Here is a 115,343-nt window from a genome sequence, read left to right as displayed (position 1 = left end):
CGGGCGCCGACTCCTGGAAGCGCTACTGATCCTTATTGCCCTTTTTGCCGTCTGGTTGATGGCTGCCTTACTCAGCTTTAACCCTTCGGATCCCAGTTGGTCGCAAACCGCGTGGCACGAACCTATCCATAATCTGGGGGGAATACCCGGAGCATGGCTGGCAGACACACTGTTCTTTATTTTTGGCGTCATGGCCTACACCATTCCCGTCATCATTGTCGGCGGCTGCTGGTTTGCATGGCGACACCAGGCCAGCGACGAATACGTCGATTATTTTGCCGTTTCGCTGCGTATTATTGGCGTTCTGGCGCTGATCCTTACCTCTTGCGGGCTTGCCGCAATCAATGCCGATGACATCTGGTATTTCGCCTCTGGCGGCGTGATCGGCAGCCTGCTCAGCACCACGTTGCAACCATTACTGCACAGTAGCGGCGGTACGCTGACGCTATTGTGCATTTGGGCTGCGGGATTAACGCTGTTTACCGGCTGGTCATGGGTGAGCATTGCGGAAAAACTGGGCGGCTGGTTACTCAATATCCTGACGTTTGCCAGCAACCGTACCCGCCGCGACGATACCTGGGTCGATGACGAAGAATATGAAGATGAAGATGAGTCTTTCGACGCCGCTGATGGCAAACCTGATGAATCGCGTCGGGCGCGTATTCTGCGCGGTGCGTTAGCGCGCCGTAAGCGTCTGGCGGAGAAATTTACCAACCCGCTTGGCCGTCATACTGATGCTGCGCTGTTTTCCGGCAAACGCATGGATGATGAAGATGAAATTGAATACAGCGCTCGTGGCGTGGTTGCCGATCCTAACGATGTGCTGTTCTCCGGTAATCGTGCGACGCTGCCTGAATATGACGAACTTGACCCACTGCTGAATGGCCATTCGGTGACAGAGCCAGTTGCCGCCGCAGCGGCAGCGACAACGGCAGCTCAGGCCTGGAGCGCACCGGTTGATCCGCTGCTGCAAACATCGCCAGTGACCAATACTGTTATGGAACAACCGGCCCCAGCCGTAGCCTGGCAAGCCGTGCCTGGTCCGCAAACCGGTGATGCGATGATTGCGCCAGCACCTGAGGGGTATCCTCAGCCAGCCCACTACGCACAGCCACCGGTGCAGCAGTATGAACCATGGCAGCAGCCGGTTGTGGAGGAAAGTCCGCAGCCGCAGGAATTTACCGCGGAGCACAACTGGCAGCCGGAACCTGCTTATCAGCCGGAGCCCGTGCAGCAACCTGTTTATCAGCCGGAATCAACCTTTCAACAAAACGCCGCGTTCCAGCAGCCTGCGGTTGAACAACCGCCTGTAGTGGAACCTGAGCCGGTGGTTGAAGAGGCTAAACCGACTCGTCCGCCACTCTACTATTTTGAAGAAGTTGAAGAGAAACGTGCACGTGAGCGCGAGCAACTGGCTGCCTGGTATCAGCCGATTCCAGAGCCTGCTCAGGAGCCTGAACGTGTTAAGCCGTCTATGCCGACGGCAGCATCCATACCGCCCGTTGAGTCAGTAGCTGCCGTTGCGCCGCTGGCCGCCGGGGTGAAAAACGCCGCTTTAGGGGCGGGTGCGGCTGCCGCAGCACCTGTCTTTAGTCTTGCGGGTAGCGGTGCGCCGCGTCCACAGGTGAAAGAGGGGATTGGTCCGCAGTTACCGCGTCCGAATCGTGTGCGCGTGCCTACTCGTCGGGAGCTGGCGTCGTATGGCATAAAACTGCCGTCACAACGTATGGCTGAAGAGAAAGCGCGCGAAGAGCATCTTGATACAGATGCGTACAGTGACGAAGAAATTGACGCAATGCAGCAAGATGAGCTGGCGCGTCAGTTCGCCCAGTCGCAGCAGCACCGCTATGGCGACGAGTATCAGGATGATGCCAGTCAGACTGATGATGATTCAGCCGCAGAAGCGGAACTGGCTCGCCAGTTTGCCTCTTCCCAGCAGCAGCGCTATTCCGGTGAACAGCCTGCCGGGGCGAATCCGTTCTCGCTTGATGACTTTGAATTTTCGCCAATGAAAACGCTGGTGGATGATGGTCCGCATGAGCCGCTATTTACTCCAGGCGTAATGCCGGAGTCTGCACCGCAGTACCAGCAGCCTGTCGCACCGCAGCAGCATTACCAGCAGCCAGCGCAGCCAGTCGCACCGCAGCAGCATTACCAGCAGCCAGCGCAGCCTGTCGCACCACAACAGCATTACCAGCAACCGGCGCAGCCTGTCGCACCACAGCAGCATTATCAGCAGCCAGCGCAGCCAGTCGCACCGCAGCAGCATTATCAGCAGCCGGCGCAGCCTGTTACAGCGCCGCCGCAGGATAGCCTGATCCATCCGCTCCTGATGCGTAATGGCGACAGTCGTCCGGCGCACCGTCCAAGTACGCCGCTGCCATCGTTGGATCTGCTCACGCCGCCGCCGAGTGAGGTTGAGCCGATAGATACTTTCGCTCTGGAGCAAATGGCTCGTCTGGTGGAGGCTCGTCTGGCGGACTTCCGCATTAAAGCCGATGTGGTGAACTACTCACCTGGTCCGGTTATTACCCGCTTTGAGCTTAATCTTGCTCCTGGAGTTAAAGCGGCGCGTATTTCCAACCTGTCGCGAGATCTGGCGCGTTCATTGTCGACCGCAGCGGTACGCGTGGTCGAGGTAATTCCGGGCAAACCGTATGTCGGGCTGGAGTTACCCAACAAAAAACGTCAAACCGTTTATCTGCGCGAAGTGTTGGATAACGCCAAATTCCGTGATAACTCATCTCCGCTGACCGTGGTACTGGGTAAAGATATTGCGGGCGAACCGGTGGTTGCCGATCTGGCGAAAATGCCGCACCTGCTGGTGGCAGGGACAACCGGTTCCGGTAAGTCGGTTGGGGTGAACGCCATGATCCTCAGCATGTTATACAAGGCGCAGCCGGAAGACGTTCGCTTTATCATGATTGACCCGAAAATGCTGGAACTGTCGGTTTATGAAGGCATTCCGCATTTGCTGACTGAAGTTGTGACCGACATGAAAGATGCTGCCAACGCCCTGCGCTGGAGCGTCAATGAAATGGAACGTCGCTACAAGCTGATGTCGGCGCTTGGCGTGCGTAACCTTGCCGGTTATAACGAAAAAATTGCTGAAGCCGCCCGTATGGGACGTCCGATTCCGGACCCGTACTGGAAGCCGGGCGACAGTATGGATGTTCAGCATCCGGTGCTGGAAAAACTGCCGTATATTGTTGTGCTGGTGGATGAATTCGCCGACCTGATGATGACCGTGGGTAAAAAGGTGGAAGAACTGATTGCTCGTCTGGCGCAAAAAGCGCGTGCGGCGGGGATCCACCTGGTGCTGGCGACCCAGCGACCGTCGGTTGACGTTATCACTGGTCTGATTAAAGCGAACATCCCAACGCGTATCGCCTTTACCGTGTCCAGTAAAATTGACTCGCGTACCATCCTTGACCAGGGCGGAGCGGAATCGCTGTTGGGTATGGGTGACATGCTTTATTCCGCACCAAACTCAACGATCCCTGTGCGTGTACACGGCGCCTTTGTACGTGATGAAGAAGTTCACGCTGTGGTTCAGGACTGGAAAGCGCGCGGTCGTCCACAATACGTTGACGGCATAACGTCTGACAGCGAAAGCGAAGGCGGCGGTGGCGGCTTTGATGGTGGCGAAGAGTTGGATCCGCTGTTCGATCAGGCGGTAAACTTTGTCACCCAGAAACGCAAAGCCTCAATCTCCGGCGTCCAGCGTCAGTTCCGTATCGGTTACAACCGAGCGGCGCGTATCATCGAACAGATGGAAGCGCAGGGAATTGTCAGCGAGCAAGGGCATAATGGTAATCGTGAAGTGCTGGCTCCACCGCCCTTCGAATGATTGCAAAGTTAAGTAATTCAGTATTTTCTACTTTCCTCATGCTGATTTTTGGCCTGAAATGGATAGCAGAGGGATCTCCCCGTTGGGAGTGACGTATTTTGAGGAATAACAATGAAAAGAATCGCAATCACCTGTGCATTATTGTCGAGCTTTGTGGTGAGCAGCGTCTGGGCAGATGCTGCCAGCGACCTGAAAAGCCGCCTGGATAAAGTCAGTAGCTTCCATGCCAGTTTTACTCAGAAGGTCACGGACGGTAGCGGTGCGGCGGTGCAGGAAGGTCAGGGTGACTTATGGGTTAAACGTCCTAATCTGTTTAACTGGCATATGACGCAGCCTGACGAGAGCATCCTGGTTTCCGATGGTAAAACGCTGTGGTTCTTTAACCCGTTTGTTGAGCAGGCGACTGCGACATGGCTGAAAGACGCCACGGGCAACACGCCGTTTATGCTGATTGCACGTAACCAGGCCAGCGACTGGCAGCAGTACAATATTAAGCAAAATGGCGATGATTTCGTGCTGACGCCAAAAACCAGCAGCGGTAACCTTAAGCAGTTTACTATCAATGTTGGGCGTGACGGGACGATCCACCAGTTCAGCGCCGTTGAACAAGACGATCAGCGCAGCAGCTATCAGCTGAAATCTCAGCAGAATGGTGCGATTGAACCCTCTAAATTCACCTTTACCCCGCCGCAAGGTGTAACGGTTGACGATCAACGTAAGTAGAGGCGTGTGAGTGAGCAATCTGTCGCTCGACTTTTCTGATAATACTTTTCAGCCGCTGGCCGCGCGTATGCGGCCAGAAAATTTAGCGCAGTATATCGGCCAGCAGCATCTGCTGGCTGCGGGCAAACCCTTGCCGCGCGCCATTGAGGCCGGGCATCTGCACTCCATGATTTTATGGGGACCGCCGGGGACCGGGAAAACGACGCTTGCCGAAGTTATTGCCCGTTACGCCAACGCCGATGTCGAACGAATTTCGGCAGTTACGTCTGGCGTTAAAGAAATTCGTGAAGCGATTGAGCGTGCGCGTCAGAACCGTAACGCGGGTCGACGCACGATCCTGTTCGTGGACGAAGTTCACCGTTTTAATAAAAGCCAACAGGATGCGTTTTTACCGCATATCGAAGACGGTACCATTACGTTTATTGGCGCCACCACTGAAAACCCCTCGTTTGAGCTCAACTCGGCGCTGTTGTCGCGTGCACGCGTTTATCTACTGAAATCGTTAACTTCCGACGACATTGAACAGGTGCTGGACCAGGCGATGTCAGACAAAGCGCGTGGTTATGGCGGCCAGGATATTGTTCTGCCGCCAGAAACGCGTCGGGCTATTGCCGAACTGGTTAATGGTGACGCGCGGCGGGCGCTGAATACGCTGGAAATGATGGCCGATATGGCCGAAGTTGATGATTCCGGCAAGCGCGTATTGAAACCAGAATTGCTCACCGAAATTGCCGGTGAACGTAGTGCGCGTTTCGATAATAAAGGCGATCGTTTTTACGATCTCATCTCCGCATTACACAAGTCGGTACGTGGAAGCGCCCCAGATGCGGCGCTTTATTGGTATGCGCGAATTATTACCGCTGGTGGCGATCCGCTGTACGTTGCCCGTCGCTGTCTGGCGATTGCCTCAGAAGATGTCGGCAATGCCGATCCCCGCGCCATGCAGGTGGCGATTTCCGCATGGGACTGTTTTACCCGCGTGGGACCCGCGGAAGGCGAACGCGCGATTGCTCAGGCGATTGTTTATCTGGCCTGTGCGCCAAAGAGTAATGCGGTTTACACCGCCTTCAAAGCCGCGTTGTCTGATGCCCGCGAACGTCCGGATTACGACGTGCCGGTTCACCTGCGCAATGCGCCGACTAAGCTGATGAAAGAGATGGGCTACGGTCAGGAGTATCGTTATGCCCATGATGAGCCTAATGCCTATGCCGCCGGAGAAGAGTACTTCCCGCAGGAAATGGCACAAACGCGCTATTATCGCCCCACAAACAGAGGTCTTGAAGGCAAGATTGGCGAAAAGCTCGCCTGGCTCGCCGGACAGGATCAAAATAGCCCTATAAAACGCTACCGTTAGTGTTATCGTTGCGGTAATGTTGTCTCTGTATCCCTGTGACCGCAGGCTGTGGTCACTTTCTCCTATTTTAATTCGATAAGCACAGGATAAGCATGCTCGATCCCAATCTGCTGCGTAATGAGCCAGACGCAGTCGCAGAAAAACTGGCAAGCCGGGGCTTTAAGCTGGATGTAGATAAGCTGCGCGCTCTTGAAGAGCGTCGTAAAGTTCTGCAGGTACAAACTGAAAACCTGCAGGCAGAGCGTAACTCGCGATCGAAATCCATCGGCCAGGCAAAAGCGCGCGGGGAAGATATCGAGTCTTTACGTCTGGAAGTGAACAAACTGGGCGAAGAGCTGGATGCCGCGAAAGCTGAACTTGATACCTTACAGGCCGAGATCCGCGACATTGCGCTGACTATTCCTAACCTGCCAGCGGACGACGTTCCGGTGGGTAAAGATGAAAATGACAACGTCGAAGTCAGCCGCTGGGGTACTCCGCGTGAGTTTGATTTCGAAGTGCGCGATCACGTTACCCTGGGTGAAATGCACACGGGTCTTGATTTCGCCGCTGCGGTTAAGCTGACCGGCTCTCGTTTCGTGGTCATGAAAGGGCAGATTGCGCGTATGCACCGTGCGCTGTCTCAGTTCATGCTGGATCTGCATACTGAACAGCATGGCTATAGCGAAAACTACGTCCCGTATCTGGTTAACCATGACACGCTGTACGGTACAGGCCAACTGCCGAAATTCGCTGGCGATCTGTTCCATACCCGTCCGCTGGATGAAGAAGCTGACAGCAGCAACTATGCGCTGATCCCAACAGCAGAAGTTCCGCTGACCAACCTGGTGCGCGACGAAATCATCGATGAAGATGCGCTGCCGATCAAAATGACTGCGCATACGCCGTGCTTCCGTTCTGAAGCAGGTTCTTACGGTCGTGACACGCGTGGTCTGATCCGTATGCACCAGTTCGATAAAGTTGAGATGGTGCAGATTGTTCGCCCGGAAGATTCGATGGACGCGCTGGAAGAGATGACCGGCCATGCCGAGAAGGTCCTGCAACTGCTGGGTCTGCCGTATCGCAAAATCATCCTGTGCACTGGTGACATGGGCTTCGGCGCATGCAAAACTTACGATCTGGAAGTGTGGATCCCGGCGCAGAACACCTATCGCGAAATCTCCTCTTGCTCCAACGTGTGGGATTTCCAGGCTCGTCGTATGCAGGCGCGTTGCCGCAGCAAATCCGACAAAAAGACCCGTTTAGTGCATACTCTGAACGGTTCCGGTCTGGCGGTTGGGCGTACGCTGGTTGCGGTAATGGAAAACTATCAGCAGGCTGATGGCCGCATTCAGGTTCCGGAAGTATTACGTCCGTACATGAATGGCCTGGAATTCATCGGTTAAGTTACCTTTCTCTGCTAAAAAAGCGCCTCAGGGCGCTTTTTTTATGCCCGTTTGACGTCGGACAATAACGACTACTCCCATAGGGGTAATACTGACTTCGAATGAAAGTCAGTATTTTTCTCTGTCTTTTAGCAAATTCAGTTTCTACCAGCCCGTATATCGATATTAACGTTATATAAAAAACTATACATCGAATATTTGTTTATTGTGAGCAGCAGAGTGAGCCACTATGAAAACTAAGATCCCCGATGCCGTGCTGGCAGCTGAGGTTACTCGCCGCGGTTTGGTGAAAACGACTGCGATAGGCGGACTGGCGGTGGCCAGTAGCGCGTTTACCCTGCCATTTACCCGTATTGCAAATGCTGCAGAAGCCCTTAATCCGACACCGATTAATGAGAAAGTGATCTGGAGCGCGTGTACGGTGAACTGCGGCAGCCGCTGCCCGCTGCGTATGCATGTGGTCGACGGTGAAATAAAGTATGTCGAAACCGACAACACCGGCGATGACAACTATGACGGTCTGCACCAGGTACGCGCCTGTCTGCGTGGTCGATCCATGCGTCGCCGAGTCTATAATCCCGATCGTCTGAAATACCCGATGAAACGCGTTGGTAAGCGTGGCGAAGGAAAATTTGAGCGCATCAGTTGGGATGAAGCCTACGACATCATTGCAAGCAATATGCAGCGTCTTATCAAAGACTACGGCAATGAGTCTATCTACCTGAACTACGGTACCGGTACGCTGGGTGGCACTATGACGCGCTCGTGGCCGCCGGGTAAAACGCTGGTAGCACGGTTGATGAACTGCTGCGGCGGCTATCTTAATCACTACGGTGACTACTCTTCAGCGCAAATCGCTGCCGGGTTGAACTATACCTACGGCGGCTGGGCTGACGGTAACAGCCCGTCCGACATTGAAAACAGCAAGCTGGTGGTTATGTTCGGTAATAACCCTGGTGAAACCCGTATGAGCGGGGGTGGGGTAACCTATTACCTTGAACAGGCGCGACAGAAATCCAATGCCCGCATGATCATTATCGATCCCCGTTATACGGATACCGGTGCGGGGCGTGAAGATGAATGGATCCCGATCCGTCCTGGTACTGATGCGGCGCTGGTCAATGGTCTGGCGTATGTCCTGATCACCGAAAACATGGTTGACCAACCGTTCCTCGACAAATACTGCGTGGGTTACGACGAGAAAACCTTACCGGCCGACGCGCCGAAGAACGGTCACTATAAGGCGTATATTCTTGGGCAGGGTAAGGATGGCATTGCCAAGACCCCGGAGTGGGCGGCGCAGATTACCGGTATTCCCGCTGAACGTATCGTCAAACTGGCGCGCGAAATAGGTAGCGCTAAACCGGCATACATCAGCCAGGGGTGGGGACCGCAGCGTCATGCTAACGGTGAAATAGCGACCCGCGCCATTTCTATGCTCGCTATCCTGACCGGTAACGTTGGGATCAACGGCGGCAACAGCGGGGCGCGTGAGGGCTCATACAGTTTGCCGTTTGAGCGTATGCCAACGCTGGAAAACCCTGTTGAAACCAGCATCTCGATGTTCATGTGGACGGACGCGATTGAGCGAGGCCCGGAGATGACGGCCCTGCGTGACGGCGTACGCGGCAAAGACAAGCTCGATGTTCCTATTAAGATGATCTGGAACTATGCCGGTAACTGTCTGATTAACCAACACTCTGATATTAACCGCACGCATGAAATCCTCCAGGACGAGAAGAAGTGCGAGATGATTGTCGTCATCGACTGTCATATGACTTCCTCGGCGAAATACGCGGACATTTTGCTGCCGGACTGCACCGCCTCTGAGCAGATGGATTTCGCGTTGGATGCCTCATGCGGGAACATGTCCTATGTGATTTTCACCGATCAGGCGATCAAACCACGCTTCGAATGCAAGACTATCTACCAGATGACCAGCGAGCTGGCGAAGCGCCTTGGCGTTGAGCAGCAGTTTACAGAAGGTCGTACTCAGGAAGAGTGGATGCGCCATCTGTATGAGCAGTCGCGCAAAGCGATTCCTGAACTGCCTACGTTTGAAGAATTCCGTCAGCAAGGGATCTTTAAACAGCGCGATCCGCAAGGACATCATGTGGCGTATAAGGCGTTCCGAGAAGATCCTAAAGCCAATCCGCTGACCACTCCGTCAGGTAAGATCGAAATTTATTCGCAGCAGCTTGCCGAGATCGCGGCAACCTGGGAACTGCCGGAAGGTGATGTAATCGATCCGCTACCGATTTATACCCCAGGCTTTGAAAGCTTAAACGATCCGCTGGTGGAGAAATTCCCTTTGCAGCTGACCGGCTTCCACTATAAGTCTCGCGTTCACTCGACCTATGGCAACGTCGATGTCCTGAAAGCATCCTGCCGCCAGGAAATGTGGATCAACCCGATGGATGCGCAGCGACGCGGTATTAACAACGGCGACAAGGTACGTATCTTTAACGATCGTGGTGAAGTGCATATTGAGGCGAAAGTGACACCACGTATGATGCCCGGCGTGGTGGCATTGGGCGAAGGGGCCTGGTATGACCCGGATGCAAAACGCGTGGATCAGGGCGGTTGTATTAACGTCCTGACGACCCAGCGTCCGTCTCCTCTCGCAAAGGGGAATCCGTCACACACGAACCTTGTTCAGGTTGAAAAGGCGTAAGGAGTAACCGATGACAACCCAGTATGGATTTTTTATTGATTCCAGCCGTTGCACCGGTTGCAAAACCTGCGAACTGGCCTGCAAAGATTTCAAAAATTTAACCCCGGAAGTCAGCTTCCGCCGCATTTATGAATACGCAGGCGGCGACTGGCAGGAGGACAACGGCGTCTGGCATCAGAACGTCTTTGCTTATTACCTCTCCATTGCGTGTAACCACTGTGAAGATCCGGCCTGTACCAAGGTTTGTCCGAGCGGCGCGATGCACAAACGTGAAGATGGTTTTGTCGTTGTCGACGAAGATGTTTGCATTGGCTGCCGGTATTGCCACATGGCCTGTCCTTACGGCGCGCCGCAGTACAATGCTGAAAAAGGGCATATGACTAAATGTGATGGCTGCCATGAGCGCGTCGCTGAAGGCAAGAAACCTATCTGCGTGGAGTCCTGCCCACTGCGTGCGCTGGATTTTGGTCCGATTGAAGAGCTGCGCAAAAAACACGGTACTTTGGCTGCGGTAGCGCCACTGCCGGGCGCGCACTTTACCAAACCAAGTATTGTCATCAAACCTAACGCCAATAGCCGCCCGACCGGGGATACTACAGGTTATCTGGCCAATCCGAAGGAGGTGTAAGATGGGAAGTGGATGGCATGAATGGCCGCTGATGATCTTCACTGTCTTCGGACAGTGTGTAGTTGGTGGCTTTATCGTTCTGGCGCTGGCGTTGATGAAAGGGGACTTACGCCCTGAATCGCAGCAGCGCGTGATTGCCTGCATGTTCGGGCTGTGGGTATTAATGGGCATTGGCTTTATTGCTTCCATGCTCCACCTGGGCTCACCGATGCGCGCCTTTAACTCACTCAATCGTATAGGATCTTCTGCGTTGAGTAATGAAATTGCCAGCGGCTCAATCTTCTTTGCCGTTGGCGGCATCGGCTGGCTGCTGGCAACGTTGAAAAAAATGTCGCCCGTATTACGCAATCTGTGGTTAGTTGTCACCATGGTACTGGGCGTGGTTTTTGTCTGGATGATGGTGCGCGTGTATAACACCATCGATACCGTACCGACCTGGTACAGCATCTGGACGCCGCTGGGCTTCTTCCTGACGATGTTTATGGGCGGTCCGCTGCTGGGATATCTGTTGCTGAGAATTGCTGGTGTGGACGGTTGGGCGATGCGCCTGTTGCCGGCTATTTCAGTGCTTGCTCTGGTCGTGAGCGCCATCATGTCTGTAATGCAGGGGGCTGAACTGGCGACGATCCACAGTTCCATTCAACAGGCGTCTGCGCTGGTTCCGGATTACGGCTCGCTGATGGCGTGGCGGATTGTCGCTCTGGCATTAGCGTTGTGCTGCTGGATTGTACCGCAAGTGAAAGGCTACCAGCCTGCAGTTCCGCTGCTTTCCGTCGCGTTTATTCTGCTGTTAGTCGGCGAGTTGATTGGTCGTGGCGTGTTCTACGGGCTGCATATGACCGTCGGTATGGCGGTTGCCAGCTAAATGACAAACCGGGGCATAGCCCCGGTTTTTTACTTCTGTTTAGTTAACGTGTCGTAGCTGGTCATCAGATTGCGATAATCAGGAATGTGATTAGAGAACAGCGTCGCCAGACCTTCGATATCGTTGCGCCAGTCGCGATGCAACTCACATGCGACACCAAACCACGTCATCAGTTGAGCACCGGCCTGGGACATCCGATCCCATGCTGAATGGCGAGTAATTTCATTAAATGTACCCGACGCATCGGTTACGACAAAGACATCAAAACCTTCTTCAATAGCCGAGAGCGCAGGGAAAGCAACGCAAACTTCCGTCACGACACCGGCAATAATCAGCTGTTTTTTACCGGTCGCTTTCACTGCTTTCACGAAATCTTCGTTATCCCACGCGTTAATGTTTCCGGGGCGAGCAATATAAGGCGCATCGGGAAATTGAGCTTTCAGTTCCGGTACCAGTGGCCCGTTTGGTCCTGTCTCAAAACTGGTTGTCAGAATGGTTGGGAGTTTGAAGTATTTTGCTAAGTCGCCGAGGGCAAGCACGTTGTTTTTAAATTTATCGGGATCGATATCCCGAACCAAAGAGAGCAGGCCAGCCTGATGGTCGACCAGCAGTACTGCCGCATTATCTTTATCAAGTCTTACGTAAGGTTTAGTCATGATATTTCTCCTGTTCAGCATCAGTGGGGGAAATTTGATGAGTTTAAGTCTACAGAAAGAACGATATATGGATTAGATACCTAAATAAGAACTCACTGTTCTATTTTGAAGACAATGCAGATCTGCATCCCGCATAGAGTTTAGTAAGAAATAAAAGTAAGGGGAGTCCATGAAATTTTTCGACTGAACGCAACGCGAGATTTTTGTTTTAGATCAATAAAAACAAGCAGATGTGTTTTTGTGTTTTTTATCTATTCACATTAAGAATCAGTAATGCAAATCGATCGTCCGGAAAGCGCCTCAGCCCTTTGATTGCGCCGATTGACAATGTTTTTGGCAGTGGCATGATGCGCATGAAATTTGAACTTCCTCACGGTTTTTATTCATGTCCATCTATACCCGTCCCGTCATGCTGTTGCTGTGCGGGCTGCTTCTGCTGACCCTGGCGATCGCCGTGTTAAACACGCTCGTCCCGCTTTGGCTCGCCCATGAAAATTTGCCCACCTGGCAGGTAGGTGTGGTGAGTTCTTCCTACTTTACCGGCAATCTGGTAGGGACGTTGCTGACCGGGTATTTAATAAAACACCTTGGTTTTAATCGCAGCTATTACATTGCCTCGCTTATTTTTGCCGCGGGCTGTATCGGCCTGGGGGTTATGGTGGGGTTCTGGAGCTGGATGACCTGGCGTTTTATCGCCGGTGTTGGCTGCGCCATGATTTGGGTGGTAGTGGAAAGTGCGCTGATGTGCAGCGGGAATTCGCGTAATCGCGGACGCTTGCTTGCCGCCTATATGATGATCTATTACGTGGGGACGTTTTTAGGCCAGCTACTGGTTAGTAAAGTATCAACAGAATTGATGAACGTCCTGCCGTGGGTGACGGGTACGATCCTGGCTGGTGTTTTGCCATTGCTCTTTACGCGCATTGCCAATCAGCAGGGTGATGAACAGCAGTCTACTCCTATTACCTCCATGCTGAGGCTGCGTCAGGCGCGTCTGGGCGTTAACGGCTGTATTATTTCCGGGATTGTGCTGGGGTCTTTGTATGGCCTGATGCCGCTGTATCTCAACCATCAAGGGGTGAGCAACGCCAGCATTGGTTTCTGGATGGCGGTTCTGGTTAGCGCCGGTATTCTGGGGCAATGGCCGATTGGCCGCCTGGCAGACAAGCTGGGGCGCCTGCTGGTTTTACGCGTCCAGGTCTTCGTGGTTATCGTCGGAAGTATCGCCATGCTGAATCAGGCGGCGATGGCGCCTGCGTTGTTTATGTTGGGTGTGGCAGGTTTTACCCTCTATCCGGTGGCGATGGCCTGGGCCTGTGAAAAGGTTGAACATCATCAGCTGGTCGCCATGAATCAGGCATTGTTATTAAGCTATACCGTTGGCAGCCTGCTTGGTCCTTCATTCACCGCCATGCTGATGCAGAATTATTCCGATAATCTGTTATTCATTATGATTGCCAGCGTATCGTTTATTTATCTGCTGATGTTGTTGCGTAGCGCCAGACATACACCGACTCCGGTGGCTCACGTATAAAGCGCGCCAGACGGTATGCAAGGCAAAATGTTTGCATACCGTGACTCATTTTCCCATTGCGGGTATGCCGGAAGTTGCGAGGTATTCGCATGCTTTCAGCGTGCAGTGAAGCTGCGCCTGACTGGTCATACTCGTCAGCTGTTGTAAATGCTCCCCTTCATCCAGCCAGCAAACCAGTTTTTGAATCATTTCAATATGTCGGGTGCTGCTGGCAGCCGCCAGGACAATAATTAACCGCACATCTGGATGCCCTGGAAAAGGCACCGCCTCTTTCAGACACAAGAGCGACAAATGTGTCTCACTGCTTATCACTCCTTCTTCCGGACGAGCGTGCGGCAGGGCAAACTCAGGGCTTAAGATGTACCACGGACCCAGTTGTTCTGTTTCACGGATGATTGCCTGAGCGTAGGCGGACGTAATCGCGCCCAGTTCTTCCAGAGGCTGGCAAGCCAGCGTCACGGCCTCCTGCCAGGAGTGGCATTGTTCACGAAACTGACAGGCAGAAAATAGCGCAGATGTCATTGTGTTCTCCTTATTTCAGAGCAGCAGACCGCATTGCGGTCTGCCAACCCGAACTATCTGAGGGCTTCAAAGAGTGCGGTCGCCGAAATACCGTATTTCTCTTTCAACTGGCGGCTATTGCCTGATTCCGTAAACGTATCTTGTGCCCCCAGTCGGATTAATCTCGTGGTTAATCCTTCCTCCGCCAATACTTCAGCAACCTGTCCGCCAAGCCCACCGGTGATCGTGTGATTTTCAATTGTTGCGATCTGCGGGCAGTTGGCAATCAGTTGCAGAAAGCGCTGGCGGTTAAACGGTTTTAGCATAGCGACGTGAATCAGCTTGCCACGTTTTCCCTGGGCGCACAGCTGCACATAACCTGCGCTTGCCTGCTCCAGAACGGTCCCTTCATAGAGAATGGCGAAGTCATTGCCTGAGTCCTCCACGGCGGCGATATCGGTCACTCGCGGAACGGCAGATTTATCGCGCACGGGCATCGGTTCTCGGGCTACGCGAATATAGACCGGACCGGGAATGTTTACTGCCTGTTCAAATGCGGACTCAACTTCTTCAGCGTCGGCAGGCGTTAGAATTGTGAGCCCCGGCAGTACGCGCGTCAGGGCCAGATCTTCCAGCGCATGATGCGATGCGCCGTCAGGTCCATCATCCATTCCTGGGTGGCTACCAACTAATTTAATGTTAGCTTTGGCGTAGCACGCCTGGCGCAGTTGAGTCCAGGCGGTGCCTGTCACAAACATCGCAAAGTTAACGTAGAACGGAATATTTCCTTCCAACGCCTGGCCAGTGGCAAAGCTCATTGCCGATCCTTCCGCAATACCCATTTCAAAGAAAGCGTCTGGATAGACGGCCTGGAACTGGTCAGTGCGGGTGGAGCTGGCTAAATCACTATCAATGGCGACAATGGGATAGCCCTTTTTTTTCAGGGCAATGAGTGCGTTACCAATTTCATCACGTGGGGCTTTCATCACTGCAACTCCTCCATAGCCTGCTGATATTGTTCGGTGGTTGGGGTTTTTGAATGCCAGTCACCGTTATTTTCCATATAGCTAACGCCACTGCCTTTGGTGGTATGCGCAATAATGGCGACAGGTTTTCCTTTCAGATGGCGTGAAAGCATCAGCGTGTCGGCAACCTGATGCATATCGTTACCGTTATGGAGTTCGAGTACGTGCCAGCCGAAAAGACGCACTTTGTCGGCCAGAGGTTCCAGATTCACCACCTGATTAACGGGGTCGTGGGAGGAAAAACCGTTGTAGTCGATAATCGCCACCAGGTTATCCATCTTCATATGGCCTGCCTGTTGTAGCGTCTCCCAGATTTGCCCTTCGTGCATTTCGCCATCGCCAATGATGGCGAAAACGCGCTGTGATTCCCCCCGCTGTTTTTTGGCCGCCGCCATACCAAAGGCAATGGATAATCCCTGGCCCAGCAGGCCGGTTGTTGCATCGACTTCGGGAAGAGATTTGATGCTAGGGTGCCCCTGTAAACGTGAGTTAATTTGTCGAAAAGTATTAAATTCGCTGCGCTCAATTTTGCCTTTTTGATGCAGCATGGCGTACTGAGCAGCAACCGCATGACCTTTGCTCATGACCACGCGAGCGCGAGGGGCGCAGGAGAAGTCCACCTCTTGATCGTAAATCCAGGTCAGAATGTCGATGATGGACAATGCACCGCCAGGATGGCCAATGCCTGATTCATAAATCATGGTGACAATATCCCGGCGAGCAGCCAGCGCATGGGATTTTAATTCGTCAATATTCATGTTCATTCCTTATCAGGGCAACATTTTGCCGATGTAATAAACCACTAAGCCGAGGGCGACAAAATCTGTCTCCGGGAAGCTAGTACCGGACAATCCCACCGATTCCATGATGGGATAGATGAGTGCCGGGCCAATACCAATTAATATGCCAGTGACAAAGCTACCGGCGATGGCCCCTTTCCAGCCTCCTGACGCATTACCGAAGACGGCGGCGGTAGCACCAATGAAGAAGTAGGGGATGGCGACGGGGATAATGACCGTTTGCCCAATTGATGCGAGTACCCCCATAACCACCAATCCACCCACAAAGGAAGAGATGAAACCTAAAACGGTGGCGGTTGGGGCATACGGAAAGACGACTGGACAATCCAGTGCGGGTTTGGCGTTCGGGATAAATTTTTCAGAGATGCCCAGAAATGCCGGGACTATTTCTGACAACAGCAAGCGAACTCCGGTGATGATGATATAAAGCGATGCGGTAAACGTGAGTGACTGGAATAGCGGATAAACCAGCCAATGCATTCCACCGGCGGCGGCCGTTACCGCTTCTTCGCCTGCGGCAAGCGCCGCGATGTAATAGAAAATACTGACAGAGATGGACACGGAGACGATGTAGTCTTTAAAAATCCCCAACCATCCGGGAAGATTTAGCTTTTCTGTTGACTGCTTAGGATCGCCCACTTTCGAACCGATCCATCCCGATAGCGCGTAGGCCAGAGTAACGTAATGACCCATCGCAATTTCATCATTACCGGTAATCTTACGCATCCACGGCTGAGCAATAGCTGGATAGACACAGGCCGCAAGCCCCAGCAGTATGGAACCGACGATGATTGTTGTCACATCGCTGTAGCCAAGCGCCTTAAGCGTAACGGTTAAGAGGGCAGACAGATACAGATTATGTTGACCCGTCAGGAAGATGTATTTGAACGGTGTTACGCGGGCAAAAAACAAGTTCCAGCCGAAACCAACGACCATGATGAGTGAAACGCACATGGCAAACTTGGTTTGTGCCAGCCCAGTTAACGCTTCGGCTAACGGCATCACACCTTTTAGACCGAATCCATCGCTGAATAAGGTCTGAAAATTACCTAAGGATGTCACCGCAATCCCTGCTCCGCCGGCAAATACCAGAAATCCGACGATGGTTTTAAAGGTACCAGAAAGCACTTTTTCGATGGGCTTACGCTGGATAAGCAAACCAATTAGCGCAATAAAGCCAACTAAAAGTGGGGTTACACCCAAAATGTCGAATACAATGAACTTTAGGAGATCCATATTTCCCCCGGAGAGGTTAGTTGTTTTGAACAACGCTGGTGAGCGCAGATTCCATTTCTTCGCTGTTCATCAGATCGGTGATACCGATTGCTCTGAACCCGGCGGCTTCTACCTCATCGGTCAGGTCGCTCATGGTGATCACGAAGTCGATGTTTTGCCAGGTTCGTAGCCCTGACAGGACATCGTGTTCAAGATCGATATCCCAGCCATGTTTATCGATGACTTTTTGGGCTTTGATTTTCAGCATTAGCGAACTGCCCATACCGGTACGACAGACGATTAGACCTTTCATTAGACGTTCTCCTGTTTGTAAAAATAATTATTTTTAATTATAATTGGTGCGATAAAAATTATTATCGCAAAGCCGGGCAAAGTATGTGACAGCATTTGCATTTTGTGCAAAAAGGCGAAAAATGAGTCAAATAGATACTAATTTATTGATTAACATAAGAAATGGGGCTTCAGAGCTGAGTCCGATCCTGGAAAAGGTAGGGCGTTTTATCACTGAAAATCCTGATTTTGTGATGCGGCATACGATAACCGAGCTGGCCGATTCTATTGATACCAGTGAGGGGAGTATCACTCGTTTTTGCCGTGCCTTTGGTTTTAAGGGGTTTTCTGATTTCAGAACGGCTCTTGCACTGGAGCAAGGAGCTGCACGGCCGAATGATGGAGGAAGTGAGGAGACGGCGGCGGTACTGGCAAGCGTTTGTGACAGCAATGCCATCATTGACAGCAAAGAGTTGCAGGCGGTTGCGACCTGGTTAAATCAGCTCAGTAATATTGCAATTTATGCGGTAGGTACTGCGGTGCCGGTGGCGTTATTCCTGCAAATCAATCTGGTGCAGATGGGGAAAATAGCCAGTTATATCGACCGATTTTATCCGGCGGCTATCTCTCCGTTGGCGGACAGCCAAAAAACAGGGATTATCGTTATTCATACAGAACAAGTCTCTACCGATATGATGCAGTCGCTGACGCTAGCGAAGGAACAAGGCATAAAAATTCTCTCGTTAACTCGCGGATCGTTTGCGCCATTAAATCGGCTTTCTGACTGGAATTTGCAGGCGGCGGTTGCGTTACAGGGGGAAGGTGAGTCTGGTTTTGCTGAAATTGCTGGTGCGATGATGGTGGCGGATCGCATACTCAGTGCTCTGGAAGAGCAGGATGAGCGTTACGTGCAGTGTCGTAAAGCACACCAGAAACGTATTTTCTCTATTGAAAGCGTGACCAATAAACTTTCAGAATATTTTATGTCGTAGGCATCGAACGTTGGCGTCGCGCTACTCAAGCAGAGCGCTGCGACGCCGTGGTCGTCATTAGTACATCACTTTATGACCATACTGCTCAAGAATGCCTTTCACGCGCTCCATGGTCTCTTTCTTCGGTGGCTTAACACCGTCAAGTTTGTACTCTTCACCCATTGCCACCCATTTGTGTTTGCCCAGCTCATGGTATGGCAGCAGTTCGATTTTCTCTACGTTGCCCATATCGCGGGTAAACTCGCCCAGGCGGTGCGCGGAGTCGTCATCGTCAGACCAGCCAGGCACAACGACGTAGCGGATCCACACCTTGATGTCTTTATTGGACAGGTAACGTGCGAACTCAAGCGTACGATGGTTAGATACGCCCACCAGATTCTGATGGATTTCATCATTCATCTGTTTGAGATCGAGCATCACCAGGTCAGTGACTTCCAGCAATTCATCAATCACCGGATCGTAGCGGCGAACAAAACCGTTGGTATCCAGACAGGTATGAATACCTTCTTTTTTACAGGCACGAAACCAGTCGCGTACAAATTCAGCTTGCAGGATAGCTTCGCCACCGGACGCTGTCACACCGCCACCGGAGGCGTTCATAAAGTGGCGGTAGGTCACGACCTCTTTCATTAACTCGTCGACGGTGACTTCTTTGCCGCCGTGCGTATCCCATGTGTCACGGTTATGACAATACAGGCAGCGCATCAGGCAGCCCTGGAAGAAGGTAATAAAACGGATGCCCGGGCCATCAACAGTGCCACAGGATTCAAAGGAGTGAATGCGACCAATAACTGACATTGCGGTGTTTCTCCAGGTGTGGCCCATCCGGGGCCAGTGTTAGTGCACAGTTATTAACTGTGTCGAGTCTGTTTTGGCTGCTATCCATAAGTATAGATAGCTGACAAAGCAGGCTATTAAAAAGGCCCCACTTACGTGGAGCCTTTATTGTACGCTTTTTAAAGTACGATTTCAGTCAAAACCAATTACATGGTCTGAGTGAAGGTACGAGTAATAACGTCCTGCTGCTGTTCTTTAGTCAGGGAGTTAAAACGTACTGCGTAGCCAGAAACACGGATGGTCAGCTGCGGATATTTTTCCGGATGTTCCATCGCATCCAGCAGCATTTCACGGTTCATGACGTTCACGTTCAGGTGCTGACCACCTTCGATGGACGCTTCGTGGTGGAAGTAACCATCCATCAGACCAGCCAGGTTGGTCTTACGAACTTCGTCGTCTTTACCCAGCGCGTTCGGAACGATAGAGAAGGTGTAAGAGATACCATCTTTAGCGTAAGCAAACGGCAGTTTAGCAACGGAGGTCAGAGAGGCAACAGCACCTTTCTGGTCACGACCGTGCATTGGGTTAGCACCCGGTCCGAACGGCGCGCCAGCACGACGACCATCTGGGGTGTTACCGGTTTTCTTACCATAAACCACGTTAGAGGTGATGGTCAGAACAGACTGAGTCGGGATAGCGTTACGATAAGTAGTCAGTTTCTGAATTTTCTTCATGAAACGTTCTACCAGGTCAACCGCCATGTCATCAACGCGAGAGTCGTTGTTACCAAACTGCGGGTATTCGCCTTCGATTTCGAAGTCGACAGCCAGACCGTCTTCGTCACGAATCGGTTTAACTTTCGCATATTTGATTGCAGACAGGGAGTCAGCAGCAACGGACAGACCAGCGATACCACACGCCATGGTGCGGATAACGTCACGGTCGTGCAGCGCCATCAGAGAGGCTTCGTAGCTGTACTTGTCGTGCATGTAGTGGATAACGTTCAGTGCAGTGACGTACTGTTTAGCCAGCCAGTCCATGAAGTGATCCATGCGCTCCATAACTTCGTCGAAGTTCAGAACGTCGCCTTTGATCGGTTCAGATTTAGGACCAACCTGCATTTTCAGTTTTTCATCAACGCCGCCGTTGATTGCGTACAGCATGGTTTTCGCCAGGTTTGCACGCGCACCGAAGAACTGCATTTGTTTACCAACAACCATCGGGCTTACGCAGCAAGCGATAGCGTAGTCGTCGTTGTTGAAGTCCGGACGCATCAGGTCATCGTTCTCGTACTGCAGAGAAGAGGTGTCGATGGACACTTTAGCGGCGAATTTCTTGAAGTTCAGAGGCAGTTTTTCAGACCACAGAACGGTGATGTTCGGCTCCGGAGAAGGACCCATGGTGTACAGGGTGTTCAGGAAGCGGAAGCTGTTTTTGGTAACCAGAGTACGGCCATCAACGCCCATACCACCGATAGATTCAGTTGCCCAAATCGGGTCACCGGAGAACAGTTCATCATATTCAGGGGTACGCAGGAAACGAACCATACGCAGTTTCATGACCAGGTGGTCAATCATTTCCTGAGCGTCTTGCTCGGTGATTTTGCCTGCTTTGATATCACGTTCGATGTAGGCATCCAGGAAGGTGGATACGCGACCGAAGGACATTGCTGCGCCGTTCTGAGATTTAACCGCGGCCAGGTAGCCGAAGTAAGTCCACTGGATAGCTTCCTGAGCGTTGGTTGCCGGACCAGAGATATCGCAGCCATATTTAGCAGCCATTTCTTTGATTTGACCCAGTGCGCGGTGCTGTTCAGCAATTTCTTCACGCAGACGGATAGTGGCTTCCAGGTTTACGCCGTTTTCCAGATCGGACTGCAGAGAGACGAACTGAGCGTATTTGTCTTTCATCAGGTAGTCGATACCGTACAGCGCAACGCGACGGTAGTCACCGATGATACGGCCACGGCCATAGGCATCTGGCAGACCAGTCAGAACACCGGATTTACGGCAGTTCAGAATGTCTTTGGTGTAAACATCGAATACGCCCTGGTTGTGGGTTTTGCGGTATTCGGTGAAGATTTTTTTCAGCATCGGGTCCAGTTCGCGATTGTACGCTTTGCAGGAACCTTCAACCATTTTGATGCCGCCAAACGGAATGATCGCACGTTTCAGCGGAGCTTCAGTCTGCAGACCAACAATTTTCTCGAGCGCTTTGTTGATGTAGCCAGCGTCGTGAGAAGTGATGGTAGAAGCAACGGAGGTGTCAAAGTCAACAGGCGCGTGAGTGCGGTTTTCCTGTTTAACGCCTTCCATCACGCTGTCCCACAGTGCAGTGGTCGCATCAGTTGCGCCAGCCAGGAAGGACTCGTCACCCTCATACGGAGTGTAGTTTTTCTGAATGAAGTCACGGACGTTTACTTCATTCTGCCAATCACCTTTGGTAAAACCTTCCCAGGCTGTGGCTAACTTTTCATTAAGCTCGGACATGTAACACCTACCTTCTTAAGTGGATTTTTTATTTACTGCGTGTAATGGGCATCATCAGATTAATGATGATCGTTACCACGCAGATAAATGACCCAGTATGTCAACCCGACCAACAAACCGCCGCCGATAATGTTGCCGATCGTAACCGGAATCAGGTTATCGGTGATGAAATTCATCACGGTCAGGTGAGAAAAATTCTCCGGAGAAGACCCAACAGCGGTCCAGAATTCCGGGGTGGCGAAATCGCGAATTACAATACCCATAGGGATCATAAACATGTTTGCGATACTGTGCTCAAAACCGCTGGCAACAAACATTGCGACCGGTAATACCATGATAAACGCTTTGTCCATCAGGCTGCGACCCGAATAGCTCATCCATACTGCCAGACACACCATCAGGTTCGCCAGGATGCCAAGACTTACCGCCTCAACAAAAGTATGGTGCACTTTGTGGTCGGCTGTTTGCAGGACGTTGAGACCCCACGCGCCGTTAGCGGTCATATACTCGCCAGAAAGCCACATGAGTAACACGAAGATCAGGGCGCCAATCAGGTTGCCGACATAAACGTTAAGCCAGTTTTTAGCCAATTGGCCCCAGGTGATGCGACCACTGGCTTTCGCTACGACAATCAGTACGGTTGAGGTGAAGAGGTCTGCACCGCAGACAACGCAGAGAATCAGCCCCAGGGAAAAGCAGATACCACCTACTAGCTTCGCCATGCCGAAAGGCATTGTGCCGGTACCGGTTGTGGCGGTGATATAGAAAACAAAGGCAATTGAAATGAATACACCGGCAGTAATTGCCAGATAGAACGTCTTAAGCGGATGTTTCGTTGCTTTATAGACGCCTGCTTCTTCGGCAACTTTGGCCATTGCAGCAGGAAGAATAAGATCAAAAGGGTTGTCAGCTTTCACACTAACTCTCTCTTTATTAAGTCGGCGACGAGATACTAACAAAGCATTATAGATGAGAATTTGATATAGATCATATCTCGCCTGGCTTATAGGCCCGTAAGGCGCATGGTTTTTATGCGATTACGGTGTAACTTGTTGATTATCCAAATAAAAATAAATTTTAAAAATTATAAAGTGAGTTGAATTTTTTCTTTCTGTCTCCTCTGGGGCGGTTAATTAAAATGGAGTAATTGAGATAAAAAACCACATTAATAAGCTAATTTTCTTAATATCAACTACTAATATTTAACCTTGTTTTTACATTTATTTTTTGATTTGACCAAAATAAAAAACAGGGCGCATTAAGCGCCCCGTAATATAGCCCAGACAATACCTTTAGCCTACTCAGCGCAGGCTGATTGTCACTATTTTGACCAATGTGCTGCTTTCGCGCGCTGCAGTTTTTCGTAAGCTTTCAGCAGAGACTGATGCGCCGGGAAAGCCTGCAGATCGTTATCAACAGTTTGAAGCCCGTAGAACGGCGCTTCGCCACTTAATGCTGCACTTGCGGCTTCAACCGCCTCGGCACCGTACATGCGCACAAACGCGTTCAGATATTGTAGCGGCTGACGATCTTCTTCCTGAGATAGCAGCAGCAGCGTTTGCAGACAGCGGTAGTAGTTGGCACGTTCAGCGCTAAAGACAGAGGCGTTGAATTCCATCGTCCATTCTGTCCAGACCAGCGCCTGCTCCAGGTCGCCGCCGGCCAGCGCCAGCATCACTTTAAGCTCGCCAATGCGCAGGGTGTACCAACCGTTATCCGCACCTGTTGCCAGACCGAGCAGCTCGCGTACGCGGGTGAAGTCGTCAAAGCCTTCTTCATCCAGTTGTTCGATCAGATTGAGATAGTCTTCTTTATCCCATTCACTGCCCGGGAGCGAGAGAATAGTGTCACGCAGATGGGCGCCCATGGCGTTGTTGGCTAACCACAGATCTTCAGCCGGATAGATGTCAGACATTCCCGGAACAATAATGCGGCACGCGTAAACGCTCAGGTGCTCGTAGTCGGCGATATACACTTCTTTATCTTCAGCATTGAAGATGGCCATCAGGGTGGCGAACTCTTCTTCGGTGGTACCGGAGAAATTCCAGTCAACGAACGGATAGTCAGCATCCTGCTTGAACAGATCCCAGGAGATCAGGCCGCTGGAATCGATGAAGTGAGTTTCAAGGTTAGTGTGTTCAGCCACTTCTTCGTCGTCAAAGGTTGGTGGGGTGAAGACATCAAGATCTTTCAGACCACGGCCCTGCAGCAGTTCAGTGACAGTACGCTCCAGCGCAACGCCGAAATCCGGGTGCGCACCGAAGGAGGCAAAGCAGGTACCATTGGCCGGGTTGAACAGGACAACGCAAATCACCGGATACTTGCCGCCCAGCGAGCCATCGTAGGCGAAAATTGGGAAACCTTCCGCTTCCAGTTTGGCGATGGACTCCACCACTGCCGGGTAGCGCGCCATGACTTCGGCCGGGATTTCCGGCAGGCTGATGCTTTCCGCAATAATACGGTTCTTCACATGACGCTCAAAGACTTCAGACAGGCCCTGAACGCGCGCTTCGTTTCGGGTGTTACCCGCAGACATGCCGTTAGAAACGTACAGGTTGCCAATAATATTCATCGGAATATAGACGGTCTGGTTATCCGACTGACGGGTAAACGGTAGGCCACAGACCCCACGTTCTTCATTACCGGATTGCAGATCGATAAGCATGCTGCCAGTCAGTTCGTTGTCTGGATCGTAAAACGCACGCAGACGAGCATCCAGTAGACCTTCAGGTACGTCGTCTTCTTCAGTCAACGGGAACCATTTTTCGTTCGGATAATGCACGAATGGACCGTTGGCGATGGTTTCACCCAGCCAGAAATCCGCAAAGAAATAGTTAGTCGACAGACGCTCAAAATATTCGCCCAGCGCGGAAGCCAGCGCCGCTTTTTTCGTCGCGCCTTTACCGTTGGTGAAGCACAGCGCGCATTCTTTGTCGCGAATATGTACAGACCAGACGTTAGGGACGGGATTCAACCACGAGGCTTCTTCAATTTGAAAACCAAGGTCGAGCAATTTTTGCTGGAAGCGAGCGATGGAGTCTTCCAGAGCGGCATCTTTGCCAGGGATAAATGTTTGCGTCATGAAAATCACTTTTGTCGTACGGAAAGCGCGCAATGATACGGGTTTTAAATGAATGGCGCTATCGTCGCCGGAGTTCAGACGTAAATAAAAGTATTAGCTATGCTTTCCTACAGCCAACCACGTTTAGAGCATAATAATGAAAGCTTTCGATTTACACCGAATGGTACTGGATAAGGTGCCCATGGATTTTCTGGGAGAAGTTGCTCTGCGCAGCCTCTATACCTTTATATTGGTTTTTCTGTTTTTAAAAATCACCGGACGTCGCGGCGTACGCCAGATGTCGCTTTTTGAAGTGCTGATCATCCTTACGCTGGGGTCCGCGGCGGGAGACGTGGCATTTTATGATGATGTCCCGATGCTGCCGGTGCTGGTGGTCTTTATTACGCTTGCCGTGCTGTATCGGCTGGTTATGTGGCTGATGGCGCATAGCGAGAAAATGGAGGATTTGCTGGAGGGCAAGCCCGTTGTGATCATTGAGGACGGCGAGCTGGCATGGTCGAAACTCAATAGCGCCAATATGACGGAATTCGAATTCTTTATGGAATTGCGTTTGAACGGCGTGGAGCAATTGGGACAGGTGAGACTGGCCATCCTGGAGACTAATGGGCAAATCAGCGTCTATTTCTTTGCTGATGAAGACGTAAAGCCGGGGCTCAGTATTTTGCCTAAACGCTGCACACAGCGATTTAAAGTGATACCTGAAGCTGGGGACTATGCCTGTATACGGTGTAGTGAAGTGGTGCAAATGAACGCCGGAGATCATCAATTATGTCCACGCTGTGCAAATCCAGAATGGTCGAAGGCCAGCCGGGCAAAACGGGTCACCTGACAGCGAAAATCTCGGTTTTTACCCGTCAATCCGATAGATTCTGTTGTGTGACCAATGACACATTTTTACCCTGGTCAGTTTTACCCATTGCGGCGCGTGTCACTGAATGATAAAACCGATATCCACAGGAATAACTTATACCAATGTCTGTCACCGGATTATCGCCAATGACAGGATGTTGATTGGACAACAACACAACGTGGTGAGGGGAAATGGCTCAGGTCTTCAATTTTAGTTCAGGTCCGGCAATGTTACCGGCAGAAGTACTTAAACTGGCTCAACAGGATCTTCGCGACTGGAACGGTCTTGGCACGTCGGTGATGGAAATTAGCCACCGTGGCAAAGAATTCATCCAGGTCGCAGAGGAAGCGGAGCAGGATTTTCGCGATCTTCTCAGCATCCCCTCCAACTATAAAGTGTTGTTCTGCCATGGCGGTGGGCGCGGGCAGTTCGCGGGTATCCCGTTAAATATTCTGGGTGACAAAACCACGGCGGATTACGTCGATGCCGGTTATTGGGCCGCCAGCGCAATTAAAGAAGCGAAAAAATACTGTACGCCAAACGTTATCGACGCCAAAGTCACCGTTGACGGACTGCGTGCTGTTAAGCCAATGAGCGAATGGCAGCTTTCTGACAACGCGGCGTATTTGCACTATTGCCCGAATGAAACCATTGATGGCATTGCGATCGATGAAACGCCGAATTTTGCCAGCAATGTGGTGGTTACGGCGGATCTGTCCTCTACCATTCTTTCCGCACCGCTTGACGTGAGCCGTTATGGCGTAATTTATGCCGGGGCGCAGAAAAACATCGGCCCGGCCGGGCTGACCATTGTCATCGTACGTGAAGATTTGCTGGGTAAGGCTCATGTGTCATGCCCGTCAATCCTCGACTATACCGTGCTGAATGACAACGACTCCATGTTCAACACGCCGCCAACCTTTGCCTGGTATCTGTCTGGCCTGGTCTTTAAATGGCTGAAAGAGCAGGGCGGTGTTAACGCGATGGATAAAATTAACCAGCAAAAAGCGGAACTGCTGTACGGCGTAATCGATAACAGCGATTTCTACCGTAACGACGTGGCAAAATCGAACCGTTCACGCATGAACGTACCGTTCCAGCTTGCTGACAGCGCCCTGGATAAACTCTTCCTGGAAGAGTCTTTCGCTGCGGGTCTGCACGCGTTGAAAGGGCACCGTGTGGTCGGCGGTATGCGCGCGTCCATCTACAATGCAATGCCGCTAGAAGGTGTAAAAGCGCTGACCGATTTCATGGTCGATTTCGAGCGCCGCCGCGGTTAATCTGCTGTATTTTCATCCCCACAGCCAGTCTGTGGGGTTTTTATGTCTGTTTTTGAGAGTCGAGTTTCATGGAATCCCTGACGTTACAACCCATTGCGCGGGTGGATGGCACCATCAATCTGCCTGGATCCAAAAGTGTTTCTAACCGCGCTTTGCTGCTGGCTGCATTAGCAAATGGCACCACTGTCCTGACCAACCTGCTGGACAGCGATGATGTCCGCCATATGCTTAATGCTCTGAATGCGTTAGGAATTAGCTATACCCTTTCTGCCGACCGTACGCGTTGCGAGATTATCGGCAATGGCGGCGCGCTGCATGCCGAAGGCGCAGTAGAACTGTTCCTTGGCAATGCCGGAACCGCAATGCGCCCACTGGCCGCTGCGCTGTGTCTGGGCAGTAATGACATCGTGTTGACAGGCGAACCGCGCATGAAAGAGCGCCCGATTGGCCATCTGGTTGATGCGTTACGCCAGGGCGGAGCCAACATTGAATACCTGGAGCAGGAAAACTATCCGCCTTTACGTCTGCGCGGTGGCTTTACCGGAGGACAGGTTGAGGTAGACGGCAGCGTATCCAGCCAGTTCCTGACTGCGTTGCTGATGACTGCGCCACTGGCGCCGCAGGATACGACGATCGCCATTAAAGGCGAGCTGGTATCCAAACCTTACATTGATATCACACTGAACCTGATGAAAACGTTTGGTGTTGAAATTGAGAATCAGAACTACCAGCGCTTTATTGTGCAGGGTCAGCAGCAGTATCAGTCACCGGGTGCATATCTGGTTGAAGGTGACGCTTCTTCCGCTTCCTATTTTCTCGCAGCAGGAGCCATTAAAGGCGGTACGGTAAAAGTCACCGGGATTGGCCGAAACAGTATGCAGGGTGATATCCGCTTCGCTGATGTGCTGGAAAAAATGGGCGCGACCATTACCTGGGGCGATGACTTTATTGCCTGTACTCACGGTGAGCTGAACGCGGTAGACATGGATATGAACCATATTCCCGATGCCGCGATGACCATCGCCACGGCAGCGCTGTTCGCTAAAGGCACCACGACTTTACGTAACATCTATAACTGGCGCGTCAAAGAGACCGACCGCCTGTTCGCGATGGCGACTGAGTTGCGTAAAGTGGGCGCGATCGTTGAAGAGGGCGAAGACTATATTCGCGTTACACCACCGGCGACGTTACAGTTTGCGGAGATCGCGACCTACAACGATCACCGCATGGCGATGTGTTTCTCGCTGGTGGCGTTGTCTGACACGCCGGTGACCATTCTGGACCCTAAATGTACCACCAAAACCTTCCCGGATTATTTCGAACAGCTGGCGCGTATTAGTATACCTGCCTGATCCTCACATCTGACGATCGCGCTCCGCATATTCGTGAGCGCATCGCTGCAGATAAAAAGTAAATCAGTGTCATCTTCCGGGCTGGTTTCTCGCCTGCCCGCTATAATTGCGCAATTCTTCCTCACATCGTTACAGACTAATCGGGTTTTTACACTCTGTGTTAACGATTATTAGCGTTGGCGCGTATAATGCGCGGCGTTCACGTTAACGTATGCCCGTTTAAGGAGAAAAAGATGACGGCAATTGCCCCGGTTATTACCATTGATGGCCCAAGTGGTGCAGGAAAAGGCACCTTGTGCAAGGCAATGGCGGAAGCATTGCAATGGCATCTGTTAGATTCAGGCGCGATCTACCGCGTACTGGCGCTCGCAGCGTTGCATCACCATGTTGATGTCACATCTGAAGATGCTCTGGTACCGCTTGCCTCACACCTGGATGTGCGTTTTATCTCAACGGACGGCAACCTGGAAGTCATTCTGGAAGGTGAAGATGTCAGCGGCGAAATCCGCACCCAGGAAGTAGCGAATGCCGCATCTCAGGTCGCTGCGTTTCCTCGCGTACGCGAAGCGCTGTTACGCCGCCAACGCGCGTTTCGTGAAGCGCCCGGTCTGATTGCCGACGGACGAGACATGGGGACCGTGGTGTTCCCGGATGCACCAGTGAAAATTTTCCTGGACGCCTCCTCGCAAGAACGTGCGCATAGACGTATGCTACAGTTGCAGGAAAAGGGCTTTAGTGTTAACTTTGAACGCCTTTTGGCCGAGATCGAAGAACGCGATTTCCGCGATCGTAACCGTGCTGTAGCGCCGCTGGTTCCCGCTGCTGATGCTTTAGTTTTGGATTCAACCCGATTAAGCATTGAGCAAGTGATTGAAAAAGCGTTACAATACGCGCGCCAAAAACTGGCACTCGCTTAAGTGCGACCGAATTTGCAGTACCCCCGTTGCAATGGATTGACAGCGGGTATGTTAAACAACCCCATCCGGCATGGAGCCAGGTGGACGTTAAATATGAAACCTGAAGATTAAACATGACTGAATCTTTTGCTCAACTGTTTGAAGAATCCTTAAAAGAAATCGAAACCCGTCCGGGTTCCATTGTTCGTGGTGTTGTTGTTGCTATCGACAAAGACGTAGTACTGGTTGACGCTGGTCTGAAATCTGAGTCCGCCATTCCGGCAGAGCAGTTCAAAAACGCCCAGGGCGAGTTGGAAATCCAGGTTGGTGACGAAGTTGACGTTGCTCTGGATGCAGTAGAAGACGGCTTCGGTGAAACCCTGCTGTCCCGTGAAAAAGCTAAACGTCACGAAGCTTGGATCACGCTGGAAAAAGCTTACGAAGAAGCTGCAACCGTTACTGGTGTTATCAATGGCAAAGTCAAGGGTGGCTTCACTGTTGAGCTGAATGGTATTCGCGCGTTCCTGCCGGGTTCCCTGGTAGACGTTCGTCCGGTCCGCGACACGCTGCACCTGGAAGGCAAAGAGCTTGAATTCAAAGTAATCAAGCTGGATCAGAAGCGTAACAACGTTGTTGTTTCCCGTCGTGCCGTTATCGAATCCGAAAACAGCGCAGAACGCGATCAGCTGCTGGAAAACCTGCAGGAAGGCATGGAAGTTAAAGGTATCGTTAAGAACCTCACTGACTACGGTGCATTCGTTGATCTGGGTGGCGTTGACGGCCTGCTGCACATCACCGACATGGCATGGAAACGCGTTAAGCATCCGAGCGAAATCGTAAACGTTGGCGACGAAATCACTGTTAAAGTGCTGAAGTTCGACCGCGAGCGTACTCGTGTATCTCTGGGCCTGAAACAGCTGGGCGAAGATCCATGGGTAGCTATCGCTAAGCGTTATCCGGAAGGTACCAAACTGACTGGTCGCGTGACCAACCTGACCGACTACGGCTGCTTCGTTGAAATCGAAGAAGGCGTTGAAGGCCTGGTTCACGTTTCCGAAATGGATTGGACCAACAAAAACATCCACCCGTCCAAAGTTGTTAACGTTGGCGATGTAGTGGAAGTTATGGTTCTGGATATCGACGAAGAACGTCGTCGTATCTCCCTGGGTCTGAAGCAGTGCAAAAACAACCCATGGCAGCAGTTCGCGGAAACCCACAACAAGGGCGACCGTGTTGAAGGTAAAATCAAGTCTATCACTGACTTCGGTATCTTCATCGGCCTGGACGGCGGCATCGACGGCCTGGTTCACCTGTCTGACATCTCCTGGAACGTTGCTGGCGAAGAAGCAGTTCGTGAATACAAAAAAGGCGACGAAATCGCAGCTGTTGTTCTGCAGGTTGACGCAGAACGTGAGCGTATCTCTCTGGGCGTTAAACAGCTCGCAGAAGATCCGTTCAACAACTGGGTTGCACTGAACAAGAAAGGCGCAATCGTAAACGGTAAAGTCACTGCAGTTGATGCTAAAGGCGCAACCGTAGAACTGGCTGACGGCGTTGAAGGTTACCTGCGCGCTTCTGAAGCTTCCCGCGACCGCGTTGAAGATGCAACTCTGGTTCTGAGCGTAGGCGACGACGTTGAAGCTAAATTCACCGGCGTTGATCGTAAGAACCGCGCAATCAGCCTGTCTGTTCGTGCTAAAGACGAAGCTGATGAGAAAGATGCAATCGCAACTGTTAACAAACAGGAAGATGCTAACTTCTCTAACAACGCAATGGCTGAAGCTTTCAAAGCAGCTAAAGGCGAGTAATATCGAGTGCTCCTAAATCCTTTGTGCTGTTAACAGCACAAAGGGCGACGAGTAGCTTGACAGATTACAGGATTCGTCCTGTAATCAATGACAAAGGGCGGCTAAGGCCGCCCTTAATCAATGCAGCAGCTAATTATGCCTTTAAGGAACCGGAGGAATCATGACCAAGTCAGAATTGATTGAAAGACTTGCAACCCAGCAACCTCATATTCCCGCGAAAGCGGTTGAAGATGCAGTTAAAGAGATGCTGGAACATATGGCCTCGACTCTTGCGCAGGGCGAGCGTATTGAAATCCGCGGTTTCGGCAGTTTCTCTTTGCATTACCGCGCACCGCGCACCGGACGTAATCCGAAGACCGGCGATAAAGTGGACCTGGAAGGAAAATACGTTCCGCACTTTAAACCAGGTAAAGAACTGCGCGATCGCGCCAATATTTACGGTTAAGTTTTTAGCGAGACTTAACGCCGAGAAAAGCACCCGCATGGGTGCTTTTTTCATTTCTGCCAACCCATCCTGGAGTCTCCATCCCAGTTAATTTGCACGTTACAAGCGCCGCTAAATGTTAGCGGAATGCATACCGTATAACGCTAAATTGGCACCAGACAACCGTCGAACATTACTGCACACTTCCTGCTACAGGGAGGTGACTGATGAAAATAACAACGGTTAGTACGAGTGCATTATTCGGCATTCTCCCGCTTATGCTATTACCTGCGTTACCTGACATGCTGTGCATCGGCGTTATATTTGGTCTGGCAATTCTGCTCTGCCTTATTTCTCACAGCCCTGTACGTTTCGCCGGATTAACCCTGCTATTTTTTCTTTGGGGAGTTCTGGCTGCGAAAGATGCGCTGTGGGCCGGTAATACGCTGCCTGCAAAAAGCCAGCAGGCCATCGTGCGGATAACCGGAACCGATAATATGACAACGCACTACGGCCAGATCACGCATCTGCAGGGGAAGCGGGTATTTCCTGACATCGGAATTACTCTGTATGGGCAGTACCTACCCGGCAACGTTTGTGCGGGCCAGACATGGGCGATGACGTTGAAGGTTCGTGCTATACACGGTCAATTGAACGAGGGCGGGTTTGATAGCCAGCGTTACGCATTGGCGCAGCACCAGCTGCTGACGGGAAGATTTTTGCAGGCTTCGGTTATCACACAACAATGCAATTTACGTTCGCGGTATCTCTCCTCGTTGAAAAGCGCGCTCGCTGACTATCCCTGGCAGCAGGTTATACTGGGCCTGGGAATGGGGGAGCGCTTGTCCGTGTCACAAGCGGTGAAAACCATTATGCGTGATACCGGTACGGCCCATTTGATGGCTATCTCCGGGCTGCATATTGCATTTGCCGCACTTCTGGCTGCAGGATTAATTCGCGCGGGGCAATTTTTTATGCCAACCAGATGGATTTGCTGGCAGGTTCCGTTAGTTGGCGGGATCGTCTGCGCAACATTCTATGCCTGGTTAACGGGGCTACAGCCCCCGGCATTACGTACGGTTGTTGCGCTACTGGTCTGGGGAGGGCTAAAACTCAGCGGCAGGCAGTGGAGTGGATGGGCGGTGTGGATCTGCTGTCTGGCAGCCATTCTGGTGGTGGATCCTGTCGCCGTTCTTTCACAAAGTCTGTGGTTGTCTGCTTTTGCCGTTGCGGCGCTGCTGTTCTGGTATCAATGGGTTCCGATGCTGGATTGGCCGCTGTCGCGCGTTGGACGCCAATTTCTGGCGCTTGCTCATTTGCAATTGGGAATTACGCTCCTGCTTCTACCTGTGCAAATCGCGATGTTTCACGGTTTTAGCCTGACCTCATTTCTGGCGAATTTGTTTGCTGTACCGCTGGTTACGTTTATTTCCGTACCATTGATATTAGCAGGCATGATCGTGCATTTAACCGGGCTGGCGATGGTTGAGTCGAACCTATGGTATTTAGCGGATCGCTCCCTCGCGCTATTATTTTGGGGGCTCAGGAGCCTGCCTGAAGGGTGGATCAATATTGATGCACGTTGGCAATGGCTTGCATTTGTACCCGGACTCCTGCTCATCGCATATCGGCTGAACGCGTGGCGAACTATACCGGTAGTTTGCGTCACTGTGCTCCTTTTACTGAGCGCCCCGTTCTGGCGAACGCTACGTACTGATGTCTGGCAAGTGCATATGCTGGACGTCGGGCAGGGACTGGCGATGGTTATTTCGCGCAATGGGAAAGCGATTCTTTACGATACCGGTCTGGCATGGCCTGAAGGCGATAGCGCGCAACAGCTGATTATTCCCTGGCTACGCTGGCACAACCTGGAGCCAGAAGGCGTTATTTTAAGCCATGAGCATATGGATCACCGGGGCGGGTTGCGTTCGCTGCAGCAAGCCTGGCCGTCGCTATGGATAAGAAGCCCATTAGGTTGGGAAGGGCATCTCCCGTGTTTACGCGGGGAGCGCTGGCAATGGCAAGGGTTAACCTTTAGTGCGCATTGGCCCGTGCGTGGAAATAAAGATCTGGGGAATAACCACTCCTGCGTGGTTAAGGTCGATGACGGGCATCAGAGTATTCTGCTGACCGGAGATATTGAGTCTCCCGCTGAACAAAAAATGCTCAGTCACTACTGGCAGCATCTGCAGTCTACGGTGATACAGGTTCCACATCATGGTAGCAATACCTCATCATCGCAGGCGCTGATTCAGCGGGTCGGCGGGCAGGCCGCGTTAGCCTCCGCATCCCGTTACAATGCCTGGCGTCTCCCGTCCAGGAAAGTGAAGCAACGTTATCGGCAACAAAATTATCAATGGCTGGATACACCCCACCAGGGGCAGATTACGCTGGATTTTTATCAAAAAAACTGGCGAATAAACAGCTTGCGGGATCAGATTTTACCTCGTTGGTATCATCAGTGGTTTGGCGTGTCGGAGGATAACGGGTAGAATATGCGGCTATTCTAACAAATGCTGGTTTTTTGAATGCATAACGATAAAGATCTCTCTACGTGGCAGACGTTTCGCCGACTATGGCCAACCATAGCGCCTTTTAAATCGGGTCTGATCGTGGCGGGTATAGCGTTAATCCTGAACGCGGCCAGCGATACCTTCATGCTATCGCTCCTTAAGCCATTACTGGATGATGGTTTTGGTAAAACGGATCGCTCGGTGCTGCTGTGGATGCCGCTGGTGGTCATTGGACTAATGGTTCTTCGCGGATTCACCAGCTATGTCTCCAGCTACTGCATCTCATGGGTATCAGGCAAAGTGGTCATGACCATGCGTCGCCGCCTGTTTGGCCATATGATGGGCATGCCGGTGTCCTTTTTTGATAAACAGTCTACAGGTACGCTGTTGTCACGTATTACCTATGATTCAGAGCAGGTCGCATCATCGTCCTCCGGCGCGCTGATCACCGTGGTACGTGAAGGGGCTTCAATTATTGGCCTGTTTATCATGATGTTCTATTACAGCTGGCAGCTGTCATTGATCCTGATTGTACTGGCGCCAATTGTTTCAGTGGCGATTCGTATAGTTTCCAAGCGTTTTCGTAGCATCAGTAAAAATATGCAAAACACCATGGGTCAGGTTACGACCAGTGCGGAGCAGATGCTGAAAGGCCACAAAGAAGTTCTGATTTTTGGTGGTCAGGAAGTCGAAACTAAGCGCTTTGATAAAGTCAGCAATAAGATGCGTTTGCAGGGCATGAAGATGGTTTCCGCCTCTTCTATCTCCGATCCTATCATCCAGCTGATTGCGTCTCTGGCTCTGGCCTTCGTGTTGTATGCAGCCAGCTTCCCAAGCGTAATGGAAAACCTGACTGCAGGGACAATTACGGTTGTCTTCTCCTCAATGATCGCGCTGATGCGTCCGTTGAAATCGCTGACCAACGTCAACGCACAGTTCCAGCGCGGTATGGCGGCCTGCCAGACCTTATTTACGATTCTGGATAGCGAGCAGGAAAAAGATGAAGGTACACGCGAAATCGAACGCGCTACCGGCAATCTCGAGTTCCGCAACGTGACATTCACCTATCCAGGACGTGAAGTACCTGCGCTGCGCAACATCAACCTGAATATTCCAGCGGGGAAAACCGTTGCCCTGGTTGGCCGTTCAGGTTCAGGGAAATCCACCATCGCCAGCTTGATCACGCGCTTCTATGATATTGATGAAGGGCAGATTCTAATGGACGGACACGATCTACGTGAATATACCCTGGCATCCCTGCGCGATCAGGTCGCGTTGGTTTCGCAGAATGTGCACCTGTTTAACGATACGGTTGCCAACAACATCGCCTACGCGCGTACCGATTTGTACAGCCGTGAGCAGATCGAAAAAGCGGCGAAAATGGCTTACGCCATGGATTTCATCAATAAGATGGACAATGGCCTGGATACGGTGATTGGCGAAAACGGCGTCCTGCTATCTGGTGGTCAGCGTCAGCGTATCGCTATTGCCCGCGCCTTGTTGCGTGACAGTCCGATTCTGATCCTTGATGAAGCAACGTCGGCACTCGATACCGAGTCTGAACGCGCGATTCAGGCTGCTCTGGATGAGCTTCAGAAAAACCGTACCTCCCTGGTGATTGCTCACCGCCTTTCTACCATTGAACAGGCGGATGAAATCATCGTGGTGGAAGACGGTATTATTGTTGAGCGTGGAACCCATAGCGAGCTGATTGAGCAGCGTGGGGTGTATGCACAATTACATAAAATGCAATTCGGTCAATGATCGCTCGAATCTGGTCTGGTGAGTCGCCGCTGTGGCGACTGTTACTCCCGCTCTCCTGGCTGTATGGCCTTGTGAGTGGGGGGATCCGCTTATGTTACAAGCTTGGGATTAAACGCGCGTGGCGTGCACCAGTCCCGGTTGTGGTGGTCGGAAACCTGACCGCGGGTGGCAATGGCAAAACACCCGTGGTGATTTGGCTGGTTGAACAACTGCGTCAACGTGGGATTCGCGTGGGCGTGGTGTCGCGTGGTTATGGCGGGAAAGCGGCTGCTTACCCGCTGTTACTGACCGCAGATACCACTACGGCAGAAGCGGGTGATGAACCTGTGCTGATCGCCCAACGTACCGGCGTGCCCGTAGCGGTATCCCCGGTAAGATCGGATGCGGTCAAAGCCATTTTGGCCCAACACGATGTGCAGATTATTGTGACGGACGATGGGCTACAGCACTACCGTCTGGCGCGAGATGTTGAAATCGTGGTTATTGACGGAGAACGTCGGTTTGGCAATGGCTGGTGGCTTCCCGCGGGTCCCATGCGGGAACGCTCAGGCCGGCTTAAATCGGTGGATGCGACTATCGTTAACGGTGGCGTTGCGCAGCCAGGGGAAATCCCTATGCGACTTGAACCGGGGCTGGCCGTTAATTTACGTACGGGTGAACGCCGCGATGTGTCGCAGCTGTCCAATATTGTCGCCATGGCGGGCATTGGCCATCCACCGCGTTTTTTTGCCACGCTGGAAGCATGCGGTGCCAGCGTGCAAAAAAGTATTGCGCTGGCAGACCATCAGTCTCTGACCTACAGTGACGTCAGTGCGTTTGCAGACGCCGGGCAAACGCTGGTGATGACGGAAAAAGATGCGGTTAAGTGCCGTGCATTTGCCGATGAAAACTGGTGGTATTTACCTGTTGACGCTCATTTGTCAGGCGATCGGCCTGATATGTTGCTGGATAGCTTAATCTCGCTGACTCGCTAACTGATTCACGCTGCGGCAGCGAATCATTTATGAGGCCATAAATGTCGTTGCCGCGTCTTTCTTTGACGGATGCCCGTCATCTTCACCTTGCCGCTCAAGGGCTGCTGAAAAAAACACGCCGTCGGGCAACCCCAGCAGATATTCTTGCTACCATTTCGCGCATGTCGTTATTGCAAATCGATACCATCAATATTGTGTCGCGCAGCCCTTACCTGGTGCTGTTTAGTCGGTTGGGTGATTATTCGCCCCAGTGGCTGGATGACGCATTGCAGCGGGGCGAACTGATGGAATACTGGGCGCACGAGGCCTGCTTTTTGCCGCGTAGCGACTTTATGCTGATACGTCACCGCATGCTGGCCCCGGAGAAAATGGGCTGGAAGTATAAAGCGGAGTGGATGAAAGAACATGCGCATGAGATTGAGCAACTGCTCCAGCACATCCAGCATAACGGACCAGTACGCTCTGCCGATTTTGAGCATCTGCGCAAGGGGGCCAGCGGCTGGTGGGCATGGAAACCGCATAAGCGTCATCTTGAAGGCCTGTTCACCGCCGGGAAAGTGATGGTGGTGGAACGGCGTAATTTCCAGCGAGTGTATGATTTAACCCATCGCGTCATGCCGCACTGGGATGATGAACGCGACCGGCTTTCACAGGAAGAAGCTGAAAGCCTCATGCTGGATAACAGCGCCCGCAGTCTGGGGATTTTTCGCGAACAATGGCTGGCAGACTACTATCGCCTGAAGCGTCCGGCGCTAAAAAACTGGTGCAACGTACGTGCACAGCAGCAACAGATTATTCCTGTCGATGTCGAAGGGTTAGGAACCCTGTGGCTGCATAGCCACCTTCAGCCGCTGCTGGAGCAGGCATTGACGGGTAAATTAACGGCAACGCATAGCGCAGTATTATCACCCTTTGATCCGGTGGTCTGGGATCGTAAACGGGCAGAGCAGCTATTCGATTTTAGCTATCGGCTCGAATGTTACACGCCAGCACCGAAACGTCAGTATGGTTATTTCGTCTTGCCGCTGCTGCATCGCGGGCAGTTAGTTGGGCGGATGGATGCCAAAATGCACCGCAAAACGGGCGTACTGGAAGTGATTTCGCTCTGGTTACAGGATGGCGTCAAACCTGGGGTTACTCTGCAAAAAGGATTGTTTCAGGCGATTGATGATTTTGCCCGCTGGCAGCAGGCAACACGTGTGACGCTGGGACGCTATCCTGAAGGTTTATTTGCTGATGCACGCCATGGTTGGGAAATAGACCCAGCACGGTAAGCGATTATGTTAATATTTACGGATTCACAATCCGGTCCATCTGGAGGAACTATGGATCATCGTCTGCTTGAAATCATTGCCTGCCCGGTATGCAATGGCAAACTCTGGTTTAACCAGGAAAAACAGGAACTGATTTGTAAACTGGATAACCTTGCTTTCCCACTGCGTGATGGCATTCCCGTGTTACTGGAAACCGAAGCTCGCGTTCTGACTGCTGATGAGAGTAAATCATGAGTTTTGTGGTCATTATTCCTGCGCGTTATGCGTCCACACGTTTGCCGGGCAAGCCGCTGCTGGATATCAATGGCAAGCCGATGATTGTGCATGTGCTGGAGCGTGCGCGTGAATCTGGCGCTGAACGTATTATCGTTGCGACCGATCACGAAGATGTCGCTCGCGCGGTAGAAGCGGTGGGGGGGGAAGTATGCATGACCCGCGCCGATCACCAGTCCGGTACGGAGCGTCTGGCGGAAGTCGTCGAGAAATGTGGCTTTAGCGATGATACCGTTATTGTGAACGTACAGGGTGATGAGCCGATGATCCCGGCGGTCATTATTCGCCAGGTCGCTGAGAATCTGGCACAGCGCCAGGTCGGTATGGCGACCCTTGCTGCCCCGATTCACAGTGCGGAAGAGGCATTTAATCCGAATGCGGTGAAAGTCGTTCTGGACGCCGAAGGTTATGCGCTCTATTTTTCACGCGCGACCATCCCGTGGGATCGCGATCGTTTCGCTAAAAGCCTGGAAACGGTGGGTGACACCTTCCTGCGACATCTGGGTATTTACGGCTATCGCGCCGGTTTTATCCGCCGTTATGTTAACTGGCAGCCCAGCCCGCTTGAGCATATTGAAATGCTGGAGCAACTACGTGTGCTCTGGTACGGCGAAAAAATTCATGTTGCCGTCGCCAAAGAAGTACCCGGTACTGGCGTAGACACTGCCGAAGATCTTGAGCGCGTTCGCGCCGAAATGCGTTAGTTTTTCTCACGACACTCCCCCTGATGACGCGAATTTTTGGGAGGAGTGTCATATCGTTACGCTTTCCCGCCATTTTTCTTTTCATCAATTGATCTCATCCGGGTGACATCTGTCTGCACGACGCTCATTATGAAAGCAGTAGCATTTATGAGGGCAATCCGAAATGGAACAGTTGCGTGCCGAACTCAGTCATCTGTTGGGTGAAAAACTCAGTCGTATAGAATGCGTGAATGAAAAAGTGGATACGGCCCTGTGGTCACTGTACGACAGCCAGGGAAATCCGATGCCACTGATGGCGAGAAGCTTCACCACGCCGGGTATGGCGCAGCAGTTGGCATGGAAAACCTCCATGCTGGCGCGCAGTGGTACGGTGCGTATGCCCGTCATTTATGGGGTCTTAACCCACGAGGAACATCCCGGTCCTGATGTGCTACTGCTTGAGCGTTTACGTGGAGTGCCGGTGGAAGCGCCTGCCCGAACGCCCGAACGCTGGGAACATTTAAAAGATCAGATCGTAGAAGGTCTGCTGTCATGGCATCGGCAGGATAGTGCTGGCTGCGTGGGAATGGTGGATAACACGCAAGAGAATATCTGGCCATCCTGGTATCGTCAGCGGGTTGAGGTGCTGTGGACCACGTTAAATCAGTTCAACAATACCGGGCTAACGATGCAGGACAAGCGGATCCTGTTTCGCACCCGTGAGTGTTTGCCTGCCTTATTTGAAGGATTCAATGATAACTGCGTGCTGATCCACGGTAATTTCAGTTTACGTAGCATGCTCAAAGACGCCCGTAGCGATCAGCTTCTGGCTATGGTGGGACCGGGGTTGATGCTGTGGGCGCCAAGGGAATATGAACTGTTCCGTTTGATGGATAATGCGCTGGCGGAAAGCCTGCTTTGGCAATACCTGCAGCGCGCGCCAGTGGCGGAGTCATTCATCTGGCGGCGCTGGTTGTATGTGTTATGGGATGAAGTGACGCAATTGGTCAACACCGGACGCTTTAATCGTTCCAACTTTGACCTGGCAACGAAATCATTGCTGCCGTGGCTCGCATGATAAACATGTGAACACCTTATCAGGCAACATTCCTGTCAATGTTCCGATCCTTTCAGCCACTGCCAGATGCGTCCCAGGGTTTCGTAACCAACGCGATCGCTGTGCATCAACCAGACGGGTGAAGGTATAGCGCGCTCCCACGGATTAAGCGGTGAATCAATTGCTAACTGATTGGCTGGCGCTGGCAGCGGATGCAAGCCGGCCTGCTGGAAGAAGATCATCGCCCGCGGTAAGTGGGAGGCAGAGGTTACCAGCAGGAACGGCGCATTGCCGATGGCCTTCTTTACCGCTGCGGCTTCTTCTTCGGTATCTTTGGGGTGATCCAGGGTGATGATTTCATCGGCTGGCACCCCCAGCGACTGCGCTACGCGGGCGCCAGCTTCTGCGGTACTGACGTTATTCGTCTTTGCGGCAGCGCCGGTAAAGATGAGCTTCGATCCCGGGTTTGCGCGCCATAGGCGAATACCTTCATTCAGACGTGGAAGGCTGTTGCTGATCAGATTTGAACTCGGCGCCCACTGCGGATTCCAGGTATACCCTCCGCCCAGCACCACAATATATTCCACTTTTTGCGAACCTTGCCACGTTGGATAACTGTCCTCAATCGGTTTCAACAGGCTGTCGGCGACGGGCTGTAAACTAAGGAGTAACAGTGCCAGCCAACTCAGGCTAATACACACTTTCCCTGTTTTTTGAAAGCGACTGAACCAGACCAGCGCCAGGCCAATACCCATCACAATTAGCATCAGTGGCAGCGGCAGCATCATACCGCCAATCACTTTCTTCAGCGTAAAAAGCATCCTTTTTGGTTCCTTTTTTAACCATACAGCAGGGGATCTGCAGGGATATTACACCAGGAAGGTTCATTCTCGGCGTGGGTGTGACAAAATAGCGGTTTTACTTAGTCACCCTAAAGCCAGTATGTGGAGAGCCCGATGCGGGACCGCAATTTTGATGACATTGCAGAGAAGTTTTCCCGTAACATTTACGGCACCACCAAAGGTCAATTAAGACAGGCTATCCTTTGGCAGGATCTGGATCGATTACTGGAAACGTTCGGTGAGCAAAAACTGCACATTCTGGATGCCGGTGGTGGTGAAGGGCAAACGGCCATCAAAATGGCGGAACGAGGACATTTCGTCACATTATGCGATCTGTCTGGCGAGATGATCGCCCGAGCGCAACAGGCGGCAGAGGCAAAAGGTGTGAGCGGGAACATGCATTTTATACAATGCGCCGCTCAGGATGTTGCTTCGCATTTGGAAAGCCCGGTTGATCTGATATTGTTTCATGCTGTGCTGGAGTGGGTGACAGATCCGGTCAACGTGTTGCAGACTCTGTGGTCAGTATTGCGTCCTGGCGGCGCGCTGTCGTTAATGTTCTACAATGCTAACGGTCTGTTGATGCATAACATGGTCGCAGGGAACTTTGACTATGTGCAGGTGGGGATGCCGAAACGTAAAAAGCGCACGCTTTCACCGGACTACCCGCGCGATCCGGGGCAGGTCTACCAGTGGCTGGACGAGATCGGTTGGCAGATAACCGGTAAAACGGGCGTCCGTGTGTTTCATGATTATCTGCGAGATAAACATAAACAGCATGACGACTTTGAAATGTTACTTGAGTTAGAAACGCGCTATTGCCGCCAGGAACCGTATATCAGCCTTGGGCGCTATATTCATGTCACCGCGATTAAAAGTTCGGCCCGAGCCGCAGATGCAAGGATAATTTATGAGTGAATTTTCCCAGACAGTCCCCGAACTGGTTGCCTGGGCCAGAAAAAATGACTTCTCCATCTCTCTGCCGGTAGACAGACTTTCGTTCCTGCTGGCGGTCGCGACCCTGAACGGTGAGCGACTTGACGGCGAGATGAGTGAAGGTGAGCTGGTGGATGCGTTCCGCCATGTGAGTGATGCGTTTGAGCAAACCAGCGAAACCATCGGCGTACGCGCCAACAACGCGATCAACGATATGGTGCGTCAACGTCTGCTGAACCGCTTTACCAGCGAGCAGGCGGAAGGCAACGCTATATATCGTTTAACGCCATTGGGAATTGGCATCACGGATTACTACATTCGTCAGCGCGAATTCTCTACGCTGCGTCTTTCAATGCAGCTGTCGATTGTTGCAGGTGAACTAAAGCGCGCGGCGGATGCGGCAGCGGAAGGTGGCGATGAGTTCCACTGGCATCGCAACGTCTACGCGCCATTGAAATACTCGGTGGCAGAGATTTTCGACAGTATCGATCTGACCCAGCGCATCATGGATGAACAGCAACAGCAGGTAAAAGACGACATCGCACAGTTGCTTAATAAAGACTGGCGGGCGGCGATCTCCAGCTGTGAACTGCTGCTCTCTGAAACGTCTGGTACGTTGCGTGAACTGCAGGATACGCTGGAAGCTGCGGGGGATAAGCTACAGGCTCACCTGTTACACATCCAGGACGCCACGATGACGCATGACGATTTGCATTTCGTCGATCGGCTGGTGTTTGACTTACAAAGTAAGCTTGACCGCATTATCAGTTGGGGTCAGCAGTCCATTGATTTATGGATCGGCTACGATCGTCACGTGCATAAGTTTATCCGTACCGCGATCGATATGGATAAAAACCGCGTCTTTGCCCAGCGTTTGCGCCAGTCCGTGCAGACATACTTTGACGATCCGTGGGCGCTAACCTATGCCAACGCCGATCGTCTGCTGGATATGCGTGACGAAGAGATGGTACTGCGTGACGAAGAGGTCACCGGCGAGCTTCCGGAAGATCTGGAATATGAAGAATTTAACGAGATCCGTGAACAGTTGGCGGCGATCATCGAAGAACAGCTGGCTATCTACAAATCCAGACAAACACCACTGGATCTCGGTTTGGTCGTGCGCGAGTATCTGGCGCAATACCCACGTGCGCGTCATTTCGACGTCGCGCGCATAGTTATCGATCAGGCGGTACGCCTTGGCGTAGCGCAAGCAGACTTCACCGGACTGCCAGCCAAATGGCAGCCGATTAATGATTACGGAGCCAAGGTACAGGCGCATGTCATTGACAAATATTGAACAAGTGATGCCGGTAAAGCTGGCGCAGGCGCTGGCGAATCCGTTATTTCCGGCGCTGGACAGCGCCTTACGTTCGGGCCGCCATATCGGTCTGGATGAACTGGATAATCATGCCTTCCTGATGGATTTTCAGGAATATTTTGAAGAGTTTTACAGCCGCTATAACGTGGAATTGATCCGTGCGCCGGAAGGGTTCTTCTACCTTCGCCCGCGTTCAACGACGCTCATTCCCCGTTCGGTCCTGTCTGAACTGGACATGATGGTCGGTAAAATTCTTTGCTATCTCTATCTCAGCCCGGAACGCCTGGCGAATGAAGGGATTTTTACCCAGCAAGAGTTGTACGACGAGCTGCTAACGCTGGCTGATGAAGCGAAGCTGCTGAAACTGGTGAACAACCGTTCAACCGGTTCGGATGTTGATCGCCAGAAGCTACAGGAAAAAGTTCGTTCTTCGCTAAACCGTCTGCGCCGTTTAGGCATGGTGTGGTTTATGGGTCACGACAGCAGCAAATTCCGTATTACGGAATCAGTCTTCCGCTTTGGCGCGGACGTGCGCAGCGGTGACGATCCGCGCGAAGCGCAGCGTCGCTTAATTCGTGATGGCGAAGCGATGCCGGTCGAGAACCGCCTGCAGCTCAACGATGAGCCCGAAGAGAATCAGCCGGACAGTGGAGAAGAAGAATAATGATTGAACGCGGTAAATTTCGCTCACTTACGCTGATTAACTGGAATGGTTTTTTTGCCCGTACGTTCGACCTTGATGAACTGGTTACCACGCTGTCCGGCGGTAACGGTGCGGGTAAGTCCACCACCATGGCGGCATTTGTAACAGCGCTCATCCCGGACTTAACCCTGCTGCATTTCCGTAACACCACCGAAGCCGGTGCAACCAGTGGTTCACGTGATAAGGGCCTGCACGGTAAGTTGAAAGCGGGCGTCTGTTACTCAATGCTCGACGTCCTCAACTCGCGCCATCAGCGCGTGGTCGTGGGGGTGCGTCTGCAACAGGTTGCCGGTCGCGATCGTAAAGTGGATATCAAACCGTTTGCCATTCAGGGGCTGCCGATGTCGGTGCAGCCAACCCAATTGGTGACGGAAACGCTGAATGAACGCCAGGCGCGCGTGCTGTCCCTCTCTGAGCTGAAAGAGAAGCTTGATGAGATGGAAGGTGTGCAGTTTAAACAGTTCAACTCAATCACCGATTATCACTCACTGATGTTCGATCTGGGCATCATCGCCCGTCGTCTGCGTTCCGCGTCTGACCGTAGTAAATTCTATCGTCTGATTGAAGCCTCGCTGTACGGCGGGATCTCCAGTGCCATTACGCGTTCACTGCGTGACTACCTACTGCCGGAAAACAGCGGCGTACGTAAAGCCTTCCAGGATATGGAAGCTGCGCTGCGTGAAAACCGCATGACGCTGGAAGCGATTCGCGTAACTCAGTCTGACCGCGATCTGTTTAAGCATTTGATCAGCGAAGCGACCAACTATGTGGCCGCGGATTATATGCGTCACGCCAACGAACGTCGTATCCATCTTGATAAAGCGCTGGAATATCGTCGTGAGCTGCATACTTCACGTAAGCAGCTGGCCGCGGAGCAGTATAAGCACGTGGATATGGCGCGCGAACTGGGCGAGCATAACGGCGCGGAAGGCGATCTGGAAGCTGATTACCAGGCCGCGAGCGATCACCTGAATCTGGTGCAAACCGCTCTGCGTCAGCAGGAAAAAATTGAACGCTACGAAGCGGATCTCGAAGAACTGCAGGTCCGTCTCGAAGAACAAAATGAGGTGGTCGCGGAAGCCGTTGACCGCCAGGATGAAAACGAAGCCCGCGCAGAAGCCGCGGAACTGGAAGTGGATGAGCTGAAAAGCCAGCTTGCCGATTATCAGCAAGCGCTGGACGTCCAGCAAACGCGAGCCATCCAATATACCCAGGCGATCCAGGCGCTGAATCGGGCGAAAGAGCTCTGCCACTTACCGGATCTGACCGCCGACAGCGCTGCTGAATGGCTGGAAACCTTCCAGGCTAAAGAGCAGGAAGCCACTGAAAAACTGCTGACGCTGGAACAAAAAATGAGCGTGGCGCAAACTGCGCACAGCCAGTTCGAACAGGCTTATCAGCTGGTGGCGGCTATCAATGGCCCGCTGGCGCGTGGTGAAGCCTGGAGCGTGGCGCGTGAACTGCTGCGGGAAGGCGTTGAACAGCGCCACCTGGCGGAACAGGTTCAGCCGTTGCGTATGCGACTCAGCGAACTGGAGCAGCGTCTGCGCGAACAGCAAGATGCCGAGCGTCTGCTGGCTGAATTCTGCAAGCGTCAGGGTAAACAGTTCGATATCGATGAGCTGGAAGCGCTGCACCAGGAACTGGAAGCACGCATCGCCGCCTTGTCGGACAGCGTCTCTTCTGCCAGCGAACAGCGTATGACGTTGCGTCAGGAGCAGGAACAGCTGCAGTCTCGTATCCAGCATCTGATGAAACGTGCGCCTGTCTGGCTGGCCGCGCAGAATAGCCTGAATCAGCTTAGCGAGCAGTGTGGCGAAGAGTTTACCTCAAGCCAGGACGTGACTGAGTATCTGCAACAACTGCTGGAGCGCGAGCGTGAAGCCATTGTTGAGCGTGATGAAGTCGGTGCGCGCAAAAATGCAGTTGATGAAGAAATTGAACGTTTAAGTCAGCCGGGCGGGGCGGAAGATCAGCGTCTGAACGCGCTGGCGGAGCGTTTCGGTGGCGTCCTGCTGTCAGAAATCTATGACGACGTTAGCCTTGAAGATGCGCCGTACTTCTCTGCGCTGTACGGTCCTTCGCGTCATGCCATCGTGGTGCCGGATCTGTCGCTGATTACCGAGCAGCTTGAAGGGCTGACGGATTGTCCGGAAGATCTCTATTTCATCGAAGGGGATCCGCAGTCGTTTGATGACAGCGTTTTCAGCGTTGATGAGCTGGAAAAAGCGGTAGTGGTGAAAACCGCCGAGCGTCAGTGGCGTTATTCCCGCTTCCCGACGGTGCCGATTTTTGGCCGTGCAGCGCGCGAAAGCCGTATCGAAACCCTGCATGCTGAGCGTGAAGGGCTGTCTGAACGTTTCGCAACGCTCTCCTTTGACGTCCAGAAAACCCAGCGTCTGCATCAGGCGTTCAGTCGTTTCATTGGCAGTCATTTGTCGGTGGCGTTTGAAGCCGATCCGGAAGCGGAAATTCGCCAACTGAATGGCCGTCGCGTTGAACTGGAACGTGCGCTGAGCAATCATGAAAATGATAATCAGCAAAGCCGTATGCAGTTTGAGCAGGCGAAAGAGGGGGTCTCCGCTCTTAACCGCCTTCTCCCGCGTTTGAATCTGCTGGCGGATGACACGCTGGCCGATCGCGTGGACGAAATTCGTGAGCGCCTGGATGAAGCCCAGGAAGCGGCGCGTTTTGTGCAGCAACATGGCAACCAGTTAGCCAAACTGGAACCGATTGTTTCGGTCCTGCAAAATGACCCTGAGCAGTTTGAACAGCTGAAGGAAGACTACGCGTATTCCCAGCAGATGCAGCGCGATGCGCGTCAGCAAGCTTTTGCTCTGACCGAAGTGGTGCAGCGCCGGGCGCACTTTAGCTATTCCGACTCTGCTGAAATGCTTAGCGGCAATAGTGATCTGAACGAAAAACTGCGTGAGCGCCTGGAACTGGCGGAAGCTGAACGTACCCGCGCCCGTGAAGCGCTACGCAGTCACGCCGCACAGTTAAGCCAGTACAACCAGGTCATGGCGTCGCTGAAAAGCTCCTATGACACCAAAAAAGAGCTGCTTAACGATTTACAACGTGAACTGCAGGATATTGGCGTTCGTGCGGACAGCGGTGCCGAAGAGCGCGCGCGTATTCGTCGTGATGAACTGCATGCGCAGCTCAGCAACAACCGTGCGCGCCGTAACCAACTGGAAAAAGCGTTGACCTTCTGCGAAGCGGAGATGGAAAACCTGACCCGCAGGTTGCGCAAGCTCGAACGTGATTATTTTGAAATGCGCGAGCAGGTGGTTACCGCGAAAGCCGGATGGTGTGCGGTGATGCGGATGGTGAAAGATAACGGCGTTGAACGCCGCCTGCACCGTCGTGAGCTGGCGTATCTTTCCGGTGATGAACTGCGCTCGATGTCGGATAAGGCGCTTGGTGCACTGCGCCTGGCGGTTGCGGATAACGAACACCTGCGTGATGTACTGCGCATGTCTGAAGATCCAAAACGTCCAGAGCGTAAAATTCAGTTCTTTGTCGCGGTTTATCAGCATCTGCGTGAACGTATTCGTCAGGATATCATCCGTACCGACGATCCGGTTGAAGCGATCGAACAGATGGAGATTGAGCTGAGCCGTCTGACGGAAGAATTAACGTCCCGCGAACAGAAACTGGCGATCAGCTCTCGCAGCGTGGCGAATATCATTCGTAAGACCATTCAGCGCGAACAGAACCGTATTCGCATGCTGAACCAGGGGCTGCAAAGCGTGTCGTTTGGCCAGGTAAACAGCGTTCGTCTGAACGTCAACGTACGCGAGACGCATGCTACCTTGCTGGACGTACTTTCCGAACAGCATGAGCAGCACCAGGATCTGTTTAACAGCAATCGTCTGACCTTCTCTGAAGCGCTGGCGAAGTTGTATCAGCGTCTGAATCCGCAGATTGATATGGGGCAACGTACGCCGCAAACCATTGGTGAAGAGCTGCTGGATTACCGTAACTATCTGGAAATGGAAGTTGAGGTTAACCGTGGCTCTGACGGCTGGCTGCGTGCTGAATCTGGTGCGCTGTCAACCGGTGAAGCGATCGGGACCGGGATGTCTATTCTGGTGATGGTTGTGCAAAGCTGGGAAGACGAAGGGCGTAGACTGCGCGGGAAAGATATTTCTCCTTGCCGTCTGCTGTTCCTTGATGAAGCTGCGCGACTTGATGCACGCTCTATCGCGACTCTGTTTGAACTGTGCGAGCGTCTGCAAATGCAGCTGATTATCGCAGCCCCAGAAAACATTAGCCCAGAGAAAGGCACCACCTACAAACTGGTGCGTAAAGTCTTCCAGAACACCGAACACGTTCACGTGGTAGGTCTGCGCGGGTTTGCGCCTCAGTTACCTGAGCCGCTGCCTGGCACCGAAGATGCCTCCTCGCAGGCAAGCTAAATAAAAGGCGGCTAAATGGCCGCCTTCTTTTTTTCCGGAAATTCTCAATAACTGGTGTAATTTCTTTAAACTTCTTTACATTAGGTTAGGCAAAAGTTTTTTCATGTTTATATACTAAAGGTAAGCCTAACGCGTCACAGGCTTGCTCGTCATACTTCAGCTTGTATTGGCGTTTTACAGGTTCGGCCCCGCCAAAATAAGGGGAAGACATACGGCCTGGCTACTCAAAGTATGATAAAAAAACAGGGGGCAAGGGATGTTGCTTAATAAAATGTGTGGTCGTCGGCTGTCGGCAATTAGTTTGTGCCTGGCCGTAACATTCGCTCCACTGTTCAATGCGCAGGCCGATGAGCCTGAAATGATCCCTGGCGATAGCTCAGCGACCGTCAGTGAACAGCCAACAGCGTTATCGCAGCCGCAGGCTCAATCTTCCGCGACGGCTATCATGGCAGGTATCCAACCGCTGCCCGAGGGCGTGTCAGTTGATAAAGCCCGCGCCGAATTACAATCTCAACTTCCAGCGGGCTTCACACCGGTTTATATGAGCCAACTGGAACTGCTGTATGCCGCACGCGAAATGAAACCGATGTGGGAAAATCGTGATGCGGTAAAAGCCTTTCAGCAACAGTTAGCTGAAGTGGCGATTGCCGGCTTTCAGCCGCAGTTCACCACTTGGGTTGCTCTACTGACTGACCCGGCAGTAACCGGTCAGGCGCGAGATATCGTGCTCTCAGATGCGATGATGGGGTATCTGCACTTTATTGCCAACATCCCCGTCAAAGGTAATCGCTGGCTCTATAGCGATAAGCCCTATGCGCTGACGACGCCGCCGATTTCCGTGATCAACCAATGGCAAGTCGCGCTGGATAACGGTCAACTGACTTCGTTTGTCGCCAGCCTGGCACCGCAACATCCGCAGTACGCAGCCATGCATGAATCGCTGCTCAAGCTGGTGGGCGATACGCGGCCCTGGCCGCAACTGACCAGTACCGCGACGCTGCGTCCGGGGGAGTGGAGTAACGACATCCCTGCGCTGCGTGAAATTTTGCGCCGTACCGGGATGCTGGAGTCTGTTGTCAGTACGGCTGCCAAAGAAGGCCGTAGCGCTTACGATCGTGAACTTGTTGACGCAGTTAAGCGGTTTCAGACGTGGCAGGGGCTTGGGGCCGATGGCGCGATTGGCCCTGCCACGCGTGACTGGCTGAACGTGACGCCCGCTCAACGTGCGGGCGTGCTGGCGTTAAATATTCAGCGCTTGCGCCTGCTGCCGGGTACGCTGTCTACCGGTATTATGGTGAATATTCCTGCCTACTCGCTGGTGTATTATCAGAACGGCAATCAGGTGCTGGCCTCGCGCGTTATCGTCGGACGTCCCGATCGTAAAACGCCGATGATGAGCAGTGCGCTGAATAACGTGGTCGTTAACCCGCCGTGGAACGTGCCGCCGACGCTGGCCCGGAAGGATATTCTGCCTAAGGTTTGGAATGACCCGGGGTATCTTGAGCGTCACGGCTATACCGTAATGCGCGGCTGGAACAGCAAAGAGACGATAGATCCGTGGCAGGTTGACTGGGCCACCATCACCGCCTCCAATCTGCCGTTCCGCTTCCAGCAGGCTCCGGGAGCGCGTAACTCGCTCGGACGCTATAAATTCAATATGCCGAGTTCGGATGCTATTTATCTGCACGATACGCCGAACCACACTCTGTTCCAGAAGGATTCGCGGGCGTTAAGCTCCGGCTGCGTGCGCGTGAACAAGGCATCTGAGCTGGCGAATATGCTGCTACAGGATGCGGGGTGGAATGATACGCGCATCTCGGATGCCCTGAAGCAAGGGGACACAAGGTACGTGAATATTCGCCAGAATATCCCCGTCAACCTCTACTATCTGACCGCATTTGTTGGCCCGGATGGTCGCACGCAATATCGTACAGATATTTACAATTACGATCAGACAGCGCGATCCAGTGCACAAATTGTGTCAAAAGCTGAACAATTAATCAGATAAATGAAGCAGTTCGAGGAAAATAATTGTCGTAAGTTATGCTGGAAACGGGGCGAAATGGCTGCAAGCCCCGTATTTCCTGGGGTTGGGAGCCTTGACGTGGACTACTTAGCCAGATAAGGTTTCCCGCGTGCGCTAGAGCATACATACGATAACATTGACCTTGTAGACCTTAAAACCATGGACAAATTTGACGCTAATCGCCGCAAACTGCTGGCGCTTGGTGGCATTGCCCTCGGCGCTGCCATCCTGCCTACGCCTGCGTTTGCTACACTCTCTACCCCACGTCCGCGCATTTTGACTCTGAATAACCTGCATACCGGTGAGTCAATAAAAGCAGAGTTTTTTGATGGCAGGGGCTATATTCAGGACGAATTAGCTAAACTTAATCACTTTTTCCGTGATTTTCGTGCGAATAAAGTGAAATCCATCGATCCGGGATTGTTCGATCAACTCTTCCGTCTGCAGGGCCTGCTGGGCACGCGTAAACCCGTACAGCTTATTTCTGGTTACCGCTCTATTGATACCAATAATGAATTACGTGCGCACAGCCGCGGTGTGGCAAAGAAAAGCTACCACACGAAAGGGCAGGCCATGGATTTCCATATTGAAGGCATCGCATTAAGTAATATTCGCAAAGCTGCGTTATCTATGCGCGCAGGTGGTGTAGGATACTACCCACGCAGTAACTTTGTGCATATTGACACCGGACCGGCGCGTCATTGGTGATCCATAAGCTTAATGAAACAGGAGCCGTATGAACTATCGTATTATTCCGGTCACTGCATTCGCCCAGAACTGCTCGTTAATCTGGTGTGAGCAAACCCGTCTGGCTGCGCTGGTCGATCCCGGCGGCGATGCTGAGAAAATCAAACAGGAAGTCGATGCCAGTGGCCTGACGCTAATGCAGATCCTGCTCACCCATGGTCATCTTGATCACGTAGGTGCGGCGGCTGAACTGGCACAGCATTATGGTGTACCGGTTATTGGTCCGGAAAAAGAAGATGAGTTCTGGTTACAAGGACTTCCTGCTCAGAGTCGCATGTTTGGCCTGGGCGATTGTGAGCCGCTGACGCCCGATCGCTGGTTGAATGAAGGCGACCGGGTAAGCGTGGGTAACGTGACGTTGCAGGTACTGCATTGCCCGGGTCACACGCCGGGACATGTGGTCTTCTTTGATGAACAATCAAAGCTACTGATTTCTGGTGACGTGATTTTCAAAGGCGGTGTAGGGCGCAGCGATTTTCCTCGCGGAGATCATAGTCAATTGATTGATTCGATTAAACGTAAACTGTTGCCGTTGGGCGATGACGTGACGTTTATTCCGGGTCACGGCCCACTTTCGACGTTGGGCAACGAACGGCTACATAATCCGTTCCTGCAGGATGAAATGCCAGTCTGGTAACACCGCAGATAAATGAAAAAGGCCGCTATTGCGGCCTTTTTAGTACGCGATAGATTACAGTACTGCGACAATCGCTTCGCACAGTGGCGCCATGTTATCTGGCGTCATTCCTGCTACGTTCACACGTCCGGAAGCGACGGCATAGACACCAAACTCTTCACGCAGACGCAGAACCTGCTCTTTGGTCAGGCCGCTGAATGAGAACATGCCGTTCTGTTTGATGATAAAGCTGAAGTCTCGGTTCGCACCTTTCTCCTGCAGCGTATTCACAAACAGCAAACGCATGCGTTGGATGCGTTGACGCATATCAGTCAGTTCCTGCTCCCAGATAGCGCGCAGGGCATCGTTGCTCAGGATGGTTGCCACAACCGACGCGCCGTGTGCTGGTGGGTTGGAATAGTTGGCACGAATGACGGACTTCATCTGGCTAAACGCGCGGTCGACGGTTTCAGCATCGGCTGCAACCAGCGTACAGGCGCCTACGCGCTCATTGTACAGACCAAAGTTCTTGGAGTAGGAGCTGGCGACGATCAGCTCTTTGTGCAGCGCAGCGAATGCGCGCAGACCTTCTGCATCTTCTTCCAGACCGCGGGCAAAGCCCTGGTATGCGAAGTCAAACAGCGGCAACCAACCTTTTTCGACAGAAAGCTGAGCCAGCGTTTGCCACTGCTCCAGCGTAGGATCGATACCGGTTGGGTTATGGCAGCAGCCGTGGAATAACACCACGTCGCCAGCCTGCGCTTCGCTGAGGCTTGCCAGCAGCGCATCAAAGTCTAATGAGTGGTTCGCGGCATCGTAATAGTTGTATTCACGAACTTCCAGACCGGCAGAGTTAAAGACGCTCTTATGGTTTGGCCAGCTTGGATTGCTCACCCATACGCGTTTAGCTGAGGTGTTTTTTGCCAGGAAATCAGCGGCCACACGCAGTGCGCCAGTGCCGCCAGGGGTCTGTGCTGTACGCGCACGTTTGTCGTTGATAAGCGAACTTTCTTTACCAAACAGTAATTCCTGAGTGCAGCGACCAAACTCTGGAATACCGTCGATGCCAAGGTAATTTTTGGTGGTTTCATTTTCCAGTATATATTGCTCGGCTTTTTTAACGCTGGTCAGTACCGGCGTTTTGCCTGTCTCATCTTTATATACACCGATCCCAAGGTTTATTTTTCCTGGGCGGTCATCGGCACGAAACAAATCAGCCAGACCCAAAATGGGGTCGGCAGGAGCGGCAGTAATGTTCTCAAACATGACGAGGTTCCATAGTGATTACAGAAGGGAAGTCCGCTATCAGGTTAACGGTAGATTTACAAAATGCCAACCGTTACTGACGAAAAGCCGAGGTGTTTTTTTAAGACGCAAGAATCCGCTAGCAGAGATAAAAAAACAGGACCGAAGTCCTGTTTTTTAGGCATTTAACAAAGAGGTCTGCTATTAGAACTGGTAAACGATACCCACTGCAACGGTGTCGTCAGAGCCTACGCCCAGTTTGTTGTCAGAATCGATCTGGTTGATGATGTAATCAACATAGGTGGACATGTTTTTGTTGAAGTAGTAAGTCGCACCCACTTCGAAGTAGTTCACCAGATCTACGTCGCCGATTCCTTCGATGTCCTTACCTTTAGATTTGGTATAGGCGAGGGACGGACGCAGGCCGAAGTCGAACTGGTACTGAGCAACCAACAGGACGTCTTCAGTTTTGTTAGCATAACCGTTAGCGATACGGGTTGCGTTACGGGTTTCGCTGTAGTTCGCCGCCAGGTAGATGTTGTTAGCATCGTATTTCAAGCCGGTCGCCCACTGCTCAGCTTTGTCGCCGTGGCCGCGCAGAAGTGGGTTTTGCTGGGCATCGGTACGATCAGCTGCACCATACGCACCTACGATACCAAAACCTTCGAATTCGTAGCTAACAGAACCGCCAACGCCATCACCGTTAGAGCGACGAACGTCATCACGCTCGTTTTTGCCCAGGTACTGAACAGCGAAGTTCAGGCCTTCAACCAAACCGAAGAAGTTAGAGTTACGGTAAGTTGCGAGACCGCCGTTACGCTGAGAGAAGAACTGGTCGGAAGCAGCAGTATCACCACCGAATTCTGGCAGCATATCGGTGTAACCCAGAGCATCGTAAACGACGCCGTAGTTACGACCGTAATCGAAGGAGCCTGCATCACCGAATTTCAGACCGGCAAACGCCAGACGGGTTTTGTTGCCATTCTGAGCATCATCACCGCCTTCAGAGTTATTGCCGCTGAACTGGTATTCCCACTGGCCGTAACCGGTCAGTTGGTCGTTAATCTGAGTTTCCCCTTTGAAACCAAGACGGGCGTAAGTCTGATCGCCATTAGGTGCGTAGGCATTGTCACCGTTGTGCTTGGAAAAATAGTGCAGACCTACTGCTTTACCGTACAGGTCTACTTTGTTGCCATCTTTGTTATAGATTTCTGCAGCGTTAGCTGCCCCGGCTACCAGCAGAGCAGGGATAACCACTGCCAGAATATTGCGCTTCATCATTATTTATTACCCTCATCGGTTTTTATATGACACCTGCCACTGCCGCCAATAATTTCCGTCAATAAAAATTTACGGAACTATTGATGAGAGTTTGGTGTCTTTATGTGTCTGACAGGCATCTTTCCATTCAAACTATCGTTTCGCTACCGTCAAAGTGCTACAAATATAAAGATTTGGTTTCAAAAAGAAAAAGTGTGTAACAAAATGTTATTTTTGTGCAACTTTGTGAACAACTTCAAATTTCAGATGTCCGTACGCTAAAAATCACCGCTTCTATTTCTATTTATATGATTTTCTTATATTTAATTTAGATAAACTCCTTTTTTCTCTGTTCTGCCATAAAGTTCCTGCTTTACAGATGGCTATTTCTGGACGTCTGGAATGCCGTGCAAATGGTCAGAAAATGTACTATTTAATCAGAAAATACTAATCCACAATAAAAATGCTGATTATTTTTTGTTCAAATATGTTGCAGTGAAATATTACGTAACAGGAAGGGGGAAGGCGAAGGGTTGTGTTAAACGCGGGAGGGGGATCCCAAAACGTGAAGCGGTGACAAAAAAAGCCAGCAATGCTGGCTTTTGTATCAAAAATGCAGGGTTAGAACGTGGCGTTACGCGGGGTACGCGGGAACGGAATAACGTCACGGACGTTCTGCACGCCGGTAACGTAAGCGATCAAACGCTCAAAGCCCAAACCGAAGCCGGAATGCGGAACGGTACCGTAGCGACGCAGGTCGCGATACCACCAGTAATCTTCTTTGTTCAGACCCATTTCCAGCATACGGGCATCCAGGACGTCCAGACGCTCTTCACGCTGAGAACCACCGATGATTTCACCGATTCCTGGAGCCAGTACGTCCATTGCTGCAACGGTTTTACCGTCTTCGTTAAGGCGCATATAAAACGCTTTGATATCTTTCGGGTAGTTTTTAACGACGACCGGCGCTTTAAAGTGCTCTTCAGCAAGGTAACGTTCGTGCTCAGAAGAGAGATCCACACCCCAGTAAACCGGGTTTTCGAACTGTTTGCCGCATTTTTCCAGAATGCTTACCGCGTCGGTGTAATCCACCTGCGCGAAGTCAGCCTCAATGAAACGTTCCAGGCGTGAAATCGCGTCTTTGTCGACACGTTCGGCGAAGAATTTCATATCATCCGCACGCTCAGCCAGTACGGCTTTGAACGCGTACTTCAGCATCGCTTCAGCCAGGCCTGCAACATCGTTCAGGTCGGCGAAAGCCACTTCCGGTTCCAGCATCCAGAACTCTGCCAGGTGACGACTGGTATTAGAGTTTTCTGCACGGAACGTAGGGCCAAAGGTATAAATTTTGGACAGAGCACAGGCGTAGGTTTCGCCGTTCAGCTGACCGGAAACGGTCAGGAAAGCTTCTTTACCAAAGAAGTCTTTGTCGAAATCGACTTTTCCCTGATCGTTACGCGGCAGGTTTTCCAGATCCAGCGTAGACACGCGGAACATTTCACCGGCACCTTCCGTATCGGAAGCGGTGATCAGCGGAGTCGATACCCAAAAGAAACCCTGCTCGTGGAAGAAGCGATGCAGCGCTTGCGCCAGCGTATGACGTACTCGCGCGACGGCACCAATCATGTTGGTACGTGGGCGCATGTGCGCCACTTCACGCAGATACTCAATGCTGTGACGCTTAGCCGCCATTGGATAGGTATCAGGATCTTCAACCCAGCCGGCTACTTCAACCTCAGTGGCCTGAATTTCAAAGCTCTGTCCTTGTCCAGGAGATGCAACGACTTTACCCGTTACGATAACTGAACAACCCGTCGTCAGGCGCAGTACGTCCTGATTGTAATTGGGCAGAGAATTATTGATGACGGCCTGTACAGGATCAAAGCAGGAACCGTCATAAACGGCGAGGAAGGAGATGCCAGCTTTTGAATCTCGGCGGGTACGCACCCATCCGCGCACGGTGACTTCGCTGTCAACGGCTACGCGGCCCTGGAGTACGTCGGCTACAGGCACAACGCTCATAATATTCTCTCTGTTAATAGTCGGATATATAAACACATGTCCACCCGTAATGGGGGGATACCTATGTTACCTGGCATCTGCAATCAGACAAGCAGAATTCGTAGCTGGAGTGAAAGATTTCGGAAATTAGCGTGAAAAGGGAGCCAAACTGGCTCCCTGGAAGGTTTAACTGGCTTTTTTAATATGCGGCAAATCGAAGGCTTTGCGTAGCGCGCGCACGAACGCTTTATCGTGGCAGATGGTTTTACCCGGGCTATCAGATAACTTCGCCACAGGTTTGCCGTTACATTCCACCAGCTTGATTACAATATTGAGCGGCTTAACCTGGGGAATATCACAGGTTAAACGTGTGCCAATACCAAAACTCAACTGTACACGAGAAGAGAAGTGGCGGTAGAGCTCAATCGCTTTTTTCAAATCGAGGTTATCTGAAAACACCAGCGTTTTGCTCAGCGGATCAATGCCCAGTTTTTCATAATGGGCGATGGCTTTTTCACCCCATTCCACCGGGTCGCCTGAATCATGGCGTAAACCCTGATAGCGGGTTGCAAACTCGACGCCAAAGTCGCGTAAAAACGCATCCATGGTGATGCAATCGGTCAGCGCAATGCCGAGTTGGTCAGGATATTCATTTAACCAGGCGGCCAGGGCAACGCGCTGGCTGGTGGCAAGCTCAGGGCTGATCTGCTGATGAGCCTGGAACCACTCATGCGCCTGCGTGCCCATTGGGGTTAATGACAGGCGGCGGGCCAGATCGTAGTTACTGGTGCCGACAAACCAGGGCTCTCGCTGCAGGCGTTTAACAATAGCCTGCTGTACTTCACGTGAAAAACGACGACGCGTACCGAAATCCATCAGATGGAAGCGGGACATATCGACATCTTTCGTTAAAGCAGAGAATTCTACTAGTTTGCTTTCCAGCTCATTGAGTGCCTGCGGGACGCCTGATTCGGGCGAACGGTAACGGTGTACCATCTCGCTGATAACCGCTAGCAGCGGGACTTCCCACATGATCACTTCACGCCACGGCCCGGTTAAGCGGATGTTCAGCTTACCGTTATCATTGGTGACGCAAACCTGTTCCGGGTTATAGCGGAAATCACGTAACCAGGTGAGGTAATCAGCTTTAAAGAAAGGCAGGCCGGAGAGCCACTGGTACTCGTCCTCCTGCAGTCGCAGGTGTTGCATAGCATTCACCTGCTCACGAATAGAATCGGCATAAATACCGAGCAGGTCATCGCCACGGCAACGAAATTCAGCCGCTACTTGTACATCATAGTAGTGGTGAAAAACGGCTTGCTGCATATGCAACTTATAAGCGTCTGTATCCAGCAGCGAGTGCAGAACAGGAGAAGCGAATTGTGTCATAGGTGCGCAGTAGCATCCTCTCACGGGAGCGTTTAGTACAATAAACAACTAAGAAAACCGCTGGAGTATACCTTGTTTAGCGATTTATTGAACCCCGATCACACCATAAGCTGTCTTTCTGGTCGAGGGCAATTCGTGCCGCGTGTTATAAAAATGTAGCAAAAAGGGTGTTTGTGCCTGAAAAGATGAACATTCTGCGTAGCGCGATTTACGCAACAGGAATAGACTGAAGCCGAGACTCTACCAAAGATGCTAAAGGTTTTTTATGACACAACAGCCACAAGCCAAATACCGTCACGACTATCGTGCGCCGGATTACCAGATTACTGATATTGACTTGACCTTTGACCTGGATGCTGAAAAAACCGTGGTCACCGCCGTGAGCCAGGCTGTCCGTCATGGAGCGTCCGATGCGCCCCTGCGCCTGAATGGCGAAGATCTGACCCTGGTGTCGATCCACGTGAACGACGAGCCGTGGGCAGAGTATAAAGAAGAAGAGGGCGCTCTGGTCATCAGTCAACTGCCGGAACGTTTTACGCTGCGTATCGTGAATGAAATTAGCCCGGCGGCCAATACCGCGCTGGAAGGACTGTACAAGTCCGGCGACGCGCTGTGCACCCAGTGTGAAGCGGAAGGGTTCCGCCATATTACCTGGTATCTCGACAGGCCGGATGTCCTGACGCGTTTTACCACCAAAATTATCGCCGATAAAACCCAATATCCGTTCCTGCTCTCCAATGGTAACCGCGTGGCGCAGGGGGAACTGGAAAATGGTCGTCACTGGGTACAGTGGCAGGATCCGTTCCCGAAACCGTGTTATCTGTTTGCGCTGGTAGCCGGTGATTTCGACGTCCTGCGCGACACCTTTACCACCCGTTCCGGGCGTGAAGTGGCGCTGGAACTGTACGTCGATCGCGGCAACCTGGACCGCGCGCCGTGGGCGATGACCTCGCTGAAAAACTCCATGAAATGGGATGAAGAGCGCTTTGGCCTCGAATATGACCTCGACATTTATATGATTGTCGCGGTCGATTTCTTCAACATGGGGGCGATGGAGAATAAAGGTCTGAACATCTTTAACTCCAAATATGTGCTGGCACGTACCGATACCGCCACCGACAAAGACTACCTCGATATTGAGCGCGTCATCGGTCACGAATATTTCCACAACTGGACCGGCAACCGCGTGACCTGTCGCGACTGGTTCCAGTTGAGCCTGAAAGAGGGGCTAACCGTGTTTCGCGATCAGGAGTTCAGTTCCGATCTCGGCTCACGCGCGGTAAACCGGATCAGCAATGTGCGCACCATGCGCGGCCTGCAGTTTGCCGAAGATGCCAGCCCAATGGCGCATCCTATCCGTCCGGATATGGTTATTGAAATGAACAACTTCTATACCCTGACCGTGTACGAAAAGGGCGCTGAAGTTATTCGTATGATCCACACCCTGCTCGGTGAGGCTAACTTCCAGAAAGGGATGCAGTTGTACTTTGAGCGTCATGACGGCAGCGCTGCAACCTGTGATGATTTCGTGCAGGCGATGGAAGATGCGTCCAACGTCGATCTATCGCATTTCCGCCGCTGGTACAGTCAGTCCGGTACGCCGATTCTGACCGTGCGTGATGACTACAATCCATCCACTGAGCAGTACACGCTGACTATCAGCCAGCGCACGCCGGCCACGCCGGATCAGGCCGAAAAACAGCCGCTGCATATTCCTTTCGCCCTCGAGTTGTATGACAACGAAGGGAAAGTGATCCCGCTGCAAAAAGGCGGGCACCCGGTGAATTCCGTACTCAATGTCACCCAGGCTGAGCAGACGTTTGTCTTTGATAATGTCTACTTCCAGCCGGTTCCGGCACTGCTGTGCGAATTCTCCGCACCGGTAAAACTGGAATACAAATGGAGCGATCAGCAGCTGACTTTCCTGATGCGTCATGCGCGTAACGATTTCTCTCGTTGGGATGCGGCGCAAAGCTTGCTGGCGACCTATATTAAGCTCAACGTAGCCCGCCATCAGCAGGGACAGCCGCTGTCGCTGCCGGTACACGTGGCCGATGCATTCCGGGCGATTTTGCTGGATGAGAAAATCGATCCGGCACTGGCGGCAGAGATTCTGACGCTGCCTTCGGTGAATGAAATTGCTGAACTGTTCGACATCATCGATCCGGTGGCGATAACGGAAGTACGTGAAGCGTTAACTCGCACGCTGGCGGCCGAACTGGCGGATGAATTCCTCGCCATCTATAACGCTAACCATCTTGATGAGTACCGCGTTGAACATGCCGATATTGGCAAGCGTACGCTACGTAATGCCTGCCTGCGTTTCCTGGCCTTTGGCGAAACCCATCTGGCCGACACGCTGGTCAGCAAGCAGTACCGTGAAGCAAACAATATGACCGATGCGCTGGCGGCGCTGTCCGCGGCAGTCGCGGCGCAACTGCCTTGCCGCGACACGCTAATGCAGGAGTATGACGATAAGTGGCATCATGACGGTCTGGTGATGGACAAATGGTTTATCCTGCAATCCACCAGCCCGGCGAGAAACGTGCTGGAAACGGTACGTGGCTTACTGAAGCACCGTTCCTTCAGTATGAGTAACCCGAACCGAATCCGATCTCTGATTGGCGCCTTTGCGGGCAGCAACCCGGCGGCATTCCATGCGGAAGATGGCAGCGGCTATCAGTTCCTGGTCGACATGCTGACTGAACTCAATAGCCGTAACCCGCAGGTGGCGTCACGTCTGATTGAGCCGCTGATTCGCTTAAAACGGTATGATGCAAAACGTCAGACGCAGATGCGCGCGGCGCTGGAACAGTTGAAAGGTCTGGAGAATCTCTCCGGCGATCTGTTCGAGAAGGTAACCAAAGCGTTAGCCTGAAACGTTGACCTGTCGTTTTGTAAGCCGGATTAGGCGGTAACGCCGCTATCCGGCAAAAGGCCCGGTGGCGCTTGCGCTTACTGGGCCTGATTTTTCTGAATGCTTATCCATGCCGGCGGATCAGCTGTTCCGTTTCGCTACGCTGCATTACCCGGTTCAACACTTCTGCTTCCAGCTCTGCCAGACGCACCGAACCAATCCGGCGTGGTCGCGCAATATCCACCGTTAAATCCAGTCCGATTTTTCCATCTTCAATAAGCAACACGCGATCGGCCATTGCCACCGCTTCACTGACGTCATGGGTGACCAGCAGTACGGTAAAGCCGTGCTCTTGCCATAAAGAGACAATCAGCTCCTGCATTTCAATGCGGGTTAAGGCATCCAGCGCACCGAGGGGTTCATCGAGCAGCAGCAGACCGGGACGATGAATTAATGCCCGCGCCAGGGCCACGCGCTGTTTTTGTCCACCGGACAGGGCAGCAGGCCATTCCTGAGCACGATTCTCCAGCCCAACTGCGGCCAGCGCGTCCCGGGCCGCATCGCGCCAGTGACCTTTCAGACCCAGACCCACATTATCGATAACAGTCTTCCAGGGTAGCAGACGCGCATCCTGAAACATCATTCGCGTATCCTCCTGAATTTCTGCCAGCGGGGTGGTTCCGGCAAGTAATGCACCTGAGGTGGGAGACTCCAGCCCAGCCAGCAGACGCAGCAACGTGCTTTTACCTCCTCCGCTGCGGCCAACCACGGCAACAAACTGTCCGGCCTGAATGTGCAAATCTAACTGATTGAGCACCGTATTGGCGGCGTATTGTTTCGTCACGGCACTCAGTAAAAGCGGCGTGCCTTGGTTCAGGCGAGCGGTATTCATACGGTAGCCTCCTTCACATGGTAAGCCGGGTTCCAGCGCAGCCAGATCCGCTCCAGCCATTGGGCGCTGACGTCGGCAAGTTTGCCGAGCAGGGCGTAGAGAATAATGGCCACCACGACCACATCGGTTTGCAGAAATTCGCGGGCGTTCATTGCCAGGTAACCAATGCCGGCATTGGCTGAAATGGTTTCCGCGACAATAAGCGTCAACCACATCAGCCCGAGAGCAAAACGCACGCCAACCATAATCGAGGGCAGGGCGCCGGGGAGGATCACATGAATAAATAGTGAAAAACCAGACAGCCCATAGCTGCGAGCCATCTCTACCAGACCGCGATCGATATTGCGGATCCCATGCCAGGTGTTGATGTAAATCGGAAAAAGCGTGCCCAGCGCGACGAGAAAGATCTTGGCGGATTCATCAATGCCGAACCACAAAATCACCAGTGGGATCAGCGCCAGATGCGGCACGTTACGCAGCATCTGCACCGAAGTATCCAGCAGGCGTTCTCCCCACCGCGAAAGACCGCTAATCAGTCCCAGCGTCAGGCCAATCGATCCGCCGATGGAGAAGCCTACCAGCGCGCGCCAGGAGCTGATCGCCAGATGCTGCCAAAGCTCGCCGCTGGCGGAAAGCGTCCAGAAGGCTTCGACAACGCCCTCCGGAGAGGGCAGGATGCGGGTGGACAACCAGCCCATTGATGATGCGAGCTGCCAGAGCGCGACCAACCCAACCGGTAAAAACCAGGGTGCGAGGCGCAGTAACCACCTGTTTTTCGGCGTTGCCATCAGCAGGCTCCTTAGCTTTGCGCGATTTTGCGTGGGATAAATTCGTTTGCCACCGCTTCGCCTTGTTGATGCTGGCGCTGCGGCTGCGGAATTTCTGGTATAGCGACATCCAGATGTGGGAACAGCAGCTCGCCAACCTTGTATGCCTCTTCCAGATGTGGATACCCGGACAACACAAAACTGTCGATTCCCAGTGCGGCATACTCGTTGATACGCGCCGCGACCGTCGGACCATCTCCGACCAGCGCGGTACCCGCGCCACCGCGCACCAGTCCTACTCCTGCCCACAGGTTCGGGCTGATTTCCAGTTTGTCGCGTTTACCGTTGTGCAGTGCAGCCATTCGCTGCTGACCAACCGAATCCGTTCTTGAGAAGGCGGCCTGGGCTTTGGCAATGGTGTCGTCATCCAGATGGGCTATCAGACGATCCGCTGCCTGCCACGCCTCTTGCGTTGTCTCCCGGACGATCACATGCAGACGAATACCAAAGCGGATCTTGCGCCCGAGCGCCGCCGCTTTGGCCCGCACCTGTTCAATCTTCTCTTTCACCTGTTCAGGCGGCTCGCCCCAGGTCAGATAGAGATCAACCTGCTCGGCAGCAAGATCTTGGGCGACATCAGACGAACCGCCGAAATAAAGCGGTGGCCGGGGTTGTTGTACAGGAGGGAAAAACAGTTTCGCGCCGCGGACATGAATGTGTTTGCCGTTGAAATCCACGGTTTCACCTTGCAGCAAACGCCGCCAGACCTGAGTGAATTCAGCAGAGGCTTCATAGCGCTCGGTGTGATCAAGGAACACGCCGTCACCCGCTAGCTCTTGTGGATCGCTGCCGGTTACCAGGTTGAACAACGCCCGGCCGTTAGAGAGTCTGTCGAGCGTCGCGGCCTGGCGGGCGGCGACCGTCGGCGAGGTTACGCTTGGACGTAGCGCGACCAGAAACTTTAATCGCTGGGTGACCGGGATCATCGACGCGGCGACCAGCCAGGCATCTTCACAGGAGCGACCGGTTGGGATCAGAACGCCAGTAAATCCCAGGCGATCGGCTGTTTGCGCAATTTGTTGCAAATAACCGTGATCGACCGGGCGCGAACCTTCTTCCGTCCCCAGATAATGACCGTCACCGTGGGTGGGTAAAAACCAGAACATGTTCAGACTCATAATTTTTCTCCTGCCTGCTGAGTGGGTTGCCAGATACGCTGGCGAATATCGATTTTTTTCGGCACCAGACGGTTGTCATAAAACAGATCGGCGGTTTGTTGTTGTAGGGCGGCAACCGAGGCGCTGACGGGCGTAATGGTGGTTGGCGGACGGTGATCCAGATAAGACGCAATTACCGGCTCGGGCAGGCCCATGGTTTTAGCCAGCAGAGTAATGCTTTGCTGGCGTTGGCTGAGAGTTAACGCATCCGCCTGGCTAAAGGTATCCAGTACGCCAAGAACAAAAGCGCTATTTTTTTCGGCATAAGGACGTGCAGCGAGATAAAACGAACCGGTCTGCTTGAGGTCTGAGCCGTCTTTCAGCACGCGCACATCACCTTGCAGTAATGCGGCCGAATAGTAGGGATCCCAGATAGCCCACGCATCGACGTTTCCTTGCTGGAAGGCCGCTCGCGCATCGGCGGGGGTCAGATAAGTCGGTTGAATATCGGTAAATTTCAACCCTGCTTGTTGCAGCGCCCGGAGCAGTAAATTGTGGGCGCTGGAACCTTTCTGGAAGGCGACTTTATGCCCTTTGAGCTGCGCAACGCTCTGGATCGGGCTATTTTTCGGCACCAGAATCACTTCGGCTTTCGGTTTGGGTGGTTCGACGCCCACATAAACCAGATCGGCTCCGGCGGCCTGGGCGAAAATTGGCGGAATGTCACCGGTACTGCCGAGATCGATACTGCCGATATTGAGTGCTTCCAACATTTGCGGTCCAGCCGGGAACTCAATCCACGAGATTTTGGTCTGTGGGTAACGTTTCTCCAGTAGCTGATGACTTTTTGCCAGCACCATGCTGACGCTTCCTTTCTGGTAGCCAATGCGCAGGGCATCCGGAGCCGATTCTGCGGCATGCGCCAAGGATGACAGGGACAGCAGCCCGGTTAATGCCAGCCATGGGGTGTGACGCTTGAGCAGATTAAGCATGGGCGGCACCTCGCAGGGCGTTCAGTTGCGGGAGTTGGACATCGCGACGATGCAACGCCAGCCAGAAAGTGTCGAGCGCACTGTCCAGGCGCTGCTGCAGGTTGGGCGTAAACTGCGGTTTATGCTGATAATCGATGACCTGCGAATCATCGGCAAACACGCCGTGCAGGATCTCCTGAGCCTTTAACGCGCTCAGCACCGGTTTCAGCGCGTAATCGACGGCCAGTAAATGCGCCACGCTGCCGCCGGTCGCCAGCGGCAAAACCACTTTTCCTTCCAGCGCCCGCTCGGGGAGCAGATCGAGCAGCGTTTTCAGTGCGCCAGAGTAAGCGGCTTTGTAGACCGGCGTTGCGACAATCAGCCCGTCAGCATCCTGCAGTTGTTCGATAAATGTTTTCAGTGCCGGACTGTCAAAACGGGCATAGATCAGGTCTTCCGGGGCAAAGTTGTGCAGGTTCCAGTGAAAGACTTCGACATCCTGGCCGTTCAATTTTTCTCGGGCATATTCCAGCAACGCGCTGGAGCGAGAGGGAAAGCGTGGGCTTCCCGCCAGAGTGATGACGCGCATAATGTTATTCTCCCCTTATAACCAATTGTTTGCTTTTGATTAACATTGATAACAATTTGTGCAGTCTGGCAGAGAGACTTTGTTTATCGAAATGATTTATACGGGATAGAAAAGTTGAAAAATGAATAAAAAGGAGGAAGCAGGAAAACGATTGCTATTTATTGCCGCAGGTCAATTCCCTTTTTGCTCGCGATCGCACATAATACGCCCCCGGTTTGCACACCGGGAATCCAGGAGAGTTCATGTACTACCCCTTCGTTCGTAAAGCCCTTTTCCAGCTCGATCCAGAGCGCGCTCATGAATTGACATTCCAGCAATTACGTCGCATTACCGGCACGCCGCTCGAAGCGCTTGTCCGCCAGAAAGTACCCGCAAAACCGGTTACCTGTATGGGGCTGACGTTTAAAAATCCACTCGGGCTTGCTGCCGGACTGGATAAAGACGGGGAGTGCATTGATGCGCTCGGCGCGATGGGATTTGGTTCCATTGAGATTGGTACCGTGACGCCGCGTCCTCAGCCGGGTAATGATAAACCACGTCTGTTTCGTCTGGTCGATGCAGAAGGTTTGATCAACCGCATGGGGTTTAATAACCTGGGGGTTGATAACCTGGTTGAGAACGTCAAAAAATCGCATTTTGACGGTATTCTGGGGATTAATATTGGTAAGAATAAAGATACTCCGGTAGAGAACGGCAAAGATGACTATCTGATTTGTATGGAAAAAGTCTATGCTTATGCTGGTTATATCGCGATTAATATCTCTTCACCGAATACGCCGGGATTACGTACGCTGCAATATGGTGAGGCGCTGGATGATCTTCTGACGGCAATTAAAAATAAGCAAAATGATCTGCAAGCGATCCACCATAAATATGTTCCAGTGGCGGTTAAGATCGCCCCGGATCTTTCTGTGGAAGAACTGATCCAGGTTGCTGACAGTTTAGTTCGTCATAATATTGATGGCGTAATTGCGACTAACACCACTCTCGATCGTTCTCTCGTTCAGGGAATGAAAAATTGCGATCAAATGGGCGGCCTGAGCGGTCGACCGTTACAATTAAAAAGTACAGAAATTATTCGCCAGTTGTCTCAGGAATTAAAAGGTCAGCTGCCGATTATTGGGGTTGGTGGTATCGACTCAGTAATCGCCGCGCGTGAGAAAATAGCTGCTGGTGCTTCCCTGGTACAGATTTATTCGGGCTTTATTTTTAAAGGCCCACCGTTGATTAAAGAAATCGTCACCAATATCTGAATGCTACCTTAATCACAATCCAGGGCTTTATTTCTGGCCCTGGTTGTTTTATATTCCTTTACTGTTGCTTATTTAAACATTCTGAGCTTTTATTATTAAGGCAATAAACGAAGCGGCAAAAGGATACTGTCGTAATGGTGATGATTAAGGAAAGGAGAGAAACTGATGCGAATTAAACCCGACGATAACTGGCGCTGGTATTATGATGAAGAGCACGATCGTATGATGCTCGATTTAGCCAATGGCATGTTATTCCGTTCGCGTTTTGCTCGTAAAATGCTCACTCCGGATGCATTTTCTCCGTCGGGTTTTTGTGTTGATGACGCCGCGCTTTATTTTTCCTTTGAAGAAAAATGTCGCTACCTGGATTTAGGCAAAGAGCAAAAGGCGGAACTGGTGCTTAATGCGCTGGTGGCGATTCGTTACCTTAAACCGCAAATGCCAAAAAGCTGGCACTTTGTCGCACACGGTATTAACTGGTTGCCAGTCGTGGGGGATGCTGCTTGTGTGGATTTAAGCGATACGGATGAACAGGTAAACCTGTTAGTGGTTGAACCGGGTGAAAATGCCGCGCTTTGTCTGCTTGCGCAACCTGGTGTGGTTATTGCCGGGCGCACAATGCAACTTGGCGACGCGATTAAAATAATGAATGACAGACTGAAACCGCAGGTTATTGCCGACAGTTTCAGCCTTGAACAGGCGGTTTAACTCTCCAGCCTGATTGTCGTTTTGGGAACACAACTGCAGCACAGAATCGTCCCGTCATCCCCAATCGCTGATTTTTTCAGCGGACTAACTTCGCCTTCCAACAGTCGAATTCGACAGCATCCGCAAATTCCTGCCCGGCATGAATAGGGCACCCTGATACCCTGGTTTTCCAGCTGTTCAATCAATACCTGCTGATTATTTCCGCGAAAGGTCTGGCCCTGCCAGTCAATAAGTACCGTGGCATCGGGTTGTTGTTCCTGTGCGGTATCGTCTGGCTCCGCCGCACCGTAAGCTCTGGCGGGACCGGTTGCCAAAATCTCTACCTCATCGCCGACGCGAATAACGCCACTGTTGCGTGCGATAAGATTCTGGCCGAAATCAACGTCGCCGTTATCCACCGCTGTCCGGAAGGTTTGCAGCGTGGCGAGCGGCTCGCCAGACGGATGTTTCTGGCCTTTTTCTGGACTAACGGTAGTGAAAATGCAGCGGCTACAGGGTTTTGCCACATCAAAAATGACGTCGCCAATGCGAATCACTTTCCAGGTGTCTTCTGCCCAGGCATCAGCCCCCGCAACCACCAGATTGGGGCGAAACTGTTCCATTTTGACGCTTGCCGGACAGCGCTGTTGCACATCGCGCAGAGATGCTTCGTTGGCCAGCAAGTAGGGATAACCATCGGCGAAGGACAAAGGAACATCAGCGTGGCGCTTCACCCGGCGTGTCAGTTGCGGACCCACCCAGCGCAACTGCACGTCACGGGAGAAAAAGCCGCTCAGCCACAGGTTGATAGCCGCTGGCGCAATACGCGCGGTAAAATGGTTTCCCCACACTTCTGTCGGCGCATCCTGGGTGGCGAAGTCTGCGAATCGTACGAGCGCGCTGCTGCCGTCTGGAGCTGTAAGATGAAGTCCATCGTGGAAAGGGGAAGGGGTAAAGCGGACCATTTGCGGGAACTGTCGGGCGGTAATGAACGTCCCGTCGAGTTCGGTAATCATAAATATACGATCCAGGGCGAGACCGCTCACGTCTGCCAGGGCGTGCGTGAGTCCAATTCCACGCATTGATTTAACCGGATGAATAAAAAGTCGGGTCAACGTTACCACTGCACAGCCCCTTGAACGAAAATAAGCCTTCAACTTTATGACATACAGCCCATATTAGCTATAATGCGCAGCAATTTTCTAGGAGTAAAAGTGACATTATGAATTCTCTGTTTGCCAGTACGGCCCGTGGGCTGGAAGAGCTGTTAAAAACTGAACTGGAAAACCTCGGCGCGCTGGAGTGTCAGGTCGTTCAGGGTGGGGTCCATTTTAAGGGCGACACGCGGCTTGTTTACCAGAGCCTGATGTGGAGCCGCCTGGCCTCGCGCATTATCCTGCCGATGGGAGAGTGCAAGGTCTACAGCGATCTTGATCTGTACCTCGGCGTTCAGGCAATCGACTGGACAGAGATATTTAATCCTGGTGCTACGTTTGCCGTCCATTTTAGCGGCCTGAACGAGACCATTCGTAACAGCCAGTACGGCGCGTTGAAGGTCAAGGATGCGATTGTCGATGCCTTTACCCGCAAAAATCTGCCGCGTCCGAATGTGGATCGTGAATCTCCGGATCTGCGAATCAACGTCTGGTTGAATAAAGATACCGCCAGCATTGCGCTCGATCTGAGCGGTGACGGTTTGCATCAGCGCGGTTATCGCGATCGCGCGGGTCAGGCGCCGATTAAAGAGACGCTGGCCGCCGCTATTGTTATGCGTTCTGGCTGGCAGCCGGGCACACCGTTACTCGATCCGATGTGCGGCTCCGGCACGCTGCTGATTGAAGCGGCGATGTGGGCAACCGATCGTGCGCCGGGCCTGCACCGCGGGTACTGGGGCTTTAGCGGTTGGGCACAGCACGATGAAGCCGTCTGGCAAGAGGTTAAAGCCGAAGCTCAGGTGCGTGCGCGTAAGGGGCTTGCTGACTATACTTCGCACTTCTATGGCTCCGACAGCGATGCGCGCGTGATTGAAAAAGCGCGTAGTAACGCCCGTCGCGCAGGTATTGCCGATCTGATGACATTTGACGTGAAAGATGTCGCCAAACTGAGTAATCCACTGCCGAAGGGACCGTATGGTACGGTGATCAGTAACCCGCCCTACGGCGAACGTCTGGATAGCGAACCGGCGCTGATTGCCCTGCATAGCTTGCTGGGCCGTACGATGAAAAACCAGTTTGGCGGCTGGAACTTGTCGCTGTTCAGTGCCTCTCCGGATTTGCTCAGCAGCCTGCAATTGCGTGCTGATAAGCAGTTCAAAGCGAAAAACGGTCCGCTGGATTGCGTACAGAAAAACTATCACGTTGCAGAGACCACTGCGGACAGCAAGCCAGCCACGGTCGCGGAAGATTATGCCAACCGCCTGCGCAAGAATATCAAGAAGCTGGAAAAATGGGCGCGTCAGGAAGGAATTGAATGCTATCGCCTGTATGATGCTGACCTGCCGGAATACAACGTTGCAGTGGACCGTTACGGTGAGTGGGTCGTGGTTCAGGAATACGCTCCGCCGAAGACGGTCGATGCACAAAAAGCACGTCAACGTCTGTTCGACATCATTGCCGCAACGTTGTCGGTCCTGGAAATCGCGCCAAATAAACTGGTGCTGAAAACCCGTGAGCGGCAGAAAGGGAAGAACCAGTATCAGAAGATGAATGAGAAGGGTGAATTCATTGAGGTAAGCGAGTACAACGCGCGCCTGTGGGTCAACCTGACAGACTATCTTGATACCGGTTTGTTCCTCGATCACCGTATTGCGCGCCGCATGCTGGGCCAGATGAGTAAAGGTAAGGATTTCCTTAACCTGTTCTCCTACACCGGCAGTGCCAGCGTTCATGCCGGACTGGGCGGTGCGCGTAGCACCACGACGGTTGATATGTCGCGTACCTACCTGGAGTGGGCTGAGCGTAACCTGCGCCTGAACGGCCTGAGTGGTCGCGCTCACCGTTTAATTCAAGCCGATTGCCTGGGCTGGCTGCGCGATGCCAATGAACAGTTTGATCTGATTTTCATCGATCCGCCGACGTTCTCTAACTCAAAACGTATGGAAGACTCGTTTGATGTACAGCGCGATCATCTGGCGCTGATGAAAGATCTGAAACGTCTGCTGCGTAAAGACGGCACGATCATGTTCTCCAACAACAAGCGTGGATTCCGTATGGATCTCGACGGTCTGGCTGAACTGGGATTAAAAGCACAAGAAATCACCCAAAAAACGCTTTCCCAGGACTTTGCCCGTAACCGTCAGATCCACAATTGCTGGCTGATTACCGCAGCCTGAAAGGATAAATAAATGTCATTGATCAGTATGCATGGTGCATGGCTGTCGTTCAGCGATGCGCCGCTTCTTGATAATGCAGAACTGCATATCGAAGATAACGAACGCGTCTGTCTGGTTGGCCGTAATGGCGCAGGTAAGTCGACGCTGATGAAGATCCTCAACCGTGAACAGGGTCTTGACGACGGGCGTATTATTTATGAGCAGGACCTGGTTGTGGCGCGTCTGCAGCAGGATCCGCCGCGTAATGTTGAGGGCAGCGTCTATGACTTCGTTGCCGAAGGTATTGAGGAACAGGCTGAATATCTGAAGCGTTATCACGATATTTCGCGCCTGGTGATGACCGATCCCAGCGACAGAAACCTGAATGAAATGGCGCGGGTTCAGGAAATGCTCGATCACCATAATCTGTGGCAGCTCGAAAGCCGCATTAATGAAGTGCTGGCGCAACTGGGACTGGATCCTAACGCCGCGCTTTCTTCGCTTTCGGGCGGCTGGCTGCGTAAGGCGGCGCTGGGCCGCGCGTTAGTGAGCAACCCGCGCGTACTGCTGCTGGATGAACCAACTAACCACCTGGATATTGAAACTATCGACTGGCTGGAAGGGTTCCTGAAATCCTTCAATGGGACAATTATTTTCATTTCCCACGACCGTTCATTTATTCGCAATATGGCGACGCGTATTGTCGATCTCGACCGCGGCAAGCTGGTGACCTATCCGGGGAACTACGATCAGTATCTGCTGGATAAAGAAGAAGCGCTGCGGGTGGAAGATCTCCAAAATGCGGAATTTGATCGCAAGCTGGCGCAGGAAGAAGTGTGGATCCGTCAGGGCATCAAAGCGCGTCGTACCCGTAATGAAGGCCGCGTGCGGGCGCTGAAAGCCATGCGTCGCGAGCGTGGCGAACGTCGCGAAGTGATGGGCACGGCGAAGATGCAGGTCGAAGAGGCGAGCCGTTCTGGCAAGATTGTCTTCGAAATGGAGAATGTTGATTACCAGGTTGATGGAAAGCAACTGGTAAAAGATTTCTCCGCGCAGGTGCAACGTAGCGACAAGATTGCGCTAATTGGACCTAACGGCTGCGGTAAAACAACGCTGCTGAAGCTGATGTTAGGTCAGCTTCAGGCTGACAGCGGACGCATTCACGTCGGCACGAAGCTGGAAGTGGCGTATTTCGATCAGCACCGCGCCGAACTGGATCCGGATAAAACCGTGATGGACAACCTTGCTGAGGGTAAGCAAGAGGTGCTGGTTAACGGTAAACCTCGCCATGTGCTGGGCTACCTCCAGGATTTCCTGTTCCATCCGAAACGGGCGATGACGCCAGTACGTGCGCTCTCTGGTGGGGAACGTAATCGCCTACTGCTGGCGCGTCTTTTTCTCAAACCCAGTAATCTTTTGATTCTCGATGAACCAACGAACGATCTGGACGTCGAAACGCTGGAACTGCTTGAAGAGCTGATTGATAGCTACCAGGGCACCGTGCTGTTGGTGAGCCACGACCGTCAGTTTGTGGATAATACCGTCACCGAATGCTGGATCTTCGAAGGCGGCGGTAAAATTGGTCGTTATGTCGGCGGTTATCATGATGCCCGCAGCCAGCAATCGCAGTATGTGGCGTTTAAACAGCCAGTTGCGAAAAAAACAGAGGAAACCGTTGCTCCAAAAGCAGAAATTGTCAAACGCAGCACGAGCAAACTAAGCTATAAACTGCAGCGCGAACTGGAGCTGCTCCCCGCGCTGCTTGAAGAACTGGAAGCTAAACTGGAAGCATTACAAGCTCAGGTTGCTGACGCCGCTTTTTTCAGTCAGCCGCATGAGCAAACGCAACAGGTATTAGCTAATCTGAACGAAGCTGAACAAGAACTTGAGCAAGCCTTTGAGCGCTGGGAGTATCTTGAGTCTTTGAAGAACGGCGCATAATTTAAAGGAGCACATATGTGCGAACATCACCATGCCGCGAAGCATATTCTGTGCTCGCAGTGTGACATGCTGGTGGCGTTACCTCGCCTTGAGCATGGTCAGAAAGCGGCATGTCCACGATGTGGCACTACGTTAACGGTTGAGTGGGACGCGCCACGGCAGCGTCCTACCGCCTATGTGTTAGCAGCATTATTTATGCTGCTTTTGTCAAACCTCTTTCCCTTTGTGAATATGAATGTTGCGGGGGTGAGCAGCGAAGTGACGCTGCTGCAAATTCCCAGCGTTTTCTTTTCGGAAGATTACGCCAGCCTCGGTACCTTCTTTATCTTATTCGTTCAGTTGGTTCCCGCTTTTTGCTTGTTGACCATTTTGCTGTTGGTGAATCGGGTTCATATGCCTGAGCGGCTTAAAACATGGCTGGCGCGTATTTTGTTTCAGTTAAAAAGCTGGGGAATGGCAGAAATTTTCCTCGCGGGCGTGCTGGTGAGCTTTGTTAAGCTGATGGCCTACGGCGATATCGGCGTGGGCAGCAGCTTCATCCCGTGGTGCATGTTTTGTATGCTCCAGTTGCGGGCTTTTCAGTGTGTGGATCGCCGTTGGCTGTGGGATGATATTGCCCCTATGCCAGCCATTAAGCAGGAATTAAAGCCTGGTGTGCCCGGCATCCGACAAGGATTGCGTTCCTGTTCCTGCTGCACCGCTATTCTTCCGGCAGACGAGCTGGTATGCCCACGCTGTCAGACGAAAGGTTATGTGCGGCGTAAAAACAGTCTGCAATGGACATTGGCATTACTGTTTACGTCGATCATGCTTTATCTTCCTGCCAATATTCTGCCGATCATGATCACCGATCTGCTCGGGTCAAAGCTGCCTTCAACGATACTCGAGGGCGTGGTTTTAATCTGGAGCGAAGGCTCTTACCCGGTGGCTGCGGTTATCTTTATCGCCAGTATTATGGTGCCGACGTTGAAAATGATCGCCATTGCCTGGCTGTGTTGGGATGCCAAAGGGCACGGCAAACGCGACAGTGAACGAATGCATTTAATTTACGAGGTTGTAGAATTTGTCGGTCGCTGGTCAATGATCGACGTTTTTGTAATTGCCGTACTCTCTGCGCTGGTGCGCATGGGAGGGTTAATGAACATTTATCCTGCAATGGGTGCTTTGATGTTTGCTTTAGTCGTCATTATGACAATGTTTTCTGCGATGACATTTGATCCCCGTCTGTCGTGGGACCGTGAACCAGATCATGAGGAGTCCTGACAGCATGGAATCTAAAAGTGGGGAAGCCAAAGTGCAAAAGGTAAAAAACTGGTCGCCCGTGTGGATATTCCCTATAGTCACTGCCCTCATTGGCGCGTGGGTCCTGTTTTATCACTACAGTCATCAGGGGCCACAAGTCACGCTGATTACCACCAATGCCGAAGGTATTGAAGGGGGCAAAACGACGATTAAGAGCCGCAGCGTGGATGTCGGCATCGTCGAGAGCGCAACCCTGACTGATGATTTGACCCATGTGGAAATTAAAGCTCGTCTTAACTCCGGAATGGAAAAGCTGCTGCATAAAGATTCTGTCTTTTGGGTGGTGAAGCCGCAGGTTGGACGTGAAGGTATCAGTGGGCTCGGCACGCTATTGTCCGGGGCTTATATTGAACTGCAGCCTGGCAATAAAGGCAGCAAGCTGGAAAATTACCAACTGCTGGATTCACCGCCGCTGGCGCCGCCAGATGCGAAAGGGATTCGTGTGATTCTGGACAGCAAAAAAGCCGGTCAGTTGAGCCCGGGCGACCCGGTTCTGTTCCGTGGTTATCGTGTAGGTTCGGTTGAAACCAGCACATTTGATGCGCAAAAGCGTACGATTAGCTATCAGCTATTTATCAATGCGCCTAACGATCGTCTGGTGACCAGCAATGTGCGTTTCTGGAAAGACAGCGGGATCGCCGTGGATCTTACTTCGGCAGGTATGCGCGTGGAAATGGGATCTCTCTCCACGCTGTTTGGCGGTGGCGTAAGTTTTGATGTGCCAGAAGGGCTGGAACAAGGCGAACCGGTCGCACAACAGTCTGCGTTTAATCTCTATGACGACCAAAAAAGTATTCAGGATTCACTGTATACCGATCATATTGATTACCTGATGTTCTTTAAAGATTCAATTCGTGGCCTGCAGCCTGGCGCGCCACTGGAATTCCGTGGCATCCGTTTGGGTACGGTAAGCAAAGTACCTTTCTTCTCACCGAATATGCGTCAGGTCTTCAACAATGATTACCGCATTCCGGTGCTGGTACGTATCGAACCAGAACGTCTGAAGGCACAGCTGGGAGAAGATACTGATGTTGGCGCTCATCTGGCAGAATTGCTTAAACGCGGATTACGGGCATCGCTGAAAACCGGGAACCTGGTGACTGGCGCTCTGTATGTCGATCTCGACTTCTACCCGAAAGAACCGCCGATTACCGGTGTGCGCGAATTTAACGGTTATCAAATTATTCCGACCGTGAGCGGTGGTCTGGCGCAGATCCAGCAGCGACTGATGGAAGCGCTGGATAAGATTAACAATCTGCCGTTGAACCCGATGATTGAGCAGGCGACCAATACGTTGTCGGAAAGCCAGCGTACGATGAAGCATCTGCAAACCACGCTGGACAACATGAATAAGATCACGTCCAGTCAGTCGATGCAGGATCTTCCGGCGGATATGCAGAACACGCTGCGTGAACTGAACCGTAGTATGCAGGGCTTCCAGCCGGGTTCCGCCGCCTACAACAAGATGGTGGCGGATATGCAGCGTCTTGATCAGGTGCTGCGAGAACTGCAACCAGTACTGAAAACGTTGAACGATAAGAGCAATGCGCTGGTATTTGAAGCGAAGGACAAAAAAGATCCAGAGCCGAAGAGGGCGAAACAATGAAAAAGTGGCTAGTGGCGATGATGGCGGTCTGGCTGACGTCATGCAGCTCCAGCGGAGAAAATAAAAGCTATTACCAGCTTCCTATCGCGCAAGGGGGCGTACAGAGCTCAGCTAACCAGGGTAACCGTCTGCTGTGGGTTGAACAGATTGCGGTCCCGGACTATCTGGCGGGTAATGGGGTGGTTTACCAGACCAGCGATGTGCAATATGTGATAGCGAATAATAATCTCTGGGCCAGCCCATTAGATCAGCAATTGCGCAATACCCTGGTTACGAACCTCAGTATGCAGTTGCCTGGCTGGGTTGTCGCTTCGCAGCCGCTGGGAAGCACTCAGGACACGTTGAACGTTACCGTGACCGGCTTCCACGGTCGGTACGATGGTAAGGTCATCGTGAGCGGTGAATGGCTGCTGAATCACCAGGGGCAGTTGATCAAGCGTCCATTCCACATTGAAGCTGTACAGACTAAAGACGGCTACGATGAGATGGTGAAGGTTCTGGCCAACGCCTGGAGCCAGGAAGCGACGGCAATGGCTCAAGAGCTGAAACGCATCCCTTAAGCTTAAATAATTGTAAATTATGCCGCCCCTGGTTCATTGCCCGGGGCGGTTTTTTTTATTTTTTTAGCCGTGGAGATAGCTGTTCTGACAGACTATTTTTGTACAAATGATTTTGCGGGTAGCTCACAAATATGACACTGGCGTGAATTTTGCGCATTGACGAGCCTGATGTTTAGGGGTATTCGTTTTAGTGTGATTGCACACTTAGTAATCACTGTTTTCTTTTCCACCAGACCCAAAAGATGAGGGAAACGAGGCATGAAGAGACAAAAACGAGATCGCCTGGAACGGGCACATCAACGTGGATATCAGGCCGGCATTGCCGGACGCTCAAAAGAAATGTGTCCCTATCAGACGCTGAATCAGAGGTCATACTGGCTGGGAGGCTGGCGAGAAGCCATGGGGGATAGGGTTTTAATGGCCTGATTCTGTCTCTTTAGATAAAAGAAACCTCCGCAGAGCGGAGGTTTCGCCTTTTTACCCACCAGACAAGACGAATAAACGTTAATGTCTGGCTGCTACGCTGACCTGGATTAGAACGCGGAAGTGTCCTGGAACAGACCCACTTTCAGATCGTTTGCGGTATAGATTAGACGACCATCAACCAGCACTTCACCATCAGCCAGGCCCATGATCAGGCGACGATTAACGATGCGTTTGAAGTGAATGCGGTAAGTCACTTTCTTCGCAGTCGGCAGAACCTGGCCGGTGAATTTAACTTCGCCTACGCCCAGCGCGCGGCCTTTACCTTCGCCGCCCAGCCAGCCGAGATAGAATCCAACCAGCTGCCACATGGCATCCAGACCCAGGCAGCCCGGCATCACCGGATCGCCGATAAAGTGGCATCCGAAGAACCACAGGTCCGGGTTGATATCCAGTTCAGCTTCAACATAACCTTTGTCAAAGTTGCCGCCGGTTTCGGTCATCTTGATGACACGGTCCATCATCAGCATGCTTGGTGCAGGCAGTTGTGGCCCTTTTGCGCCAAACAGCTCACCGCGACCAGAGGCAAGAAGGTCTTCTTTTGTATAGGATTCGCGTTTATCTACCATGTTCTCTGTAAGCCTTATTTTATTGAAGCACGCAGGATAGCTAACACGTGTACGCTGAACAAGTCCGATCAGTTCGGAATAATCCAGTTCAGCCAACGTAGCGGCCAGGGAAAACGGTGACGACCTTCCTGCTGCGTTGCCGTAGCAATACGCTCCTGGATAGTTTGCATCAGCGTTGTCTGGCCTTCACCATCCCACACCAGATTTAATAACAGTGGCAGCGCATCGGTCACGTCGTCCACCGCCCAGATAGTGAATTTTTCTTCTTCTACGGCCTGAAGCAGAGCGGGCTGCAGGCTCAGGTGTCTGACATTCGCTGAAGGAATGATAACGCCCTGTGTGCCTGTCAGCTCACGCTGCTGACAGATGGCGAAGAAGCCTTCAATTTTCTCGTTCAGACCACCAACAGGTTGTGCCCGACCAAACTGATCGACAGAACCGGTAATGGCGATGCTTTGATTAACAGGAACGTCGGCGAGGGCGCTAATCAATGCGCAAAGTTCTGCCATGGACGCGCTGTCGCCGTCCACTTCGCTGTAGGATTGCTCAAAGGTCAGCGAGGCAGAGAAGGGGATTTGCTGTTCAAGCTGGAGTTCCGACATCAGGAACGCCTGCATAATCATCATACCCTTCGCATGAATATTTCCGCCAAGCTCGGCTTTGCGCTCAATATCCGTAAATTCGCCGTCGCCAATATGAACCACACAGCTGATACGAGAAGGCTCACCAAACGCGCGGGGGTGACCAGGAAATTCAATCACCGACAGGGCGTTGATTTGGCCAATACGCTCGCCTTCCGTCTCGATCAGGATCTGTTCCTGCAGGATCTCATCCTGCATTCGTTCGGCGAGGAAACCTTCCCGCCATTCACGCTGGGTCAGCATCAGGCTGAACTGCTCAGCGTTGCAGGTTTCGCCCTCGCATAACGGGGCCACTTCTTTGAACTGTCGGGTGATCCACAGCGGGTTAAGCGGCAATGTATCCTGTTCGCCGGTATAACGAACGGCTTCACGGATCAGCACTTGCCAGGCATCAGGGGCCGGGTAGGGCAAATTGTTGCGCGTAGCGGTATGTGTTACCCACTGACACCACTGCGTCATGGTTTCGGCATCCACTATCTGCAGATTATCTTCAAACTCGCTATAAATAGCCTGCTCAGCCAGCTCCGGCTCCATGTCCTGGAAGTCTGCCAGTGATTCACGTTCACCGACTAATACCACTTTGAGTTTAAGCGGCATAGGTGGAACGGAGACGGGCAGCGGGCGAGACTCATCAAAAGCTACCCAGTCAAAACGCTCGTGGCTGACAATGGCTTTCAGGCGCATCCACAGCAGCGGTTGGGCCAGTAGCGTGCGCAACGAAATAACCAGCACACCACCGTTGGCCTGATGCACAAGGCCTGGCTGTAGGGTAATTTCGCCGTTGAACTGACGCAGACAGCCAAACAGTTGTTCGGCTTCAACCCAGTCAGCGCAGACTACCTGGGTTAATGTCGCAAAATTGTCTTCTGCTGTCTCAGCTGTACGATAGCGGATAGTGTGACCGGAGATATCATAATGACCTCCGGTGAGACTTCCGGCATCCGAGTGCAGAAGCCGCGCGGCCTGTGCAATAAGGTTGATGTACTCAAGCTCTTCCGGTGCTTTTACCAGCATGAACGAAGACGTCGTCCAGTGCTGAAGAAGCTGCTCCAGCGCAAATTGTAAACGTGGCTGAGTATCACTAAGTAAGGTATCGGTGTCGTCAGTGACGTGCGGCTGTGCAAATACTTCCTGATAACTATCGGTGTCAGGAACCAGATCACGCCATGCAAGTTTCGTAATGGTCAAAGTTGATGTTTTTTAGTCTGTTGTAAAAAACGAGATTATACCGTAACCATCATCACTGCACACGTGGAAAGCGCTGTGAAACGAATGCGATGACGCGCGACAGTTCACAGGCTGGATATTCTTTTCTTCAGATGCCGAAAAAGCTGATATTCTGATAAGAGTTACACGGTAACATTGAGATCGCAATGAAATATCAACAACTTGAAAACCTTGAAAGCGGCTGGAAATGGAAGTATCTGGTGAAGAAGCATCGTGAGGGGGAATTAATCACCCGTTACGTAGAGGCCAGCGCTGCCGAAGAAGCCGTTGATTTGTTGCTAACCCTCGAAAATGAACCGGTTCGGGTCAATACCTGGATTGAAGAACACATGAACTCTGCGCTGCTAAATCGTATGAAACAAACCATACGGGCGAGGCGTAAGCGGCACTTTAACGCGGAGCATCAGCATACGCGAAAGAAATCTATCGATCTGGAATTTATGGTCTGGCAGCGCTTAGCGGGGCTTGCGCAGCGGCGCGGCAAAACGCTTTCTGAAACCATTGTGCAACTGATTGAAGACGCAGAGCATAAAGAGAAGTACGCGAATAAAATGTCGACATTGAAGCAGGATTTACAGGCGCTGCTGGGAAAAGAATAACCACAGAATGGCTAAATGTGTTGTGTACAGGCGTGCTTTGATTGATAAAAAGTGAAAAAAAAACCCCGCAAAGCGGGGTTTTTTCATAAGACGATAACTTAAGCCTGAGGCTGAGTTACAACGTCTTTGATACCTTTAACTTCGATCTCAACACGACGATCCGGAGCCAGGCAGTCGATCAGTGCAGCGCGAGCTTTCACGTTGTCACAGGTATTGCCAGTAACTGGGTTGGATTCGCCCATGCCACGTGCAGAGATTTTGTCAGAAGGAATACCTTTAGAGATCAGGTAATCAACAACGGACTGAGCACGTTTCTCGGACAGACCCTGGTTGTAAGCGTCAGAACCGATGCGGTCAGTGAAGCCCAGAACCACTACGGAACCGTCTTTCGGATCCAGGTTGCTCAGTTGGCTGTACATCTGATCCAGAGCCTGCTGGCCTTCTGGTTTCAGAGTTGCTTTGTTGAAGTTGAACAGAACGTCAGACTTCAGAGTGAAGTGTTTGGTCTGTACTTCTGGAGCCGGAGCCGGAGCAACAACTACTGGAGCTGCTTCTTCCTGCTGACCGAAACGGTAGGAAACACCAACGCTCAACAGACCGTTATCCGGACGACCGCCAACGGTGTTCGCGTCACCGATGTTGTTGGTCCACTGGTATTCCAGACGGGTAGCGATTTCAGGAGTAATTGCATACTCTACGCCACCTGCGAATACTGGGGAAACACCAGTGTCGTGGTCTTTGAAGCCTTCGTTGTTTTTAGCGTCTGCACGCCAAACCATACCACCCAGACGGGTATAAACGTCCAGATCGTCAGTGATTGGGTAACCCAGTTTAGCGGTCAGCTGAACGCCCTGAGCTTTGAAAGCGCCATTATTGTGGGTAGCATCGGTGGCGCCTTTGTACGGCATACGACCTAACCAGTCGTAACCCATTTCGAAACCAACGTACGGGTTAACCTGGTAACCACCGAATGCACCAGCACCCAGTTGGCTTTCGTGGGTAGGACCGGAGTTGTTGATCTGGTTGTTGCCAATATCATGGTACTGAGACCAGCCCAGTTTAGCACCAGTGTACCAGGTGTTATCTTTCGGAGCGGCCTGCGCCACGGTAGCGAAACCAGCCAGTGCCACTGCAATTGCGATAGCTGTCTTTTTCATTTTTTGCGCCTCGTTATCATCCAAAATTCGCCATGAATATCTCCGAAGAGAGATAACACGGTTAAATCCTTCACCCGGGGACCAGTTCAATAGTTACTCTACCGATATCTGCGGCTTATGCCGAGCACCCCTGGCGATGTAAAGTCTACAACGTAGTTGAAAACTTACAAGTGTGAAGTCCGTCAGGCATATGAAAAAAAAAGGCTTGTGTACACATTATTTAACATTTATAGATGAATAAATGTACTGAGGATTTCCTGAAAACCGCTTCAGACAGGCCTTCAGCCGGAAAACGCGTTACAGCTCAATGGCAAATTAAAACATGAAAAAAAATTCCAGGATAATTCCTAATTTTACTCAATGATACAAATTCGAGTGAATTTTTAGCCCGGAATGCTGTCTCCCCGCAAGTGTCTGAGCGCGAACAGGACGCATGATAAATCCCATCGCATTACCTTCATCTGCCGCTTTTACCAGCTCGGCATGTTCATCTTCGGTTAATTCTTCTGTCAACCAGCCGATGACGACGCTGTAGTTACCCGTGCGCAGCGCACGAACCATCGATTCCAGCGTATTGCAGGGGGAGAGCTGGCTGATTTGCATGACTTTGGTCAATGGAAGCCCGGCCGACTGCACCCACTCACGGCTTAATTTTTGCTGAGGCGTCAGCCACAGCTGCCAGCGTGATTGTTGCCCTAACTGTTGCAGCAGGGGAAGCAGCAGGAGCTGCGTCATCATGGGCTGGTCCTCGCGATAGACCACTTCACTGATAAGCCCAGCGGTAGCGTTCTCTGCTGAAACGCGCGCAATGCTGCTCGATGCGGAAGAGAACGACGAAGAACGATTTGCATAACCTGAAGTGTACATAATCAATCCAGCCCTGTGAGTTACTGTATGGATATACAGTAACCCCGCCATCAATAAAGATCAACCTAATTTTCGGAAACAGGTTCGCAATTTTTAGTCATCATCACGGGAAAAATAAAATTCATCTTGCCCCATACGCATAAGTTGCCTATTTTCGTCATTAACGGATCTGCTACTGCAAATTATTTGCTTACGTTATGATTTAAAAGGATTTTTATGAAAGAAAAGTCTTATGCAAGAATCTATAAATCACAAGAATATCTGGCTTCTCTGGGAACAATTCACTACCGCTCACTGTTTGGCGGCTATAGTCTGACGGTTGGTGATACGGTCTTTGCCATGGTTGCCAGCGGTGAGTTATATCTTCGCGCCTGTGAGCAGAGCGCCCAGTACTGTGTAAAAAATTCTCCTGTCTGGCTAACATTTATCAAGCGCGGGCGTCCGGTTGTACTCAATTATTACCAGGTGAACGATACCCTGTGGCAAAACCAGCAGCAGTTAGTATCGCTATCACAATTTTCACTCGATGCAGCCGTTAAGGAAAAACAGAGTCGCTTTGCACAACATCGCCTGCGGGAATTACCGAATATGACGTTTCATCTGGAGACCTTGCTAAATGAAGCAGGAATTAAGGATGAGGGGACATTGCGATCGCTGGGAGCTCAGATGTGCTGGTTGAAACTTCGGCAAAATAACCCTGCCTTAACGGTAAAAATACTCTATGCCCTTGAAGGAGCGGTTGACGGGGTGCATGAAGCCGCGCTCCCGGCGACGCGTCGCCAGGAGCTGGTGGAGTGGGTGAGTTCTCTTACGCCGGAACCGGGGTATTAGATGGCAGCACAGCAATTTGTTGCTGTAATCGCCGAATCTCCGGGAGCAGGGCAATCAGTAACCCAACTTGCTGTACGACCAGCGGCTCTTTACTGTCCGGACGTGGCTCGAGATGCTGAATTCGCTGCTTCAGATCTTCCAGCGCCTGGTATACGCGCTGCTCATCAGCAGGTTGATGGTGAAGCGCATCATCTACATAGCAGACGGCATCATCCAGCAATGCCAGGACGTCAGGATTGGTTAACTGCTCGCGATGTGCGCCGAGGGCGGAAATATAGCTGGTAAACGTATGGTTAAGACACAGCAAGCGGAACGCCGTTTCGCGTGTTTGGGCCGTGACATCCGGTTCACTCGACATGTTCGACACCACCGAAGCAAGTTCCGCATCACGATTGTGCGCGTCACGGCGGGCGATACGGTATGCCAGACGATTATCACGCCCCTGATGATATTGTTCGAGAATAGCATCAAGATAACGACAGTTAGCGTCAGTGGCCCGTTCAATCACTCGCGGCAGATTCCGAAAACGCCAGTCTGGCCAGATAAAGCTGACAGCAGCCCAGGCGATGGCACAGCCGATCAACGTATCGATGACGCGCGGAAGTGCAACTTCAAAACCTTCACCGAGCAGGTTAAAGCACAGCAGCACCAGCAGCGTGATAAACATGGTGGCATGCGCGTACTGGACGTTACGAAAGGCAAAAAACAACACGCCGGTGATCACCAGAAGTATCAATTGCCCTTCGAGAGAAGGTACAAACCACAGGATCGGTAACCCAATGGCGATCCCGACTAATGTGCCGATAATCCTAAGTGCCAGACGATGTCGGGTGGCGTTGTAGTTTGGCTGGCAGACAAACAGACTGGTCAACAGGATCCAGTACCCGTGGTTCATTCCGGTTATCTGGATAATGGCATAGCCGACGCAGAGCACCAGCGACATGCGAACAGCATGACGAAACAGGGCGGACTCAGGCGTGAAATTACGGCTCAGACGCAACCAGATATCACTGAACCCATGCGGGCTGTCATCGGCAAGCTGATTTTCAGACTCATTGCGCGAAAGTACCTGAGCCTGTTCGGACTCAATGGTAGCCAACTGGGCATCAATGGCCCGCAGGTTTGACAGCAAAAATCCCAACGTGTTGAGCAGGTCGGCAGGCTCACCACTCGCGCGCATGCGCTCAAGTGCAGCATCAATATGAGTGAAGACGCGCTCAAAGTGCGGATCGTGCTGATAAGGCGTGCGTAATAAAATACAGCGAGACAGTTGCGAACACGCTTGCCCCTGCATCGACATCAGGCGCTGGAAGCGGAACATCACGTCGCTGTGGCGGAAATGGTCGCGAAGCGTTTGGTACTGAATATGCGAGGAGCTTGCGCGTTCGTGAATATCCTGCGCCACAAAATAGTAATGTAGCGTGCGACGTGTTCCTCGCTGTCCGCGGTCGCCGCGCAGGCGGGTCAGCAGTGACACCTTTGTCTGGTTTAGGGTCGCCATCAGTTGCCCATTCGCAAGAGCCAAATCATACAGCGGCGCCTGGCTTTCATCTTCTATGTCGGGATCAAAAAGACGCGATTTCAGTTCCAGATAGTGCGCTAACTGTTCATAGCTACGCGCCAGATTGTCCTGCAACGGGCGAATAGGGAACAGAAGATGTCCGGTCAGGGTTAACAGGTTGTACCAAATGGCGCCCGCGAGCAGCAGGATTGGCTGCTGATACCACTGATCGTAAAGCGAGGTGCCGAGCATCGTGTAAATGGCGATCAGCAACGCGCCAAAGGCGATGGTTGCATAGCGCTGCCCTAATCCCCCCAGCAGTATAAAGCCGCTGGTGGAGAGCGTTAACCCAAGGGCAAACAGCCATGGCCATGGGAAGAGCAGTTCGACCGAGGCCGAGGCAATGAAAAAGCACACCAGCGTGATGATCAAATTGCGCAGGCGACCTGCAAGACGATCGTCCAGGTCAGTAAGCGCGGCTGCGACCATACCCAGCGTGAGCGGGATGGTCAGCTTAACGTCACCCAGCCACCAGGGCAGCGCTGTTGTGCCGCAAAGCGCGATAAAAATCCGCACGTAGTACAGCCAAGTGCTGTTCCAGGTATAGCGTTTGAGCAGAGGACTTAACATAAAGGCCATCGGTCCTGATTATTCGAAGCGACGACGTGCGTTGGCTTCACGCGCTGCGCGAGCAACTTCAACTGACACTACCCGGCGACCCACCGGCCACAGTGCAATCGCCGCGATTTTGAAATTCGCAATGCCAACCGGGATACCAATAATCGTAATGCACTGGGCAATACCGGAGACAATGTGCATCAGGCACAACCACCAGCCGAAGAAAATCAGCCAGAAAATATTGAGCACGGTGCCTCCGGTATTCAACAGGACGTTTTTGCCCGCTGGATTAAGCTCATCGACATGAATCGCTTCGTTACCGTAGGGAAACAGCGAGAGTCGGGTAATTTCCCAGCATGAGCGGGTCAGGGGGAGAGTAAAAATCAGCACAATACTGACCAGCGTAGCCAGTAACCAGGCTAAGGTGGTGGCGAATCCCCCGAGCACAAAATTTAAAATATTCAGAACAGTACGCATAAACCCTCGGTTAACTCTGGTTTTCTGTGAGTTCGGCAATTGTAACGTTTTTTTGGGCTGGAGCACGTTTTCTCTGGCGGTTACACTGATAAGCAAACCTCTTCGTGTGGATCCGCTTGAGTCTTATGGAACTGAAAGCAACTTCTCTTGGAAAACGTCTGGCACAACACCCTTACGATCGGGCCGTTATTCTCAATGCCGGGATTAAGGTTTCCGGCGATCGTCACGAGTATCTTATTCCCTTCAATCAGTTACTGGCTATTCATTGTAAACGCGGCCTGGTATGGGGTGAGCTGGAGTTTGTGCTCCCGGATGATAAGGTGGTACGTCTTCACGGTACTGAATGGGCAGAAACCCAGCGCTTCCATCACCATTTGAATTCGCTCTGGCAGCAGTGGAGTCAGGAAATGAGCGACGTCGCTGCGGGAGTTTTACAGCAGCAGTTGGAGGCGATCGCCACCCGTACCAGTGAGAATAAATGGCTGACGCGCGAACAGACGTCAGGGCTACAGCAGCAGATCCGCCGCGCCTTTGCCGCATTGCCGCTCCCGATCAACCGGCTGGAAGAATTTGAAAATTGCCGTGAGGCGTTACGTCAATGCCAGGCATGGTTGAAGGACATTGAAGCTTGTCGCTTACAGCACAACCAGGCGTATACCGATGCCATGCTGGAAGAACATGCCGAATTTTTCCAGCAAATTGAGTCCTCGCCGCTGAATCCGGCCCAGGCGCGGGCGGTGGTGAACGGCGAACAATCATTACTGGTTCTTGCGGGGGCCGGAAGCGGCAAAACATCCGTATTGGTCGCCCGTGCGGGCTGGCTACTTGCGCGAGGGGAAGCGGCGGCCGAACAAATCCTGCTGCTGGCGTTTGGACGCAAAGCGGCCCAGGAGATGGACGATCGCATCCGTGAACGTCTGCATACGGAAGAGATCACCGCGAGGACGTTTCATTCACTGGCGTTGCACATTATTTCTCAGGGGAGCAAAAAAGTCCCGACGGTTAGCAAGCTGGAAAATGATGTTGCCGCGCGCAGCAAACTTTTTATCACGACCTGGCGTCAGCAGTGCAGTGAGAAAAAAGCACAGGCCAAAGGCTGGCGGCAATGGTTAGAAGAAGAGATGCAGTGGTCTGTACCCGAAGGTAACTTCTGGGATGACGAAAAATTACAGCGCCGGCTGGCTTCCCGGCTGGATCGTTGGGTTAGCCTGATGCGAATGCATGGCGGAGCGCAGGCTGAGATGATCGCCAATGCTCCGGAGGAGATTCGCGATCTTTTCAGTAAACGCATTAAGCTGATGTCTCCCCTGCTCAAGGCCTGGAAGGGCGCCCTGAAGGATGAGAATGCCGTCGATTTTTCCGGGTTGATTCATCAGGCCATTGTCATTCTGGAAAAAGGCCGGTTTATCAGTCCGTGGAAACACATTCTGGTCGACGAATTTCAGGACATTTCTCCTCAGCGTGCCGCCCTGTTAGCCGCACTGCGCAAGCAAAACTCACAGACTACGCTGTTTGCCGTAGGGGATGACTGGCAGGCAATTTACCGGTTCAGCGGAGCACAGCTTTCGTTGACCACCGCATTCCAGCAAAACTTCGGCGAGGGCGACCGTTGTAATCTGGATACGACTTACCGTTTTAATAGCCGCATTGGTGAAGTCGCAAACCAGTTTATCCAGCAAAACCCTCATCAGCTTACGAAACCGCTCAACAGTCTGATGGCAGGCGATAAAAAAGCCGTCACGTTGCTCGATGAAAGCCAGCTGGATCTGCTACTGGATAAGCTGTCGGGATTTGTGAAGGCAGAAGAGAGAATTCTGGTGCTGGCGCGATACCATCATCTGAAACCTGTCAGTCTGGAGAAAGCAGCTACCCGCTGGCCTAAGCTACAGCTGGATTTCATGACTATCCATGCCAGTAAAGGACAGCAGGCAGATTACGTTATTGTTGTGGGGCTTCATGATGGGAATGACGGTTTTCCCGCCCCGGCCCGCGAGTCGATTATGGAAGAGGCGTTGCTTCCGGCGGTGGAGGATTTCCCGGATGCTGAAGAGAGACGCTTGCTGTATGTGGCGCTAACGCGTGCACGGCATCGGGTATGGCTGCTGTTTAATAAAGAAACACCGTCGTGCTTTGTTGATGAACTTAAACAACTGGATGTTCCGGTAGCAAGAAAACCCTGAATAGCAGGCGGCAATTGCCGCCTGCCCGGCGTTTATTTGAGGCGCTCTGCCAGATAGCGGGCGTAATCTGGGATCAAGATGTCCGTTGCATCGTTAAAGTTTGGCGACTGGATAATAAAATCGGCGGTCGACACGTTGGTGGCAACCGGAATGTTCCATACCGTCGCCAGACGCAGCAGGGCTTTGACATCAGGATCGTGAGGTACGGCGTTCAGCGGATCCCAGAAGAAAATCAGCACATCAATTTTCCCTTCTGAAATCAGCGCACCCACCTGCTGGTCACCCCCCATCGGACCGCTCAGCATGGCGTTGACGTCCATTCCCGTTGCGCGTTGGATTAAGTTTCCCGTTGTTCCCGTGGCGTACAGAACGTGCTTTTCCAGCAACGGCTGGTGGCGTTCCACCCAGCTCATCAACATCTTTTTACAGTGATCGTGTGCAACCAGCGCAATATGCTTACGCGCTGGCAATGTGCGAGTTGTTAATTCCATAGTACAGCTCCCAAGTTAACCTGGTTACAGAGTACTGGAAGCTCTTGACGCTGCAAGAGAAAGACAAAAAAAATGCGTATGCGAACATAAATGTCATGAAGGAGGCTGTTTCTGAGCCCATTGCAAAAAGTTACTTCGCGTTTGTGCGTCTGCCTGTTGGTACCAATATTTTAAGCGCTGTTCGGTCAGCGTTTGCGACTGAGGCGGCACGCGATCCAGTTCAGATACCCCGGAAAGCAGCGAGCTGTCATCGGCCATCATCGTAGCAAACTGCGGTAATGACGCATGTTTAGCCGCTTTGTTATAGCGTTCAGTTTCCATTTCATAATTCACTATTTTCGCTGTGGATGTGATTGACAGAATATCCAGCTTGACGGGGATAGGCATGGAGTCCCCATCCAGCAATTCCACGCGTGGAGCGTCATCAAAATGCGCTGTATCCCGCTCATTGTTCAGACGTGGGAGGTGAAAATTAACCTGGCTGACGAGTTGCGTATCAAAGCTGATGACCAGCGGAGGCGAAATATACAGACGTTCTTCGTGGCTGGACAAGCGAATGGTTTTTTCTACGCGAAATACGAGCTGGTGGCGACCATTTTCCAGCTCGATACTGTCGGCGCCACGCAGTAATGAGCTGGAGACTTTTTTTCCGTCCAGCACCAAAAGGTCAATATCATTAGACAGGCGTAATGAGGTAGCAAAAACGGTTACCGGCAAACACAGGGCAATTAAGGCTGTCACAATGCCGGCTTTCATAGGTTTCTCCTGTCCAGAAAATAGCTGCAAACATGTATCTAAATTTTTCGATAATCACGTTTACTAACATATAGACATATTTTTGAGTTTAGCTCTCATACGCCAGTATGGGATGAATGGTTGCGGGGGCAGGTTTGTCGTACACTTTGTTAAACAGCCTGGAGGAACACGATGAAAGAGACCGATATTGCTGGCATTTTGACATCTACCCGTACGATTGCACTGGTTGGCGCAAGCGATAAACCCGATCGTCCAAGCTATCGCGTGATGAAGTATTTACTCGATCAGGGCTATCACGTTATTCCGGTTTCACCGAAGGTTGCCGGGAAAATGCTGCTGGGGCAGCAGGGCTATGCAACGCTGGCGGATGTGCCAGAGAAAGTGGATATGGTCGATGTCTTCCGTAATTCTGAAGCGGCGTGGGGCGTCGCTCAGGAGGCTATCGCCATTGGCGCGAAGACACTATGGATGCAGCTTGGCGTAATTAACGAGCAGGCGGCCGTGCTGGCGCGTGATGCGGGGCTGACGGTGGTGATGGATCGTTGCCCGGCGATTGAGATCCCGCGACTGGGACTGGCGAAGTAAAGTTTGACTGTCGCCGGATGAAACGCACAGACCCGATAAGCGAAGCGCCATCGGGCCTGTGTTAGTATCAATTACGCAGGCGCGGAGCCTGAAGCTGTTTACGGATTGTGCGCGCCAGTTCATCCATTGATGGTTGCTCCGGATGTTCTTCCTGTAGCTCGCTACTCAGTTGCGCTTCGGCCAGATACGTATGCACTGGCAGACCATTATCGTCTTCCATCACCACGTGATACCAGGGAGCGGCGCGAAGTTCGCTGTTAACCGCCAACTCATCGGCTGACGGCTCATCAAGCGAATATTCCGGGTCGATATCCACGACCACTCCGAGGTAACCTAACAGGGAATGGCGGACCTGCTGGCCGATACCGAATTTGCTGGCAATCATAGTCACCTCCCGGGAAATAGATACCCTCTATGTAAGGGTAATATTCCACTTTTCAAGTTACATGATGCGACAGGCAAACCCTTTCAGATACAGCCCTTCCGGGTAGGTAGCGATCACCGGATGATCGGCGGCCTGACGGAACTGCTCTATAAATTGTACATCACGACCAGCATCTATTGCGGCATCAGCGATGATTTTCTGAAATAAATCGGTCGTCATCAGCCCGGAGCAGGAAAATGTTAGCAGTACGCCGCCTGGGTTCAGCAACTGAATAGCCAGCATATTGATGTCCTTATAACCGCGGCAGGCGCCCATCAACTGGCTTTTGTTTTCGACAAATTTCGGCGGATCCATCACGATGACATCAAATTTCTCACCGCGATCGCGATAGGCGCGCAGCAGTTTGAACACATCATCTCGCACGAACTCGGCTTTACTCAGATCCAGCTTGTTCAGTTCCACGTTCTGGCGGGCAATATCGAGTGCTTCCTGAGAGGTGTCGACGCTGACCACCTGACGGCATCCGCCCATTAATGCTGAGACCGCAAAGCCGCCGGTATAGGAGAAACAGTTCAGGACACGCTGGTTTTCCACATAACGACGCGTCGCCAGGCGGCTATCGCGTTGATCGAGGTAATAGCCGGTTTTGTGACCGTGCTGAATATCAACCAGCAGCTTCATCCCGTGTTCTTCGATAGGCAGCAGAGCAGGCGGCAGTTCGCCCGTGACGGGCCCTTGGGTCAGCGCCATACCTTCTTTTTTACGCACGGCCACATCGCTACGGTCATAAATAGCGCAGTCCGGGAAAACAATTTGCAGAGCACTAATCAGCGCGGCGCGTTGGTATTCAGCACCCGCGCTGAGCAACTGTAATACCAGGAAGTTGCCGAAGCGGTCAATAGTGACACCTGGCAGGCCGTCGGATTCTCCGGCGATCAGACGGTAGCTGTCCAGACCGTCCTTTTTCGCCAGCCAGTCACGCCATGTCTGCGCCTTCTGCAGACGACGGGTAAAGAAATCAATGTCGATGGATTCAGACTTATCGAAGGTCCAGACGCGCGCACGGATCTGCGACGCCGGAGAAAACGCACCGCGCGCTAACCATTTCCCCTGGTGGTCAACAATATCAACGGTTTCACCGAGGTTGGCTTTACCTTCCATACGTGCGACAGCACCGGAAAATACCCATGGATGGCGGCGAAGTAATGATTTTTCGCGTCCCTTGGCTAACACTAAACGAGGATAATGTGGAATTGTAGATTCAGTCATGCGGAGCAACCTCTCACAAACAGTGACGCGGGTTGGATGAAAGTACCAACCTGAAACCATTAAAATAAAATGGCGCGTAGAGTAGCACAGATGATGAGGTCAATCATCAGCGTCTGGCGCTACTGCATGATGGTATGGCGGGACCTCTGCTTATCGAGCGACGGTTTAATCTCACTGAACAGGTGCGACAACTTATTCTGTTATCCCCTGCTAATCTATGGACAGATCAGGAGATTGCCGGTCATCTGTCCATCGGTACCTGTTCTTTCATTTATGTTGATAAGGAGAACCGCAATGTCGAAAGTCTGCATCATCGCCTGGGTCTATGGCCGGGTTCAGGGGGTAGGATTTCGCTACACCACCCAGCATGAAGCGCAACGGCTGGGGTTGACCGGCTATGCGAAGAATATGGATGACGGCAGCGTAGAAGTTGTCGCCTGTGGCGAAAGCGAGCGGGTGGAACAACTGATGAAGTGGTTGAAAGCCGGGGGACCGCGCAGCGCCAGGGTTGATCGGGTTCTCAGCGAACCGCACCGCCCTGGCGACGAGCTAAAGGGATTTAGTATCCGCTATTAAATACATTTCACCGGTTTCGGCAGGCCGGCAATTTTAGTTGCCTGCTTAGCTGGGCCTTTCGGAAACAGGCGATAGAGATAACGGCTGTTGCCTTTTTCTTCGCCAAACTTGTTGGCCATCGCTTTTACCAGCATGCGGATTGCGGGGGAGGTATTAAACTCCAGATAAAACTCGCGAACGAAACGCACCACTTCCCAGTGTTCGGGGGAGAGAACGATACCTTCGTTTTCGGCGATTTTCTCCGCCAGCGGCTCGCTCCATTGCGTGGTGTCTTTCAGATAGCCTTCGCTATCGGTCTCAATTTCATGGCCTGCAAAAATGAACATAGTGCTCTGTCGATAAAGTAAAAACCGCCCTTAGTTTAGCAAATAAGGGGCGGCGTGAGAAACCTCGACCTACAGAAGTAGCTGTAGCAGATTGTTGGCATTAAGCTTCTTCAGCGCGTTGCATTTATACGTCGAAACCTGTTTTTCGCTAATCTGCGTCATTTGCGCAACATGTTTTACCGATTGACCGTTAACCAGCCTGTCGAGAACATTGAACTCCATGCCAGTCAGGCAGCAATTCAGACTGCGTACCCGACGGGGCTCTTTAGCAAGCAGATACGCCGCATCCACGACGGCAATTCTGTCATCAATGATATGTAAGGTCAGCGTGGCAAAACGCTTTCGTAAATGCGTGGCCAGTGCCCAGCCTTTTTCATTGCACACCAGATAAACCGTTCCCTCCCAGCGCCTGGCCTCCAGTTGAAGCAGAATGTCGACCAGCGCCAGATGCGTCCTCGCGACGGAAAAGCGGCAACGCACAACGAGGGTGTCGCAGGCCAACAGCGAACGGTGCCACTGTAACGCGCCACTCTCAACTTGAGTGTGAGCGTTACGGCGCAGAAGGGCGTAGCGCAACCCTTCGGCATAAAAACGATTATTATCAAGAATGACGTAATTCACGGCGGCCTCTTTATAACGTACTGGGTGTGTAGATGATGCGTAGCGTGCCGGTGTAATCCCCGGCGTTTTTACTGCTGGCTGCAAACGCTGGAGTTTTCAGAACAATAGGGGCAGGTACGCACAGTACGCTCTCACGTCCGCCGGGCAGGACGACCTGACGCAGATGCTGCGGATCGTTGGTGCCTTGCCAGACCAGGGTTTTACCGTTGGCGATGGTTTCGGTTGCGCCCGTGACGGGATTAGTGACGAAAACCTGATAGTCGAGACGATCCCGCGCATCGGTCTGACTTCCGCCGCGTCGCCGGATTGAAAATGCCTCTTCCGCACGGTCCGTTGAGGGGAGTCCGTCGTCCTCAAACCGAAGATAAGTGCGGGTGCTGGTACTGTTTTTGCCGTCGTACAGGCACATATCCAGCGTGTTTTCACCCTGGATTTCACTGCCACCCGGCCGCCCCGGGAAGTTGGTCAGGTTGAGGTTAACGACAGGCGTTGAGTGCGGAAATGCCGGCAGATAAATCTGCTGATTACCCGGATCGACAACCTCAATGCGTATCGTGGCCTGCCAGCTAGCAATGGCGCGATAGCCTGGACATCCGGTATTGACGTCGTTGAAGTTCCCGCCGCAGTTGGCAGTATCCCATTCACGCAGGTTCTGCTTCAGCGTTGCGGTCCAGATACCCGGCAGAGCGAGCTTTTCCAGCTCGCTTTTCACGATATAGAAATCGAAGTAAGGTTCTCTGTTCCAGTTTGCAACAATATTTGTCCCTCCCGTGACAAAACTGGCATAGGTAAAAACTTTATTATTGATAAACATGTAGTGGTCGCCATAAATCTTAAGATCCACCGTTTTGCTGGTAAGGGCATGCGTAAAACGTAAATTGATGGCATAAGGTGTCCCTGGGTTCGCCGTGAACCAGACCGGGGCGGTCATGCAGGCGCCCACTGCGGAGTCGGTACGGGACAGACACGTCAGGGTATTACGTCCCCATTTTTGCGGATCGGCGACATCATAGCCGCTCGGTTCATGAACCCAGATATCAAAGCGCGCGGGGGGGGGCCATGCGATCGAAGCTGATATCGACGCTGGTGTTTCTTCCGGCAGGGGCCGCTGCCTGGGTCTGGCCCGCCCACAGACTTAAAAAAAGTAAAATAATTAAGTGCTTGTTCACATCATTTCCCTTTTGTGACGTTGTTTGCATTCATGGCAGTTGGACCCGTTGGTACCGATCGTCCGGCGAGCATCAGCTGAGCCTGTTGCTGGACAGTATCCGGCAGGGCAGAGAAGGTTAATTCCCGGCAAGGGATCGACCCGACGTAACGCACGACGTCGCGCATACTCTTTACGTTCAGCTCGCACTGATAAAACTGCTGCTGACGCACCAGGTAGAGGTTATGCAGCAGAGCGTCGCTTTGAGCGCTAAACCCGCCGTTGCCAAGGTCGCTCCAGCCGTTAACGTTCAGTGGCACGCCGCCGATAAACGGCGAATGTTGCTCGTCAGTTAACTGGCCGAGCCAGGTGTAGCTTGTCGTGGTTTGCACGTCCCGGCGGAGCAGTTTGCCTGGCACCATAAACAACGTTCTGCTGCCTGAACCTTGTGTGATTTCACTGCTGGCACCCCGCGAGACATCCAGCGATTCGTTAATCGTCAACGTAGTCTGCTGATAGCCCGGCACGGCGAAGAGGGCGCGGCTATTGCCTGGAATGTCTGCACTGCCGCCGTTATCCAGCGACACGGCAATGCTCGGATCCTGGGAATCTTCCGGTGTGGCAACGTTAACCGCGATGGCTGAAGCAGGACGTCCGTCGCTCCAGCGGCCCAGCCACAGACCAGAGCGCGACAGCGCAAGCGTGGAGTTGTAATTGCCGCTGCTGCTCAGGGTATGGCGCCGATCCTGACGATCCCAGGTATCGCTGACTGTCAGGCTCCCGTTGCCATATCGTCCGCCCTGACGCGTGTAGGCAGAGGTATTGAGTGAATCGCTGTTAATACCTGATGCGCTCAGTCCATACTCATTTTCACCACGTGCGTCGGCATACCAGTTGTGCGCCACGTTATAGCTCAGCTGGTTTTTATCATGCTGCTGGTGCTGCCATGTCGCGCCCAGAGAGGTATAGCTTGTCGCATTGCCCTGACGGTTATGCGCCATTGACAGACTCACGCTCAGGTAGCCGCCTTTATCCCTGCCTTCGCGCGAGTCATCGTTACGCATGAAAAGGTTAATACTGCTGTTGATGTTCAGACCGCGCGTGCTGAAAGCCGTACTCAAGCCACCCTGCCAGGCCCGCGTGCGTGAGCGGGTCATATAAACCGACTCCCAGGGCAAGCCTGCATCGTGGCGATCGTCACTGTCCGGGAGTTCCCGACGAGAAACGTACCGTCCTTCGTTGCGGTTATCCGAATATCCCAGGCTGGCGTACCAGGTGCCGACAGGGACGGAGAACATCACCGACAGGCTTCGATAACAGCCATTTACGGCGTCATATCCCGCGCTTCGGGTATTGCAGTTTTCCGCTGATAACGCGTTGCGATAGAAGCTCAGTGAAAAACCGTCGTTATAGCTGATTTGCTGAATATTGCCGCGTTGTCCTTCGCTGCCGTAAAGGTAGCTAAACCGGGTCGAGAGTACGCCATCGATCGGACCCGCATTGAAACCACGACTCCAGTCGAATGCATTTTCCAGAAAACGTTGGTTTTTCTTTATCGCTGCGCCACTGGTGAGTGCCAACGTTGGAGTGACAGGCAGGCGGACACCCGCCTGCGCGACCGCGCTACGTTCATCGTTTTGATTGTTATTGTCGGTTTCGCCCGCCTGCAGGAACCACTCGACGCGGTCAAACGGCGTAATACCGGTGCGGGTAAACGGTATCTGCTCGGTACGTGTCAGCCGGTTATTTTCATAGACGGACAGCGTCACGGTATAGCTCCCATCGGGGAACGATCGCGTGTCCAGGGTCTGAGCCCCGGCATTGAGATAAAAACTGGCCAGCAGCTGATTGCCCCGGCGGGCGTCAATACGCGCATCATGGGAAAGCAGCACGGTGATGGGGGTACCCTTTGACTGCTGAACCGGATTGATCCATGCCCTTGTCGAGCCTGTGCGCAGGCCGCGAATTTTGCCCAGCGGCAGTTGGCTGAGGTTGATATTCCCACCAGCATTACTGAACAGATCGCGGGTATCCATCTCGCCTAACTGAATATAGTACTGACGCCAGATATCCTGGCGAAACCAGGCATTGTTGACGGTTATTTCTTGTTGCTGCTGGTGCCTTGAACGCTGCCCCAGCCAGGTCCAGTCGAGATTAAAGTAGCCGTCCTGCGTCATGGCCAGCGCGCCATTGCCCTGAACAGTGGCTGACTGGTAATCCCTGTCGGCAACAAAATTGATATTCTGTTGATGGATCAACGCATTCTCAGTGCCCTGCGTAGGCTGATACCACTGGTTTTCTGTGGTCTGTTTAGGCAGAAATTTCTTGTCCAAAAACAGGCTAATGCGCGCGTTATTCTCATCATAGATAATGGCCGCACGATGGGTATCAATGTAATCACATCCCGTTGCGGAGCCATTGCTGCTGCACGCCAGGTTGCCGTTACGGGCAAGTGGAACGGCGAGAGCTGCAGACACAGTGGCGACGAGGGCAGGAGCGTCATTAAACTGACGTTTGATAGCCGCGACCACGGTTTCGGGTGCGACAAAACTTACCGATTCAAGTGTGATATCCGTTTCAAAAAGGCCAAGCGATTCGCCATAGAGGTTAACCTCTATCCACAGACGCTGCGTTTTCGCCAGATCTTCGAAACCTGCCGGGACGGCCATCTCGGCGCAGGCGAGTTGGATGGATGCGGGTAATAAAGCAACTAAGAGGAGAGTATTTCTGTGAAACGCCATGACCAAGCCTCGACATCATCCTGACGTCAGAGGGTGGGCACCCTCTGACGTTATCCCTTATGTACTGTGGTGTTACGCACCGCCTTCCGTGGTCGTCGCCTGCGTCAGCATCAGGCTGACAACGCCGCTGTACTGACCGGTTTTCAGAATGCCTTTGGTGGTCTGAGAAATGGTCAGTGGCAGTACCGCTGAACCGTTTTCAATGCTGCCTGGGAACAGTTCAGTTCCGGTAAATTCGGCATCGGTGGTAGACAGTGTTTTATCACCCAGAATCACCGTCATCGGTACAGTCTCGTCGCCATCCATATTGGTGAGCTTAGCTGCGCTAACGAGTCGCACTTTGACATTGCTGGTGGCGGAGTTAGACCACACCTTGGTGTTCAGGCGGTAGCTTTCCAGCCCACGACCTGGCAGGTACTGCATGTCTATGCTGGCCGGCAGTGGCGTGTTATCGGCCTGAGTCATATCCAACTGTGAGTCAACGCTGGCGTTGACGGTAATATCTTTTTGAATCGCCAGCGCGCTAAAGGACGAGGCCATCGCGGCAACAATCATCAGAGGTTTAATATAGTTACGCATTGATATCTCCATATTTACAAATGAGCACCTTGGCTCTTTAAACAAACTACGTGGGTTTTTACTGTGCCGTCGTGTTATTGCACGACGGGTAAATCAGCTTCTTCAGCGGTTTTATTCACCCAGTTGAAGTAGCGGAACTTATATTTCTGACCCTGTTTCATAGTGAGCGTTTTTAATTTCCGTTCAGTGTCCGGATAAATCGTCGCGTCTTCTTTTATCCATTTACACGATGAAACAGCATCACAAATACCAATCTCTCTGAGCGGCACACGCAATGTGCCGTTGTTTTTTAACGTTCCCCGGCGAGGGTCAATCGACAGTGAAATTACGTTTTCTTCTGGAGCAATGTGGACCAGTGCACCCCAGATCACATTGACACCTAATGTCGCCATTGCTGCAGGGGTTTCTGCCTTGCCCGGAATAATGCTGTCAGGTTGTTTTACCCCTTCAAAATAGACACGCCAGGTGGTCTCTTTTTTCGGAGGTATAAGCGATACCAGACGAACAACGCGCATCGCGCCTGCAGCTAGAGCAAATTTCTCGGGCGTAACCACCACGCCACCTTCTTTCCACGAAGCGACGTCAATTTCTTTTTCCTGGGCCGTTCCGGGATTAAGAATTTTCTTTTGCCTCACCCGAATGAACTGAATATCATCCGTTTTTGAAGCCACCTTTATTTGCGCCGCACCGGATCTGGCTACATTCAGCTCCATGGGATACACGCTCATATTGGCCATTGTCATTTCTGAGAAAAATGGCAATGACAGCGCGGCGACATAAAAGGCGGTTGTCATGCTCACTCTTTTTTTCTGTTTCACAATCAGTCTGCCTGCTCTGAGTTTAAAGGCGGCGCGTTAACACCAGGACACCGTCTGCTTTCGTATCGCTTCAGGGCAGGGAAACTTTAACCAGAACAGCGGTTTGTGAAAATTTGTATTAGTTAACTCGTTATATACAGTTTTTTATCCTGCTTTTCTGGCTTTAAGGTTGTATAGTTAAGCGAAAATACCGCGGCCAAGGATGGGAGGAAAATTCCTTCTGATGAAAAAATAAGCAGGTCAGGGGGCGGTTTTCATATCGACGTACCAGGGAATAAAAAGCATGCGGTAACAGCCGAGAATAAAAGATGTTTTTTATATGCAATAATTCGTTGTTATTTGATCCTGAAGCACATGCAATAAGTCTTGTTGGACAACCCGAGTCTGTATTAACACTTTCGGCGCCAGCCGTTCGTCTTTTACAGGAATTCATTAAACACCGAGGACGCGACTTAAGCCGGGAGGAATTGATCGCTCGCGTGTGGGAAGAATTTGGCTTTACGCCATCAGGAAATAATCTCAATAAAGCGGTAAGCGAACTGCGTAAAAGCTTCCAGTCTCTGGGAGAGGGGCACGAATTGATCGTCACTGTCCCGCGCTATGGTTTCCGTTTTGATGCTGATGTGATTTTTCAACCTGGAGAGAAAATTCAAGCCGTTGATCCGCAACCCCCCTCAGCGCAACAAGACGTTCTGCCCCGGCGAGTATCCCTGAAAAAGTGGTTCAGAATAGGGGCATTGATTGCCGTGCCGTTGGGAGCGATCTTTTACGTTAGCCGCCCGCAGGAGATAACTGTTCCGGCGAAATTAAAGCCGGTCCAGGAAAAAATCGCGCGTTGTAGTATCTGGGTCATCGAAGATCATGGACGGCCGTTAGTGCTATCAAAATTAGCTGAGCGACTGGAGGCCAATGACGTGGCTTGCGAGCGCGAGGAGTATGCTATTTATTTTTTCAGCGCCCGTTTTTCGCTTGCAACTGCTGATGAACTGTTTATCGGGGCCTGCCCGGTCAATAAAACACGTCTGTGCAAGACCATTCGCTATAAAAACGGGGCTGGAAAATGAAAATAAGGCTTCTTTTTGGACTGGGCGGAGCCCTGGTCGGCGGCGCGCTGGCGCTGTTTTACTATTGCGGCGCGACGGGAAAAAGCGATGTGCTGGCCTGCAGCACTGAATTTAACTTTACGCGCAATGAGGGGAAAGCAAGTGAAGTGAAGGTAAATGCCCTTGCTCAGTTCTATTTTCATCGGGACGGTACAGGGTTGACCACCTATAAAGGTGCGGCAAGAGCTGGCGGGCAAAATTTTATCGTTGACAGGGATGTAGACTTTACGTGGGAGCAGCGGGACGATGATAACGTCATTGTATTGACCTACACCAAAACCTGGCTTCGCCACAGTGACAATACGCCGAATGCCCAATGGGGGAGCTTCGCCTATCCGACCTCACGCTACTACCTGACGATCTCTGAACTTTCACCTGCTGTGTGGCTTATTCAGGACCGGCGCTATCCTACCTATATCTGCCGGGGTCAATAAGGTATAAAAAAAGAGAATGCCAATGGCATTCTCTTTTTTCGTATCAGTGATGCTGATTAATCGCGGCTGGCGAAGCCCAGAATGCTCAGCAGGCTGACGAAGATGTTGTACAGCGAAACGTACAGGCTGACGGTGGCACGGATGTAGTTGGTCTCACCGCCACGGATGATATTACTGGTTTCAAACAGGATTGCGCCTGAAGAAATCAGAATAAACACCGCGCTGATCGCCAGATGTAAAGCCGGCAACTGCAGGAAGATATTCGCAACCATACCAATCAGCACCACCACGATCCCTGCCATCAGCATACCGCCTAGGAAGGACATGTCTTTCCGCGTGGTCAGCACGTAGGCTGAGCAGCTGAAGAAGACCAGCGCCGTACCGCCCAAAGCCATGGCGATAACATCACCCATGCCCGCAGACAGGTATGTGTTCAGGATCGGTCCCAGAATGTAGCCCAGGAAGCCGGTGAAAGCGAAAGCTGACAGAATACCAACCGGTTTATCCGCCGTTTTATAGGTCAGGAACATCAGACCATACATACCCACCAGCGTCAGGATAAGCCCCGGAGAGGGCAACATCAGTACGGTACTGGCAGTCGCAGTGAGCGCCGAAAACGCCAGCGTCAGGCTGAGCAGGAAATAGGTATTGCGCAGCACCTTATGCGTGCTGAGTAGCGATGTACGATCGCGTGAAGAACTAATAATACGATCCATGAGTCACTCTCTTATGACAGATGTAATTAATGATGGAGGATAATGAAATCAAGGGGAATGACACAGCGGTTTTACCCATCTTTACGCATTTTAACCCGCCAGGCTTAAGCATATTATTTCAACAAAAGCTCCCGAATCAGATGTTAGCACTATATGTGTAAAAATGCCTGTTAGATATCTGCCAGGTAACTGAAAAATATTGCGTTATTCCTGTTTCTCTCTGACAGTGACAGCGGTGTCTACATAAAACAGAGCAATAAGGTAAAGGGAATGATTCAACATAAATCGAAGATATTGACGTTTACGCTGTTGGCTGTCTGTTTGATGTCTATCAACGGCGTGGCGATGGCGGCAAATGTTCCCGCAGGAACAATACTTGCAGAAAAACAGGAACTGGTCAGAAACAATGGCAGTGAGCCAGCGTCGCTGGATCCGCATAAAGTCGAAAGCAACGTTGAATTTAATTTAATCAGCGATATGTTCGACGGACTGGTGGCGGTTAAGTCGGATGGGTCTATCGAACCCCGGCTGGCCGCGTCCTGGGAGAACAAAGACAACACCGTCTGGACCTTTCATTTACGTCCGGGCATAACCTGGTCAGATGGGTCTGCCATCACCGCACAGGATGTCGTCTGGAGCTGGCAGCGTCTGGTCTCACCGCAAACAGCTTCACCTTATTCCTCGTATCTGGGCAATATGCACGTAGCAAACGCCCTCGATATTGCCCAAGGGAAAAAAGATCCTGCCGATATCGGGGTCAAAGCCCTGGATGATAGCACGCTGGAAATTACCCTGACGCAGCCAACGGCGGCGTTTCTGGCGATGCTGGCGCACCCGTCACTGGTTCCGCTGGATAAAGTGCTGATCGGCCGCTTTGGTGATAAGTGGACCCGGCCAGAACATTTTGTCTGCAGCGGTGCGTACAAGTTATCGCAGTGGGTAGTCAATGAGCGCATCGTTGCCGCGCGTAACCCGCATTACTGGGACGATCGGCACACCGTCATTAATAAGGTCACTTATTTGCCCATCAGTTCAGAGTCCGCAGACGTTAACCGCTATAAGGCCGGCGAAATCGACATTGTGTATAGCGTCCCGGTCAATCAGTTCGCACAGTTGAAAAAGACGATGGGCGATGAACTCCATGTCTCACCTCAGCTTTCAACTTATTACTATCAGTTCAATACGACTCGAGCGCCGTTTAATGACCCGCGCGTGCGCCGGGCGCTGAATATGGCGTTAGATAAAGACATCATCGCACAAAATGTGATGGGGCAGGGGCAACGCGCGGCGTGGGTTATCAGCCAGCCGGAAATAGGGGGAGTGCAATTGCATGCGCCGGAATATGCGGCGTGGCCGCTCGAAAAACGCATTACCGAGGCTAAGAAACTGCTGGCTGAAGCCGGTTATGGCCCTGAGCATCCGCTTAGCCTAAATCTGCTCTATAACACCTTCGAAACGCACCAGCGTATTGCCATTGCCGCATCGTCAATGTGGAAGAAAAACCTCGGCGTAGAGGCGAAGCTGCAAAATCAGGAATGGAAAACCATGCTGGATACCATGCACACCGGTAATTTTGACGTCGTGCGCTACGCATGGATCGCCGATTATGATGATGCCTCAAGTTTCCTCAATATTTTCCGTACCGGCGATAGCGAGAATACCACCAGGTACAGCAATCCCGCTTTTGATGACGCGATGCGCAATGCGGCAAAAGCAACTTCGCTGGAAGAGCGAGGCAAATACTACCAGCAGGCTGAAGACCTTTTAGGAGAGGATGTGCCAGCGATTCCGGTTTACCACTATGTCCGCACGCATCTTGTGAAGCCGTGGGTGGGAGGATTTGCGCCAGATAACCGGGGAAATTACTACACCAAAGATATGTTCATCAAAAAACATTAAGCGCTGTAGCCAGTATTTGTGCTGAATAAACGGTCAATCTGTTGTTATTTCAGTCGATTAACAATATTTTGGCTGTTTTTCAGGCAAACGAACGCATTGGTGCTTTACAGGTCCGTTCGGGATGTTTATAGTGCGCCTCATTGGAAGCGTGGCCGAGCGGTTGAAGGCACCGGTCTTGAAAACCGGCGACCCGAAAGGGTTCTAGAGTTCGAATCTCTACGCTTCCGCCAAACATAAACCCCGAGCTATTTAATAGCTCGGGGTTTTTTCGTTTTGTGCAGTTTATGTCATGCCATCTTTCTCCAGCCTTAGTCGCGCAAGGGCAACTCAGCGCTGCTGCCCGGCGGAAAGCTGACGAACTGAATCATCTTCATATCTGGCAATGCCTACATGAGCGAACGTCTTTTCATTCGTCGTAATATCCATAGCAGCCCCAGCATAAAGGTCAGGTAGCCCATAACGTAATATCCATGCTGTCTTCGTTCTGCGAGCGTTGGGTCGGCCGCCCATGCCAGAAAGGCGGTAACATCCCTGGCATATTGCTCCTCCGTTTCAGCTTGTAGCGACGCCGGGCGCCATTGAATCTCTCCGCTGGTCAGCGGTTTCGGCATGTTAATCACGCCACCGGGAAAATAGCGATTAGCCTTCAGTTCGGGATCGGCAGGTTGATAACCGGTTAGCAGTGCGTAGACGTAATCTGCTCCCTGGTCCGTGTAGGGCTGAAAAGCATCCAACAGAAATTGCGGGAATCCGCGATCGTATGAGCGGGCACGCACGATATAGCTCAGGTCAACGGGAGAAGCGCCATTGTTAAGGTATCGTGCTTCCTGCTCGTTTAGATACGGCGAGATGAAGCTGTCATTTAGCGTCCCGTCTCGCTCACCAATCTGGCCGTCATCCTGAAGCTCAGGAAACTGATAGCCGCTGGCGATACTTCTTGCTTCTTCAGCCGTGAGTTCCGGACCGCCGGGCCTGGTCAACGACCGAAAGCTAAGGTGCTTTATGCCGTGACAGGCGCGACACTTCTCTTCATAAACCTGCAGGCCACGCCGAAGCTGCGCTTTATCATACTGGCCATTGATACCGCTGAAGCTCCATTCCTGCCGTTCAGGCGTGGCTTCCTGCGCATAGGAGGAACCCAGTCCCAACAGAGAAAAGGACAGAATGCTGATTTTCAATAGTTGTTTCATCATCAATCCTGCTTTTCCAGAAAACGACGGCAAGGTAATACGATTAAAAACCAGGCAAACCAAATCAGAGTCGAAAGCTGCGATGCGGCACGGATCCAGCCCTCTTCGTTACGGAAACCGTCAATAAGATCGGGGCCAACCAGTGCTTTCGACCCTAACCAGCCTAAAAAGCAGGCATTAATGACCCACAGCCAGAATCCGCATTTAACCAGTTTGCTGTAATGGCGAAAACGAGCCCGGGAAGTATCAAGCCAGGGAAGGAAATAGAAAATCAGTACCGAGCTGCACATTGCGGCTAAGCCAACGAATTCATTTGGGAAGCAACGCAAAATGGAGAAGAAGGGAAGAAAATACCATTCCGGCGCAACAATCGCGGGTGTAACTGTTGGATCCGCAGGAATAAAATTATCGGCGCTGCTCAGATAGTGCGGCGCGAAGAATAAGAACCAGGCGAAGATCATCAAAAAAAGGATGATTTTGATGACATCAAGATCGGTAATTTTGTAATCGAACAGCAGGCTCCTGGACTCTTTCTCGCTAAACCTCTTTTTCATCGCCTGCGCAAACGCCGACTGTACGGTGCGAATATGAAAAACCGTTGCTCCGACAATCACAAAGGGAAGAATAAAGTGGAGAACAAAAAAGCGGCCAAGCATCGGCGTTCCCGGAGTATGGCTGCCGACTAAATATGCGTAAAGGGTATCACCCACCAGCGGAATGGCCTGGGCAAAGCGGGTAATTACCGTGGCCGCCCAGTAGCTTTTTTGCCCCCAGATAAGGCTATAACCAAGAAATGCGGTCATCATCAGCAGGATATACAGCGTAACGCTAATCATCCACATTGTCGTCCAGGGCTTGCGGTAAACGCTGTAGTACATGCCACGAAAAATATGCAGATAACAGGCAAAGAAAAAGAGCGACGCGCCAATAGCATGCATGTTGCGTAACAGTTCTCCATGGCGAACCGCACGCATAATATGAATAATGGAGTCAAATGCCAGCTCGGCCGTCGGCACGTAAAACATTGCCAGCACAATACCCGTAAGGATCTGCACACCGAGTATAACCAGCAGGATGGCGCCGATTGCGAATACCCAGAGTCCGGCAATCGAGCGAGGAAACGGGATACGCCAGCGAAGCGAATAGACGCGCTCACTCCTCATTTCAGGCTTCCTTCGTGCCGATACGCACGGCCTGACCATCCGAATGAATAACGTAGTCCGGGATTGCCAGGTTGGTCGTCGCGGGGCCGCGCGTCACGCGCCCGGAGGTATCAAACTCTGAGCCGTGGCACGGACAGATCCAACCCACCCCTCCTGGTCGGGCGTTGGGTACGCACCCGGCATGTGGACAATACCCTTGAACCACCAGCCATTGAGGATGAGTAGCAGAGACCCTCTCGCTGTCCGGTTGTGGGTCGATAAGCGTATGCCAGTCGGCACTTCTGGCAGTAATAATCTCATCCTGGGTGCGATGGTGAATAAGAATCAGCTTTCCCTGCCATACGCGTCTGACGGTTTGTCCAGCAGCAACCCCCGCAAGAGAGACATCAATCGGTTCATTTTCCGCAAGAGTCTTCTCATCCGGGCCCAGGGCCGCAACCAGCGGCCAGACTGCAGCAGCGACGCCTGCCGCACCGACGAATTTTGTCAGTTTACACAGGCATTCCCGGCGCTGTTCCTGGATTTCGCCATCTGCAAGTTTATTCTCTGTCACCTCGTATTTCTCCCTGAGTATCGCGGATTAACGTTTGTCGATACGCGCGTAAATTTCCTGAAAGCGCTTATCAGCAATACCCGGCGCTTTGAATGCCCGATAGCTTGCTGGTAACTTGGCATCTCCAACCTTTATCAGCATCACCATGCCCTGAGCGTAATGTGGTGTACATTTGATGCCGTAAAATCCGGCATTGTCATAAGTTACTTCGATCTCTTCATCTATTTTTCCCATAAAACCGGGATAGTTAGCCGGAGACAATTCAGCGATTGAAGCCGCGTTGTGACTCTTATGTTTACGGATAAACTTCACCGTATCCCCGGGCTGGATCTCCAGATAATCCGGCTCATAGACCATTGGTCCCGCAGACCCACGATTTTTCATCAAAACGTCGTGAGTTTGTGCGAAGGTTGAAGAGGCGAGGGCGAGTAAACATAAAATTTTCAGACTCTGTTTGAGATATTTCATCGATTCTTCCTTAAAATTCATCAGGTCTTTGATAACGGATAAAACAGTTTTCAGCGCCTGTTTCATGTTCAACAATGGCGTCGATACCAAACCAGGCATGGAGGTTTTCACGGGTAAACACGGCGCAAGGAGTCCCCTGCATCGCCATATGCCCGGATGTCATGACGATGATGCGATCGCAGAACATCGCGGCATGATTGAGGTCGTGCAGAGCGGCAATGACCGTGAGCTTTTCACGTTTAACCAGACTAAGCAGGCCAATCTGATGTTGAATGTCGAGATGGTTGGTGGGTTCATCCATCAGTAACAACTGCGGCTGCTGCGCCAGCGCCCGGGCGATATGCAGGCGCTGTTTTTCTCCCCCGGAAAAGGTATGCCAGCATCGGTGCTGTAATTCACGGAGATCGACCTTCTCCAGCATAGTTTGCACGATATCGTCATCTTTGGCGGACCAGGGCGAGAGCAGGCTAAGCCAGGGCGTGCGCCCCAGAGAAACGGCTTGTAAAGCGGTAAGACGCTCGCTGGTTTCTGCCTGTTGTTCGACCAACGCCACCCGCTGCGCAAGGTGACGCCGCGAATAATGCTGGAGCGCCTTTTGCTGCAGGGTGATACGCCCGGAAGTTGGCTTCAGCAAACCGGCCAGCAGTGAAATCAGTGACGTTTTGCCCGAGCCGTTGGGACCGATGATGCCGACAAACTCGCCGGGCGTTACGCTGAGTGAAATATCTTCAACAATCGTCTTACCTTTTACCTTCCAGTACAAATTACAGGCTTCAATAACGGCTTGCGCAGAGGTAACGAGTGGCTGTACGAGATTCACCGTCATTTGTTCTGGTTTCCTCTAATCAGAATGATTGAAAACGCAGGAGCGCCAACCAGAGCCGTGATCACGCCTATTGGGAGTACCTGACCGGGTAGTAACGTGCGGGAAATAACATCAGCGATAATGAGGAAAATAGCTCCGGTAAGCGCACTAACCGGCAGCAGTCGATGATGCTGGTTGCCGACCAGCAGACGAGCAGCATGAGGGATCACCAGACCGACAAAGCCGATCGCACCCACAATGGAGACCATAATCGCCGTCATGCCGGTGACGGCGGCAATCAGTACTGCACGGGTACGTTTTACCGGAATGCCCAGCGATGCCGCAGACTCCGCGCCAAAGGAGAAAGCGTCAAGATGGCGGGCATAACAGAAGCACAGCGCGATACCGACCAGAGCGGTAGGAATGGCTAAGACTACATCGGGCCAGCGTACACCGCTCAAATTGCCCAACAGCCAGAACATAATACCGCGTGCTTGCTCGGCGTTTGCTGAGCGGGTGATGATAAGCGATGTAATCGCATTGAAAAGCTGGGAGCTGGCGATCCCGGCAAGGATGATTTGGGTTGTTACACCCCCACCTTGTCTACCGCCAGCGGCCATCGCCAATAGCGCAACGAACAGAAATGCCGTCAGCGCACCAATGAAAGCGCCCAATGACATACTGATGATGCCAGCCCCAAGTCCCGTGAGAGCAATCAGCACCGCTCCGGTGGACGCTCCGGCAGAAATCCCCAGTAGATAGGGTTCGGCGAGCGCATTGCGTAGCAGCGACTGTAACACTACGCCGGAAACAGCCAGGCACGCGCCGCAACTGGCCGAGACCAGCGCTCGGGTCAGGCGGTAGTTCCAGACGATCCCTGCATCCAGCGCATCGACAGGATAGTGTGTATCAAAAAGATGATTTGCCAGCGTGCTGAGAACATGCTGCCAGGGGATAAGCGTTTCGCCGATGGAAATCCCCGCCAGCAGTACGCCACACATTAGCGCACTGACCCAAACGGCATGCCCACTGACTCTCACCGCAAGCTGACCAACAGCGCGACGCATCCTGCGTGAATCACTCATGATTATCTGCGTTCCTGAGTAACGGAGATGCGCTACACCGTGCGAGGATATAGCGCAAAACGTAGATTAATGAGCAGCCTGCGGATGTGCTAAGCCATATTCAACAAGGGCATCAGCCAGTTTTTCCACACCATCAATAGTTCTGATCCCGGCATTCATGGTCTGTACGTCAATGACCGGTAGATGGTTTTCCTTGACGGCAGGAACCAGTTTGGCGACAGGATCGGACTTGAGGTATTCCATCTTGACCTTCCAGTCATCCGCCGGGAAGCGGCGACGGCTCATCTCACCGAGCACAATGAGTGAAGGATTCTCTTTTGCGATGGTTTCCCAACCCACCGTTGGCCACTCTTCAGCAGAATCAATCACATTCTTCACTCCCAGCGTTTGGGCGATCCATGCCGCTGGACCAAACTTCCCGGCAACGTAAGGGTCAAGCTGGAGGTCGGCGCTTGAGAACCAGAACACGGCGGAAACATTCTCATCCATTCCGGTAATTTTGTTTTTCGCTGCGGCTTCACGTGCTTTAAGGCTGGCAATCAGCGCCTCGCCTTTATCCTGAACATCGAAGATTTTCGCCAGATCGGCGACTTCCTGATACACCATGGCAATATCAAACATGCCCTTACGGACACCATCACCACCATCTTCGTTATCTTTCGCACAGTCAGCTGGCGCGGTGTAAACGGGAATTTTTAGTTCACTAAACTGTTCGTAAGAGGCAACCGTGCCAGCAGGGCCGATTTGCCACTCAAACTGACTGGCGATCAGATCCGGTTTTTTCGCCACGATCCCTTCAAAGCTTGGAATATTTTGCGCGATAACGGCGACTTTTTCATTTGCTGTTTTATAAGCTTCCAGTACCGGGCCAAACCACAGCGAAGTACCCACGACGCGATCGGCCAGCCCCAGTGAATAGAGAATCTCGGTACTGTTCTGACCCACCGTCGCCACGCGCGTTGGTGCCTGATTGAAGGTAATATCGCGGCCACAGTTTTTAATCGTCAGAGGATATTCGGTTTTTGCTGCCTCGGAAAAACCGGAAGTAAGCAGGAGAGCAGTCGTGCCAAAAATAGCCAGAAGCGTTTTTTTAGAGAAGTAAAAGGTAGAATTAGCGTGCATTATCATCGTCCCGTTGATGCCAGAATCTTAAGGTCTGGTCATGGCTTATTTCATTCCATATATCGGGAGGAGACATGAAGATAGATGACATTGAATCGTGAAATTTAAGAATGAAGATATGCAAAAAATGCAAATAAGCTTTACTCAGCCAAAATCTTATTCATAAATACACTACCGCTTGCGTCAAATAATTCATCCCATGGACCATCCCGTCCACTCAATGGCATACACCTTTGACAGCAGGTCTCCTGACTCACGGTAATCAGAATATCGGCCTTCCCATAAAGATGAACTTTACAGTGACCTGTGGTTTATGAGCCACACAGGGATATTCTGCATCCGCCTACAGTTGCGGGGGCAGTTATGGAATTGAATTGAATAATTCTCACCATATTCCTATTCATATACAAAAATGTAATGAAATGCTGTCGAAAGCGACTCTAGCGGCAATTGTTAACAAGGTCAACCATAAAGGGCAAGAGATAAAAGGTAGTGGTGTAGAAAAAAATACCCATTTAATACAGTGAGTTATGATTTTGTTGGTTACTGCGATGTTGTAAATGAAAATAACAACAGGAAGCTAAATGAGAATTGGTTGATATTGATCAAATTACACGCATGCTGAAACTTCTGTGTATGAAACATATTGATTACCATCAAAAATCCCGCATATCAGCGCTTGACTCTTTTTTTTGTGTACTCTCCATATGTACCAATTGCCACTCATCCTGCATATCCATAATCACGTTAAAATTGTTACGCAACCAGAAATAATACCCTCCGGGTAAAAAATGATGTGTATGGAGATATAAAGTCTTATATTGATGTCGCTGACAGAATACCTTAGCTAAAGCAAACAATTGACTTCCGATCCCCTGTCTGCGGTAGCGCTCATCCACGTAGCAACGACAAATTTCCGCTGTTTCAGACAAGTTATAGCGACCACGTAGTTCAGTAATACGATCATCATATTGACATACCGCCAGTGTAGCGATTAATTCCTGGTTTTCACTCCACGCGCAAAGCAATGAATTCCTTTCCTGCAAGATATACTGTTGTGCGAGATCAAAGAGATCTTCTTCGGCAGAAGGCATGGCTCTACCGGCATTGAAGTATAAATTAAGATGCTCAACAAGAAACGACTGAACAGCAGGAATATCGGCGGGAGTCATCTCACTAAACCTAAATGGGATCATGGCAGCATAACTCAAATTTAGAACGGAAAATGATAATAACAATAAGACCACTTTAAAAACAATATTGAGCAGTAAGAGACAGACTCGCAATTGCATACGGAGCTATTCTCATTACGGGTTATAAATGGGTGTTTGGGCGGCCACCACAGAGTGCAATCAGGCAGAAAAACTTAACAAAATTCTTCGCGCAGAAGGTCAGGCTGTCGCGAGAACTAAGGTTTTCAGCGTCTTCTTGGGACAGAAAACAGAATTGCATCCTATTGGGCTGCCAGGCATTTGCAACTGAGGCTGCATTTTTTTCTTCATTACCTGGATTGCCCTAATAGAAAAGCATCTGACATTTTGTTTTTGAAAACGACGTCTCAAAACATATCTGTATTCATTCTCTAAGCAGAATATTTTAGAAACTAAATTATGAGTGGTAAGAGTAAATGTCACAACAAGGTGATTTACAATATGTATTATTTCATACTGTAATAGTTGATTAAGGTTAGGGTTTAGAGTATCTTTAATCTAATCGTAGATTTTCAAATAAAAGCAGACAATAACAGTATGAAAACCAGACTCTATAATTTTTCAGAAGACACAAATGAAATTTTTGTTTTTAGATGGACTCGGAAGCACTATGAATTTTGCATGGATAACGATATCTTTTTGAATCATAGAGGTAAGAAAGTTTATAAAGAAAGAAATTTGTTACTGTTCTCGAAAGGTGACAAAATTAGAATTGAAGCTGATGTTATTGCTGAACAATATTCCACAATGCCAGTAAAAAGTTTTTCTAGCGTTGGTGCGTTTTCATTTCCAACCTGTTATTTTCCGGGTAATGTAAATATCGGAAGATTTTGTAGTATTGCATCAAACGTAAAAATCATGGGAGGAAACCATCCTATGAATCGTTTTACAACTCATATGCTTACTTATAATGGCGAGTTTGATAAATATGCTGCCAACGAGTTCGGACAAAACTGGGTATTGAAACCATTTATTACAAAGCCTAAAAATACAACGATTGGCAATGATGTCTGGATTGGCAATGATGTCGTTTTAAAAGGTGGTATTTCAATTGGTGATGGTGCTGTTGTTGCAGCAAATTCCGTTGTTACTAAAGATGTGCCTCCATATGCTATTGTCGCAGGGGTTCCTGCGAAAATTATCAAATACAGATTTGAGTCAGATATTATTGAACAGTTGTTAAAAATAAAATGGTGGAACTATAATTACACCGATTTACCTGATAACAGCAAGTGTGATGATATTATAAATTTTGTCACTGAAATGAGCACGTTGATATCGAATGGCACTATAAAAGAAAAAGCATATAAAAAATTTAATCTTACCGAAATATTTACAACTCTTTAGTTTAATATGTCATTGTTGGGACTGTTATCCGGCGAAAGCAAAATGAGATAAGGACAACACGATGACAAAAGTTAGCATCTTGCTAGCGATGAGCGTTTTGCCATTGTCAGCATACGCAGCAACGACCGGACTAACCAGACTGGCACCGAGCGTCTGTGTAGAAACGATAGCTATTTCGGGCCAGATGGTAAGCGTAGCGGGAAACTGAATACTCGTTACACCGCTCTATTGTTCAGACAGAACGATAAATCCTGATAGTCCTGCGCGTTTTCCCTGCCTGCGCGGCGGGGACGCCGTTTTCTGCTTTTCCATCTGCCCGCAACACTAACTCTCAGAAATGAGAGGCCGATCCTCTGAGCAGGACTTTTGTCCTCAATCCTCTGCAAACCTCTGGTTACAATCCCTGCATATCTTCAATACCCATAATTCAGGAATTGTTATGACTGCACATATTAATGCCAAAGCGGGTGATTTTGCGCCAACCGTTATTATGCCGGGCGATCCGCTTCGCGCTAAGTTTATTGCCGAAAATTATCTAATGGATTACCGCGAAGTCACCAATGTACGCAATATGCTGGGCTATACCGGTCTTTATTTTGGGCAACCTGTTTCGGTGATGGGACATGGCATGGGTATTCCGTCAATGACGCTTTATGCTCATGAACTGGTACATGACTTCGGTGTACAGCGAATTATTCGTGTCGGCAGTCTGGGGGCAACACAACATCATGTCAAAATGCGAGATATTATTCTTGCCATCGCCGCCGGAACGGATTCCGTCACAAATTTAAAACGTAGCGCGGGCTACACGATGGCGACATCTGCCCATTTCCCATTATTGCAGCAGGCGTGGGCATTGGCGCAGAAGGCCGGTATTGACGTTAAAGTCGGCAATGTCTTCAGTGGCGATCTTTATTACGATCCTGACGAAAATTTAATACCTGCACTGGAAAAGTTTGGTGTGCTGGGTGTGGATATGGAAGTGGCAGGGTTATACGCTTTAGCGCATCAGTTTAATATTGAAGCGTTGGCTATATTAACCGTATCCGATCATTGCCTGACAGGAGAAGAAACAACGGCGGAAGAACGGCAGTTAACCTTTAAAAATATGATAGAGCTGGCGCTAAATACAGCTGTTACGGCTTAGCATCAAAATTTAAATGAACCAATCAGAGATGGCATTATATGAAGAATAAAATAGCACTTACGCTGATTAGTTTTCTGGCAAATTTTATTATGGCAGGATTTGCCAGTCAGTTTGGTATGCTGATTGAACCGATTGCAGTACGCTACAGTGCCGATGTGAATACCGTCGCCTCGATATTTTCGTTGCTTAACGGTGGGGCGTTAGCCGGGACCATCGCCGCCTTTTTCCTGATTGAGAAAATCGGCGTTAAGCGTATGACGCTCATTATCTATTCGATAGTGTTCCTCTGCGCTCTGGCAATGCACTTAAGCCCTGGCTTATGGCCGGTGATGGTCGCCATGACCCTGGTGGGTTTCTGCGGCGGGATTGGTCTGTGCGTGGCGGGAACGATCGTGGTTTCGGTTTGGCAGGATCGCATTCAAAGTACGATGCTGGTGGTGCAGGACGCCACCTTTAACGTCGCGGGCGTAGTTTTCCCGCTGATTACCACCTTCGCCCTGACGCACAATATGTCGTGGAGTTACAGCTATCTGAGCGTAGGCATAGTGGCCTTACTCACGTTGGGCGTTGTGGCTCTCACCCGCTTTACCGCCTGTGAAACGGCTCCTGCAGCGGATAGCGCAGACCCGGTGAAATCCGAGTGGAATCCAGGGATTATCAGCGGAGGCATTGGCCTGTTCTTAGGTATGTTGGCGCTGTATACCTTCCTGACCTGGGCACCATTATTTGTGAAGAACAAATTTGGTATTCCCTTCGAAGAAGCAGGTAATATTATTACGCAATACTGGGGTGCTGCGCTGGTCGGCGCGTTAGTCTCAACCGTTATTGTTTCCCGCGTAAAGATACATTATTTCTTGCTTAGCATTATTTTGTTAGCTTGCGTTATTACCACCATCATTGTCACGAAGGAAAATATCTCCGGGCTTGATTATCTGGCCTATAGTTACGGGTTTGTCTGCGCAGCGCTGTATAACTCCTTTATTGCCTACGGGGTTTCTTTCGTGAAGCGCGCGAGTAGCCAGAACGTTTCTTATATTTTAATTAGCGGTAGTGCTGGCGCCATGTTTAGTCCGGCGATCAGTGCGCTAATGGAAAAAACTATGGGGTTGCAGAAAATCATGTACGCAATACCGGTGTTGTATTTAATTATCTTTATTATGTTGATGGGTACATTAAAACTCAAACGTAATTAAACACAGTAATAACGCTTACCTCTTTAATTAGATAGCCCGCCGTCACGCCATTTATCTGGTGGGGCGACACTCAACCTTGCTCAAAGGAATTGAAAATGCTGAAGAAAAATAAATCAATGATGAAAAAAACAGTTCTGGGTGCGGTAATTGCGATGTGCTGTACGCAAGCGCTTGCGGCTGATTATGCCGATGGCAACATCCGCAAAAATGATTTTAACTGGATGCAAATGAACTTAATGCAAAGTGTGGACGCGAAAGTGCCTTATGGTATTCGTAATGACACCTATCTTGAGCTGGAGTTTGGCGCACGATCCGGGATTATCGATCTGTATGGTTATGTGGATTTTTTTGATATTTTGGATCGCGAGCAGGACGATCGTCACGGGGGTGATAACTTCTTTGCCAAGATATCTCCACGTTTTTCCCTCGACGCCATTTTTAATAAAGATTTATCCGTTGGGCCATTTAACGAATTCTATATCGCAACGGTAAATAACATTGGTGACCGGGAATTATTTGAGCATTACGTTGGTCTTGGCACGGATGTTAAAGTGCCGTGGTTTGGTCTGGTGGGAATGAACATTTATGCGCACTATGTACGTGAAAATTACGGTGCGGATAACGAAGGCAAGTGGGATGGTTACATGTTCTCGACCAACTGGTCGACGCCGTTCTATACGTTCGCCAACGGCAGTTATTTGAACTATCAGGGTTACTTTGACTACCAGTTCGCCGCGAACAAGATTGCTAACCAGCCGTTATATAGCAATAACGCGATTGAATGGTATAACGGCATCTACTGGCATTCAGAGCATTATGCGGTAGGTTATGGCTTAAAATATTTCCGCAACATGGCATTGATGGAAAACCACGGTGGAGCAGGGCGTACCACCGGGCTGGGTCACTATTTCAACCTCACCTATAAGTTCTGATTGCGCTGAAATGACACACCAATGCTCCGTTTGCCAGGGTTGGTGTGTCAGTCAATGATGTCATTGCCGAGAAATTTACGCAGCCCATCCAGATCCTTAATCTCCAGTCCTTGCTTCGTGCGCGTTACCAGCCCGGCATCCGTCAGCGCTTTCACCGCCCGCCGATAGACCCGGTCGGTGGTGCCGAATCGCTCAGCTTCCTGGTATTTTTTATGAAAACCATCCATTGGCTGCTTGTCCTGATGCTGGCGATACAGGTCATACGCTACGTTATGTACGATAGGGTAGAGCATCCGGTGCAGGAAGATTTCCAGCATATCCTGATAATCAACGGCCATTGCGCTGGCGAAAAATATCGCCAGTCTGGGGTGTTGGTTCAGCGCTTCCTCCAGACGGTCACAGTTGCATACCGCCACGGTCAGCGGTTCTTCGGCTACGATATCAAGCTGGCAACGATACCCGGTAAAAAACTCCATTTCGCCAAACAGTTGCTCATCACATTCCATTGCACCCAGTTGAAAACGGCGACCATTCTCCGCGCTATAACGCAGAGAAATTCTCCCTGACTGCACCATGATTAGTCGATCGACTACCTGTCCCTGGCGGTAAAGATAGTCATCTTCCTGGATAATCTGTGTTTCAGAGAGCAACTCCTGGAATATCTTCTCAATTAAGGCATCATCTTGCTGCCAGATATTGTGAAAACGACCTTTTGTGAGGGGCTTAAGCTGCATGGCTCAACGTCTTATTGTTTGAGATAATTCTTATCGCTGACTGTATGCCATCTGCTGCGCAATGTCATTAAGAGCGGGTTGCGGATAATAAAAGGGCCAGCACCATGCTGGCCTTGACACATTAAGGATGGCTGATAAAACGAGACAATCGCTGGCGCAGCAGGCGGTTTTCCTGCCGCAGTTGAGCGTTCTCTTCCAGCAATGTCAGCGCAACGGCAATTCCCGGCCAGTCAAGTTCCAGCTCCTGACGCAGGCGTATCGCGCGACGCATGACGTTCAGCGCATGATCGTCAAAAGTCTCGTCTTCATGAGGTTCTATCACCCCTAAGCCGACAATCTCATGTAGCTCTTCTTCTGACACACCGGTGTACAGACAAAACTCGGTAATGGTAAAGGTGACGGTGACGTTAGCCATTATGCTTTCCCCCACTCTTTGCGCGGATCAAAGGTCTTTTGTGCATCCGCCAACTGCTGCCACAGGGCGGCGCTGGCGTCGTCAGGTTTCGGCGGCATGACGATTTTGATCACCGCATACAAATCGCCGGTATGTTTTTTACTTACCAGACCTTTGCCCTTAATGCGTAACCGCTGCCCGGCCTGGCTGCCCGCAGGAATGGTCAGCAGGATGCTCTCTTTTAACGTCGGAACGGTTACTTTCGCGCCCAGCGCGGCTTCCCACGGCGCCAGGGGAACGACCACTTCCAGATCCTGATTAACGATATCGAACAGCGGATGTGGCGCGATATGAATCACCAGCCACAAATCACCATTTGGCCCACCGTTTTCACCGGGGGTGCCCTGGCCTTTCAGACGAATACGCTGACCGTTACCGACGCCAGCCGGAATTTTCACATTCAACGTTTTAGGAATTTCACGTTCGACCATGCCGAACGCATTGTAAACCGGCAGGGTGTAACTGATCGTGCGGCTATGCTCAGTAAGCGTTTCTTCGAGGAATACGGCGACTTCAATTTCAATATCGTGCCCGCGGCTGGCATGACGCTGGCGAGACTGTTGCGCATGCTGACCAAAAATGGAGGAGAAGATATCGTCGAAATCTTCGGCGTTATAGCGTTGATTCTCTCCTTGTTGGAATTGACGGTTGAACTGTGGGTCGTTGCGGTGCTGCCACAACTGGTCGTACTCGGCGCGTCGCTGTTCATCACTCAGGACTTCCCAGGCTTCAGCAACCTCTTTAAACCGGGCCTCCGCGTCAGTCTCTTTGCTGACATCAGGATGATATTTACGGGCGAGTCGACGATAGGCGGTCTTGATTGTCTTGAGATCGTCTGTCGGTTTCACGCCCATAATGGCGTAATAATCCTTTAATTCCATAGCGTTCTCTCGTGTAAATCAACACTTGCAGAAGGTGAACCCTGACAACAGGTATCACCGCTAAGTTTAGGGTAATC

98 protein-coding genes, 1 tRNA gene, 2 pseudogenes and 1 riboswitch (1 of these 102 running past the window's edge) are annotated in these 115,343 nt (G+C 51.7%); of the genes and pseudogenes, 52 read left to right on the top strand and 49 right to left on the bottom strand.

The genetic code is table 11. The features are described 5' to 3' along the window. From ftsK to O6D90_RS15090, 7 genes are all read left to right on the top strand, one after another. A protein-coding gene (gene ftsK / locus O6D90_RS15120; protein ID WP_016156106.1) for a DNA translocase FtsK crosses the window boundary here: on the top strand, positions 1–3,850 show its 3' portion. It extends 53 nt beyond the left edge of the window; 3,850 of the gene's 3,903 nt are visible here — the last part of the coding sequence; its start codon lies off the left edge, out of view; its stop codon occupies positions 3,848–3,850. Positions 3,851–3,961: 111 nt separating this feature from the next. Beyond that, a complete protein-coding gene (gene lolA, locus O6D90_RS15115) occupies positions 3,962–4,573 on the top strand; it encodes an outer membrane lipoprotein chaperone LolA (RefSeq protein ID WP_003831898.1) in 612 nt (203 codons plus the stop codon). 10 nt (positions 4,574–4,583) lie between these two features. Then, positions 4,584–5,927 carry a replication-associated recombination protein RarA gene (gene rarA, locus O6D90_RS15110; RefSeq protein WP_016152429.1) on the top strand — a complete coding sequence of 448 codons (1,344 nt, stop codon included), beginning with the start codon at positions 4,584–4,586 and terminating at the stop codon, positions 5,925–5,927. Between the two features lie 92 nt (positions 5,928–6,019). Then, positions 6,020–7,312, top strand: a complete 1,293-nt coding sequence (serS, locus tag O6D90_RS15105) for a serine--tRNA ligase (RefSeq protein WP_003831902.1) — start codon at positions 6,020–6,022, stop codon at positions 7,310–7,312. 229 nt (positions 7,313–7,541) lie between these two features. Beyond that, the gene (gene dmsA, locus O6D90_RS15100) at positions 7,542–9,986 is read left to right on the top strand and encodes a dimethylsulfoxide reductase subunit A (protein WP_016156107.1); all 2,445 of its coding nucleotides are present in this window, start codon (positions 7,542–7,544) and stop codon (positions 9,984–9,986) included. A 10-nt stretch (positions 9,987–9,996) separates the two neighbouring features. Next, positions 9,997–10,614 carry a DMSO/selenate family reductase complex B subunit gene (locus tag O6D90_RS15095; protein ID WP_003035741.1) on the top strand — a complete coding sequence of 206 codons (618 nt, stop codon included), beginning with the start codon at positions 9,997–9,999 and terminating at the stop codon, positions 10,612–10,614. A gap of 1 nt (position 10,615) precedes the next feature. After that, positions 10,616–11,479: a dimethyl sulfoxide reductase anchor subunit family protein gene (locus tag O6D90_RS15090; RefSeq protein WP_016156108.1), complete on the top strand. Its 864-nt coding sequence runs from the start codon at positions 10,616–10,618 to the stop codon at positions 11,477–11,479. 29 nt (positions 11,480–11,508) lie between these two features. Here the strand turns inward: O6D90_RS15090 and ycaC are convergent, their stop codons facing one another. Then, positions 11,509–12,135 carry an isochorismate family cysteine hydrolase YcaC gene (gene ycaC, locus O6D90_RS15085; RefSeq protein ID WP_016152433.1) on the bottom strand — a complete coding sequence of 209 codons (627 nt, stop codon included), beginning with the start codon at positions 12,133–12,135 and terminating at the stop codon, positions 11,509–11,511. Positions 12,136–12,520: 385 nt separating this feature from the next. On the opposite strand from ycaC, the gene O6D90_RS15080 reads away from it, so the two are divergent. Beyond that, positions 12,521–13,669, top strand: a complete 1,149-nt coding sequence (locus tag O6D90_RS15080; RefSeq protein ID WP_016156109.1) for an MFS transporter — start codon at positions 12,521–12,523, stop codon at positions 13,667–13,669. 45 nt (positions 13,670–13,714) lie between these two features. On the opposite strand, the gene O6D90_RS15075 is transcribed toward O6D90_RS15080, so the two are convergent. From O6D90_RS15075 to O6D90_RS15055, 5 genes are read right to left on the bottom strand one after another with little or no spacing between them, the layout of a single operon-like run. Continuing rightward, on the bottom strand, positions 13,715–14,191 hold the full coding sequence (locus tag O6D90_RS15075; RefSeq protein WP_016152435.1) for a PTS sugar transporter subunit IIA: 477 nt from the start codon (positions 14,189–14,191) through the stop codon (positions 13,715–13,717). A gap of 53 nt (positions 14,192–14,244) precedes the next feature. Next, positions 14,245–15,156: a transketolase family protein gene (locus O6D90_RS15070; protein WP_016156110.1), complete on the bottom strand. Its 912-nt coding sequence runs from the start codon at positions 15,154–15,156 to the stop codon at positions 14,245–14,247. After that, positions 15,156–15,953 carry a transketolase gene (locus O6D90_RS15065; protein ID WP_016156111.1) on the bottom strand — a complete coding sequence of 266 codons (798 nt, stop codon included), beginning with the start codon at positions 15,951–15,953 and terminating at the stop codon, positions 15,156–15,158. Before O6D90_RS15065 ends, O6D90_RS15070 begins: the two co-directional genes overlap by 1 nt. Positions 15,954–15,965: 12 nt before the next feature. Then, a complete protein-coding gene (locus O6D90_RS15060; protein ID WP_016156112.1) occupies positions 15,966–17,231 on the bottom strand; it encodes a PTS ascorbate transporter subunit IIC in 1,266 nt (421 codons plus the stop codon). 16 nt (positions 17,232–17,247) lie between these two features. Continuing rightward, positions 17,248–17,523 carry a PTS sugar transporter subunit IIB gene (locus O6D90_RS15055; protein ID WP_016152439.1) on the bottom strand — a complete coding sequence of 92 codons (276 nt, stop codon included), beginning with the start codon at positions 17,521–17,523 and terminating at the stop codon, positions 17,248–17,250. 121 nt (positions 17,524–17,644) lie between these two features. Between O6D90_RS15055 and O6D90_RS15050 the strand changes: the two genes are divergently transcribed. Beyond that, on the top strand, positions 17,645–18,493 hold the full coding sequence (locus O6D90_RS15050; RefSeq protein ID WP_016156113.1) for a MurR/RpiR family transcriptional regulator: 849 nt from the start codon (positions 17,645–17,647) through the stop codon (positions 18,491–18,493). Between the two features lie 57 nt (positions 18,494–18,550). On the opposite strand, the gene pflA is transcribed toward O6D90_RS15050, so the two are convergent. The 4 genes from pflA to ycaO all read right to left on the bottom strand — a co-directional run bounded on the left by pflA (position 18,551) and on the right by ycaO (position 24,841). After that, positions 18,551–19,291: a pyruvate formate lyase 1-activating protein gene (gene pflA / locus O6D90_RS15045; protein ID WP_003035751.1), complete on the bottom strand. Its 741-nt coding sequence runs from the start codon at positions 19,289–19,291 to the stop codon at positions 18,551–18,553. Between the two features lie 185 nt (positions 19,292–19,476). Further along, positions 19,477–21,759 (bottom strand): formate C-acetyltransferase, encoded by a 2,283-nt coding sequence (pflB, locus tag O6D90_RS15040; protein WP_016152441.1) that lies wholly within the window; start codon positions 21,757–21,759, stop codon positions 19,477–19,479. A 59-nt stretch (positions 21,760–21,818) separates the two neighbouring features. Next, the gene (gene focA / locus O6D90_RS15035) at positions 21,819–22,676 is read right to left on the bottom strand and encodes a formate transporter FocA (RefSeq protein WP_003831909.1); all 858 of its coding nucleotides are present in this window, start codon (positions 22,674–22,676) and stop codon (positions 21,819–21,821) included. Between the two features lie 404 nt (positions 22,677–23,080). Continuing rightward, positions 23,081–24,841 carry a 30S ribosomal protein S12 methylthiotransferase accessory factor YcaO gene (gene ycaO, locus O6D90_RS15030; protein WP_016152442.1) on the bottom strand — a complete coding sequence of 587 codons (1,761 nt, stop codon included), beginning with the start codon at positions 24,839–24,841 and terminating at the stop codon, positions 23,081–23,083. A 136-nt stretch (positions 24,842–24,977) separates the two neighbouring features. Here ycaO and O6D90_RS15025 point away from each other — a divergent pair, with 136 nt between their 5' ends. The 13 genes from O6D90_RS15025 (at position 24,978) to O6D90_RS14965 (ending at position 40,010) form a co-directional block, all read left to right on the top strand. Continuing rightward, positions 24,978–25,670: a DUF421 domain-containing protein gene (locus O6D90_RS15025; RefSeq protein ID WP_016156114.1), complete on the top strand. Its 693-nt coding sequence runs from the start codon at positions 24,978–24,980 to the stop codon at positions 25,668–25,670. Between the two features lie 212 nt (positions 25,671–25,882). Then, positions 25,883–26,971: a 3-phosphoserine/phosphohydroxythreonine transaminase gene (serC, locus tag O6D90_RS15020; protein ID WP_016152445.1), complete on the top strand. Its 1,089-nt coding sequence runs from the start codon at positions 25,883–25,885 to the stop codon at positions 26,969–26,971. A gap of 68 nt (positions 26,972–27,039) precedes the next feature. Next, positions 27,040–28,323: a 3-phosphoshikimate 1-carboxyvinyltransferase gene (gene aroA, locus O6D90_RS15015; protein WP_016156116.1), complete on the top strand. Its 1,284-nt coding sequence runs from the start codon at positions 27,040–27,042 to the stop codon at positions 28,321–28,323. 233 nt (positions 28,324–28,556) lie between these two features. Continuing rightward, on the top strand, positions 28,557–29,240 hold the full coding sequence (gene cmk, locus O6D90_RS15010; protein WP_016152447.1) for a (d)CMP kinase: 684 nt from the start codon (positions 28,557–28,559) through the stop codon (positions 29,238–29,240). A gap of 113 nt (positions 29,241–29,353) precedes the next feature. Continuing rightward, positions 29,354–31,027: a 30S ribosomal protein S1 gene (gene rpsA, locus O6D90_RS15005; protein WP_003035776.1), complete on the top strand. Its 1,674-nt coding sequence runs from the start codon at positions 29,354–29,356 to the stop codon at positions 31,025–31,027. A gap of 160 nt (positions 31,028–31,187) precedes the next feature. Continuing rightward, complete coding sequence (gene ihfB / locus O6D90_RS15000) at positions 31,188–31,472, top strand: integration host factor subunit beta (RefSeq protein WP_003035780.1); 285 nt, start codon at positions 31,188–31,190, stop codon at positions 31,470–31,472. Positions 31,473–31,678: 206 nt separating this feature from the next. Beyond that, positions 31,679–33,943 (top strand): ComEC family protein, encoded by a 2,265-nt coding sequence (locus O6D90_RS14995; protein WP_016156117.1) that lies wholly within the window; start codon positions 31,679–31,681, stop codon positions 33,941–33,943. 36 nt (positions 33,944–33,979) lie between these two features. Continuing rightward, positions 33,980–35,728 carry a lipid A ABC transporter ATP-binding protein/permease MsbA gene (gene msbA, locus O6D90_RS14990; protein WP_016156118.1) on the top strand — a complete coding sequence of 583 codons (1,749 nt, stop codon included), beginning with the start codon at positions 33,980–33,982 and terminating at the stop codon, positions 35,726–35,728. Further along, positions 35,725–36,702, top strand: a complete 978-nt coding sequence (lpxK, locus tag O6D90_RS14985; protein ID WP_016156119.1) for a tetraacyldisaccharide 4'-kinase — start codon at positions 35,725–35,727, stop codon at positions 36,700–36,702. Before msbA ends, lpxK begins: the two co-directional genes overlap by 4 nt. A 41-nt stretch (positions 36,703–36,743) precedes the next feature. Next, a complete protein-coding gene (locus O6D90_RS14980; protein ID WP_016152451.1) occupies positions 36,744–37,976 on the top strand; it encodes a winged helix-turn-helix domain-containing protein in 1,233 nt (410 codons plus the stop codon). A gap of 51 nt (positions 37,977–38,027) precedes the next feature. Beyond that, complete coding sequence (gene ycaR, locus O6D90_RS14975; protein WP_003035793.1) at positions 38,028–38,210, top strand: protein YcaR; 183 nt, start codon at positions 38,028–38,030, stop codon at positions 38,208–38,210. Continuing rightward, complete coding sequence (kdsB, locus tag O6D90_RS14970; RefSeq protein WP_016152452.1) at positions 38,207–38,953, top strand: 3-deoxy-manno-octulosonate cytidylyltransferase; 747 nt, start codon at positions 38,207–38,209, stop codon at positions 38,951–38,953. Before ycaR ends, kdsB begins: the two co-directional genes overlap by 4 nt. A 163-nt stretch (positions 38,954–39,116) precedes the next feature. Then, a complete protein-coding gene (locus O6D90_RS14965) occupies positions 39,117–40,010 on the top strand; it encodes a YcbJ family phosphotransferase (RefSeq protein ID WP_016156120.1) in 894 nt (297 codons plus the stop codon). Positions 40,011–40,045: 35 nt separating this feature from the next. On the opposite strand, the gene elyC is transcribed toward O6D90_RS14965, so the two are convergent. Next, the gene (gene elyC / locus O6D90_RS14960) at positions 40,046–40,810 is read right to left on the bottom strand and encodes an envelope biogenesis factor ElyC (RefSeq protein WP_016156121.1); all 765 of its coding nucleotides are present in this window, start codon (positions 40,808–40,810) and stop codon (positions 40,046–40,048) included. A 135-nt stretch (positions 40,811–40,945) separates the two neighbouring features. Between elyC and cmoM the strand changes: the two genes are divergently transcribed. From cmoM to O6D90_RS14925, 7 genes are all read left to right on the top strand, one after another. Continuing rightward, positions 40,946–41,749 carry a tRNA uridine 5-oxyacetic acid(34) methyltransferase CmoM gene (cmoM, locus tag O6D90_RS14955; RefSeq protein ID WP_016156122.1) on the top strand — a complete coding sequence of 268 codons (804 nt, stop codon included), beginning with the start codon at positions 40,946–40,948 and terminating at the stop codon, positions 41,747–41,749. Further along, the gene (mukF, locus tag O6D90_RS14950) at positions 41,742–43,064 is read left to right on the top strand and encodes a chromosome partition protein MukF (protein WP_016156123.1); all 1,323 of its coding nucleotides are present in this window, start codon (positions 41,742–41,744) and stop codon (positions 43,062–43,064) included. Before cmoM ends, mukF begins: the two co-directional genes overlap by 8 nt. Further along, positions 43,045–43,749, top strand: a complete 705-nt coding sequence (mukE, locus tag O6D90_RS14945; protein ID WP_016152457.1) for a chromosome partition protein MukE — start codon at positions 43,045–43,047, stop codon at positions 43,747–43,749. Before mukF ends, mukE begins: the two co-directional genes overlap by 20 nt. Continuing rightward, the gene (gene mukB, locus O6D90_RS14940) at positions 43,749–48,209 is read left to right on the top strand and encodes a chromosome partition protein MukB (protein WP_016156124.1); all 4,461 of its coding nucleotides are present in this window, start codon (positions 43,749–43,751) and stop codon (positions 48,207–48,209) included. Before mukE ends, mukB begins: the two co-directional genes overlap by 1 nt. A 256-nt stretch (positions 48,210–48,465) precedes the next feature. Further along, complete coding sequence (gene ldtD / locus O6D90_RS14935; RefSeq protein ID WP_016156125.1) at positions 48,466–50,217, top strand: L,D-transpeptidase; 1,752 nt, start codon at positions 48,466–48,468, stop codon at positions 50,215–50,217. Positions 50,218–50,394: 177 nt separating this feature from the next. After that, the gene (locus O6D90_RS14930) at positions 50,395–50,943 is read left to right on the top strand and encodes a YcbK family protein (RefSeq protein WP_016152461.1); all 549 of its coding nucleotides are present in this window, start codon (positions 50,395–50,397) and stop codon (positions 50,941–50,943) included. A gap of 28 nt (positions 50,944–50,971) precedes the next feature. Beyond that, positions 50,972–51,619, top strand: coding sequence for an MBL fold metallo-hydrolase (locus tag O6D90_RS14925; protein ID WP_003035823.1), 648 nt, complete (start codon positions 50,972–50,974; stop codon positions 51,617–51,619). 54 nt (positions 51,620–51,673) lie between these two features. Here O6D90_RS14925 and aspC read toward each other — a convergent pair whose 3' ends face one another. The 4 genes from aspC to pncB all read right to left on the bottom strand — a co-directional run bounded on the left by aspC (position 51,674) and on the right by pncB (position 57,493). Further along, positions 51,674–52,864: an aspartate transaminase gene (aspC, locus tag O6D90_RS14920; RefSeq protein WP_016152462.1), complete on the bottom strand. Its 1,191-nt coding sequence runs from the start codon at positions 52,862–52,864 to the stop codon at positions 51,674–51,676. 183 nt (positions 52,865–53,047) lie between these two features. Beyond that, positions 53,048–54,124: a porin OmpF gene (ompF, locus tag O6D90_RS14915; protein ID WP_016156126.1), complete on the bottom strand. Its 1,077-nt coding sequence runs from the start codon at positions 54,122–54,124 to the stop codon at positions 53,048–53,050. 600 nt (positions 54,125–54,724) lie between these two features. Beyond that, entirely contained in the window at positions 54,725–56,125 is a 1,401-nt protein-coding gene (gene asnS / locus O6D90_RS14910) for an asparagine--tRNA ligase (protein WP_016152464.1), read from the bottom strand. Between the two features lie 165 nt (positions 56,126–56,290). Then, positions 56,291–57,493, bottom strand: coding sequence for a nicotinate phosphoribosyltransferase (gene pncB / locus O6D90_RS14905; protein ID WP_016156127.1), 1,203 nt, complete (start codon positions 57,491–57,493; stop codon positions 56,291–56,293). Positions 57,494–57,758: 265 nt separating this feature from the next. On the opposite strand from pncB, the gene pepN reads away from it, so the two are divergent. Next, the gene (gene pepN / locus O6D90_RS14900) at positions 57,759–60,371 is read left to right on the top strand and encodes an aminopeptidase N (protein ID WP_016156128.1); all 2,613 of its coding nucleotides are present in this window, start codon (positions 57,759–57,761) and stop codon (positions 60,369–60,371) included. 103 nt (positions 60,372–60,474) lie between these two features. On the opposite strand, the gene ssuB is transcribed toward pepN, so the two are convergent. Genes ssuB through ssuE form a run of 5 tightly spaced genes read right to left on the bottom strand, consistent with a single transcriptional unit; the run spans position 60,475 to position 64,726 of the window. Beyond that, positions 60,475–61,242, bottom strand: a complete 768-nt coding sequence (gene ssuB, locus O6D90_RS14895) for an aliphatic sulfonates ABC transporter ATP-binding protein (protein WP_016156129.1) — start codon at positions 61,240–61,242, stop codon at positions 60,475–60,477. After that, positions 61,239–62,030 (bottom strand): aliphatic sulfonate ABC transporter permease SsuC, encoded by a 792-nt coding sequence (gene ssuC, locus O6D90_RS14890; RefSeq protein WP_016156130.1) that lies wholly within the window; start codon positions 62,028–62,030, stop codon positions 61,239–61,241. Before ssuC ends, ssuB begins: the two co-directional genes overlap by 4 nt. A gap of 11 nt (positions 62,031–62,041) precedes the next feature. Further along, positions 62,042–63,187: an FMNH2-dependent alkanesulfonate monooxygenase gene (gene ssuD, locus O6D90_RS14885; protein WP_016156131.1), complete on the bottom strand. Its 1,146-nt coding sequence runs from the start codon at positions 63,185–63,187 to the stop codon at positions 62,042–62,044. After that, positions 63,184–64,158, bottom strand: coding sequence for a sulfonate ABC transporter substrate-binding protein (locus O6D90_RS14880; protein WP_016156132.1), 975 nt, complete (start codon positions 64,156–64,158; stop codon positions 63,184–63,186). Before O6D90_RS14880 ends, ssuD begins: the two co-directional genes overlap by 4 nt. Next, positions 64,151–64,726: an NADPH-dependent FMN reductase gene (ssuE, locus tag O6D90_RS14875; RefSeq protein WP_016156133.1), complete on the bottom strand. Its 576-nt coding sequence runs from the start codon at positions 64,724–64,726 to the stop codon at positions 64,151–64,153. The genes O6D90_RS14880 and ssuE overlap by 8 nt, the downstream gene beginning before the upstream one ends. A 242-nt stretch (positions 64,727–64,968) precedes the next feature. Between ssuE and pyrD the strand changes: the two genes are divergently transcribed. Beyond that, on the top strand, positions 64,969–65,979 hold the full coding sequence (gene pyrD / locus O6D90_RS14870; protein WP_016152472.1) for a quinone-dependent dihydroorotate dehydrogenase: 1,011 nt from the start codon (positions 64,969–64,971) through the stop codon (positions 65,977–65,979). Between the two features lie 165 nt (positions 65,980–66,144). After that, positions 66,145–66,687: a cell division protein ZapC gene (gene zapC / locus O6D90_RS14865; RefSeq protein WP_218731474.1), complete on the top strand. Its 543-nt coding sequence runs from the start codon at positions 66,145–66,147 to the stop codon at positions 66,685–66,687. Here the strand turns inward: zapC and O6D90_RS14860 are convergent. Next, entirely contained in the window at positions 66,684–67,790 is a 1,107-nt protein-coding gene (locus O6D90_RS14860) for a YcbX family protein (protein WP_016156135.1), read from the bottom strand. The two genes, zapC and O6D90_RS14860, sit on opposite strands and share 4 nt — an antisense overlap. A gap of 98 nt (positions 67,791–67,888) precedes the next feature. On the opposite strand from O6D90_RS14860, the gene rlmKL reads away from it, so the two are divergent. The 6 genes from rlmKL to rmf all read left to right on the top strand — a co-directional run bounded on the left by rlmKL (position 67,889) and on the right by rmf (position 75,811). Further along, on the top strand, positions 67,889–69,997 hold the full coding sequence (gene rlmKL / locus O6D90_RS14855; RefSeq protein WP_016152475.1) for a bifunctional 23S rRNA (guanine(2069)-N(7))-methyltransferase RlmK/23S rRNA (guanine(2445)-N(2))-methyltransferase RlmL: 2,109 nt from the start codon (positions 67,889–67,891) through the stop codon (positions 69,995–69,997). Positions 69,998–70,009: 12 nt separating this feature from the next. Further along, positions 70,010–71,917, top strand: a complete 1,908-nt coding sequence (locus O6D90_RS14850) for an ABC transporter ATP-binding protein (protein ID WP_016152476.1) — start codon at positions 70,010–70,012, stop codon at positions 71,915–71,917. Positions 71,918–71,932: 15 nt separating this feature from the next. Then, entirely contained in the window at positions 71,933–73,180 is a 1,248-nt protein-coding gene (gene pqiA / locus O6D90_RS14845) for a membrane integrity-associated transporter subunit PqiA (protein ID WP_271143126.1), read from the top strand. Positions 73,181–73,184: 4 nt separating this feature from the next. Further along, a complete protein-coding gene (pqiB, locus tag O6D90_RS14840) occupies positions 73,185–74,825 on the top strand; it encodes an intermembrane transport protein PqiB (protein ID WP_003836843.1) in 1,641 nt (546 codons plus the stop codon). Next, positions 74,822–75,385, top strand: a complete 564-nt coding sequence (gene pqiC / locus O6D90_RS14835; RefSeq protein WP_016152478.1) for a membrane integrity-associated transporter subunit PqiC — start codon at positions 74,822–74,824, stop codon at positions 75,383–75,385. The genes pqiB and pqiC overlap by 4 nt, the downstream gene beginning before the upstream one ends. A 258-nt stretch (positions 75,386–75,643) precedes the next feature. After that, positions 75,644–75,811, top strand: a complete 168-nt coding sequence (gene rmf / locus O6D90_RS14830) for a ribosome modulation factor (RefSeq protein WP_003035871.1) — start codon at positions 75,644–75,646, stop codon at positions 75,809–75,811. Positions 75,812–75,918: 107 nt separating this feature from the next. On the opposite strand, the gene fabA is transcribed toward rmf, so the two are convergent. Both fabA and O6D90_RS14820 read right to left on the bottom strand, forming a co-directional pair. After that, positions 75,919–76,437: a bifunctional 3-hydroxydecanoyl-ACP dehydratase/trans-2-decenoyl-ACP isomerase gene (fabA, locus tag O6D90_RS14825; protein ID WP_003035875.1), complete on the bottom strand. Its 519-nt coding sequence runs from the start codon at positions 76,435–76,437 to the stop codon at positions 75,919–75,921. 68 nt (positions 76,438–76,505) lie between these two features. Then, a complete protein-coding gene (locus tag O6D90_RS14820; RefSeq protein WP_271143125.1) occupies positions 76,506–78,266 on the bottom strand; it encodes a Lon protease family protein in 1,761 nt (586 codons plus the stop codon). A gap of 185 nt (positions 78,267–78,451) precedes the next feature. Between O6D90_RS14820 and matP the strand changes: the two genes are divergently transcribed. Next, the gene (gene matP, locus O6D90_RS14815; RefSeq protein WP_016152480.1) at positions 78,452–78,904 is read left to right on the top strand and encodes a macrodomain Ter protein MatP; all 453 of its coding nucleotides are present in this window, start codon (positions 78,452–78,454) and stop codon (positions 78,902–78,904) included. Positions 78,905–79,002: 98 nt separating this feature from the next. Here the strand turns inward: matP and ompA are convergent, their stop codons facing one another. After that, the gene (gene ompA / locus O6D90_RS14810; RefSeq protein WP_016156137.1) at positions 79,003–80,061 is read right to left on the bottom strand and encodes a porin OmpA; all 1,059 of its coding nucleotides are present in this window, start codon (positions 80,059–80,061) and stop codon (positions 79,003–79,005) included. Positions 80,062–80,418: 357 nt separating this feature from the next. Further along, the gene (sulA, locus tag O6D90_RS14805) at positions 80,419–80,928 is read right to left on the bottom strand and encodes an SOS-induced cell division inhibitor SulA (RefSeq protein WP_032931135.1); all 510 of its coding nucleotides are present in this window, start codon (positions 80,926–80,928) and stop codon (positions 80,419–80,421) included. 216 nt (positions 80,929–81,144) lie between these two features. Here sulA and O6D90_RS14800 point away from each other — a divergent pair, with 216 nt between their 5' ends. Next, the gene (locus tag O6D90_RS14800) at positions 81,145–81,759 is read left to right on the top strand and encodes a TfoX/Sxy family DNA transformation protein (protein WP_016152483.1); all 615 of its coding nucleotides are present in this window, start codon (positions 81,145–81,147) and stop codon (positions 81,757–81,759) included. Here the strand turns inward: O6D90_RS14800 and yccS are convergent. Further along, on the bottom strand, positions 81,737–83,890 hold the full coding sequence (gene yccS, locus O6D90_RS14795; protein ID WP_016152484.1) for a YccS family putative transporter: 2,154 nt from the start codon (positions 83,888–83,890) through the stop codon (positions 81,737–81,739). The two genes, O6D90_RS14800 and yccS, sit on opposite strands and share 23 nt — an antisense overlap. A gap of 18 nt (positions 83,891–83,908) precedes the next feature. Then, on the bottom strand, positions 83,909–84,355 hold the full coding sequence (locus O6D90_RS14790) for a YccF domain-containing protein (RefSeq protein ID WP_016152485.1): 447 nt from the start codon (positions 84,353–84,355) through the stop codon (positions 83,909–83,911). Positions 84,356–84,480: 125 nt separating this feature from the next. Between O6D90_RS14790 and helD the strand changes: the two genes are divergently transcribed. Continuing rightward, positions 84,481–86,535: a DNA helicase IV gene (gene helD, locus O6D90_RS14785; RefSeq protein ID WP_016156138.1), complete on the top strand. Its 2,055-nt coding sequence runs from the start codon at positions 84,481–84,483 to the stop codon at positions 86,533–86,535. Between the two features lie 32 nt (positions 86,536–86,567). On the opposite strand, the gene mgsA is transcribed toward helD, so the two are convergent. Then, positions 86,568–87,026, bottom strand: a complete 459-nt coding sequence (gene mgsA / locus O6D90_RS14780) for a methylglyoxal synthase (RefSeq protein ID WP_016152487.1) — start codon at positions 87,024–87,026, stop codon at positions 86,568–86,570. 93 nt (positions 87,027–87,119) lie between these two features. Further along, positions 87,120–87,782, bottom strand: a complete 663-nt coding sequence (gene csgI / locus O6D90_RS14775) for a curli synthesis inhibitor (protein WP_016152488.1) — start codon at positions 87,780–87,782, stop codon at positions 87,120–87,122. 171 nt (positions 87,783–87,953) lie between these two features. Here csgI and O6D90_RS14770 point away from each other — a divergent pair, with 171 nt between their 5' ends. Next, positions 87,954–88,367, top strand: a complete 414-nt coding sequence (locus O6D90_RS14770; protein ID WP_016152489.1) for a CoA-binding protein — start codon at positions 87,954–87,956, stop codon at positions 88,365–88,367. 67 nt (positions 88,368–88,434) lie between these two features. Here O6D90_RS14770 and hspQ read toward each other — a convergent pair whose 3' ends face one another. Both hspQ and rlmI read right to left on the bottom strand, forming a co-directional pair. Next, positions 88,435–88,752 carry a heat shock protein HspQ gene (gene hspQ, locus O6D90_RS14765; protein WP_016152490.1) on the bottom strand — a complete coding sequence of 106 codons (318 nt, stop codon included), beginning with the start codon at positions 88,750–88,752 and terminating at the stop codon, positions 88,435–88,437. Between the two features lie 57 nt (positions 88,753–88,809). Beyond that, a complete protein-coding gene (rlmI, locus tag O6D90_RS14760; RefSeq protein ID WP_016156139.1) occupies positions 88,810–90,021 on the bottom strand; it encodes a 23S rRNA (cytosine(1962)-C(5))-methyltransferase RlmI in 1,212 nt (403 codons plus the stop codon). Between the two features lie 113 nt (positions 90,022–90,134). On the opposite strand from rlmI, the pseudogene O6D90_RS14755 reads away from it, so the two are divergent. Continuing rightward, a pseudogene (locus tag O6D90_RS14755) lies at positions 90,135–90,281 on the top strand (AraC family transcriptional regulator); the annotation flags it as partial. Positions 90,282–90,315: 34 nt separating this feature from the next. Then, the gene (gene yccX, locus O6D90_RS14750; RefSeq protein ID WP_016152492.1) at positions 90,316–90,597 is read left to right on the top strand and encodes an acylphosphatase; all 282 of its coding nucleotides are present in this window, start codon (positions 90,316–90,318) and stop codon (positions 90,595–90,597) included. On the opposite strand, the gene tusE is transcribed toward yccX, so the two are convergent. The 6 genes and pseudogenes from tusE to O6D90_RS14720 all read right to left on the bottom strand — a co-directional run bounded on the left by tusE (position 90,594) and on the right by O6D90_RS14720 (position 96,829). Next, positions 90,594–90,923 carry a sulfurtransferase TusE gene (tusE, locus tag O6D90_RS14745; RefSeq protein WP_016152493.1) on the bottom strand — a complete coding sequence of 110 codons (330 nt, stop codon included), beginning with the start codon at positions 90,921–90,923 and terminating at the stop codon, positions 90,594–90,596. The two genes, yccX and tusE, sit on opposite strands and share 4 nt — an antisense overlap. A 69-nt stretch (positions 90,924–90,992) precedes the next feature. Then, positions 90,993–91,544, bottom strand: a complete 552-nt coding sequence (locus tag O6D90_RS14740) for a LuxR C-terminal-related transcriptional regulator (protein ID WP_016156140.1) — start codon at positions 91,542–91,544, stop codon at positions 90,993–90,995. Positions 91,545–91,554: 10 nt separating this feature from the next. Beyond that, positions 91,555–92,713, bottom strand: a pseudogene (locus tag O6D90_RS14735) (CfaE/CblD family pilus tip adhesin). 1 nt (position 92,714) lies between these two features. Further along, entirely contained in the window at positions 92,715–95,432 is a 2,718-nt protein-coding gene (locus O6D90_RS14730) for a TcfC E-set like domain-containing protein (RefSeq protein ID WP_016156142.1), read from the bottom strand. 72 nt (positions 95,433–95,504) lie between these two features. Continuing rightward, positions 95,505–96,011 carry a CS1 type fimbrial major subunit gene (locus tag O6D90_RS14725; RefSeq protein ID WP_016152497.1) on the bottom strand — a complete coding sequence of 169 codons (507 nt, stop codon included), beginning with the start codon at positions 96,009–96,011 and terminating at the stop codon, positions 95,505–95,507. A 74-nt stretch (positions 96,012–96,085) separates the two neighbouring features. Continuing rightward, a complete protein-coding gene (locus tag O6D90_RS14720) occupies positions 96,086–96,829 on the bottom strand; it encodes a hypothetical protein (protein ID WP_016156143.1) in 744 nt (247 codons plus the stop codon). Between the two features lie 308 nt (positions 96,830–97,137). Between O6D90_RS14720 and O6D90_RS14715 the strand changes: the two genes are divergently transcribed. Together O6D90_RS14715 and O6D90_RS14710 are read left to right on the top strand one after the other, a co-directional pair. After that, positions 97,138–97,893 carry a winged helix-turn-helix domain-containing protein gene (locus O6D90_RS14715; RefSeq protein ID WP_016152499.1) on the top strand — a complete coding sequence of 252 codons (756 nt, stop codon included), beginning with the start codon at positions 97,138–97,140 and terminating at the stop codon, positions 97,891–97,893. After that, positions 97,890–98,366, top strand: coding sequence for a hypothetical protein (locus O6D90_RS14710; RefSeq protein ID WP_016152500.1), 477 nt, complete (start codon positions 97,890–97,892; stop codon positions 98,364–98,366). Before O6D90_RS14715 ends, O6D90_RS14710 begins: the two co-directional genes overlap by 4 nt. A 56-nt stretch (positions 98,367–98,422) precedes the next feature. On the opposite strand, the gene yccA is transcribed toward O6D90_RS14710, so the two are convergent. Beyond that, the gene (yccA, locus tag O6D90_RS14705; protein ID WP_016152501.1) at positions 98,423–99,082 is read right to left on the bottom strand and encodes an FtsH protease modulator YccA; all 660 of its coding nucleotides are present in this window, start codon (positions 99,080–99,082) and stop codon (positions 98,423–98,425) included. A 270-nt stretch (positions 99,083–99,352) separates the two neighbouring features. Here yccA and O6D90_RS14700 point away from each other — a divergent pair, with 270 nt between their 5' ends. Together O6D90_RS14700 and O6D90_RS14695 are read left to right on the top strand one after the other, a co-directional pair. Further along, the gene (locus O6D90_RS14700; protein WP_016156144.1) at positions 99,353–100,981 is read left to right on the top strand and encodes an ABC transporter substrate-binding protein; all 1,629 of its coding nucleotides are present in this window, start codon (positions 99,353–99,355) and stop codon (positions 100,979–100,981) included. Between the two features lie 142 nt (positions 100,982–101,123). Next, positions 101,124–101,211 (top strand) — tRNA-Ser (locus O6D90_RS14695). Between the two features lie 156 nt (positions 101,212–101,367). Here the strand turns inward: O6D90_RS14695 and O6D90_RS14690 are convergent. The 8 genes from O6D90_RS14690 to O6D90_RS14655 all read right to left on the bottom strand — a co-directional run bounded on the left by O6D90_RS14690 (position 101,368) and on the right by O6D90_RS14655 (position 108,563). After that, positions 101,368–102,171, bottom strand: coding sequence for a cytochrome c1 (locus O6D90_RS14690; RefSeq protein WP_016156145.1), 804 nt, complete (start codon positions 102,169–102,171; stop codon positions 101,368–101,370). Between the two features lie 2 nt (positions 102,172–102,173). Further along, positions 102,174–103,334, bottom strand: a complete 1,161-nt coding sequence (locus O6D90_RS14685) for a cytochrome b (protein WP_016156146.1) — start codon at positions 103,332–103,334, stop codon at positions 102,174–102,176. Between the two features lies 1 nt (position 103,335). Beyond that, positions 103,336–103,887, bottom strand: a complete 552-nt coding sequence (gene petA, locus O6D90_RS14680) for a ubiquinol-cytochrome c reductase iron-sulfur subunit (RefSeq protein ID WP_016156147.1) — start codon at positions 103,885–103,887, stop codon at positions 103,336–103,338. Positions 103,888–103,914: 27 nt separating this feature from the next. After that, a complete protein-coding gene (locus tag O6D90_RS14675; RefSeq protein WP_016156148.1) occupies positions 103,915–104,355 on the bottom strand; it encodes a pseudoazurin in 441 nt (146 codons plus the stop codon). A 10-nt stretch (positions 104,356–104,365) separates the two neighbouring features. Continuing rightward, positions 104,366–105,181, bottom strand: coding sequence for an ABC transporter ATP-binding protein (locus O6D90_RS14670; protein ID WP_016156149.1), 816 nt, complete (start codon positions 105,179–105,181; stop codon positions 104,366–104,368). Further along, positions 105,178–106,245, bottom strand: coding sequence for a FecCD family ABC transporter permease (locus tag O6D90_RS14665; protein ID WP_016156150.1), 1,068 nt, complete (start codon positions 106,243–106,245; stop codon positions 105,178–105,180). The genes O6D90_RS14670 and O6D90_RS14665 overlap by 4 nt, the downstream gene beginning before the upstream one ends. A 66-nt stretch (positions 106,246–106,311) precedes the next feature. Continuing rightward, entirely contained in the window at positions 106,312–107,367 is a 1,056-nt protein-coding gene (locus O6D90_RS14660; RefSeq protein ID WP_016156151.1) for an ABC transporter substrate-binding protein, read from the bottom strand. Positions 107,368–107,588: 221 nt separating this feature from the next. Further along, positions 107,589–107,812, bottom strand: a riboswitch (cobalamin riboswitch). 211 nt (positions 107,813–108,023) lie between these two features. Next, positions 108,024–108,563, bottom strand: a complete 540-nt coding sequence (locus tag O6D90_RS14655) for a GNAT family N-acetyltransferase (RefSeq protein ID WP_016156152.1) — start codon at positions 108,561–108,563, stop codon at positions 108,024–108,026. A gap of 552 nt (positions 108,564–109,115) precedes the next feature. Between O6D90_RS14655 and O6D90_RS14650 the strand changes: the two genes are divergently transcribed. The 4 genes from O6D90_RS14650 to O6D90_RS14635 all read left to right on the top strand — a co-directional run bounded on the left by O6D90_RS14650 (position 109,116) and on the right by O6D90_RS14635 (position 113,197). Further along, positions 109,116–109,925 carry a CatB-related O-acetyltransferase gene (locus O6D90_RS14650; RefSeq protein ID WP_032931140.1) on the top strand — a complete coding sequence of 270 codons (810 nt, stop codon included), beginning with the start codon at positions 109,116–109,118 and terminating at the stop codon, positions 109,923–109,925. Between the two features lie 439 nt (positions 109,926–110,364). Continuing rightward, the gene (gene deoD, locus O6D90_RS14645) at positions 110,365–111,072 is read left to right on the top strand and encodes a purine-nucleoside phosphorylase (RefSeq protein ID WP_016156154.1); all 708 of its coding nucleotides are present in this window, start codon (positions 110,365–110,367) and stop codon (positions 111,070–111,072) included. Between the two features lie 38 nt (positions 111,073–111,110). Continuing rightward, positions 111,111–112,265 carry an MFS transporter TsgA gene (tsgA, locus tag O6D90_RS14640; RefSeq protein WP_016156155.1) on the top strand — a complete coding sequence of 385 codons (1,155 nt, stop codon included), beginning with the start codon at positions 111,111–111,113 and terminating at the stop codon, positions 112,263–112,265. Positions 112,266–112,360: 95 nt separating this feature from the next. Beyond that, positions 112,361–113,197, top strand: a complete 837-nt coding sequence (locus tag O6D90_RS14635) for an outer membrane protein OmpK (RefSeq protein WP_016152568.1) — start codon at positions 112,361–112,363, stop codon at positions 113,195–113,197. A 47-nt stretch (positions 113,198–113,244) separates the two neighbouring features. Here the strand turns inward: O6D90_RS14635 and O6D90_RS14630 are convergent, their stop codons facing one another. From O6D90_RS14630 to cbpA, 3 genes are all read right to left on the bottom strand, one after another. Further along, positions 113,245–113,931: a Crp/Fnr family transcriptional regulator gene (locus O6D90_RS14630; protein ID WP_016152569.1), complete on the bottom strand. Its 687-nt coding sequence runs from the start codon at positions 113,929–113,931 to the stop codon at positions 113,245–113,247. Between the two features lie 121 nt (positions 113,932–114,052). Further along, complete coding sequence (gene cbpM, locus O6D90_RS14625) at positions 114,053–114,346, bottom strand: chaperone modulator CbpM (RefSeq protein ID WP_016156156.1); 294 nt, start codon at positions 114,344–114,346, stop codon at positions 114,053–114,055. After that, positions 114,346–115,266 (bottom strand): curved DNA-binding protein, encoded by a 921-nt coding sequence (cbpA, locus tag O6D90_RS14620; RefSeq protein WP_016152571.1) that lies wholly within the window; start codon positions 115,264–115,266, stop codon positions 114,346–114,348. The genes cbpM and cbpA overlap by 1 nt, the downstream gene beginning before the upstream one ends. Between the last annotated feature and the right edge of the window lie 77 nt (positions 115,267–115,343).

The sequence above is a fragment of the Citrobacter sp. 21OH12SH02A-Citro genome (assembly GCF_027919895.1).
Lineage (GTDB): Bacteria > Pseudomonadota > Gammaproteobacteria > Enterobacterales > Enterobacteriaceae > Citrobacter > Citrobacter braakii.
Note: the sequence above shows the minus strand (reverse complement) of the source record. Positions and strands in the feature narration are given on the sequence as shown.

Coding starts and splice junctions, on each gene's coding strand:
- O6D90_RS14655 (WP_016156152.1), bottom strand. CDS start 108,563: ATGATCCCATTTAGGTTTAGTGAGATGACTCCCGCCGATATTCCTGCT.
- mukF (WP_016156123.1), top strand. CDS start 41,742: ATGAGTGAATTTTCCCAGACAGTCCCCGAACTGGTTGCCTGGGCCAGA.
- ompA (WP_016156137.1), bottom strand. CDS start 80,061: ATGAAAAAGACAGCTATCGCAATTGCAGTGGCACTGGCTGGTTTCGCT.
- O6D90_RS14770 (WP_016152489.1), top strand. CDS start 87,954: ATGAAAGAGACCGATATTGCTGGCATTTTGACATCTACCCGTACGATT.
- O6D90_RS15060 (WP_016156112.1), bottom strand. CDS start 17,231: ATGGATCTCCTAAAGTTCATTGTATTCGACATTTTGGGTGTAACCCCA.
- O6D90_RS14675 (WP_016156148.1), bottom strand. CDS start 104,355: ATGAAATATCTCAAACAGAGTCTGAAAATTTTATGTTTACTCGCCCTC.
- elyC (WP_016156121.1), bottom strand. CDS start 40,810: ATGCTTTTTACGCTGAAGAAAGTGATTGGCGGTATGATGCTGCCGCTG.
- O6D90_RS14630 (WP_016152569.1), bottom strand. CDS start 113,931: ATGCAGCTTAAGCCCCTCACAAAAGGTCGTTTTCACAATATCTGGCAG.
- yccA (WP_016152501.1), bottom strand. CDS start 99,082: ATGGATCGTATTATTAGTTCTTCACGCGATCGTACATCGCTACTCAGC.
- O6D90_RS14650 (WP_032931140.1), top strand. CDS start 109,116: ATGAAAACCAGACTCTATAATTTTTCAGAAGACACAAATGAAATTTTT.
- serS (WP_003831902.1), top strand. CDS start 6,020: ATGCTCGATCCCAATCTGCTGCGTAATGAGCCAGACGCAGTCGCAGAA.
- O6D90_RS14710 (WP_016152500.1), top strand. CDS start 97,890: ATGAAAATAAGGCTTCTTTTTGGACTGGGCGGAGCCCTGGTCGGCGGC.
- mukB (WP_016156124.1), top strand. CDS start 43,749: ATGATTGAACGCGGTAAATTTCGCTCACTTACGCTGATTAACTGGAAT.
- O6D90_RS15080 (WP_016156109.1), top strand. CDS start 12,521: ATGTCCATCTATACCCGTCCCGTCATGCTGTTGCTGTGCGGGCTGCTT.
- O6D90_RS15050 (WP_016156113.1), top strand. CDS start 17,645: ATGAGTCAAATAGATACTAATTTATTGATTAACATAAGAAATGGGGCT.
- O6D90_RS15070 (WP_016156110.1), bottom strand. CDS start 15,156: ATGAAAGCCCCACGTGATGAAATTGGTAACGCACTCATTGCCCTGAAA.
- O6D90_RS14850 (WP_016152476.1), top strand. CDS start 70,010: ATGTCATTGATCAGTATGCATGGTGCATGGCTGTCGTTCAGCGATGCG.
- asnS (WP_016152464.1), bottom strand. CDS start 56,125: ATGAGCGTTGTGCCTGTAGCCGACGTACTCCAGGGCCGCGTAGCCGTT.
- O6D90_RS14880 (WP_016156132.1), bottom strand. CDS start 64,158: ATGCTTAATCTGCTCAAGCGTCACACCCCATGGCTGGCATTAACCGGG.
- pyrD (WP_016152472.1), top strand. CDS start 64,969: ATGTACTACCCCTTCGTTCGTAAAGCCCTTTTCCAGCTCGATCCAGAG.
- O6D90_RS15065 (WP_016156111.1), bottom strand. CDS start 15,953: ATGAATATTGACGAATTAAAATCCCATGCGCTGGCTGCTCGCCGGGAT.
- pepN (WP_016156128.1), top strand. CDS start 57,759: ATGACACAACAGCCACAAGCCAAATACCGTCACGACTATCGTGCGCCG.
- ycaO (WP_016152442.1), bottom strand. CDS start 24,841: ATGACGCAAACATTTATCCCTGGCAAAGATGCCGCTCTGGAAGACTCC.
- pqiB (WP_003836843.1), top strand. CDS start 73,185: ATGGAATCTAAAAGTGGGGAAGCCAAAGTGCAAAAGGTAAAAAACTGG.
- O6D90_RS15055 (WP_016152439.1), bottom strand. CDS start 17,523: ATGAAAGGTCTAATCGTCTGTCGTACCGGTATGGGCAGTTCGCTAATG.
- ssuD (WP_016156131.1), bottom strand. CDS start 63,187: ATGAGTCTGAACATGTTCTGGTTTTTACCCACCCACGGTGACGGTCAT.
- tusE (WP_016152493.1), bottom strand. CDS start 90,923: ATGTTCATTTTTGCAGGCCATGAAATTGAGACCGATAGCGAAGGCTAT.
- O6D90_RS14980 (WP_016152451.1), top strand. CDS start 36,744: ATGTCGTTGCCGCGTCTTTCTTTGACGGATGCCCGTCATCTTCACCTT.
- lolA (WP_003831898.1), top strand. CDS start 3,962: ATGAAAAGAATCGCAATCACCTGTGCATTATTGTCGAGCTTTGTGGTG.
- yccS (WP_016152484.1), bottom strand. CDS start 83,890: ATGTTAAGTCCTCTGCTCAAACGCTATACCTGGAACAGCACTTGGCTG.
- O6D90_RS14925 (WP_003035823.1), top strand. CDS start 50,972: ATGAACTATCGTATTATTCCGGTCACTGCATTCGCCCAGAACTGCTCG.
- lpxK (WP_016156119.1), top strand. CDS start 35,725: ATGATCGCTCGAATCTGGTCTGGTGAGTCGCCGCTGTGGCGACTGTTA.
- cmk (WP_016152447.1), top strand. CDS start 28,557: ATGACGGCAATTGCCCCGGTTATTACCATTGATGGCCCAAGTGGTGCA.
- fabA (WP_003035875.1), bottom strand. CDS start 76,437: ATGGTAGATAAACGCGAATCCTATACAAAAGAAGACCTTCTTGCCTCT.
- dmsA (WP_016156107.1), top strand. CDS start 7,542: ATGAAAACTAAGATCCCCGATGCCGTGCTGGCAGCTGAGGTTACTCGC.
- zapC (WP_218731474.1), top strand. CDS start 66,145: ATGCGAATTAAACCCGACGATAACTGGCGCTGGTATTATGATGAAGAG.
- msbA (WP_016156118.1), top strand. CDS start 33,980: ATGCATAACGATAAAGATCTCTCTACGTGGCAGACGTTTCGCCGACTA.
- ssuC (WP_016156130.1), bottom strand. CDS start 62,030: ATGGCAACGCCGAAAAACAGGTGGTTACTGCGCCTCGCACCCTGGTTT.
- hspQ (WP_016152490.1), bottom strand. CDS start 88,752: ATGATTGCCAGCAAATTCGGTATCGGCCAGCAGGTCCGCCATTCCCTG.
- yccX (WP_016152492.1), top strand. CDS start 90,316: ATGTCGAAAGTCTGCATCATCGCCTGGGTCTATGGCCGGGTTCAGGGG.
- pflB (WP_016152441.1), bottom strand. CDS start 21,759: ATGTCCGAGCTTAATGAAAAGTTAGCCACAGCCTGGGAAGGTTTTACC.
- ompF (WP_016156126.1), bottom strand. CDS start 54,124: ATGATGAAGCGCAATATTCTGGCAGTGGTTATCCCTGCTCTGCTGGTA.
- cbpM (WP_016156156.1), bottom strand. CDS start 114,346: ATGGCTAACGTCACCGTCACCTTTACCATTACCGAGTTTTGTCTGTAC.
- O6D90_RS14790 (WP_016152485.1), bottom strand. CDS start 84,355: ATGCGTACTGTTCTGAATATTTTAAATTTTGTGCTCGGGGGATTCGCC.
- sulA (WP_032931135.1), bottom strand. CDS start 80,928: ATGTACACTTCAGGTTATGCAAATCGTTCTTCGTCGTTCTCTTCCGCA.
- deoD (WP_016156154.1), top strand. CDS start 110,365: ATGACTGCACATATTAATGCCAAAGCGGGTGATTTTGCGCCAACCGTT.
- O6D90_RS14660 (WP_016156151.1), bottom strand. CDS start 107,367: ATGCACGCTAATTCTACCTTTTACTTCTCTAAAAAAACGCTTCTGGCT.
- O6D90_RS14670 (WP_016156149.1), bottom strand. CDS start 105,181: ATGACGGTGAATCTCGTACAGCCACTCGTTACCTCTGCGCAAGCCGTT.
- tsgA (WP_016156155.1), top strand. CDS start 111,111: ATGAAGAATAAAATAGCACTTACGCTGATTAGTTTTCTGGCAAATTTT.
- csgI (WP_016152488.1), bottom strand. CDS start 87,782: ATGAAAGCCGGCATTGTGACAGCCTTAATTGCCCTGTGTTTGCCGGTA.
- O6D90_RS15090 (WP_016156108.1), top strand. CDS start 10,616: ATGGGAAGTGGATGGCATGAATGGCCGCTGATGATCTTCACTGTCTTC.
- O6D90_RS14725 (WP_016152497.1), bottom strand. CDS start 96,011: ATGCGTAACTATATTAAACCTCTGATGATTGTTGCCGCGATGGCCTCG.
- pqiA (WP_271143126.1), top strand. CDS start 71,933: ATGTGCGAACATCACCATGCCGCGAAGCATATTCTGTGCTCGCAGTGT.
- mukE (WP_016152457.1), top strand. CDS start 43,045: ATGTCATTGACAAATATTGAACAAGTGATGCCGGTAAAGCTGGCGCAG.
- O6D90_RS14690 (WP_016156145.1), bottom strand. CDS start 102,171: ATGAAACAACTATTGAAAATCAGCATTCTGTCCTTTTCTCTGTTGGGA.
- helD (WP_016156138.1), top strand. CDS start 84,481: ATGGAACTGAAAGCAACTTCTCTTGGAAAACGTCTGGCACAACACCCT.
- ssuE (WP_016156133.1), bottom strand. CDS start 64,726: ATGCGCGTCATCACTCTGGCGGGAAGCCCACGCTTTCCCTCTCGCTCC.
- O6D90_RS15025 (WP_016156114.1), top strand. CDS start 24,978: ATGAAAGCTTTCGATTTACACCGAATGGTACTGGATAAGGTGCCCATG.
- aspC (WP_016152462.1), bottom strand. CDS start 52,864: ATGTTTGAGAACATTACTGCCGCTCCTGCCGACCCCATTTTGGGTCTG.
- O6D90_RS15095 (WP_003035741.1), top strand. CDS start 9,997: ATGACAACCCAGTATGGATTTTTTATTGATTCCAGCCGTTGCACCGGT.
- O6D90_RS14700 (WP_016156144.1), top strand. CDS start 99,353: ATGATTCAACATAAATCGAAGATATTGACGTTTACGCTGTTGGCTGTC.
- serC (WP_016152445.1), top strand. CDS start 25,883: ATGGCTCAGGTCTTCAATTTTAGTTCAGGTCCGGCAATGTTACCGGCA.
- O6D90_RS14965 (WP_016156120.1), top strand. CDS start 39,117: ATGGAACAGTTGCGTGCCGAACTCAGTCATCTGTTGGGTGAAAAACTC.
- rmf (WP_003035871.1), top strand. CDS start 75,644: ATGAAGAGACAAAAACGAGATCGCCTGGAACGGGCACATCAACGTGGA.
- rpsA (WP_003035776.1), top strand. CDS start 29,354: ATGACTGAATCTTTTGCTCAACTGTTTGAAGAATCCTTAAAAGAAATC.
- kdsB (WP_016152452.1), top strand. CDS start 38,207: ATGAGTTTTGTGGTCATTATTCCTGCGCGTTATGCGTCCACACGTTTG.
- O6D90_RS14800 (WP_016152483.1), top strand. CDS start 81,145: ATGAAAGAAAAGTCTTATGCAAGAATCTATAAATCACAAGAATATCTG.
- pflA (WP_003035751.1), bottom strand. CDS start 19,291: ATGTCAGTTATTGGTCGCATTCACTCCTTTGAATCCTGTGGCACTGTT.
- pncB (WP_016156127.1), bottom strand. CDS start 57,493: ATGACACAATTCGCTTCTCCTGTTCTGCACTCGCTGCTGGATACAGAC.
- matP (WP_016152480.1), top strand. CDS start 78,452: ATGAAATATCAACAACTTGAAAACCTTGAAAGCGGCTGGAAATGGAAG.
- O6D90_RS14930 (WP_016152461.1), top strand. CDS start 50,395: ATGGACAAATTTGACGCTAATCGCCGCAAACTGCTGGCGCTTGGTGGC.
- O6D90_RS14665 (WP_016156150.1), bottom strand. CDS start 106,245: ATGAGTGATTCACGCAGGATGCGTCGCGCTGTTGGTCAGCTTGCGGTG.
- ycaC (WP_016152433.1), bottom strand. CDS start 12,135: ATGACTAAACCTTACGTAAGACTTGATAAAGATAATGCGGCAGTACTG.
- O6D90_RS14685 (WP_016156146.1), bottom strand. CDS start 103,334: ATGAGGAGTGAGCGCGTCTATTCGCTTCGCTGGCGTATCCCGTTTCCT.
- rlmI (WP_016156139.1), bottom strand. CDS start 90,021: ATGACTGAATCTACAATTCCACATTATCCTCGTTTAGTGTTAGCCAAG.
- cmoM (WP_016156122.1), top strand. CDS start 40,946: ATGCGGGACCGCAATTTTGATGACATTGCAGAGAAGTTTTCCCGTAAC.
- cbpA (WP_016152571.1), bottom strand. CDS start 115,266: ATGGAATTAAAGGATTATTACGCCATTATGGGCGTGAAACCGACAGAC.
- ldtD (WP_016156125.1), top strand. CDS start 48,466: ATGTTGCTTAATAAAATGTGTGGTCGTCGGCTGTCGGCAATTAGTTTG.
- aroA (WP_016156116.1), top strand. CDS start 27,040: ATGGAATCCCTGACGTTACAACCCATTGCGCGGGTGGATGGCACCATC.
- O6D90_RS14635 (WP_016152568.1), top strand. CDS start 112,361: ATGCTGAAGAAAAATAAATCAATGATGAAAAAAACAGTTCTGGGTGCG.
- O6D90_RS15075 (WP_016152435.1), bottom strand. CDS start 14,191: ATGACATCTGCGCTATTTTCTGCCTGTCAGTTTCGTGAACAATGCCAC.
- ssuB (WP_016156129.1), bottom strand. CDS start 61,242: ATGAATACCGCTCGCCTGAACCAAGGCACGCCGCTTTTACTGAGTGCC.
- ihfB (WP_003035780.1), top strand. CDS start 31,188: ATGACCAAGTCAGAATTGATTGAAAGACTTGCAACCCAGCAACCTCAT.
- mgsA (WP_016152487.1), bottom strand. CDS start 87,026: ATGGAATTAACAACTCGCACATTGCCAGCGCGTAAGCATATTGCGCTG.
- pqiC (WP_016152478.1), top strand. CDS start 74,822: ATGAAAAAGTGGCTAGTGGCGATGATGGCGGTCTGGCTGACGTCATGC.
- ycaR (WP_003035793.1), top strand. CDS start 38,028: ATGGATCATCGTCTGCTTGAAATCATTGCCTGCCCGGTATGCAATGGC.
- O6D90_RS14715 (WP_016152499.1), top strand. CDS start 97,138: ATGTTTTTTATATGCAATAATTCGTTGTTATTTGATCCTGAAGCACAT.
- rlmKL (WP_016152475.1), top strand. CDS start 67,889: ATGAATTCTCTGTTTGCCAGTACGGCCCGTGGGCTGGAAGAGCTGTTA.
- O6D90_RS14995 (WP_016156117.1), top strand. CDS start 31,679: ATGAAAATAACAACGGTTAGTACGAGTGCATTATTCGGCATTCTCCCG.
- O6D90_RS14730 (WP_016156142.1), bottom strand. CDS start 95,432: ATGGCGTTTCACAGAAATACTCTCCTCTTAGTTGCTTTATTACCCGCA.